This is a genomic window from Pseudomonas sp. B19(2017) (genome assembly GCF_002113165.1).
In the GTDB taxonomy this organism is placed as follows: domain Bacteria; phylum Pseudomonadota; class Gammaproteobacteria; order Pseudomonadales; family Pseudomonadaceae; genus Aquipseudomonas.
In genome coordinates, this window is sequence record NZ_NEJR01000009.1 from 1 (window position 1) to 114,135 (window position 114,135).

Here is a 114,135-nt window from a genome sequence, read left to right on the forward strand (position 1 = left end):
TCTTTTTCAAAATGTCAGCGCTGCTGCAGAACTGAAGCCGTACATCTCATGTTTGCTGCGCGACAGCGCAGCCCGGAAGGGCTGGGTGATCTCCCACAGGAGAAATCGCGCCTGCCGGTAGTACCTCAGTGCTTCAAGCCCAGCTCGGCATCATCCATCAGCGCCTTGGCCATCGCACTCAGGTAGTGGGCAGCCCAGATCATCATCGGCTTCTCTTCCATCAAGCCAGTGATGGTCAGTTCGCGCACGTAGCCCATCAGCTCCGAAGATTGCTCGCGGGCGTCACGGCAGGGAATGCCTGGCTCGATGCGGAACAGCGGGTGGGTGCCGTTTTCGCCTTGGTAGAAGGTGGTTTTGCCGACGGTGAATTGGGTGTCTTCTGTGGTCATTGTTGTGTCCCCTGGAGTTTCTCGAATGCTTGGGCGGGCCTCTTCGCGGGCGCGCCCGCTCCCACAGGTACTGTGCAAATCTTGAAGACTGTGGTGACCCTGTGGGAGCGGGCAAGCCCGCGAAAGGGCCGGCCCTGGCAACACATCAATCAGCCTTAGTGCAACGTCTTGGGTTCAGCGGGCATCTGCACCTGGATCAATGCCGACTCAAGCAAAGCCCGCAGCGCCTCCAGCTCATGCATCGAGGTCATCATCAGGATCGAGGCCGGTGATTTGGGTTGCAGCAGCAAGGCCTGATGCACCACGGTCGCCGCGCACAGTGCATAGTCGGTGGCCTGGATCAGGGTGTCTTCGAGGGAATGGGGGTTATGGGGTGGATCGGGGACAACTTTCAGCATGACTCGCTCCTTTCTTTCCTGTTTGGCTACCATCCGCCCGCTGTCAAACGGTTGGGTGGCAGCTATGCGCGGGTTGACAGACCGGTGGAAAGAAAGAAAGACCGGCGCACGCGAACGTGCCCACACGCATAGCCGCCATTGAGGCAAAGCGAGTGCACCTTCTTTCAATTTCGGCCTGTCAAAGCCGTATCGTTGTGAGCAACGACATGCCCAGACTAGAGCGCCGCCAGAGCAGCAGCAACGGAAAAAAGGCGGCAAGAGTATGTTTGGGAAATGGCCTACATGGAAGGGGACAAATCTGCTTTATGCCGAAATTCGGCAGCGCCTGCGCCGGCCTCTTCGCGGGCGCGCCCGCTCCCACAAGTACTGTGCAAACCTTGAAGACTGCGGTAATCCTGTGGGAGCGGGCATGCCCGCGAAAGGGCCGGTACAGGCCAAAGCAAAACCCGGGATCAGGTCTATGCTTGTGGCAGCCCAGCCGCAAGGACCGCCCATGCCTCGTCCAAGCCACCTGACCACAATCGCCCTGGTCGCCGCCGCTCTCTATCTATATGCACTGGCCAGCGACAACACCCTGCTCGCCCTGCTGGCCAAACCGATCCCGGTACTGGCCCTGATCGCCTGGCTGCGCAGCGCTCCCGCCACACCTTATCGCCGCTGGATCACTTTCGGCCTGGCCTTCTCGGTACTCGGCGACATCCTGCTGGCCATCCCCGCCGACCTGTTCGTGTTCGGCCTGGTCGCATTCCTTTGTGCCCACCTGGCCTACCTGCGCGCCTATTGCGGCCAAACCTTGCGCCCCGCCCTACCCGCATTCCTGCTCAGCGCCCTCACCGGCATCACCCTGTTCGGCGTACTCGCCAGCCACGGCCTCGGCCCATTGCTGATCCCGGTCGCAGTGTACGCCCTGGCCATCAGCGCCATGCTCTGGCGCGCACTGGCCTGCGGCGGGCTCGCAGCGCTTGGCGCCTGCCTGTTCGTGCTCTCCGACAGCCTGATCGGTATCGACCGCTTCGTCAGCCCGTTCGCCGCCGCGCCTTACCTGATTATCCTCACCTACTGGCCAGGCCAGTGGGCGATCGCTTCATCAGCCAGTCGGCGCTCAATCGGTAAAGTATTGACCCAGAGCGGGGCAAGCGGTGTCGGATGCTGCTAGAACAGGCGTTTTTCGCATTTGCAAGTAGAGGGGGTGGCCAAATGAACTTTACAAGGCGCAGAACAGCCCAATTACACGGCATTAGATCAAATGATATTAATTATCATTTCGAAACTTGCAATTCGTTACCCGCCGCAAGAAACATAATTAACAAAACCGCACGCAATGCCCGAATCTCAAGGCTTTCAGCCAGTTACAAGCGGATTTTGTACTTAATCCTACGAATAAATTTGCGACAGAAATTTTACTTGCACGGGGTTTACCCATAAAATCAGCGCGATTGATTCAGCTGCGACATTTGGTCACTGCATGTGCGACACCAGGTCGCCGCTCTACACTTATTTCAGACTGCAGAGCTGGGTCTCTGTATAAGGATCTCTAGCATGTCCGATTCGGCAGGACTCATCGCCCACAACTGGGGCTTTGCCATCTTCCTCCTGGGTGTCGTCGGCCTGTGCGCCTTCATGCTCGGCCTGTCCAGCCTGCTCGGTAGCAAGGCCTGGGGTCGCGCCAAGAACGAACCCTTCGAATCCGGCATGCTGCCCGTCGGCAGCGCCCGCCTGCGCCTGTCCGCCAAATTCTATCTGGTCGCGATGCTGTTCGTGATCTTCGATATCGAAGCCCTCTTTCTCTTTGCATGGTCTGTGTCCGTCCGCGAAAGCGGCTGGACCGGATTCGTCGAAGCACTCGTTTTCATAGCAATTCTGTTGGCTGGTCTTGTCTACCTATGGCGCGTCGGGGCACTTGATTGGGCTCCCGAAGGTCGCCGCAAGCGGCAAGCGAAGCTGAAACAATGAGGCTTTGGCATGCAATACAATCTCACCAGAATCGATCCGGATGCGCCCAACGAGCAGTACCCGGTCGGTGAACGGGAAACCGTCACCGATCAACTGCTGGAGGACCAGGTCCACAAGAACATCTTCATGGGCAAGCTTGAAGATGTGCTGCGTGGCGCGGTCAACTGGGGTCGCAAGAACTCCCTCTGGCCGTACAACTTCGGCCTGTCCTGCTGCTACGTGGAAATGACCACGGCCTTCACGGCACCCCACGACATCGCCCGCTTCGGCGCCGAAGTCATCCGGGCCTCGCCGCGTCAGGCCGACTTCATGGTCATCGCCGGTACCTGCTTCGTCAAAATGGCGCCGATCATCCAGCGCCTTTACGAGCAGATGCTCGAGCCTAAATGGGTTATCTCCATGGGTTCGTGCGCCAACTCCGGCGGCATGTACGACATCTACTCGGTCGTTCAGGGGGTCGACAAGTTCCTCCCCGTGGACGTCTATGTGCCCGGCTGCCCGCCGCGCCCTGAGGCTTTCCTGCAAGGCTTGATGCTGCTGCAGGAGTCGATCGGCCAAGAACGACGCCCGCTTTCCTGGGTTGTTGGTGATCAAGGCATCTACCGTGCCGAGATGCCAGCCCAGAAGGACCTGCGTCGTGAGCAGCGCATCGCCGTAACCAACCTGCGCAGCCCCGACGAAGTCTGATCCAGCGACCTGCCGCCCGCTCCCCTGGAGCCGGCGGCCTGGCTTCATTCTTAACGTTGACCCAAAGCGACCGAGACCATGACAGCGGACAACGCTATTTTCATTCCGCCCTACAAGGCTGACGACCAGGATGTGGTCGTCGAACTGCACAACCGTTTTGGCGCCGAAGCATTCGTCGCCCAGGAAACCCGCACCGGCATGCCCGTGCTGTGGGTCAAGCGCGAGCAGCTCAAGGAAGTGCTCAGCTTCCTGCGCGGCGTGGCCAAACCGTACAGCATGCTGTACGACCTGCACGGCGTCGACGAACGCCTGCGCACCCAGCGCCGCGGCCTGCCGGCCGCCGACTTCAGCGTGTTCTACCACCTGCTGTCGATCGAGCGTAACAGCGACGTGATGATCAAGGTGTCGCTCAGCGAAGGCGACCTGAACCTGCCAAGCGTGACCGGTATCTGGCCGAACGCCAACTGGTACGAGCGCGAAGTCTGGGACATGTTCGGCATCGACTTTGCCGGCCACCCGCACCTCAGCCGCATCATGATGCCGCCCACCTGGGAAGGCCACCCGCTGCGCAAGGACTACCCGGCCCGCGCCACCGAGTTCGACCCCTACAGCCTGACCCTGGCCAAGCAGCAGCTTGAAGAGGAATCGGCACGCTTCAACCCGGAAGCCTGGGGCATGAAGCGCCAGGGCGCCAACGAGGACTACATGTTCCTCAACCTCGGCCCCAACCACCCTTCCGCCCACGGTGCCTTCCGTATCGTCCTGCAGCTGGACGGTGAAGAGATCGTCGACTGCGTACCGGACATCGGCTACCACCACCGTGGCGCCGAGAAAATGGCCGAGCGCCAGTCCTGGCACAGCTTCATCCCCTACACCGACCGTATCGACTACCTCGGCGGGGTAATGAACAACCTGCCGTACGTGCTCGCCGTCGAGAAGCTGGCCGGCATCAAGGTGCCACAGAAGGTCGACACCATCCGCGTGATGCTGGCCGAGTTCTTCCGTATCACCAGCCACCTGCTGTTCCTGGGTACCTACATCCAGGACGTCGGCGCCATGACCCCGGTGTTCTTCACCTTCACCGACCGCCAGCGCGCCTATACCGTGATCGAAGCGATCACCGGTTTCCGCCTGCACCCGGCCTGGTACCGCATCGGTGGCGTGGCTCACGACCTGCCGCGCGGCTGGGACAAGCTGGTCAAGGACTTCGTCGAATGGCTGCCCAAGCGCCTCGACGAGTACGAAAAGGCCGCCCTGCAGAACAGCATCCTCAAGGGCCGTACCATCGGCGTTGCCGCTTACAACACCAAGGAAGCGCTGGCCTGGGGTACCACCGGTGCCGGCCTGCGTGCCACCGGTTGCGACTTCGACCTGCGTAAAGCGCGCCCCTACTCCGGCTACGAGAACTTCGAGTTCGAAGTACCGCTGGCCCACAACGGCGATGCCTACGATCGCTGCATGGTCCGTGTCGAGGAGATGCGCCAGAGTATCCGCATCATCGACCAGTGCCTGCGCAACATGCCGGAAGGCCCGTACAAGGCGGATCACCCGCTGACCACGCCGCCGCCGAAAGAGCGCACCCTGCAGCACATCGAAACCCTGATCACGCACTTCCTGCAAGTCTCGTGGGGCCCGGTCATGCCGGCCAACGAGTCGTTCCAGATGATCGAGGCGACCAAGGGCATCAACAGTTACTACCTGACGAGCGATGGCGGCACCATGAGCTACCGCACCCGGATCCGTACCCCGAGCTACCCGCACCTGCAGCAGATCCCTTCGGTGATCAAAGGCAGCATGGTCGCCGACCTCATTGCGTACCTGGGCAGTATCGACTTCGTTATGGCTGACGTGGACCGCTAAGCATGAACAGCACGCTTATCCAGACAGACCGTTTCGCCCTGAGCGAAACCGAGCGCTCGGCCATCGAGCACGAAATGCATCACTACGAGGACCCGCGCGCGGCGTCCATCGAAGCCCTGAAGATCGTCCAGAAGGAACGTGGCTGGGTGCCGGACGGCGCCATCCACGCCATCGGCGAAGTGCTGGGCATCCCGGCCAGCGACGTCGAAGGTGTCGCCACCTTCTACAGCCAGATCTTCCGTCAGCCGGTCGGCCGCCACATCATCCGCGTGTGCGACAGCATGGTCTGCTACATCGGCGGCCATGAGTCCGTGGTCAGCCAGATCCAGAGCGAGCTGGGCGTCGGCCTTGGCCAGACCACCGCCGACGGCCGTTTCACCCTGCTGCCGGTGTGCTGCCTGGGCAACTGCGACAAGGCCCCGGCGCTGATGATCGATGACGACACCTTCGGTGACGTGCAGCCGGCTGGCGTTTCCAAACTGCTGGAGGGTTACGTATGACCATTACTTCCTTCGGCCCGGCCAACCGCATCGCGCGTACGGCCGAAACCCACCCGCTGACCTGGCGCCTGCGTGACGACGGCGAGCCGGTCTGGCTGGCCGAGTACGAGTCGAAGAACGGCTATGCCGCGGCGCGCAAGGCGCTGGCGCAGATGTCGGCCGACGACATCGTGCAGAGCGTCAAGGACTCCGGCCTCAAGGGCCGTGGTGGTGCAGGCTTCCCCACCGGCGTGAAGTGGGGCCTGATGCCCAAAGACGAATCCATGAACATCCGCTACCTGCTGTGCAACGCGGACGAAATGGAGCCGAACACCTGGAAGGACCGCATGCTGATGGAGCAACAGCCCCATCTGCTGGTCGAGGGCATGCTGATCAGCGCCCGCGCCCTGAAGGCCTACCGTGGCTACATCTTCCTGCGTGGCGAATACACCACCGCAGCGAAAAACCTCAACCGCGCCATCGAGGAAGCCAAGGCCGCCGGCCTGCTGGGCAAGAACATCCTCGGCAGCGGCTTCGATTTCGAGCTGTTCGTGCACACCGGTGCCGGCCGCTACATCTGCGGTGAAGAAACCGCGCTGATCAACTCGCTGGAAGGCCGCCGCGCCAACCCGCGCTCGAAGCCGCCCTTCCCTGCCGCCGTGGGCGTGTGGGGTAAGCCGACCTGCGTGAACAACGTCGAAACCCTGTGCAACGTGCCGGCCATCGTCGCCAATGGCAACGACTGGTACAAGTCGCTGGCCCGTGAAGGCAGCGAGGACCACGGCACCAAGCTGATGGGCTTCTCCGGCAAGGTGAAGAACCCGGGCCTGTGGGAACTGCCGTTCGGCGTCACCGCCCGCGAACTGTTCGAAGACTACGCCGGCGGCATGCGCGACGGCTTCAAGCTCAAGTGCTGGCAGCCAGGCGGCGCCGGTACCGGCTTCCTGCTGCCCGAGCACCTCGACGCACAGATGTACGCCGGCGGCATCGCCAAGGTCGGCACCCGTATGGGTACTGGCCTGGCCATGGCGGTCGACGACAGCATCAACATGGTTTCGCTGCTGCGCAACATGGAAGAGTTCTTCGCCCGCGAGTCGTGCGGCTGGTGCACCCCATGCCGTGACGGCCTGCCGTGGAGCGTGAAGATGCTGCGCGCACTGGAAAAAGGCCAGGGTCGCGCCGAAGACATCGAGACGCTGCTCGGGCTGGTCAACTTCCTCGGCCCTGGCCGTACCTTCTGTGCTCACGCACCGGGTGCCGTCGAGCCGCTGGGCAGTGCCATCAAATACTTCCGGTCCGAGTTCGAGGCCGGTGTCGCGCCAGCGTCTGCTGGTGACACCCTGCGCCCCAATTTGGCGAAGCCGATCGTGGTCGGCGCATAACAAGATGATGAAGGCGGGTGGTCCGTGCCACTCGCCAGCTTGCCGGCAGGCCCGAGCGATCGAGGCGTGTCGCAAGCTCACCGATTTCCATTAGCCACGCCCGCTCACGCGGGCCAACGAAGAACTTTGAACAATGGCCACTATCCACGTAGACGGCAAAGCGCTCGAAGTCAACGGTGCAGACAACCTGTTACAGGCCTGTCTGTCACTCGGCCTCGACATCCCTTATTTCTGCTGGCACCCGGCGCTCGGTAGCGTTGGCGCCTGCCGGCAATGCGCGGTCAAGCAGTACACCGACGAGAACGACACCCGTGGTCGTATCGTCATGTCCTGCATGACCCCTGCCTCCGACGGCACCTGGATCTCCATCGACGATGAAGAGTCCAAGGCGTTCCGCGCCAGCGTCGTCGAATGGCTGATGACCAACCACCCGCACGACTGCCCGGTGTGCGAGGAAGGCGGTCACTGCCACCTGCAGGACATGACGGTAATGACCGGCCACAACGAGCGCCGCTACCGTTTCACCAAGCGTACCCACCAGAACCAGGACCTCGGCCCGTTCATCGCCCATGAGATGAACCGCTGCATCGCCTGCTACCGCTGCGTGCGCTACTACAAGGACTACGCCGGTGGTACCGACCTGGGTGTGTACGGCGCCCACGACAACGTGTACTTCGGCCGCGTCGAAGACGGCGTGCTGGAAAGCGAATTCTCCGGCAACCTGACCGAGGTATGCCCGACCGGCGTGTTCACCGACAAGACCCACTCCGAGCGCTACAACCGCAAGTGGGACATGCAGTTCGCCCCGAGCATCTGCCATGGCTGCTCCAGTGGCTGCAACATCAGCCCGGGCGAGCGCTACGGCGAACTGCGCCGGGTGGAGAACCGCTTCAACGGTTCGGTCAACCAGTATTTCCTGTGCGACCGCGGCCGCTTCGGCTATGGCTACGTCAACCGCAAGGACCGCCCACGCCAGCCACACCTGGCAGACGGCACCAAGCTGGGCCTGGACGCCGCCCTGGACAAGGCTGCCGACCTGCTGCGCGGCCGTACCATCGTCGGTATCGGCTCGCCACGCGCCAGCCTGGAAAGCAACTACGGCCTGCGTGAACTGGTCGGTGCCGAGTACTTCTACTCGGGCATGGAAGCCGGCGAACTGGCCCGCGTACGCCTGGCCCTGAACGTACTGAACAACAGCCCGCTGCCGGTTCCGACCCTGCGCGACATCGAAGACCACGACGCCGTGTTCGTGCTCGGTGAAGACCTGACCCAGACCGCTGCCCGCGTCGCCCTGGCCGTGCGCCAGGCCACCAAGGGCAAGGCCGAGGCAATGGCTGAAGCAATGAAAGTGCAGCCGTGGCTCGACGCCGCGGTGAAGAACATCGGCCAGCACGCGCTGTACCCGCTGTTCATCGCCTCGCTGGCTGAAACCAAGCTGGACGACGTCGCCGAGGAGTGCGTTCACGCCGCCCCGGCCGACCTGGCCCGCATCGGTTTCGCCGTGGCCCACGCCATCGACCCGAGCGCCCCGGCCGTCGAAGGCCTGGACGCCGAAGCGCAAGCCCTGGCCCAGCGCATCGCCGACGCCCTGGTCGCAGCCAAGCGCCCACTGGTCGTAGCCGGTACCTCGCTGGCCGACCCGGCGCTGATCGAAGCTGCCGCCAACATCGCCAAGGCGCTGAAACTGCGCGAGAAGAACGGCTCGCTGAGCTTGGTGGTGCCTGAAGCCAACAGCCTCGGCCTGGCCATGCTCGGTGGCGAGTCGGTCGATGCTGCGCTGGACGCGGTCATCAGCGGCAAGGCCGACGCCATCGTCGTGCTGGAAAACGACCTGTACACCCGCGTACCGGCTGCCAAGGTCGACGCTGCCCTGGCTGCGGCCAAGGTCGTGATCGTTGCCGACCACTCGAAAACCCCGACTGTCGACCGCGCCCACCTGGTGCTGCCAGCGGCCTCGTTCGCCGAAGGCGACGGTACCCTGGTCAGCCAGGAAGGCCGTGCCCAGCGCTTCTTCCAGGTGTTCGACCCGCAATACCTGGACAGCAGCATCCTGATCCACGAAGGCTGGCGCTGGATGCACGCGCTGCGTGCCACCCTGCTGAACAAGCCGGTCGACTGGACCCAGCTGGACCACGTCACCAGCGCCTGCGCCGAAGCCGTTCCGCAACTGGCCGGCATCGTCAACGCCGCACCAAGCGCCGCGTTCCGCATCAAGGGCCTGAAGCTGGCCCGCGAGCCGCTGCGCTACTCCGGCCGTACCGCCATGCGCGCCAACATCAGCGTGCACGAGCCGCGCACCCCGCAAGACAAGGACACCGCGTTCGCCTTCTCCATGGAAGGCTACTCGGGTTCGGCCGAACCGCGCCAGCAGGTGCCGTTCGCCTGGTCGCCGGGCTGGAACTCGCCACAAGCCTGGAACAAGTTCCAGGACGAGGTCGGTGGCCACCTGCGTGCCGGTGACCCAGGCGTGCGCCTGATCGAATCGCAAGGCGACCGCCTGCACTGGTTCAACGCCATTCCGGGTGCCTTCAACCCGGCCCGTGGCACCTGGACTGCCGTGCCGTTCTTCCACCTGTTCGGCAGCGAAGAAAGCTCCTCGCGCGCCGCCCCGGTGCAACAGCGCATCCCGGCAGCCTACGTGGCCCTGGCCAAGTCCGAAGCCGACCGCCTGGGCGTCAACGACGGTGCCCTGCTGAGCCTGAACGTGGCCGGTGTGGCCCTGCGCCTGCCGCTGCGTATCAATGAAGAGCTGGGCGCTGGCCTGGTCGCGTTGCCGAAAGGCCTGGCTGGCATTCCGCCTGCCATCTTCGGTGCATCCGTCGAAGGTCTGCAGGAGGCAGCACAATGAGCTGGTTCACCCCCGAAGTGATCGATGTGATCCTCACCGTGCTGCGGGCCATCGTGGTCCTGCTGGCGGTGGTGGTCTGCGGTGCGCTGCTCAGCTTCGTCGAGCGTCGCCTGCTGGGCTGGTGGCAGGACCGTTACGGTCCGAACCGCGTCGGCCCGTTCGGCATGTTCCAGATCGCTGCCGACATGCTGAAGATGTTCTTCAAGGAAGACTGGAACCCGCCCTTCGTCGACCGTGTGATCTTCACCCTGGCACCGGTAGTGGCCATGAGCGCCCTGCTGATCGCCTTCGTGGTCATCCCGATCACCCCGACCTGGGGCGTCGCCGACCTGAACATCGGCCTGCTGTTCTTCTTCGCCATGGCCGGCCTGTCGGTCTACGCGGTGCTGTTCGCCGGCTGGTCGTCGAACAACAAGTACGCCCTGCTGGGCAGCTTGCGTGCCTCGGCGCAGACCGTGTCGTACGAAGTGTTCCTGGGCCTGGCGCTGATGGGCGTGGTGGTGCAGGTGGGCTCGTTCAACATGCGCGACATCGTTGAATACCAGGCGCAGAACCTGTGGTTCATCATTCCGCAGTTCTTCGGCTTCTGCACCTTCTTCATCGCTGGCGTCGCCGTGACTCACCGTCACCCGTTCGACCAGCCGGAAGCGGAACAGGAACTGGCCGACGGCTACCACATCGAGTATGCCGGCATGAAATGGGGCATGTTCTTCGTCGGTGAGTACATCGGCATCATCCTCATCTCGGCGCTGCTGGTAACCCTGTTCTTCGGCGGCTGGCACGGCCCGTTCGGCATCCTGCCGCAACTGTCGTTCCTGTGGTTCGCCCTGAAGACCGCGTTCTTCATCATGCTGTTCATCCTGCTGCGCGCCTCGATCCCGCGCCCACGCTATGACCAGGTGATGGACTTCAGCTGGAAGTTCTGCCTGCCGCTGACCCTGATCAATTTGCTGGTGACCGCTGCGATCGTGCTCTACAACACGCCAGCCGTCGCGGCCCAGTGAGGATTTGACCCATGTTCAAGTATATCGGCGACATCGTTAAGGGCACCGGCACCCAGCTGCGCAGCCTGGCAATGGTGTTCTCCCACGGGTTCCGCAAGCGCGACACCCTGCAGTACCCCGAAGAACCCGTGTACCTGCCGCCGCGCTACCGCGGCCGCATCGTCCTCACCCGCGACCCCGATGGCGAGGAGCGCTGCGTAGCGTGCAACCTCTGCGCGGTGGCCTGCCCGGTCGGCTGCATCTCGCTGCAGAAGGCCGAGACCGAGGACGGCCGCTGGTACCCGGAGTTCTTCCGCATCAACTTCTCGCGCTGCATCTTCTGCGGCCTGTGTGAAGAAGCGTGCCCGACCACCGCGATCCAGCTGACTCCGGATTTCGAAATGGCCGAGTTCAAGCGTCAGGACCTGGTGTACGAGAAAGAAGATCTGCTGATCTCCGGCCCCGGCAAGAACCCTGACTACAACTTCTACCGTGTTGCGGGTATGGCAATCGCTGGCAAGCCGAAGGGCTCTGCACAGAACGAAGCCGAGCCGATCAACGTGAAGAGCTTGCTCCCATAAGGACAGAAAGATGGAATTCGCTTTCTACTTCGCATCCGGGATCGCCGTGGTCTCCACCCTTCGGGTGGTAACCGGCACCAACCCCGTGCACGCCTTGCTTTACCTGATCATTTCGCTGATTTCCGTGGCCATGATCTTCTTCTCCCTGGGTGCGCCGTTCGCCGGTGCCCTGGAAGTGATCGCCTACGCCGGCGCCATCATGGTGCTGTTCGTGTTCGTGGTGATGATGCTCAACCTGGGGCCGGCCTCGGTCGCCCAGGAACGCGGCTGGCTCAAGCCCGGCATCTGGGCCGGGCCGGTGATCCTCGGCGCCCTGCTGCTGGCAGAGCTGCTGTACGTGCTGTTCGTCACCCCGAGTGGCGCCGGCATCAGCGGTACCACCGTGGGCCCGAAAGCCGTCGGCATCAGCCTGTTCGGCCCCTACCTGCTGGTGGTCGAACTGGCGTCGATGCTGCTGCTGGCAGCAGCCGTCACCGCCTTCCACCTGGGCCGCAACGAGGCGAAGGAGTAAATCATGGGTGCTATCCCTCTCGAGCATGGTCTGGCAGTCGCCGGCATCCTGTTCTGCTTAGGTCTGGTTGGCCTGATGGTCCGCCGCAACATCCTCTTCGTGCTCATGAGCCTGGAAGTCATGATGAACGCCTCTGCCCTGGCGTTCGTCGTCGCCGGTGCCCGTTGGGTCCAGCCCGACGGCCAGGTGATGTTCATTCTGGTGATCAGCCTGGCAGCCGCCGAGGCCAGTATTGGCCTGGCCATCCTGCTGCAGCTGTATCGCCGCTTCCACACTCTCGACATCGATGCTGCCAGTGAGATGCGCGGATGAACCTTCTCTTCCTGACTTTCGTCTTCCCCCTCGTCGGCTTCCTGCTGCTGTCGTTCTCGCGCGGGCGGTTCTCGGAGAACCTGTCCGCCCTGATCGGCGTCGGCTCGGTAGGCCTGTCGGCGGCCACGGCCGCCTACGTCATCTGGCAATTCAACGTCGCCCCGCCTGAGGGCGGCGCGTACAGCCAGCTGCTGTGGCAGTGGATGTCGGTGGACGGCTTCGCGCCGAACTTCACCCTGTACCTGGACGGCTTGTCGGTCACCATGCTCGGCGTGGTCACCGGTGTCGGCTTCCTGATCCACCTGTTCGCTTCCTGGTACATGCGTGGCGAAGCCGGTTACTCGCGCTTCTTCTCGTACACCAACCTGTTCATCGCCAGCATGCTGTTCCTGGTGCTGGGCGATAACCTGCTGTTCATCTACTTCGGCTGGGAAGGCGTGGGCCTGTGCTCGTACCTGTTGATCGGTTTCTACTACAGCAACCGCAACAACGGTAACGCAGCACTCAAGGCGTTTATCGTCACCCGTATCGGCGACGTGTTCATGGCCATCGGCCTGTTCATCCTGTTCGCCCAGCTGGGTACCCTGAACGTGCAGGAACTGCTGGTTCTGGCACCGCAGAAGTTCCAGGCAGGCGACACCTGGATGGTGCTGGCAACCCTGATGCTGCTGGGTGGCGCGGTCGGTAAATCGGCTCAGCTGCCACTGCAGACCTGGCTGGCCGACGCGATGGCGGGCCCAACCCCGGTTTCGGCACTGATCCACGCGGCAACCATGGTGACCGCGGGCGTGTACCTGATCGCCCGTACCAACGGCCTGTTCCTGCTGGCGCCGGACATCCTGCACCTGGTCGGTGTGGTCGGTGGCGTGACCCTGGTACTGGCCGGCTTCGCCGCGCTGGTGCAGACCGACATCAAGCGTATCCTCGCCTACTCGACCATGAGCCAGATCGGCTACATGTTCCTGGCCCTGGGCGTTGGCGCCTGGGACGCGGCGATCTTCCACCTGATGACCCACGCCTTCTTCAAGGCCCTGCTGTTCCTTGCCTCCGGTGCGGTGATCGTTGCCTGCCACCACGAGCAGGACATCTTCAAGATGGGCGGCCTGTGGAAGAAACTGCCGCTGGCCTACGCCAGCTTCGTGGTCGGTGGCGCTGCCCTGGCGGCCCTGCCGATCGTGACCGTGGGCTTCTACTCCAAGGACGAGATCCTCTGGGAAGCATTCGCCAGCGGCAACACCGGCCTGCTGTACGCCGGCCTGGTCGGTGCGTTCATGACCTCGCTGTACACCTTCCGCCTGATCTTCATCGCCTTCCACGGCGAAGCCAAGACCGAAGCCCACGCTGGCCACGGCATCAGCCACTGGCTGCCGCTGGGCGTGCTGATCGTGCTGTCGACCTTCGTCGGCGCCTGGATCACCCCGCCGCTGGCAGGTGTGCTGCCGGAAAGCGCCGGCCACGCTGGTGGCGAAGCCAAGCACGCGCTGGAGATCACCTCGGGCGCCATTGCCATCGCCGGTATCCTGCTGTCGGCCCTGCTGTTCCTGGGCAAGCGCCGCTTCGTCAGCGCCGTGGCCAACAGCGGCATCGGCCGTGTCCTGTCGGCCTGGTGGTTCGCTGCCTGGGGCTTCGACTGGATCTACGACAAGCTCTTCGTCAAACCGTACCTGCTGATCAGCCATATCCTGCGCAAGGATCCGGTTGACCGCACCATCGGCCTGATTCCTCGGATGGCGCGTGGCGGCCACGTTGCCATGAGCAAGACCGAGACTGGCCAGCTGCGCTGGTACACCGCCTCTATCGCCGTAGGTGCCGTGCTGGTGCTCGGTGCCGTGGTAGTGGCTGCGGTATGACTATGAATCTTGCGACTTTGCCAAAGGAAACCAACCCGTCATGATTTTGCCTTGGCTGATCCTGATCCCCTTCATCGGCGGCTTCCTGTGCTGGCTGGGTGAGCGCTTCGGCGCCACCCTGCCGCGCTGGATCGCGCTGCTGACCATGTCCCTGCTGCTCGGCATCGGCCTGTGGCTGTGGGCTAACGGCGACTACACCCTCGCCCCTGCTCCGGGCGCCGAGCCGGCCTGGGCCCTGGAATACAAGGTCCAGTGGATCCAGCGCTTCGGCATCAGCATCCACCTGGCCCTCGACGGCCTGTCGCTGCTGATGATCCTGCTCACCGGCCTGCTCGGTGTGCTGTCGGTACTGTGCTCCTGGAAGGAAATCCAGCGCCACGTCGGCTTCTTCCACCTCAACCTGATGTGGATTCTCGGCGGCGTGGTCGGTGTGTTCCTGGCCCTGGACCTGTTCCTGTTCTTCTTCTTCTGGGAAATGATGCTGGTGCCGATGTACTTCCTCATCGCGCTCTGGGGTCACAGCTCGTCGGACGGCAAGAAGACCCGGATCTACGCGGCGACCAAGTTCTTCATCTTCACCCAGGCCAGCGGCCTGATCATGCTGGTGGCGATCCTCGGCCTGGTACTGGTCAACTACACCAACACCGGCGTGATCACCTTCAACTACAGCGACCTGCTCAAGGCCGAACTGCCAGCCGGTACCGAGTACCTGCTGATGCTGGGCTTTTTCATCGCCTTCGCGGTGAAGCTGCCGGTGGTGCCGTTCCACTCCTGGCTGCCTGACGCTCACGCCCAGGCACCGACCGCAGGCTCCGTGGACCTGGCAGGTATCTTGCTGAAGACTGCGGCCTACGGCCTGCTGCGCTTCGCTCTGCCGCTGTTCCCGAACGCCTCGGCCGAGTTCGCGCCAATTGCCATGACCCTGGGCCTGATCGGTATCTTCTACGGTGCCTTCCTGGCCTTCGCGCAAACCGACATCAAGCGCCTGGTGGCCTTCTCCAGCGTCTCGCACATGGGCTTCGTGCTGATCGGTATCTACTCCGGCAGCCAGCAGGCCCTGCAAGGCGCGGTGATCCAGATGCTGGCCCACGGCCTGTCCGCTGCTGCGCTGTTCATCCTGGCCGGCCAGCTGTACGAGCGCCTGCACACCCGTGACATGCGCGAAATGGGTGGCCTGTGGCACCGCATCGCCTACCTGCCGGCTATCAGCCTGTTCTTCGCCGCTGCCTCCCTGGGCCTGCCCGGTACCGGCAACTTCGTCGGCGAATTCCTGATCCTGATCGGCAGCTTCGCCAGCGTGCCGTGGATCACCGTGATCGCCACCACTGGCCTGGTGTTCGGTTCGGTGTACTCGCTGATCATGATCCACCGCGCCTACTTCGGCCCGGCCAAGACCGACACTGTGCTGGCCGGCATGGACGGTCGCGAGCTGATCATGGTCCTGGGTCTGGCGGTACTGCTGATCCTGCTGGGCGTGTATCCGCAGCCGTTCCTCGACACCTCTGCCGCCACCATGAGTGGTGTGCAGCAGTGGCTCGGTTCCGCTTTCACTCAACTCGCTTCGGCCCGGTAAGAGCGCTATGGAATTCACCACTCAACACTTCATCGCATTGGCGCCGATGCTGATCACCACCATCACCACAGTGGTGGTGATGCTGGCGATCGCCTGGAAGCGCAACCACTCGCAGACCTTCCTGCTATCCACCGTGGGCCTCAACCTGGCTCTGCTGTCGATCCTGCCGGCGCTGAAGGTTGCGCCGCTGGCGGTCACTTCGCTGGTCACCATCGACAAGTTCGCCTGCCTGTACATGGCGATCATGCTGGTGGCGACGCTGGCTTGCGTCACCCTCGCCCACGCCTACCTCGGCGAAGGCTCCAAGGGCTTCCCGGGCAACCGTGAAGAACTCTACCTGCTGCTGCTGATGTCGGCCCTCGGTGGCCTGGTGCTGGTCAGCGCCAACCACCTGGCCGGCCTGTTCATCGGCCTGGAGCTGCTGTCGGTACCGGTCTACGGCCTGGTGGCGTATGCCTTCTTCAACAAGCGCTCGCTGGAAGCCGGCATCAAGTACATGGTGCTGTCGGCTGCAGGCTCGGCCTTCCTGCTGTTCGGCATGGCCCTGCTGTACGCCGACGCCGGCAGCCTCACCTTCGACCAGATCGGCAAGGCCCTGGCCGCTACCAGCATGCCAAGCCTGCTGGCCCAGCTGGGCCTGGCCATGATGCTGGTCGGTCTGGCCTTCAAGCTGTCGCTGGTACCGTTCCACCTGTGGACCCCGGACGTTTACGAAGGTGCCCCGGCGCCGGTCGCCGCGTTCCTGGCCACCGCCAGCAAGGTCGCGGTGTTCGCCGTGGTCGTGCGCCTGTTCATGCTCTCTCCTGCTGCCAGCAGCGGCGTGCTGAGCACCGTACTGGCAGTGATTGCCGTGGCCTCGATCCTGATCGGCAACCTGCTGGCACTGACCCAGAGCAACCTCAAGCGCCTGCTCGGTTACTCGTCCATCGCCCACTTCGGCTACCTGGTCATCGCCCTGGTCGCCAGCAAGGGGCTGGCCCTGGAAGCCATGGGCGTGTACCTGGTCACCTACGTGATCACCAGCCTGGGCGCCTTCGGTGTCATCACCCTGATGTCCTCGCCTTACGGCGGCCGTGACGCCGATGCGCTGTACGAATACCGTGGCCTGTTCTGGCGTCGTCCGTACCTGACCGCGGTACTGACCGTGATGATGCTGTCGCTGGCAGGTATTCCGCTGACCGCGGGCTTCATCGGCAAGTTCTACATCATCGCCACCGGCGTCGAGTCGCACCTGTGGTGGCTGGTCGGTGCGCTGGTGATCGGTAGCGCCATCGGTGTTTACTACTATCTGCGCGTCATGGTAACCCTGTACCTGGTCGAGCCGAACCTGCGTCGCCACGACGCCCCGCTGAAGTGGGAGCAGCGCACCGGCGGCGTCATGCTGCTGGCCATCGCCATTCTTGCCTTCGTGCTGGGTGTGTATCCGCAACCGCTGCTGGAAATGGTCCAGCAAGCCGGCCTGCAACTGATCGGCTGATCGCCCCGGCAAAACAAGACACCCCGCTAATGCGGGGTGTTTTTTTATCTGCGGGCTTTAAATCCGTAGGCATGAAGGCTCATTCGCCGGGGTTACCCTGCACGGCGCCCGGCAGCGCTGCCTTGCGCAAATCACCATTGGCCGAAGGCAGGTACACTTCCGGGTTTGGCATGCCGCTGGGCGAGAGTTCATGGGTCATTTCGAACTCGGCGCGCACAGACCAGCCACAGGCCTCGGTGGTGCATTGCAAATAGGCAATACGCAGGAAAATATGGCGCCCTTCACTGGTGCGTATACGCATCCGGCTGTGGCAATGCGGGCAAACCAGTTTGTATGTACTCACGGCAAGTACCTGCAAGCATTGTTCAGGCTTACCTTCTGTGAGAATGTTCGTCCAATTTTGTCAGTATTAGCTGCACATGTAGGTGTATTCTTCAGTTTGATGCTTCTCATTGCAGAAATGCTCCTTAAAACGCAGGGCTGTATTCATAACGAGTAGTTTAAGCCCATGGAATATCATTAAACCAGTCATGGATATTTGTTATGAGTACCAACGTACTTGCTTCGGTACTGGCCAGGCTGAAGCTTCTGACCGCCACAGAATCAGACGCAGAGCTGTCCAGGGCCCTGGCGATCAGCCCGCAAACATTGAGCAGCTGGAAGGTACGCGACAGCGTGCCATATTCACTTTGCATAGATGTCGCCAGGCAGTATGCCTGCTCACTGGACTGGCTTCTGCTGGGTGAACCCGAACATCATCGCCCACGCCTGGAGGAAGACGGCTGGGAAAGCGACATGCTTGCACGGCTGCGCACCTTGTCGCTTGCTGATCGCCAAGCCGTGCTCCTGCTGGTCGAGGACAAGCAACGCATCCAGCAGCTGGAACGCCAATTGAACGCGCTGACCAGTCGCCTGCCCGATACCGCCAGCGGCTAGCCCCGCCGGCGCCAGCGCTGGATGAGTTCGCGCGGGTCCAGCGTATCCAGCCATACCATTACCTTGAGGCTGATGGGGATCACCACCACAGCAGCCACGAACGCCGCCATGCCACGGCTAAGCAAAGGCACCAGCGAGGAAACCAGTGGCTCGAACAGATGACCCACCCCCACGGTCACGAACACCAGCAGCAGTTTCTTGCCCAGTGTCAGGCGCCTGGCCGTATTGGTGATCAACCGGTCGCGCGCTGCACTCACCAGCAAAGCCCCCAGTAGCGCGGCAAACAGTACGTTGCCATCCACGCCCAGCAACGCCACCAGCGCCGGGACCAGGCTGTCGAAAACAGATTGCTCAGCCATGGTCAACTCCCCGGCGCGCAGTGGGCAGGTAGCCGGTCGAGCCCAGGGTATACATGACCGCGGCTTCGACAAAACGGATGTAGCACACCCGCAATGCCCGCCCCTGGTCATGCCCGGCCACATCTTCAAGGCGCTTGTAGCCCCGCTCCCGCAACACCGCACGCCAGCGCGCGAATTCGCGTGCCGCGTCGATGGCGGCGCAGCGTGCGGCCACTTCCAGCGCGGCGTCACTGACAGGGCGCTGCAGGTTCAGGCGCTCACGCAGCCTGCCCAGGTCTACCCGTGGCCAGAACGGATCATGGCAATCGGCAAAACGCGGTAATCGAGGGTCGTTGTCCATGTTTCACCCCCTCACTGCTCGGCCAGCATGCCGTAGCGAATAGCCTTGATCACCGCAGCTACCCGGGTCGGCACATCGAACTTGCGCAGGATGTTCGAAACATGGAAGTTCACCGTCGATTCCTTGCACGCCAGGATCTGGCCAATCTCCCACGAGCTCTTGCCGTAAGCACACCACAACAGCACTTGCCGTTCACGGGGCGTCAGGCGAACCGGGGCGTCCGCCAAGGGTTGCTGCGAGTGTCGTGCGTTGTCAGTCATGTTTGAACTCCACGGGTGATTGAGCGAGGCATCGCTGCCGGTCTGCCGTCACCTTACGAAGCGCGGGCCGCCCTGCTCCACCGCTTGGGCTTGTAAAGAACTTTCGTACAAAACCGTCTGACGAACGCTGCGCAAGATTTGTCGACTTTCCTCGTGCTCCAAGCGGCATTTCGCTCGTCTCAACGCCGTTGTCCATTCGCCTTTCGCCTGGAGTCGTACAATGCGTTGCGTTTTGCCCCTACCATCCTGCCTTGGCCTGCTGGCTGCTTTCGCTGCCACACAGCCCGCCCTGGCGGCACCTTCGGTCGAGTTGGGCCAGGTGCTGATCACCGATGAGGAGCAGAACGACCTGACCGCAGCCAGCGAACGCCTGCACGAAGTGCCGGGCGCAAGCAACCTGGTGGACATGCAGCGCGTGGGACAAGGCCGGGTTGCCAACAACCAGGATGTACTGGCCTACCAGCCCGGGGTGTTCGCCCAATCGGCGGGCAACGATGGCATCAAGCTGTCGATCCGCGGTTCGGGCATCAACCGCGCACCGGGGGCCCACGGTTCCGGGGTGTACACGATGTTCGACGGCCTGCCCCTGACCGGCCCGGGCGGTACGCCCTACGAGCTGTTCGAGCCGCTGTGGCTGAGCCGTGCCGAAGTGCTGCGCGGCGCCAACGGCTTCGACCAGGGCGCGCTGGCCCTTGGCGGTGCGATCAACTATGTCACCCACACCGGCTACGACGCCGCGCCGCTGCAGGTGCGCTACGAAGTCGGCAGCCGCGGCTACCAGCACCGGCATATCAGCTCGGGGCAGGTTCTGGGCAACCTCGACTACTACGTGGCCCTGACCGATGCGGAATATGACGGCTACCAGGCGCACAGCAGCGGCAGCGCCAAGGGCGTTGCCGCCAACATCGGCTACCGCTTCAACCCGAACCTGGAAACCCGTTTCTATCTGCGCTACCGGGAAACCGAGAACGAGCTGGCCGGGCGCCTGACCAAGGCGCAGATCAAGCACCACCCGCGCGCGGCCAACCCGGCCTACCTGGCCCGTGACGACAGCCGCCCGCAACCGGGCAGCACCTGGCTGGGCAACAAGACCACCTTCTACCTCGACGACGATGCGCGCCTGGAAGCCGGCCTGGTCTACCATGACTACCCGATGGATCTGCGCGAAGGCCCGATGCGCCTGAAGGTGGCCTACACCGATGTCAGCGGCACCTTGAACTATTTCCGCCGCGACACCCTGTTCGGCCACGAGAGCAAGACCACCGTCGGCTGGCGCACCACCAAGCACCTGCCCAACAGCGGTGCTTCGCAGTTCACCCGCAATGGCGACGTGTTCGGTGAGCGCACTCGTGACTTTACCTACCAGGGTTCGGACACCGTGCTGCATGTGGGCAATGACCTGGAGCTGGTGCCGAACCTGTGGCTGACCACGGGCCTGGCGATGATCTATACCCGCCGTGAAAGTGATGTCACCTACCCGGCCGAGGGCGGCAAGGTGAGCATGCATGACTGGGACTACGCGCCGCGCGTGGGGCTGCGCTATGACATTAGCCCGGACCTGCAGGTGTATGGCAACCTGAGCCGCTCGGTCGAACCTCCACATCCGTGGTCGCTGATCTGGAGTTCGCCAACACCCAACCAACCGATCGAAATGCAAAACCAGACGGCCACCACACTGGAATTGGGCACACGCGGCGAATCGGCATTGGGGCAATGGGACCTGGCGTGGTACTACTCGCAGGTGCGCCATGAATTGCTGGCGGTGGAAATCGTGCAAGGCGCTCCGGCCAAGGAATTCAACGCCAGCGCCACCGTGCACCAGGGCGTGGAAGCCGGCCTCGACAGCACCCTGTGGGAGCGTGCCGGTACTGGCAAGCTGAGCTTGCGCCAGGCCTACACCTTCAGTGACTTCCACTACCGCGATGACGACAGGTTCGGCGACAACCGCCTGCCGGGCATCCCTATGCACTACTACCAGGCCGAGCTGCGCTATGACTGGCCGAGCGGCTTCTATGCCGGGGTGAATACGCAGATGGCGTCGAAGGTGCAGGTGGACTACGCCAACAGCTATCACGCCGATGAATATGCCTTGCTCGGCGCGCGCCTGGGCTGGGATTCACCGAAGCAGGACTGGCAGACCTGGCTGGACCTGCGCAACCTGACCAACAAGCGCTATGCGGCGACGGTGACACCTGGCTACAACGATGCCGGAAAGGATGGGGCCCGTTCGACGCCGGGCGAAGGGTTTGCCGTGTATGCCGGGGTTTCCTACAGCTTCCGCTAATCCGCTGTGCACAGCTTTTGTAGGAGCGGCCTTGTGTCGCGAAAGGGCTGCGCAGCAGCCCCAGGATTTCAGCTTCGCAACATGAATTGCCGGGGCTGCTGCGCAGCCCTTTCGCGACACAAGCCCGCTCCTACAGGGATCGTGCGCTCAGCGATGATTGCTCAGGTCAAACCGCCCGGTTCAACTTCACCCAGGAAGCGAACTTGTCGACAAACGCCTGCAAGAACGGCCGGGTCTTGTCATTGAGCTTGCCCGATTCCTCGAACAGGCTCGCCGCGCCGCCAATGTAGGCCTCGGGCATCTGCATGCACGGCATGTCCAGAAACACCAGCGACTGGCGCACGGCATGGTTGGCGCCGAAGCCACCAATAGCCCCCGGCGAAACGCTGACCACCGCCGTCGGCTTGCCACTCCAGGCACTTTGCCCATAGGGCCGCGAACCCACATCGATGGCATTCTTCAGGCCGCCAGGCACCGAGCGGTTGTATTCCGGGGTAACGAACAGCACCGCATCACTACGGCGGATCTCGTCGCGAAAACGCTTCCACGCGTCCGGCGCTTCGGCCTCGATATCCTCGTTGTACAACGGCAAATCGCCAATCTCGACGATTTTCAGGGCAAGGCTGGACGGCGCCAGCTCCGAGAGTGCGCGGGCGATCTTGCGGTTGTAGGAGTCCTTGCGCAAGCTACCGACGACCACCGCTACCGAATACACCTGGCTCATGGCAATTTCCAACCTCTGCTGGGTAAAAGGGACGTTGTAGTTATAGATGACCGTTCCTCGGCGCTTTGGTTTTTTTTCCGCAGGGCGAAAACTTCCGACGCTGTTCCACGGTCTATGCCTGCAGACATTTCTCACGTAATTCAGAGGTTTCCACCCAAATGGCAGCAGTAATGGTCGGCCAATTCCACGCCCGTGACGCCGAAGGCCGCATCTACCCCGTGCACGAGTTCCAGGAGTCGACCCTGCAAACCGACGGCAGCACGCTGGGCGCCCCCATCACTACCTATCGCCTGGCCATCGGCGACAAAGTCAACCACCTGGGTGAAAACCGCTTCGAACTGGCGCGCAGCGGCGTCGAGATCATTCGCATTCCTTGATGCAATCCACCGTGTAGCGGCCGCTTTCGTTCTGCAGGCCGTGCACGTCGGCGACAAAACCCGGGAAGCCCTGGTTGAATGCCCGGGCAAACGCCAGGTAATCGAGAATCGAGCGGGTCGCCTCGGTGAACCGCTCCCCCGGCATGATCAATGGAATACCCGGCGGGTATGGCACCAGCATCACCGCCGCCACCCGCCCCGACAGTGCCTCGATCGGCACCGCCTCCACCTCCCCACGTACCATCTGGTCATAAGCCTGGGCCGGGCTCACGGCCACCTCCGGCAAGCGCGTGAACAGCCGCTTCAGTTGCTTGGCCGTGGCATTGGCGCGGTAGCAGCCATGCAACTGGTCGCACAAGTCGCGTAGGCCCATGCCCTGGTAGCGTGAGGCATCGGCAGCCACCACGCTCGGCAGGCAGTTGCCCAGCGCGGTATTGCCATCATAGTGGCGCTTGAACTCCAGCAATTCAGTGAGCAAAGTGCTCCACTTGCCTTTCGTGATGCCCATGGAGAACAGCACCAGGAAGCTGTACAGGCCGGTTTTCTCCACCACAAGCCCCCGCTCCCAGAGGAACTTGCTGACCACTGCCGCCGGAATGCCATGTTCGCCCAGTGCACCGCCCGCGCTCAGCCCAGGCATTACCAGGGTCACTTTCAGTGGATCGAGCAGCACATAGTCGTCTGCCACCTCGCCAAAGCCATGCCACTCCGCCCCCGGCTGCAGCAGCCAGTCCTGTGCGGCCAGGCGGTGGATGCCTTCGGCACTCGGCGGCTGCCAGATGCTGAACCACCAGTCGTCGGCGGCAATATGCTCGCGCAGGTTGGCCAGGGCGCGGCGAAAGCTCAGCGCCTCATCGAACATTTCCTGCAGCAGCGAGCGCCCGGCCGGCCCTTCCATCATGGTCGAGGCCACGTCCAGCGAAGCGAGGATGCTGTACTGCGGCGAAGTCGAAATGTGCATCATGAATGCTTCGTTGAAGCGGTCACGGTCCAGCTGCCGCCTGGCGCCGTCCTGTACATGAATCATCGAGGCCTGGCTGAACGCGGCCAGCAGCTTGTGCGTGGAATGGGTGCTGAACACCAATGGGCTGTCTGCCGCGCAGGCCGTACCCATGGCATGGCGCCCGGTGAAGAACTCGTGGAACGCCGCATAGGCGAACCAGGCCTCGTCGAAATGCAGCACCTCGACACTGGCACCCAGGGTCTGCTTGATCAACCCGGCGTGGTAGCACAGGCCGTCGTAGGTGGAGTTGGTCACCACCGCCAGCTTGATACGCTGCCCGCGATCACGGGCTAGCGGGTTGGCCTGGATCTTCGCCTGGATCGCCTCGGGGCTGAACTCGCTGAGCGGGATCGGGCCGATGATCCCCAGCTCGTTGCGCTCGGGGCACAGGTACAGCGGAATGGCACCGGTCATGATGATTGCATGCACCACCGACTTGTGGCAGTTGCGGTCCACCAGCACCAGGTCGTCGCGGCCAACCATGGCGTGCCAGACGATCTTGTTGGCCGTGGAGGTGCCATTGATGACGAAGAAGGTGTGGTCGGCGCCAAAGTTGCGTGCGGCCCTGGCCTCGGCTTCGGCCAAGGGGCCGGTGTGATCGAGCAGCGAGCCCAGCTCCGGCACGGAAACGGACAAGTCCGAGCGCAGGGTATTTTCCCCGAAGAACTGGTGAAAGGCCTGGCCCACCGGGCTTTTGCGGTAGGCGACGCCGCCGCCGTGGCCCGGGGTGTGCCAGGAATAATTGGACTGCGCGGTGTGCTGTACCAGGGCCTTGAAGAACGGCGGCAGCAGGCCATCAAGGTAGGTGTGTGCGGCACGCGCCACCTGGCGCGCAAGAAACGGCACGGTGTCTTCGAACAGATAGAGGATGCCGCGCAGCTGGTTGAGCTCGCTCATGGCTTCGGCGGGGGCGTTTTCCAGGGTCACCTGTTCGCCCAAGGCGAAAATCGGCAGGTTGGGCGCGCGCAGGCGGGCCAGGCGGATCAGCTCGGCCATGCTCTGCAGCAAGTGGGTATTCTCGCCGACGCCCTCGGCGGCAATCAGCATGCAGGCCAGGCCGTGATGGGTGGCGGCAACCAGACAAGCCTCGGCATGGTCGGCGGCGGCAAGGATGGCAAAACCGTCCTGACGCAGTTCCTCGGCGATACCCCGCACGCGCTCGCCAGCGACGCTGTCGGCCTTGATGGCGCGGTGGACAATGAGGATGGGGAACTTGAGGTCCTTGTACATCAGGTGGCTACCTCCGAAGGACAGGTGTCCATTTCAGGGTAGTTGAGCCTTGTATTGCCTGTGCTGGCCTCTTCGCGGGTGAACCCGCTCCCACAGGCACCACATTGCATTCAGGCCAGTCGATTTCCTGTGGGAGCGGGTTCACCCGCGAAAGGGCCGGAGCAGGCCAAAGATCAGCCAGCAGGTGCCTCGGTCAGAGCCTGCCACATGGATGGCCCGCCCGCCGACTTGGCAATCGCCGCCAGGCGCTCGGCATGCGCCTCCAGCTCCTCGGCACTGGCCAAGATCACCCGCCCGGGCACACGCCCGGTAATACGGCGAATCTCGCTACCACCAGCACCCGCTCCTTCATCCCCGGCTTCGGCCCCATACCCGGCCAGCGACAGGCTGGTCTGGCCACCGGTCATCGCCAGATAGACGTCAGCCAGCAGTTCCGAGTCGAGCAATGCGCCGTGCAGTTCACGGCCCGAGTTGTCGATGTCGTAGCGTTTGCACAGCGCATCCAGGCTGTTGCGCTGCCCCGGGTGGCGCGAGCGCGCCAGCAGCAGGGTGTCAAGGATGGTGCAGTGCTGCGAAATGTCCGCGCGGTCCTGCTGGCCGAGCAAGGCAAATTCGTTGTTGATGAAGCCAACGTCGAACGCCGCGTTGTGGATGACCAGCGTGGCGCCCTGGATAAACTCGAAGAACTCCTCGGCGACATCAGCAAAGCGCGGCTTGCCGACCAGGAAGGCATCGGTGATACCGTGGACGTTGATGGCGCCCTCGTCACTCTCGCGGTCTGGCTGCAGGTAGACGTGGAAGTGCCGCCCGGTCAGGCGCCGGCCGATGACCTCGACACAGCCGATCTCGATGATCCGGTGGCCTTCGCTGACCGGCATACCCGTGGTTTCGGTATCGAGAATGACGAACCGTTTATCTTGCTGCTGCTCCACGCGGGGCGCTCCAACTTGCATCAGTTACAAAGGCCGGAATTGTACCCCAGCTCAACGCTTGGCGCGCACCTCATCGACCCCACGATTGGCCAGCTGGTCGGCGCGTTCGTTGCCGGGGTGGCCGATGTGTCCGCGCACCCACTTCCAGGTCACCTTGTGGCGGTTGACCTGTTCATCCAGCTGCTGCCACAGGTCGGCGTTCTTCACTGGCTCCTTGGCCGCGGTTTTCCAGCCGCGCTTCTTCCAGTTGGTCATCCATTCGTTGATGCCCTTCATCACGTACTGCGAGTCGGTGGTCAGCACCACTTCGCATTCGCGCTTGAGGGCCATCAAGCCCTGGATCGCGGCCATCAGCTCCATGCGGTTGTTGGTGGTTTCGCGTTCGCCGCCCCACAGTTCCTTCTCGACGCCCTTGTAGATCATAAGGACCCCCCAGCCGCCAGGGCCGGGGTTGCCCTTGCAGGCACCATCGGTAAACATCTCGACGCTTTCGCTCATGTACCCTTCATGTTCAGTGCTTTTCGGTATCCGGGTTGGCCGCCGTGCGATTGACCTTGGCCAGTGGCAGCGGCAGCAGTTTGCCCATCGGCTCGCGACGCTCAGGGCGCAACGGCCGCAGGCCCACCACCATCTTGCGCGCTACCAGCAGGTACACACCACCACCGGAGCCCTGCCAGCCGCCGGCCACCCGTTCCCAGCCCGCCAGGCGCTGCTGCCAGGCCGGTGAGGCAAGCGGCGGACGATAGCACCCGAAGCGGCGTTTCTCCAGCGCGAAGCCCAGCAGGTTGAGCCAGTCGCCCACCCGCGACGGCGAGATGCAACGGGCCTTGCGCAAGGCGCCGTGGCTGAAGAAATGGCGCATGCCCCAACTGCTCCAGGGGTTGATCCCGACAATCAGCAGGTGCCCGCCTGGGCGCACCGCGCTGGCCGCCTCGCGCAGCAAACCGTGGGGCGACAGGCTGAAATCCAGGCCATGCTGCAGCACCACCACGTCGGCGGCGTGTTCGCTCAGCGGCCAGGCCTGCTCTTCGCAGACTATTTCCACCCCCGGCAACGGCGCGCCGAGGCGCACGTTACGCTGCACCTGCGGCGCGCTGGGCGGCGGCTCTGCACAGGGCCCGTAGTGCACAAGGTACCCACCGAAGAAGCGCCCGAGCTCTTCTTTCAGCAGTTTTTCCTCCTCCTTGAGCATCAGTTGGCCAAGTGGGCCATTGAACCACTCACGGGCCAGGCTGATCAGCTTGACCCAGTCCGGGTCGGCCTGGGCAAAGGCTTGGTCGGTCATTGCGCTCTCCCTCGAAGGTTCTCGCACCGCGCCATCGCGGCTAAGATGCCCTCATGTGCCACGCTAGGCGAATCGGATCCGCACCATGATACAGATCGATGCTCTCCCCGCTTTCTCCGACAACTACATCTGGTTGTTACAGGATACTGCCAAACTCCGCTGCGCGGTGGTCGACCCAGGTGACGCCGGCCCAGTGGAACGCTGGCTGTCCGCCAACCCCGGCTGGGTACTGAGCGACATCCTCGTCACCCACCACCACAACGACCACGTCGGCGGCGTGGAACGGCTCAAGCAACTGACCGGCGCGCGGGTCTGCGGGCCGGCCCACGAACGCATTCCCTGCCGTGATCTGGCGCTGGACGAGGGCGACCAGGTGACCGCGCTGGGCGTGACGTTCCAGGTGCTGGCCGTGCCCGGGCATACCTTGGGGCACATCGCCTTTTTCAGCGAGCAGCCGGCAACGCCTGTGCTGTTCAGTGGCGACACGCTGTTCGCCGCCGGATGCGGACGCATGTTCGAAGGCACCCCCGAACAGATGCAGCCTGCCCTCGCCCGCCTGGCATCCCTGCCTGAGCAGACCGAGGTGTACTGCGCCCACGAATACACCCTGAGCAACCTGCGTTTCGCCAAGGCGGTGGAACCTGAAAATCCGCACGTTCAACGGCGGTTTGAGGACGTTAGCCGTTTGCGTGCAGAAAATCGCATCACATTGCCATCAACGATCGGCCTGGAACGCCTGACCAACCCCTTCCTGCGCACCTCTGAAACATTAGTTAAACAAAAAGCAGACGAATGGAAGGGACATTCAAACCCTACGCATGTAGCTGTTTTTGCTGCCTTGAGGTCTTGGAAGGACACCTTCTGATAACCTCAAGATATATCGCAAAGCGTGGCCAACGGTTGACCAGGCCCGGAGCGGTTTCTAGAATCGCCGAAATTTTTCGTCCGGAAACCTGTGTCAGCCGATGTCTTCCCGTAGCCGCAGAACCTCTCATTCCGTCGCCCTGACGCGCCTGGCCCAAATCAGTGCGCTGGCCCTGGCCGCCACCCTGGTGGGCTGCCAGAGCACCCGTCAGCTCGACGAATCCGAAAGCGTTCGCGCGCACAACTACCAGGCACGGTTCAAGCACAAGCCTTCACCGCTGCTGGTCAAGCCGGCCGAGCAGGCGCCACAGGACGTGTGGGAACGCATGCGCCAGGGCTTTGCCCTGCAAGACAACATCGATGTCAACCCGCGCATCGAACAACAGCGCCTGTGGTTCGCCAGCAACCCGAGCTACATCGAAAGCGCCGGCGAACGTGGCAGCCTCTACCTGCACTACATCGTCGAGCGTCTTGAAGAGCGCGACATGCCGCTGGAACTGGCCCTGCTGCCAGCCATCGAAAGCGCCTACAACCCGATGGCCTACTCGCGCGCCCACGCCGCAGGCATGTGGCAGTTCATCCCGTCCACCGGCCGCCACTTCAACCTGCGCCAGACCAACTTCTACGATGGCCGTCGCGACGTGACCGCCTCGACCAACGCCGCGCTGGACTACCTCAGCCGCCTGCACGACATGTTCAATGGCGACTGGCTGCTGGCCCTGGCTGCCTACAACGCCGGCGAAGGCACGGTCAGCCGCGCCATCGAACGCAACGAAAGGCTCGGCCTGCCCACCGACTACTGGAACCTGCCGCTGCCCCAGGAAACCCGCGACTACGTGCCCAAGCTGCTGGCCCTGTCACAGGTGGTACTGACGCCGGAAGCCTATGGCGTTAACCTGAACCCGATTGCCAACGAACCCTACTTCGAGGCGGTGGCCATCAACGACCGCCTCGACCTGTCGCGGGTAGCGGCCTTCGCCAACATCGACGAAGACGAGCTGATCCAGCTCAACCCGGCATTCAAGAAACGCATGACCGTGGATGGCCCGCAGCAGTTGCTGGTACCCACCGCCAAGGCGCAACTGCTGAGCGACAGCCTGTCCAACCTCAAACCCGAGCAACTGGTCAGCCTGCAGCCGAACAAGGCCGTATTCGCCCGTGCCGTGGCCGAAGCCAAGGCGCCGGTGGCGGCGCGCAGCTACCGGGTCAAGCGCGGCGACAATCTGGGCGCAATCGCCAAGGCCAACCGCGTTTCGGTCAAGGACATCAAGCGCTGGAACCGCCTCTCCGGCAACAGCGTGCGCGCTGGCCAGGTGCTGGCACTGCGCGGTGGTAGCGCGCCGAGCGCTGCCGGCAATCGGGTAGCCGCCTCCGGCCAGCGCTCCACCCAGTACAAGGTACGCAAAGGCGATTCGCTGTATCTGGTGGCCAAGCGCTTCAACGTCGAAATGAAGCACCTCAAGCGTTGGAACCCGCGCAGCGGCCATGCCCTCAAGCCAGGCCAGACCCTGACCGTCTACCTGTCGCATTGAAGTAGTTACAGGGGCTGCTTTGCAGCTCATTCGCGGGCACGCCCGCTCCCACAGGTTTTTCACAGCCATCAAGGCCGGTGCTGTACCTGTGGGAGCGGGCGTGCCCGCGAATGGGCCTGAAAACATACCCACTGGAAAACCCCTGCCCCCTCTCTTTTTCCAACCCCACCAAGCTGTTACTGTACCCCGATCAAAGCCCAACGCCTCTGGATCGGATGCCGACTTGATACGTCCCCTCCTGCTGTCTCTCAGCCTGGCCTTGAGCTTTCCCGCAGCCGCGATGGTGAGCGAAAGCCACGGATACGCGCAGTTCGGCACGCTCAAGTACCCAGCCACATTCACCCATTTTGACTGGGTCAACCCGCAAGCGCCCAAGGGCGGCACCTTGCGGGCCATGGCTTTCGGTACCTTCGACACCCTCAACCCCTACACCTTCAAGGGGTCGAGCCCGATTACCACGCCCAATTTCCAGCAATACGGCATCAGCGAGCTGAACGAGCCGCTGATGGTCGGCACCGGCCAGTACGACCCATCCGGCGACGAACCGACCTCCAGCTACGGCCTGATCGCCCGCTCGGTGGAGTACAGCGAAGACCGCAGCTGGGTGGTGTTCAACCTGCGCCCGGAAGCCCGCTGGCATGACGGCAAGCCGATCACCTCGGCAGACGTGGCCTTCTCTTACCGTACGCTGCTCAAGGATGGCCATCCGATCTACCGCACCAACCTGCAGGAAGTGCAGCGGGTGGACATCCTCGGCCCGCTGCGCATCCGCTTCGTGTTCAAGCGTGCGGGTAACCCGCTGCTGATCCTGCGCCTGGGCGAAATGCCGGTGCTGCCCAAGCACTACTGGCAAAAGCGCGACTTCAAGGCCACCACCTTCGAGCCCCCGCTAGGCAGTGGCCCCTACCGCATCACCCAGGTCCAGCCTGGGCGCCGGCTGGTGTTCGAACGGGTAAAGAACTACTGGGGCAAGGACCTGGCGGTGAACCGTGGCAAGTACAACTTCAACCGCGTGGAGTACGAATTCTACCGCGACGCCACGGTCGCCTTCGAAGCGTTCAAGGCCGGCGAGTTCGACATCTATATCGAGCACCAGGCGAAGAACTGGGCCAACGGCTACAACTTCCCGGCCGTGCGCCGGGGCGAGGTAATCAAGGCGCAAATCCCGCACCGCATCCCCACGCAAACCCAGGGCCTGTTCATGAACAGCCGCAGGGCCACTTTCAGCGACCCACGGGTACGCCAGGCGCTGGGGCTGATGCTCGATTTCGAGTGGACCAACCGCGCACTGTTCAGCGGTGCCTACCGCCGCTCGACCAGCTACTACCCCAACAGCGAATTCGCCGCCACCGGCCTGCCCACCGGCAAGGAGTGGCTGCTGCTGGCGCCGTTCCGCGACCAGTTGCCAGCTAGGCTGTTCAGCGAGCCCTACACGGTCAGCCACACCGATGGCCGTGGTATAAGCCGTCAGACCCTGCGCCAGGCCCTCGGCCTGCTCGCCGAGGCCGGCTGGAAGCTGAACGGGCAGCGCCTGGTCGACAGCAAGGGCCAGCAGTTGCGCATGGAGTTGCTGCTGGTAAACCCCAACCTTGAACGCATCCTGCAACCTTATGTCGAAAATCTGGCCAGCATCGGCATCGATGCGCACTTGCGTACCGTCGACCGCGCCCAGTACAAACAACGCCTGGACCAGTTCGATTTCGACATGATTCTGATGACCCTGAACCAGACCCTGAGCCCCGGCCTCGAACAGTGGTTGTACTTCCACTCCAGCCAGGCCACAACCAAGGGCAGCAAGAACTATGCTGGGGTCAAGGACCCGGTGGTCGACCATCTGCTCGACACCCTGCTCGCCGCACGTACCCGCGATGACCAGGTCGCCGCCGCCCGCGCCCTGGACCGCGTGCTTTCATGGCAGTACTACATGATCCCCAACTGGTACCTCGACAACCATCGCCTGGCCTACCGCAACCGGTTCGCCTTCGTCACCACGCCGCCCTACACCCTCGGGCTGAACAGCTGGTGGATCAAGACTTCGGAGAAAGCCCAATGACGCCAACGCACCGACTGCGCCGGCTGGCCGGCAGCCTGTTGCTTGCCTGCCTGAGCCTTCCCGCCCTGGCCGCACCGCAGCACGCGCTCACCCTGTATGACGAACCGCCCAAGTACCCGGCCGACTTCAAGCACTTCGACTACGTCAACCCTGACGCACCCAAGGGCGGCACGTTCCGCCAATCCAGCTTCGGCGGTTTCGACAGCCTCAACCCGTTCATCAACAAGGGCGTGCCAGCCGAGAACATCGGCAGCATCTACGACACCCTGATGCGCCAGAGCCAGGACGAGCCATTCACCGAATACGGCCTGGTTGCCGGCAAGATCGAGAAAGCACCCGACAATAGCTGGGTACGCTTCTACTTGCGCCCGGAAGCCCGCTTCCATGACGGCCACCCGATGCGTGCCGACGACGTAGTATTCACCTTCAACGCCCTGATCAAGGACGGTGCGCCGCTGTACCGCCAGTATTATGCCGACGTCACCGAAGTGGTCGCCGAAGACCCGCTGAAGGTGCTGTTCAAGTTCAAGCACAAGAACAACCGCGAGCTACCGCTGATTCTCGGCCAGTTGCCAGTACTGCCCAAGCACTGGTACGAAAACCGCGATTTCAACCGCGGCAACCTGGAAATTCCGCTGGGCAGCGGCCCGTACAAGGTCGCCGAGGTCAAGGCCGGGCGCTCGGTGCGCTACGAACGGGTCAAGGACTACTGGGCCAAGGACCTGCCGATCAACCGCGGCTTCTACAACTTCGACGTCATGACGTTCGACTCCTACCGTGACACCACCGTTGCCCTCGAGGCCCTCAAGGCCGGGGCTTTCGACTATGGCCTGGAAGTCAGCGCAAAAAACTGGGCCACCGCCTACAACGTGCCCGCCGTGCGCGACGGCCGGCTGATCAAGGAAGAGCTGCCCAACGGCAACCCCACCGGCATGCAGGGCTTCATCTTCAACATCCGTCGCCCGGTGTTCCAGGATATCCGCGTGCGCCAGGCGCTGAGCCTGCTGCTGGACTATGAGTGGACCAACAAGCAGCTGTTCAACGGCGCCTATACCCGTACCGGCAGCTACTTCGAAAACTCGGAAATGGCCGCCCGCGGCCTGCCCAGCCCCAGCGAGCTGAAAATCCTCGAACCGCTGCGCGGCAAAGTGCCCGAGCAAGTGTTCAGCGAGGCCTTCCACAACCCGGTCAGCGATGGCAGCGGCATGATCCGCGAACAGCAGCGCCAGGCCTACAAGCTGCTGCAGGAAGCCGGCTGGAAAATCGTCGATGACAAGATGGTCGACGCCCAGGGCAAGCCGGTAAGCATCGAGTTCCTGCTGGCACAGACCGAGTTCGAACGCATCCTGCTGCCGTTCAAGCGCAACCTCGCCGACCTCGGCATAGACCTGAACATCCGCCGGGTCGACGTTTCCCAATACATCACCCGCCTGCGCTCGCGCGACTACGACATGATCGTCGGTGGCTACCCGCAGTCCAACTCGCCAGGTAACGAGCAGCGCGAGTTCTGGTCCAGTGCCGCCGCCGACAACCCAGGCAGCCGCAACTTCATCGGCCTGCGCGACCCGGCCATCGACCAGCTGGTAGAACAGCTTATCAACGCCGATTCGCGCCAGAGCCTGATCGACCATTGCCGCGCCCTTGACCGCGTGCTGCTGTGGGGCTACTACGTGATCCCCAACTGGCACATCAAGACCTGGCGTGTGGCCTACTGGAACCACATCGGCCACCCGAAGGTATCGCCCAAATACGACATCGGCATCGACACCTGGTGGATCAAGCCCGGCGTGACGCCAGCGGTCAGCGAAACCCCTGCGGACGAGGCCAACTGACATGCTGGCCTACATCCTGCGCCGTCTGCTGCTGATCATCCCGACCCTGTTCGGCATCCTGATCATCAATTTCATCATCGTCCAGGCCGCCCCCGGTGGCCCGGTCGAGCAGATGATCGCCAAGCTCGAAGGCTTCGAAGGCGCCACCAGCCGCATTGCCGGCGGCGGCGCCGAAGTGTCCGTGGCCGGCTCCAATTACCGTGGCGCCCAAGGCCTGGATCCGGCACTGATCGCCGAGATCGAACGCATGTACGGCTTCGACAAGTCGCCGCCCGAGCGCCTGTGGATCATGATCAAGAACTACGCCCGGCTGGACTTCGGCGACAGCTTCTTCCGCGATGCCAAGGTCATCGACCTGATCATCGAAAAGATGCCAGTGTCGATCTCGCTGGGTCTGTGGAGCACGCTGATCATGTACCTGGTGTCGATCCCGCTGGGCATCGCCAAGGCCGTACGCCACGGCAGCCATTTCGACGTGTGGACCAGTTCGGCGATCATCGTCGGCTACGCCATTCCGGCGTTCCTGTTCGCCATCCTGCTGATCGTGCTGTTCGCCGGCGGCAGCTACTTCGACTGGTTCCCGCTGCGTGGCCTCACTTCCAACAACTTCGACGAGCTGAGCACCACCGGCAAGGTGCTGGACTACTTCTGGCACCTGGTGTTGCCGATCACCGCGCTGGTGATCGGCAACTTCGCCACCATGACCTTGCTGACCAAGAACAGCTTCCTCGACGAAATCAACAAGCAATACGTAGTCACTGCCAAGGCCAAGGGCCTGAGCCGGTCACGGGTACTGTATGGCCACGTGTTCCGCAACGCCATGCTGCTGGTGATTGCCGGTTTCCCCTCGGCGTTCATCGGCATCTTCTTCACCGGCTCCTTGCTGATCGAGGTGATCTTCAGCCTCGACGGCCTTGGCCTGATGAGTTTCGAGGCGGCCATCAACCGCGACTACCCGGTGGTCTTCGGTACCCTGTTCATCTTCACCCTGCTGGGGCTGGTGGTGAAACTGATCGGCGACCTGACCTACACCTTGGTCGATCCACGCATCGACTTCGCCAGCCGGGAGCACTGACATGGCCTTGTCCCCCCTTAACCGCCGGCGCTTCGAGCGCTTCAAGGCCAACCGCCGTGGCTGGTGGTCACTGTGGCTGTTCCTGGTTCTGTTCGGCCTGAGCCTGGGCGCCGAGCTGATCGCCAACGACAAGCCGATTGCCGTGCGCTATGACGGCGAATGGTACTTCCCGGCGTTCAAACGCTACCCGGAAACCACCTTCGGCGGCGAATTCCCGCTGGAAGCCAACTACAAAAGCCCGTACATCCGCGAACTGCTGGAGAAGAAAGACAGCTTCGTGTTGTGGGCACCGATTCCGTTCAGTTACCAGAGCATCAACTACGACCTGCGCGTACCCGCACCGGCCCCGCCATCGGCGGACAACTGGCTGGGCACCGACGATCAGGGCCGCGACGTGCTGGCGCGGGTGATCTACGGCTTCCGCATTTCGGTGCTGTTCGCCCTGACACTGACCGTGCTCAGCTCCATCGTCGGCGTGATCGCCGGTGCTCTGCAGGGTTTTTATGGCGGCTGGGTCGACCTGGCCGGGCAGCGCTTCCTGGAAGTCTGGTCGGGCCTGCCGGTGCTGTACCTGCTGATCATCCTCGCCAGCTTCGTGCAGCCCAACTTCTGGTGGTTGCTGGGCATCATGCTGCTGTTCTCGTGGATGAGCCTGGTGGATGTGGTGCGCGCCGAATTCCTGCGCGGGCGCAACCTGGAATACGTGCGCGCCGCCCGCGCGTTGGGGATGCGCAACGGCGCGATCATGTACCGGCACATCCTGCCCAACGCCATGATCTCGACCATGACCTTCATGCCGTTCATTCTCACCGGCGCGATCGGCACCCTCACCGCCCTGGACTTCCTCGGTTTCGGCCTGCCGCCGGGCGCACCGTCGCTGGGCGAGCTGGTAGCCCAGGGCAAGTCCAACCTGCAGGCCCCGTGGCTGGGCATCAGCGCCTTCGCCGTGTTGGCGCTGATGCTGAGCCTGCTGGTATTCATCGGCGAATCCGCCCGCGATGCCTTCGACCCGAGGAAGTGACATGAGTGAACATAACCTGATCGAAGTGCGCGACCTGGCGGTGGAGTTTGTCACCGGTGACCAGACCCACCGCGTGGTGAACGGCATCAGCTTCGACATCCGCAAGGGTGAGACACTGGCCCTGGTGGGCGAGAGTGGCTCGGGCAAATCGGTCACCGCGCACTCGCTCCTGCGCCTGCTGCCCTACCCCCTGGCCCGCCACCCCAGCGGCAGCATCCGCTACGAAGGCAAGGACCTGCTGCAGCAGAACGAAAAGACCATGCAGCGCATTCGCGGCAACCGCATTGCGATGATCTTCCAGGAGCCAATGACCTCGCTGAACCCGTTGCACTGCATCGAGAAGCAGATCAACGAAATCCTCCTGCTGCACAAGGGCCTGACCGGCAAAGAGGCCACGGCGCGCACCCTGGAGCTGCTGGAGATGGTCGGCATTCCCGAGCCACGCAAACGCCTCAAGGCCCTGCCCCACGAACTGTCCGGCGGGCAGCGCCAGCGAGTGATGATCGCCATGGCCCTGGCCAACGAGCCGGAACTGCTGATTGCGGATGAGCCGACCACGGCGCTGGACGTGACCGTACAGTTGAAGATTCTCGACCTGCTGAAGAACCTGCAGGCGCGGCTGGGCATGGCCCTGCTGCTGATCAGCCATGACCTGAACCTGGTGCGGCGCATCGCCCACCGCGTGTGCGTGATGCAACACGGGCAGATTGTCGAGCAGGCCGAATGCGCCAGGCTGTTCAGCGCACCGCAGCACCACTACACACAGATGCTGATCAATGCCGAGCCCAGCGGGCTGCCGGCGCACACCCCCGTGGGCGCGCCGTTGCTGGAGGTGGATGACCTCAAGGTGTGGTTCCCGATCAAGAAGGGCCTGCTGCGGCGCACTGTCGACCATGTGAAGGCGGTGGACGGGGTCAACTTCAGCTTGCCGCAGGGTCAGACGCTGGGGATTGTCGGCGAGTCCGGGTCGGGCAAGTCGACGTTGGGCCTGGCGATCTTGAGGCTGATCTCAAGCCAGGGCGGCATTCGCTTCCATGGGCAGAACCTGGAAGGGCTGAACCAGAAGGCTGTGCGCCCTTTGCGCCGGGAAATGCAGGTAGTGTTCCAGGACCCGTTCGGCAGCCTGAGCCCGCGCATGTGCGTGGCGGATATCGTCGGTGAAGGGTTGCGCATTCACGGCATTGGCAACGCGCAGGAACAGGAAGCGGCGATTGTTGCGGCCCTGGAGGAAGTGGGGCTGGACCCGCGCACGCGGCATCGCTATCCGCACGAATTTTCCGGTGGGCAGCGCCAGCGCATTGCGATTGCCCGGGCGTTGGTGTTGAAGCCGGCGTTGATTCTGCTGGATGAGCCTACGTCGGCGCTGGACCGCACGGTGCAGCGGCAGGTGGTGGAACTGCTGCGCAACCTGCAGCAGAAGTACAACCTGACGTACCTGTTCATCAGCCATGACCTGGCGGTGGTCAAGGCGTTGAGTCACCAGTTGATGGTGATCAAGCATGGGCATGTGGTGGAGCAAGGGGACGCGCAGGCGATCTTCCATGCGCCGCAGCATCCGTATACCCGGCAGTTGCTGGAGGCGGCGTTTTTGGAGGTGGATGCGGCCAGTTAGCTTTTTGGGGCTGCTGCGCAGCCCATCGCCGGCAAGCCAGCACCCCGACCGCGCCGGCTTCAAGCCATGCACTGTCCCTGTGGGAGCTGCTCTGGCAGTGATGTGTTGCCAGGGCCGGCCCTTTCGCGGGCACGCCCGCTCCCACAAGGTCACCACAGACTTCAAGACTTGCACAGTACCTGTGGGAGCGGGCGTGCCCGCGAAGAGGCCCGCGAGCAAACTTCGGAGCTGATGGACGAGAGCCCCATTATGATCCGGGCCGCCTACCACCTGAGTGCGATGGCTAAAATGCTGATGGATGAGCCGTGCTGGGCATGATGCGCTGAGAATGGCCGCCTACACGCTCGAAGTACCGCGCCATATCATCTATATGCCTGTAGAACCTTGGCGCAAGCATGGTAGACAGATATGAACATCTCACCTTCATTTCGCAACACCCCCATCGGCCCGATGCTAAAACACTGGCGCGTGCTGAACCGCGTCAAACAGCTGCACGCCGCGCAGATGTTCGGGGTGTGCCAGTCGACCATTTCTCGCTGGGAGTCAGGCTTGCAGGACGCCGAGCCCGAGCAGCGGGCGCGTATCGAAGCCTTGCTCAAAGCCAGGCTCAGCAGTGCCGCGGACCACGCACTGGCGCGCCTTGTGTCGGGCAGTTCGCAACCTGTGCACCTGGTGTGCGACCTCACCCACCGCCTGCTGGCCTGCTCATCTTCCCGCGAGGCTGAGTTCAGCGTGCCCGTCAGTGACTTGCTGGGCGTCTCGCTATGGCCATTCGCAACAGAGGAAATCGCCAGCCAGGAGCAACGCTTGGCAGGCATCGGCTGGCGCGACAACCTGGCCTCCCCGGCGCTGGAGTTCTCCACCGGCACCAATGACTCGGCACTGGTACCCATCCAGCACAGCCTGTGCCGCTGGACCCGATTCACACTGTCGGATGGGTCGACTGCCAGGCTGGTCGAAACCCTGGCGCATATTTAATGCGTGGACGCAGGCAAGCGGCGAGCCGATGATTTACCTCTGCAATAGCAAGAGGTATCCCGTCGTGCCGAATCACAACCTTCATGGAAAACTCGAATTCCTGCGCCAAGCCGAAAAGCTCAAGAGCGTGACACGCAGTGCCCACACGTCGACAGGCCGGCGGGAAAGCACGGCCGAGCACAGTTGGCGGCTGGCGTTGCTGGCGCTGGTGTTCGAGGAAGAACTGGGTGATGTCGATATCTGCAAGGTGCTCAAGCTGTGCCTGGTTCATGACCTTGGGGAAGCGTTGAGTGGTGATGTTCCTGCACCGCAAGCGCAGGCAACGCCAAACAAGAGCATGAGTGAACGGCAGGACCTGATCTCCATGACCTCGATGCTCGAACCCTCGATGCAGGACAACATCGTTGCCCTGTTCGACGAGTATGAAGCGGCGGACTCGCCAGAAGCCAAAGTGGTCAAGGCACTGGACAAGATCGAAACCATCCTGCAGCACACCCAGGGCGAAAACCCGCCTGGCTTCGACTACGCGTTCAACCTGGAATATGGCCGTCGCTATACCGATGCCTTACCGTTTCTGGCCATCTTGAGGCGCACACTCGATGAAGAAACACGCAAACGCATGACCCGCTAGCGCGGTCTTTGTGGGAGCGGTCTTGTGTCGCGAAAGGGCCGCAAAGCGGCCCCTGCAATTTATGCAGCAGGAATAGCCTGCGTTCGCGAGACCGGTGCCAACTGGGCAATAGCCCACAGCACTTCCAGCACCAGGACACCCCAGATCAGCGCTGAGGCGCCATTGACCAGCGCATACACCTGCCACGCCGAAAACAGCACCCTCCCCGCCGCATCGTAACGCCCAAACCGATGCTCAGGGTGGCGAATGCGCAACCACGCCCACACGCACACAATCGACCCCATCAGGTTGGCCATCATGACCTGCATCGCTCCAAACAGCGGAATTTCACCCGCCAGCCCAAACGTGTCATGCAGCCCGCTCAACCACCCATGCAACAGGGCAAAACTCCAGGGGGTCGCAAAGCCGATGGTAACCACCAGATCATAGACACCGCTGGCCCGGACCAGCTTGCGATACTGCGTTTCACTCCACATATCCACTGCCCTCTCAATCACGGAGGCTGCAGCCTAAAGCCTGGAGTACGCTCTAAGGTCAAGCCCGAAGAAGGGCATCATTTCAGCCTTGTTATCATTTTTTCTGAAAACAATCGTCTTCCATCATCAGCTGGATCGGGCATAAATTCTCCGCCGTCAACTCCCAGTACCCACGGTAGAGCCCATGTCCAGCCCACAGAACCAGCCCGCCTCCCCTGCCTTGGCCACACTGATCCAGCGCTCCGGCCTGCCCGGCCCAACGCTGAGCGAAGCCCAGGCACACGCCGTGCTGCAGGCCCACTACGGCCTTGCCGGCAACCTTTCGCCACTGGGCAGCCAGCAAGACCTGAACTTTCGCCTGAGCACGCCGCAGGGTGGTTTTGTGCTGAAGGCCTGCCACGGCAGCTATGCTCAGCTGGAACTGGAAGCGCAGCACGCCGCCCTGGCCTTCCTGCGCGATCAAGGTTTGCCGGTACCTGCCGTGCGCGCAGCCGACAACGGCATGGGATTGCTGGAACTGGACATCGACGGGCAACCACTGCGCCTGCGCCTGCTCGACTACATCGAAGGCCAACCGTTGACCCGGCTCAAGCACATGGAGCCACGCCTGATGGCTGAACTGGGCGGGCTCTGTGCGAAGCTGGACAAGGCACTTGCCAATTTCGATCACCCAGGCCTTGCGCGCACCCTGCAATGGGACCCGCAGCATGCCCAGGCACTGATCGAACACCTGCTGCCGGTGCTGCAGGACAGCGAGCAGCGCGCCCGCATCGAACACGCCACCCGCCAGGCCAGCGAGCGCCTGATGCCGCTGGTTGATCAGCTGCCAAGCCAGGCCGTGCACCTGGACATTACCGACGACAACACCGTGTGGGCCCGTGATGCCCAGCGCCAGTGGCAGCTGCAAGGGGTGATCGATTTCGGCGACCTGTTGCGCACCTGGCGCATCGCCGACCTGTCGGTAACCTGCGCAGCGCTGCTGCACCATGCCGAGGGCGACCCGCTGCGCATCCTGCCAGCAGTGCAAGCCTACCAGGCGCTCAACCCGCTGACCGAGGCCGAACTGCGCGCCCTGTGGCCGTTGGTGATCAACCGCGCCGCCGTGCTGGTGCTGAGCAGCGAGCAACAGCTCGCCGTCGACCCCGGCAACCAGTACACCCGCGACAACATCGCCCATGAATGGGAAATTTTCGACACTGCCACCGCCGTACCTTTCGCGCTGATGGAAGCGGCCATTCTGCAAGCTGCCGGCCTGCAACCCGCCACGCCGGACCTGAGCGGCTGCTCGCCCCTGCTCCCGGAACTGGATGGGCAGGCCGTAACGCGCGTCGACCTGGGCGTGCTCAGCAAGCATTGCGAGGCAGGCAACTGGGAGCAAGCGGGCTTCGACCAGCACCTGCTGACCACGCAACCGGCCCCGGCCTGCAGCCTGCACGGGCAGTATCGCCTGTCGCAAACCCACATCGACCGCCCGGAAGAACCCGCCACCTGTGCCTTGGGCGTCGAACTGCATGTGCCCAACGGCAACCTGGTGCAAGCACCAGATGCCGGCACCTGGCAGCGCCATGGCGACGGCCGTGGCTGCCTGCGCAGCACGCACTGGACCTTGTGGCTGCAGGGCCTGGAAGACGCGCCTGCAAATGGCCAGGCCGTGGAAAAAGGCCAGTCGCTGGGCAGCAGTTGCGGTTTCCTCAGCGTGCAACTGTGCCTGGATAACGGCATCCAGCCGCCGTTCTTCGCCACCCCATCCCAGGCGACGGCCTGGCTGGCCCTGTGCCCGTCGCCAGCTGCCTTGCTGGGCTTCGACTGCAATGCCGAACCACTCCCTGACCCACAGGCCCTGCTGGCCCGCCGCGACGCCAGCTTCGCTCGCTCGCAAAAGCACTACTACGCGCAGCCGCCACACATCGAACGCGGCTGGCGCAACTACCTGATCGACATGCAGGGCCGTTCGTACCTGGACATGCTCAACAACGTCGCGGTGCTGGGCCACGGCCACCCGCGCATGGTTGCCGAATCGGCACGGCAGTGGTCGCTGCTCAATACCAACTCGCGCTTTCACTACGCGGCCATCACCGAGTTCTCCGAACGCCTGCTGGCGTTGGCGCCCGAAGGCTTCGACCGGGTGTTCATGGTCAACAGCGGCACCGAAGCCAATGACCTGGCAATTCGCCTGGCCTGGGCCTACAGCGGCGGGCGCGACCTGCTCAGTGTGCTGGAGGCCTACCACGGCTGGTCGGTGGCCACCGATGCCATTTCCACCTCCATTGCCGACAACCCGCAGGCCCTGGAAACCCGCCCCGACTGGGTACACCCGGTGGAGGCGCCAAATACCTTCCGTGGCCGCTTCCGTGGCCCCGACAGCGCCACCGACTACCTGCGCGACGTCGACGCCAAGCTGGCCGACCTCGACGCCCGTGGCCGCCAGTTGGCGGGCATCATCTGCGAGCCGGTATACGGCAACGCCGGGGGTATTTCGTTGCCGGCCGGTTACCTGCGCGAGGCCTATGCCAAAGTGCGTGCCCGCGGCGGCGTGTGCATCGCCGACGAGGTGCAGGTCGGTTATGGCCGCCTGGGCGAGTACTTCTGGGGCTTCGAGGAACAGGGCGTGGTGCCTGACATCATTACCATGGCCAAGGGCATGGGCAACGGCCAACCGCTGGGTGTGGTCATCACCCGCCGCGAGATCGCCGAAGCGCTGGAGGCCGAGGGGTACTTCTTCTCCTCGGCCGGTGGCAGCCCGGTGAGTTGCCGCATCGGCATGGCGGTGCTGGACGTGATGCAGGAAGAAGGCCTGTGGGACAACGCCCGCGACACCGGGCGCTACTTCAAGGCGCGCCTGCAAGCACTGGTCGACAAGCACCCGCTGGCCGGCGCGGCGCATGGTTCGGGCTTTTACCTGGGGCTGGAACTGGTGCGCGACCGCACAACCCTGGAACCGGCCACCGAGGAAACCATGGCCCTGTGCGACCGCCTGCGTGACCTGGGCATCTTCATGCAGCCGACCGGCGACTACCTGAACATCCTCAAGATCAAGCCACCGATGTGCACCAGCCGGGCGAGCGTGGACTACTTCGTCGACAGCATCGACCGGGTGCTCTCCGAGGGCCTGTAAGGAATTGCGCAGCTGGCCGTGGAGTGTTCATACTTTTCGGCCTCAACGCTTCCTCGTCATCAGGTTTTCTGACAATGGCCTTTACCAGCGACTCCCTGGCAATTTTCCTCGCGGTGCTGGAGGCAGGCTCGTTCTCCGCCGCCGCGCGCAAGCTGGGGCGTGTGCCTTCGGCGGTGAGCATGGCCATCGCCCAACTGGAGGCGGAGCTCGACCTGGTGCTGTTCGACCGGGCTACGCGCAAAGCCTTGCCCACCAGCGCCGCCCTGGCCCTGGAACCCCAGGCCAGGCAGGTGATCTGCCAGCTCAACCTGCTCGATGCCCAGGCCCTGCAACTGCACAAGGGCCTGGAAAAGCGCCTGACCATCGCCATGGCGCCCGAACTGCAAACCGGCCGCTGGAGCCAGCCACTGGAAACCCTCGCCCAGGAATTTCCCAGCCTGGAAATCGAGGTGCGCTCGGCCACCCAGGCCGAAGCCATCCGCCTGCTGCATGACGGCAGCGTGCAACTGGCACTGGTCTTCGAACGGCCTGGCATCGACGAGCGCGAATCATTCCTGGAGGCCGGCAGCCAGTTGCTGGTGGCCGTCGCCTCGCCCCGCCACCCGGCCGGGCAGAACAGCGGCACGCCGTTACCTGAAGAGGCGTTCGCCGAACAGCGGCAGATCATCGTGGCGTCCGGCAAGGCCACCGGGTCGGACCCGCGCATGGTGCTGTCGCGGCGCATCTGGCTGACCGACAGCTACCTGGCCACGCTGGACCTGGTGCAGTCAGGGCTCGGTTGGGCCTACCTGCCGCAGCCGTTGGTCGAGCCGTTGATTGCTTCGGGCGCGCTGGCGGAGGTGCGCTTCGACAACATGGCCAGCCGATTGCGGTTGTGGGTGGACATCATCTGGGTCAAGTCGCGACCGCTCGGCCTGGGGGCGAGACGCTACCTGGACGTCATGCGCCAATGCTTTGAAACAGAATCGCCGAGGGCCTGAGCCACACGCAGCTACGCTTCGAACACCACCATGGTTACCCGGTAAGGACACTGACATGACCATCACCCGACGCGACTTCCTCAATGGCGTGGCCCTCACCATTGGTGCGGGCCTCACCCCACTGCAACTGCTCCAGGCCGCCCCCTCCGGCCGCTACTACCCCCCTGCCCTCACCGGCCTGCGCGGCAGCCACCCAGGCGCGTTCGAGGTCGGTCACCGGATGGGCTGGGAGAAGCACTTGTTCGATACCGAGAACCTGGCGGTAAAAGAGCAATATGATCTGGTCGTGGTGGGTGGCGGCATCAGTGGCCTCTGCGCTGCCTGGTTCTATCGGCAGCAGCACCCGACGGCGCGCGTGCTTATTATCGAGAACCATGACGACTTCGGCGGCCACGCCAAACGCAACGAGTTCCAGACGGGCGGCCAGATGATTCTTGGCTATGGCGGCAGCGAAGCCTTCCAGTCACCCAAGCACCTCTACAGCGCCACAGTGAATGGCTTGCTGAAGCAACTGAACGTCGATGTGGACCGTTTCCAGAGCGCCTTCGACAGGGACTTCTACCCCAACCTTGGCCTGTCTCGTGGCGTGTTCTTCGACAAGGCCGGTTTCGGCGAAGCCAAGCTGGTCAGCGGTGACCCCACGCCTATGGTTGCCGATGACATTGCCCCGGACAAACTCAATGCCCGCAGCTGGCGCGCCTTCATTGGCGACTTCCCGCTGCCCGAGGCCGACCGCCAGGCATTGATCGACTTGCACGAGGCGCCAAGGGATTACCTGGAGGGCAACAGCCTCGCAGAGAAACAGGAGTACCTGGCCAAGACCAGCTACCAGGACTTCCTGCGCAAGAATGTGGGCCTCAGCAAAGCCGCCACCCGCTACTTCCTCAGCCGCAGCAACGACTTTTCAGCCCTGAGCATCGACGCCGTGGCCGCCGCCGACGCTTACGGCCTGGGCTTCCCCGGTTTTGCCGGCATGGGTCTGCCGCCCGTCAGCGAAGAGTTGAAAGCAGAGATGGAAGAGCCCTACATCTACCACTTCCCCGACGGCAACGCCTCGTTGGCACGTCTGCTGGTCCGCAGCCTGATCCCCGGTGTCGCACCCGGCACCAACATGGATGACATCGTCCTGGCGCCCTTCGACTACACCAGGCTGGACCTGGCGCAAAACCCGGTAAACCTGCGGCTCAACAGCACCGTGGTGAGCGTGAAGAACCGCGACGGCGGCGTTGATACAGCCTACAGCCGGGCCGGCCAGTTACACCGGGTTCGAAGCACGCACTGCGTGCTGGCTTGCTACAACATGATGATCCCGTACCTGCTGCGCGACCTCTCCACCGAACAGGCAGACGCGCTGAAGCAGAACGTGAAGTTCCCGCTGGTGTATACCAAAGTGCTCATTCGTCACTGGCAGAGCTTCATCAAACTGGGCGTGCATGAAATCTACGCGCCGAATCAGCCGTACAGCCGCGTCAAACTGGATTACCCGGTGGACATCGGCGGCTACCGTCATCCGCGCGACCCCAACCAGCCCATCGGCCTGCACATGGTCCATGTGCCCACCACCCCCAACGCGGGCCTGGATGCCCGCAGCCAGGCCCGCCTTGGCCGCAGCAAGCTTTACGCCATGAGCTTCGAAACGATGGAGGGCATGGTGCGTGATCAGCTGCAGGCCATGCTGGGGCCGGCCGGCTTCGACCACAACAAGGATGTGCAGGCGATTACCATCAACCGTTGGCCGCACGGTTACTCGTACTCTGCCAACAGCCTGTTCGATGATGAGCAAGAGAGCGAAAAGCTGATCAACCTGGCCCGCCAGCAGGTTGGCAATGTTGCCATTGCCAACTCCGATGCAGCCTGGAATGCCTATGCACATGCGGCCATCGATGAGGCATGGCGTGCGGTGAATGAGCTGCGCTGACCTGCGGGCAAACCCGCTTCCACAAGAGCGGCGTAGGTCCGGGTCAAGCGACCGGGGCCACCAACCTGTACCCCACCCCCGCCTCGGTAATGATGAACCGGGGCGCCGTGGGGTCATCCCCCAGCTTCTGGCGCAAATGCCCGACCACAATCCGCAGGTAATGGGTGTCTTCCACATGGGTAGGTCCCCAGATCTCCTTGAGCAACTGCTGCTGGGTAATCACCCGCCCCGGATGCAGGGCCAATAACGCCAGCAATGCATATTCCTTGCGCGTCAGCGCCACCTCGATGCCCTCCAGCGTCACCCGTCGAAAAGCAAAATCCACGGTCAACGGCCCAAAACTCCCTGCCACTTCCGAAGCGCCGGCCACCGGCACCTGGCGCAGCAAGGCGCGCACCCGCGCCAGAAACTCCTGGATACCGAACGGCTTGGTCACGTAGTCATTGGCGCCGCCATCCAGCGCGTCGACCTTCTGCCCTTCACTGGCACGTACCGACAACACCAGCACCGGCACCGCGCTCCATTCACGCAGGTCACGCAGTACCTGCTGGCCGTCCATGTCCGGCAGGCCCAGGTCAAGCACCACCAGATCCGGCTTGCCCAGCGCCGCCTGGGCCAGCCCTTCCGCGCCGGTGGCGGCCTCGAGCACCTTGTAGCCTTGCGAGGCCAGGCTGATGCGCAGGAACTTGCGGATCTGCGGTTCATCATCGATGACCAGGAGGGTGGCGGACTGACTCATGGGGTATCACTTTCAGCTTGAGGTTGAGGGGGCAGCGGCAAGCATAGAGTGATGCTGGTGCCCTGGCCATCGATGCCTTCGCCCACCAGGATCTGCCCGCCATGGGCGCCGATCATGCCCTGGCAGATCGCCAGGCCCAGGCCGGTGCCCTGCCCGCCGCGATCACCGCGGGCGGCGGTGTAGAACATGTCGAAGATTTTCTCGCGGTCGGCCACGGGAATGCCGGGGCCCTGATCGCTGACGGCGAAGCGCAACTGGGCGTCCTGCACCGACACCTGCAGTTCCAGCCGGCCGTTGCCGGGCGAAAAGCGCGCGGCGTTTTCCAGCACATTGACCAACGCCTGCTCGATCAGCGCCGCATGCACGAACAGCAACGGCAGCTCGGCCGGCACGTCGGTGTGCACGCGCAGCGGTGCCAACACCACGCGCAGGCGGCTGAGCGCACTGCCGACGATGTCGGCCGGGGCTACCCAGTCGCGGGCCAGCTTGAGGCCGCCGTGGCCCAGGCGAGTCATGTCGAGCAGGTTCTGGATGTAGCGGTCGAGGCGGTCGGCCTCGTTGCGGGTGCCCTCCAGCAGTTCTCGGCGGTCCGCGGCGGGGATCGCCTCGCCCAGCGCCAGCAGGCTTTCGATGCTGCCGCGCATGGCGGTCAGCGGGGTACGCAAGTCATGGGAAACGGACGCGAGCAAGGCGCTGCGCAACTGCTCGGTTTCGCCATGCAGGCGCGCGGCCTCCAGCTGTTCGGCCAGGCGGGCGCGGGCCAGGGCCTGGGCCAGTGGCTGACCCAGGGCAGTGAGCAAGCGCCGGCGCGGGTCGCTGAGCGGCTGGCCGGAGCGTGGGCGCACACCGAGCAATGCCAGGGGCTGTTCATCCACCGCCAGCGGCCACCACCACCAGCGGCCATTGGGCAGGGTGTCGCTGCCATGCCCGGCGGCCTGGCCGTGTTGCCAGGCCCATTCTGCGGCAGCGCGCTCGTTGTCACTAAAGGCGTGGGCTTCGCCGCTGACCACCTGCAACTGGCCCTCGACATTGCGCTCCAGCAGGCACACCTGCATGTCCTGCCAGCCGTCCAGGTGCTGGCCGGCGGCATTGAACACCGCCTGGCGGTCGGTGGCCACGGTCAGCCGGCGCGACAAGTCGAGCAGTTGGCTGGTCTGCGCCTGGGTCTCGCGCAGGGCCTGCAACTGGCGGCGCTGGCGGGCAGCCAGATTGCCGGTGAGTGCGGCCATCAACAGGAAGAACACCAGGGTCAGCACGTCTTCTTCGCGCTGGATCCTGAACGACAGGTTGGGCGGGATGAACAGGAAGTCGTAGGTCAGGAACGACAGCACCGCGCAAGCCAGCGCAGGCCCCAGGCTGCTGCGCACCGCCACCAGCAATACCGCGGCCAGGAACACCAGCGAAATGTTGGGCAGGGCCAGCACACTCGACACCGCCCAGGCCAGGCCTGCGGCCATGACCGTGGCCAGCAACGCCAGCAGGTAATGGCGCCAGACCCATATGCGCCGCACCGCCGAACGTGGTGCCGGCGGCTGCACGTCGCGGTCCAGCACGTTGATTTCCAGGCCGTGGCTTTCGCGCAGCAGCCGCGCGGCCACACCAGCACCGAACAGGCGCCGGCGCAGGCGGTCGCGGGACTGCCCGACCAGCACCAGGCTGGCCCGCCGCTCGGCAGCATGCTGGATCAGCGTACGCACCACTTCGCCGGCACGCAGCAGTACCACTTCCCCACCCAGGCGCTCGGCCAGTTGCTGGGCAGCTTGCAGGCGCTGGCGCGCGGTTTCGTCGCGCAACCGGCCATTGTCTACATGCACCAGGCTCCAGGGCAGGTGGCGGCGCTGGGCCACGCGGCTGGCATGGCGCACCAGGCGTTCCGCCTGATCGTCCCCATCCACGCCCACCAGCAAGCGCCCACGTAGGGCCGGGGCTTCCTGCCCGCGCTGGCGATAACCATGGGCGAGGTCGGCATCCACCTGGGCAGCAGCGGTCTGCATGGCCAGTTCACGCAGGGCGGTGAGGTTGGTTTGCGAAAAGAACGCATCGATGGCCGCCCGCGCCTGCTCGGGTACATACACCTTGCCTTCGCGCAGGCGTTCGAGCAGTTCACGGGGTGGCAGGTCGATCAGCACCAGTTCGAAGGCTTCCTGCAGCACCCAGTCCGGCAAGGTTTCGCGCACCTGCACGCCGGTAATGTCGCGGACCTTGTCGTTGAGGCTTTCCAGGTGCTGGACGTTGACCGTGGTGTACACATCGATGCCGGCGGCCAGCAGTTCCTGTACGTCCTGCCAGCGTTTGGCGTGGCGGCTGCCGGGTGCATTGGTGTGGGCCAGTTCGTCGACCAGCACCAATGCCGGCGCTGCCTTGAGCAGGCCGTCGAGGTCCATTTCCTCGAGTGTGACGCCGCGGTACTGGCTGCGCAGCAGGAGCTGCTGCTGAAGGCCAGCGAGCAGTACCTCGGTTTCGGCGCGGCCATGGGTTTCGACGACCCCGGCCAGCACCTGCACGCCCTGGCGTTGCTGGGCGTGGGCGGCCTGGAGCATGGCGAAGGTCTTGCCGACGCCGGGGGCGGCGCCAAGGAACACCTTCAGCCGGCCCCGGCCGCTTCGCGGGAGGGTAGCCAACAGCGCGTCTGCGCGGGTGGAATCACTCATCTTTCATCCTTTGGTGTGGCGGCGTCCTGCAGCCTCTTTGGGCCTGCTTTGCAGGCCTTCGCGGGCTTGCCCGCTCCCACAGGGTGATCACAATACTCGGAAGCTGCGCTGTACCTGTGGGAGCGGGCAAGCCCGCGAAGGGCCGCAAAGCGGCCCCGATATCAGTGGCTCAGCTGCTCAAGTGCCTGGTTCAACGCCAGCACATTGACCACCGGCGGGCCGATCAATGGGTGGAGAGTGGCCTCTTCCAGCAAGCCCTGCAAGCGCTCTACCGGCAGTTGCCGCGCCGCCGCCACCCGCGGGATCTGGTAGGCCACGGCTTCCGGCGGCAGGTGCGGGTCGAGGCCGCTGCCCGAAGTGGTCAACAGCGCCTGGGGCACCGGCCCCTGCTGCGCCTGGTACAACGCAGCCGCATCGCCCTTGACTCGCTCGGCCAGCGCCGGATTGCTCGGCGACAGGTTGCTGGCGCTACTGGCCACGGTGGCATAGGCGCCCGCCGACGGCCGTGCGTGGAACCAGCCATCACCCTGAAAATCCTGGGCGATCAGCGCCGAACCGCGCACCAGGCCCTGGTCATCGCGCACCAGGCTGCCGTTGGCCTGACCGGGGAAAGCGACCTGGGCAATGCCGGTCACCGCCAGCGGATACAGCGCACCAGTCACCAGTGTCATCAACAGGGCCAGGCTCAACGCCGGGCGTACATAAGCATTCATGGTGGCCTCCTCAGACCAGGTGCAGGGCATTGAGCAGCAGATCGATCAGCTTTATCCCGGCAAACGGCACGACAATGCCGCCCAGCCCGTAGATCAGCAGGTTGCGCCGCAGCAGGTGCGCCGCGCTGGCCGCCTGCACCCGCACGCCGCGCAGTGCCAGCGGGATCAGCACGATGATGATCAGCGCGTTGAACACGATGGCCGACAAAATCGCACTCTGCGGGCTGGCCAGGTGCATCAGGTTGAGCACGCCCAGTTGCGGGTAAATGGCAGCGAACAGCGCCGGCAGGATGGCGAAGTACTTGGCCACGTCGTTGGCGATGGAGAAGGTGGTCAGCGCGCCACGGGTCACCAGCAGCTCCTTGCCGACCTGCACCACGTCCAGCAGCTTGGTCGGGTCGCTGTCCAGGTCGACCATGTTGGCCGCCTCGCGCGCCGCCTGAGTGCCGTCGTTCATGGCCATGCCCACGTCCGCCTGGGCCAGTGCCGGGGCGTCGTTGGCACCGTCGCCGCACATGGCCACCAGGCGGCCGTCGTTCTGCTCCTGGCGGATACGCGCCAGCTTTTTCTCTGGCGTGGCCTCGGCCAGCACATCATCCACGCCGGCCTCGGCAGCGATGGCGGCAGCGGTCAGCGGGTTGTCGCCGGTCACCATCACCGTGCGGATGCCCAGCTTGCGCAGCTCGGCAAAGCGCTCACGGATGCCGGGCTTGACCACGTCCTTGAGATGGATCACGCCAAGCAGGCGCTTGTCGAGGCATACCAGCAAGGGTGTACCGCCGCTCTGGGCGATGCGCTCCACTTCACGGGCCAATGCCTGGGGCATTTCCAGGCGTTGCATGCCGACGAACGCCAGCACGGCGTCGACGGCGCCCTTGCGGTAGCGGTGCTGCTGCAAGTCGATGCCCGACAGGCGCGTCTCGGCGCTGAAGGCCACGGCCTCGAACTGCCCGGCGGCTGGTTCGACAAAGTCGTGCAACTGGCGCAGGTACTCGACGATCGACTTGCCTTCGGCGGTGTCATCCGCCAGCGAGGCCAGCAAGGCACCCTCCCCCAGCTCGCGGGCGGTGATGCCCGGTGCGGCGTGCAGCGCGCTGCAACGGCGATTGCCGAAGGTGATGGTGCCGGTCTTGTCGAGCATCAGCGTATGCACGTCACCGGCCGCTTCCACCGCGCGGCCCGAACGGGCGATGACGTTCAACCGCACCAGCCGGTCCATGCCGGCGATACCGATGGCCGACAGCAGGCCGCCGATGGTGGTGGGGATCAGTGTCACCAGCAGCGCAGCGAGGAAGATCAGCGGCAAGCTGCCACCCACGAAGTGGGCAAACGGCTGCAGCGTCACTACCACGATCAGGAAGATCAGGGTCAGGCCGATCAGCAGGATGTCGAGGGCGATCTCGTTCGGGGTCTTCTGCCGCTTGGCGCCTTCGACCAGGGCAATCATGCGGTCGAGGGTCGATTCGCCCGGGTTGCTGGTGATGCGGATCAACAACCAGTCGGAGACCAGCCGGGTATTGCCGGTGACAGCCGATCGATCGCCGCCGGACTCGCGGATCACCGGCGCGGACTCGCCGGTAATGGCGGCCTCGTTGACCGCTGCGATACCTTCGAGCACCTCGCCGTCACCGGGGATCATTTCGCCGGCCACCACGCGCACCACATCGCCCTTGCGCAGCGCGCTGGCCGCGACGGTCTCGTAGCTGCCATCGCGCTTGCGACGCTCGGCGGCAAGGCCCTGGCTGCCCGCCTTGAGGCTGTCGGCGCGGGCTTTGCCACGGCCTTCGGCCAGGGCCTCGGCGAAGTTGGCGAACAGCACGGTAAACCACAGCCACAGGGCGATCTGCACGGCAACACCAGTGCTCACACCGCTGCCGGGGGCAAAGCACAGGACGGTGGTCAGCACAGCCGTCAGGGCGACTACCAGCATCACCGGCGAGCGTTTGAGCTGGCGCGGGTCGAGCTTGACGAATGCCTGCACCAGCGCCGGGCGCCACAGCGCGGCGAAGCGGGTCTGGTCCTTGGCACTGTGGGCTTGTACTTCAGGAATGGGCATGTTCATGATCGGTCCTCAAAAACCCAGGCTCAAGTGTTCGGCGATCGGCCCAAGGGCCAAAGTCGGCAGGAAGGTCAGGCCACCGACCAGCAGGATGGTGACCAGCAGCAGGCCGGTGAACAGCGGGCCATGGGTGGGGAAGCTGTTCAGCCCCTGGGGCGCGCTTTTCTTCGCTGCCAGGCTACCGGCCAGCGCCAGCACCGGGAGGATGTAGCCGAAGCGGCCGACAAGCATGGCCAGGCCGATCATCAGGTTGTGGTACACCGTGTTGGCACCGAAGCCGGCAAAGGCCGAGCCGTTGTTGGCCGTGCCGGAGGTGTAGGCGTACAGCAGCTGGCTGAAGCCATGCGCACCCGGGTTGCTGACCGCACCTGCCGGGCCTGGCAGGCTGGCGGCGATGGCGCCGAGCACCAGCACGCCGACCGGCATCACCAGCAGGGTCGCCACCAGCAACTGCACCTCTCGTGCCTGCAGCTTCTTGCCCAGGTATTCCGGGGTGCGGCCGATCATCAACCCGGCCAGGAACACCGCGATCAGCACGAACAACAGCATGCCGTACAGCCCTGCACCGACGCCGCCGAAGATCACCTCGCCGACCATCATGTTGACCATCGCCACCATGCCGGTCAGCGGGTTGAGGCTGTCATGCATGGCGTTGACCGAACCGTTGGAGGCAGAAGTGGTAGTCACCGTCCACAGCACCGAACCGGTAGTGCCGAAGCGGCTTTCCTTGCCCTCCATGGGCGCGCTTTGCTGTACCTGCGCGCTCTCGAGGGCCGGGTTGGGCTGGTGCTCTGACCACAACGCCGTGCTGCCGCCGATCAGGAACAGGGCAAGCATGCAGGCGAGGATGGCGCGGCTCTGGCGCAGGTCCTTCACGTAGTGGCCAAAGGTGAATACCAGCGCCGCCGGAATGAGAATGATCGAGGCCACCTCGAACAGGTTGCTCCAGGCCGTGGGGTTTTCGAACGGGTGCGCCGAATTGACCCCGAAGAAGCCACCGCCGTTGGTACCCAGTTGCTTGATGGCAATCTGGCTGGCGGCCGGGCCCAGCGGAATGGTCTGCTCGGTGCCTTGCAGGGTGACCGCGTGGGCGTAGTCGGCCAGGGTTTGTGGTACGCCCTGCCACACCAGCAACAATGCCAGCAGCAGACACAGTGGCAGCAGGCCATAGAGGGTGGCGCGGGTCATGTCGACCCAGAAGTTGCCCAGCGTCGTAGCGCTGCGCCGGGCGATGCCACGGCACAGGGCGACCAGCACGGCCAGGCCGGTGGCAGCGCTGACGAAGTTCTGCACGGTCAGGCCGAGCATCTGGCTCAGGTAGCTGACCGACGCCTCACCGCTGTAGGCCTGCCAGTTGGTGTTGGTGACGAAGCTGACGGCAGTATTGAATGCCAGCGACCATTCCTGGCCAGGCAGATGCTGTGGGTTGAATGGCAGGTAGCCCTGCAACAGCAGCACGGCGAACAGCAACAGGAACCCGGCCAGGTTGAAAGCCAGCAGCGCCAGGGTGTACTGCTTCCAGCTCTGTTCCTGGCTGGCGCGCACGCCCGCCAGCCGGTAGCAGGCCTGCTCGACCGGGCCCAGCACGGGCGACAGCCAGGTACGCCGGCCTTCCATGACCTTGAAATAGAACCGCCCGAGCCAGGGTGCCGGTAACAGCACGATGGCGAAAAATGCCAGGAGCAAGGCGAAATCGTAACTGTGCATGGCCGCTCCCTAGCTGCGATCGGCGCGCAGCAGCGCCACCAGCAGATAAAACGCCAATGCCACTGCCAGCAGCAGTGACAGTCCGTCGAGCATGTTCATGTGTGGTTCTCCCCGTGGTGCGGCTTGGGCCGCTTTGGGGAAATTGTCCGAGGGAGAGGCGTAAAGGGGCGAGATCGGAGGATGGGGATGGGAATAAAGAAGGTGTAAAGATCAGCTGTTTGGGTTGTCTGTACTGGCGTCTTCGCGGGCACGCCCGCTCCCACAGGGATTCCGCAATGTTACAGACCTGCGCTGTAACTGTGGGAGCGGGCGAGTCGAGGCGTCGAACCGCCGCGAAGAGGCCGGTACAGGTTTACTGCTGGGGCGGCTGCGTGGCGGCGTTGCGGCTCCAGTCCAGCAGCAGGCTGTAGCCGACCGCCAGCAAGGTAGGCCCGATGAACAGGCCAATGAAACCAAAGGCGATCAAGCCGCCGAACACGCCCAGAAGCACGATCACCAACGGCAGGTTGCCGCCACGGCTGATCAGGTACGGTTTGAGCACGTTGTCCACGCCACTGATGATGAAAGTGCCCCAAACCCCAAGGAACACTGCCATGCCGTATTCGCCCTTCCATACCAGCCAGCCCGTGGCCGGGATCCAGGCCAGTGGCGGGCCCATGGGGATCAGGCTGAGCATGAAGGTGACCAGGCCCAGCACGATCGCCCCGGGTACGCCGGCAATCAGGAACCCGATCAACGCCAGCAGGCCCTGCGCGGCAGCCGTACCGATCACTCCGTTGACCACTCGCTGCACCGTACCGGCCACCAGCTCCAGGTAGTACTCGGCGCGGTCGCCCATCAAGCGGTGCAGCAAGCGCAGGACGAACGCCGACAATCGCGGGCCGTCGCGGTAGAAGAAGAACACGAATACCAGGCTAAGGGTCAGCTCCAGCACGCCACTGCCAATCTGCGCACTGCGCGCCAGCAGCCAGTTGCCGACTTGCCCAAGGTGCGGCTTGACCGAAGCCAGCAAGGCCGCGCCCTGCTGGTCCAGCGATTGCCACCAGCTGACCAGGCGCTCGCCAACCAACGGGATGCCGCCCAGCCAGGCCGGTGCATCGGGCAGGCCGTCCATCTGCACGTCACGCACGAACGCCGTCGCATCGCGAATGTGATCGGCCAGGTTGAACCCCAGCCACACCAGCGGCAGTGCCACGATCAGGATCCAGGCGCTGGTCAGCAGGCCTGCCGCCAGGGTTTCGCGCCCGCCCAGCACACGCGTCAGCAAGCGCATCAAGGGCCAGCTGGCAAAGGCCAGAATGGCCCCCCACAATAGCGCTGAAATGAAAGGTGCCATAACCCACAGGCCGGCACCCAGCAGCGCCAACAGCAGGATCTGGACCAGCATGCGGTCATTGTTAGCCATGGTGGTGCTCGTTCAACGGATCAGTTCAAGGTGCAGGCCGTCGGTAGGCGCGCTACCGACTTCGAGGCGGCCGTTGCGCACACCCGCCTTGACCAGTGCCTCGCGCCAGGCTTCGGCCTGGGCACCACTGAGGCTGGCACGCAGGGTGCTGTCGAGGTTCAGGCTGCGCGCCAGCAGGTTCGCCCAGGCGTCTTGCGGCGCGGCCAGGTCAGGGTAGTCGAGCTTGCCGGTGTCACGCATTTCGCGCAGCACCGTGGCGGCGGTCGGCAGCAGTTCGCCCAGCGGGCTGCCGGCGACGAACTCTTCCACGTGCAGGTAGGCGCGGCGGTTGCCGCGGGTAACGCTGTACAGCGCGACCAGGGTGTCGGCCTGCGCCGCCGAGCGGCGCAGCAGAATGAACGCCTGCTGCTCGTCGCCGCCGTTGAGGCGGGCATTGCCGAACACATCATTGGCCCACAGGCTCGCCTCACCGCAATCGCGGCCCTGGCACCAGAACAGCGGGTAACCACCGTCGCGCTGCAGGGCTTCGCGGGCGCTGGTGAAGGCTTCGCGGGCGGTACGTTCGACCGGCAGCTCATAGGTGACCGAGCTGACCTGGCCGCGGCTTTCGACCTTGTCCTCGACCCGCAGTCGGCCGCTGATCTTGCGCAGCGGGCCCATGGGGTAGACACGTTCCTGCTCTACGGCCGGGCGCTGGTCGACCACCTTGGCGTCTACCGGTACCGGCAGGCTGCCGGCCCACGACACGGAGCTGGCGAATACCAGGCAGGCAGCGAAGGCATTACGGATGGTAGCAGGCGCGCTCATTGGCGACCCAGGCGGCGCTCGGCGCCGAGGTGAAGCTCCAGGATGTCTGGCAGTTGCATGGTTGTCTCCCTGTTCAACCCGCCAAGCCTCGACACTTGTCCGGTGCAAGTCAAGCAAAGCCAAAGAAGCGATTGAAACAGTCTGCGACAAGGGCCGCACCCTGCTCATCGTTCAGGTGCAAGTGATGGCCACCGGGCAGCGTCACTTGCTCAAAGGGTAGCTGCTCCAGCAACCCGGTGTGACGCACCAGCATGCCGTCGGCGGCCACCACCAGGCGCGCCGGGCAACTCACCCGGCGCACATAAGCCATGGCCTGCGCCTCGCTCAGGCGCACTGGCGAAGGCAGGGTCAGGCGGCTGTCGCTGCGCCAGCTGTAACCACCGGGCACCGGCATCAGGCCTCGCTGGGCCAGCAACTCGGCTGCCTCGCGGCTGACCGCGACCATGCCTTTCATGCGTGCCTGCACGCCCTGCTCCAGGGTCGCGTACACCGACTTGCGCTTGCCATCCAGGCGCAACTGGGCCTGCAGGGCCATGCCCAGCCGCTCACCGGCATCCTGCTCGGCGCCAGTTGGCGGAATGACGCCGTCGATCAGGGCCAGGTGGCTGATTCGCTCCGGCAATGCGCCAGCCAGCTGCACCGAAATGATTGCCCCGAGTGAGTGGCCCAACAGGGCAAAACGTTGCCAGCCCACCTGCTCGGCCACCCGCAGCACATCATGGGCGTAGTCGGCCAGGGCGTAGCTGGCGCCGAGTGGCCGGTGCTCGGAATAACCATGCCCGGCCAGGTCCAGGGCGATGATGCGCAGGCCTTTGAGCAGTGGCGCCAGGCGGGCGAAGCTGTTGGCGTTGTCCAGCCAGCCATGCAGGGCGATCACCGGCAAGCCGTCTTCGGGGCCGAACAGGTGCGCCGCCAGTTCGATATGGCCCAGGCTCAGGCGTATTTCCTCGACCTGCGCGCTCATGCCTGGCTCCAGCGGTCGAACAGGCCCTTGATCAGGCTGGCGGTGTCGGTTGGTCGCTCCAGCGGGAACATATGCCCACCCGGCACGCTGTGGTATTCGCCCCTGGGCATGCCGCGCACGGCCAGGGTGTGGTGGCGGCGAATGACCTTGCTGCGCTCGCCGCGGACCATGGCCAGCGGCACCTGCAATTGCCGCGCAGGAGCGGGGCTGGTATGCGGGATGCTGCGGTAGATGCTGATTTCCGTGGCCGGATCGAAGCGCAACTGCAGCCCCTGTTCCATTGCTTGCAGGCCGTGTTCTATATAGGCATCGAGGCAATCGGGGTCGAAATGGCGGAACAGTGATTTGCCGGCGAAATAGTCCCGGGCGCTGTCACGGTCGTTGAAGGTTTCGCGACGCCCCAGGGTGCGACCCGCCGGGGTGATACGGTCGATGAAGCCGAAGCGCTTGGCGGTGCGCAGCAACCACTGGTCGGCGCGGGTGAGCACCGGCGAGTCGAGCATCACCACGCCGCGGTAGTACTCCGGGCAGCGCAAGGCGGCGTGCAGGTGCAACACGCCGCCCAGCGAATGGCCAACACCCCATATCGGCTGATCCTGCCGGGCCAGGTGGTGCAACAGTTCGTCGACCAGGCTCTGCCAGTTGTCGTCCACCGGAAAACGCGGATCGTGCCCGTGCTGGGCCAGGTGCTGCACCTGATAGTCCGGCGCCAGGGCAGCAAACAGCTTGCCGTACGTGGCCGAGGGGAAACCGTTGGCATGGGCGAAGAAGATCTGCTGCAACATGGCGCCGGGTCCGGATGCGGGAATGATGGCCCATTGTCGGCATCGTCGGGCTGTTCGGCAATGTCCGGAAAGGTCATCGGCGAGGGCAATCAGGTCAGGCTTGCGGGCGCCGCCGCTACCTTCAAGCCATGCACAGGTCCTGTTGGAGCAGCCTTGTGCTGCGAAGAGGCCATAACTGCCGGAGAAGAGCTATTGCCCTACTGGCCTCTTCGCAGCACAAGGCCGCTCCTACAGGAAACCGAGATGGCCTGAGAGCTCAGGCCGGCGAGTTGATCGCCCGAAGCGTCATCAACCCCGCCAACGGCCAGTCCCCTTCCAGCTCCGCCAGGCTTGCAGTGCTCATGCCTGCCGGTTGTTGCTGGTGGCCATGCTCCAGCGCCCCGACCAAGGTCCCCACCAGCGGCTGATGACTGACCAGCAGCACATGCTCCAGGCCCAGGCGCTCGATTTCGCCGATGGCCTGCTGCACATCCGTGTCGGGTGTCAGCCAGGGCACGGTGCGCACTGGCTCGGCGAAGCCCAGGGTGTCATGCACCAGGGCGGCCGTTTGCTGGGCGCGTACATAAGGGCTGGCGATGATCGCCTGCAGCGGCTGGCCCAGCAGGCGGGCGGCGCTGTGCAGCACCTGCTCGCGGCCGTGGGCGGTCAGCCGGCGCTCGGCATCGCTGTTGGCCCGCGGCTCCGCTTCGCCGTGGCGCAGCACCCACAGCTTCACAGCTTGGGCTCCTCGTCACGCACCGGGTGCGGGGCCGGGGCCACGGCATGCGGCGCCTCGCCTTCCGGGGCACGCGGTGCCGGCCAGTCGGCGAACGGCCAGGGCTTCTGGTCGCTGTGGAAGCTGCCAAAGCGGCCGATCTGCGCCAGGTACTGGCTAAGGCTGTCGCCGAAGTTCATCAGGCTGGCGCTGGGGGCGCCGTACACCAGGCGGTAGATCAGTTGTACCAGTACCAGGCCACCGAGCAGCAGCTCAGCCAGTTGCCAGACCACCAGGAACACCAGCATCCACAGGACCCGCAGGATGATCGACTCGCGCTGGGCGCGTTCGGGCGTATCGTTCATGTGTTGCTCCTTGCTGTTGTCAGAGCCGCTCAAGGCTCAGTTGAAACCGCTGATGGAAATGAAATCGACATCAGTCTTCGGCTCGGCACGCATCAGGTGCTCGATCACCTGGTTCAACGTGCGGCCTTCGAACAGGATGGCATGCAGGCCCGCCACCAGCGGCATGTACACCTGCACTTCCTGCGCCTTGGCCTTGAGCACCTTGAGGGTATTGACACCTTCGGCCACTTCGCCAAGACGGTTGACCGCCTGCTCCAGGCTCAGGCCCTGGCCCAGCGCGTGGCCGACCTGGTAGTTGCGGCTCTTGGGCGAGGAGCAGGTCACGATCAGGTCACCGACACCGGCCAGGCCGAGGAAGGTCATGGGGTTGGCGCCTTGGCTGACGGCGAAGCGGGTCATCTCGGCCAGGGCGCGGGTAATCAGCATGCTTTTGGTGTTTTCGCCCATGCCCAGGGCCACCGCCATGCCGGCGATGATGGCGTAGACGTTCTTCAGCGCCCCGCCCAGCTCGACGCCAAAGCGGTCGGCACTGGCGTAGACGCGGAAGGTACGCCCATGCAGCACGGCCTGCACCTGCTGGCACAGTTTTTCGTCCTCGCTGGCGACCACCGTGGCGGTCAGCGCATGTTCGGCGATTTCACGGGCCAGGTTGGGACCGGACAGCACGCCGATGCGCGCCTCAGGGGCGATTTCCTCGAGGATCTGGCTCATCAGCTTGAAGCTTTGCGCTTCGATGCCCTTGGTCAGGCTGACCAGGCCCTTGCCGCGCAGCAGTTCGGCATGCGGGGCCAGCACGCTGCGCAAGGCGCTCGATGGCAGGGCGACGAAAACCAGGTCGCTCGCCTGCAGGGTGGCCAGCAGGTCGCTGACCGGCTCGACGCCGTCGTGCAGGCGGATGCCCTTGAGGTAGCGCGGATTCTCGCGATTGACGCGCATGGCCTCGGCCTGGTCCGGGTCGCGCATCCATTGACGCACCGGCACACCGTTTTCTGCCAGCAGGTTCGCCACGGCGGTGCCGAAGCTGCCGCCTCCCAGAACTGCAACAGGTTGCTGTTCAGTCATATCCAATCCGTTAAAGCCAAAAGTTAAGTGGCGACCCGGCCATTATACGGCTCGCCTGCTACAGAACCAGTGTCAGTACCGGCCCTTTCGCGGGCGTGCCCGCTCCCACAGAATAACCGCGCTCCCCCCGTGGGAGCGGGCGTGCCCGCGAAAGGGCCCGAACAGGTAAAGCAGATCACTGGCAAATATGCCAAGGTCAGTTACCATGCCTGTTTCAATCCTGATACAAGGCCGCTTTGTGTTCCCTGGCACGCCCCCGTACCCGCGCCTGCTCATACTGACTGCCCTGCTCGGTGGCCCGGCCGTGGCCGATGATCTGTTCATCGACAACACCGACCTGCCGCAGGTTCTGACCGCCACGCGCCTGAAACAATCCCCCGCTGCAGTTCCGGGCAGCATGACCGTGCTCGACAGCGATCTGATCCGCGCCAGCGGTGCCCGCGACATCCCCGAACTGCTGCGCCTGGTGCCAGGCATGATGGTGGGTTACAACGCAGGCAACCAGCCCACGGTCAACTACCACGGCAGCAACGTCAACGACGCGCGGCGCATGCAGGTGCTGATCGATGGCCGTTCGGTGTACCGCGCCGGCCTGGCCACGGTGGACTGGAGCGACATCCCCCTGGCCATGGAGGATATCGAGCGCATCGAGGTGTTCCGCGGCCCCAACACGGTCAGCTATGGCGCCAACGCGCTGATGGCGGTGGTCAATATCCTTACCCGCAACCCCGCCGACAGCCATGGCACGCGGTTGAAGACGACCCGTGGCCAGGACGGGATCAACGACTTTTACGCCAGCCACGGCTTCGGCTGGGATGGCGGCGACATGCGCCTGTCGCTGTCCGGCCAGCAGGACGACGGCTTCGACGAGAACCAGTTCGGCCAGGACTACCGCGACAGCCGTCGCTTGACCCGCCTCACCCTCAATGCCAGCCACAACCTGACGCACGACCAGACCCTGGAATGGCAACTGGCGGCCAAGGAAGGCAGCAATCAGCGGCCGTATACCTATCAGCCGGTCTTCGCCAAATACGAAGCCGGTAACAACGCTGACGTCAATGCCAAGGACTACGCTGGCTCATTGCGCTGGACCAAGGACTTCAGTTCCGAGCACAGCCTCTACATCCAGGGCTCTGCCCAGCATTTCGACCGTCAGCAGGTGTGGCGTGCCTGTGATGCCCTGCAGTCGTTCAGCCCGGAATTGACCCAACTCTGGCAAATGAACCCTGACTTCGCCGAAAAAGTGGCGCGCGGCATTGCTACCGGCGCACCACTTTCAACCAACGACCCGGTCATGAGCGGGCTCCTGGAGAGGGTCCAGCAGCAATGGGCGAACGGTGGCAAGCAGCAGGTCTGCGGCGACGTCGACCAGAGCACCCGCGAAACCCGCTACGACCTGGAAATCCAGGACACCCTGAGCCTGACCGACAGCCTGCGCCTGCTCAGCGGCATGAACTACCGCTATGATCGGGCCGACTCGCAGACTTACTTCAACGGCAGCATTGACGACCAGACCTGGCGCCTGTTCGGCCAGCTGGAATGGCGCGCCGACGAGCACTGGATCCTGCAGGGCGGCGCCATGTTCGAGGACTCGCGCCTGTCCGGCAGCTCGCTCACCCCGCGAGTGGCGGTCAACTACCTGATCACCCCGCGCCATGGCCTGCGCGCGGTGTATTCCGAGGCTGTGCGCTCGCCAGACATGTTCGAGAACAACATCAACTGGAGCTACACGGTCAGGAACTTGACCCCCAACGCATTCGGCCTGCAAAACGGCGAGTACTTCGTCAAGACCCGCGGCCCCGGCGATCTGGACCAGGAACGCATGCGCTCGCGCGAGCTGGGCTACAACGGCTACTTCAGCGATATCGACCTGAACATGGATGTGAAGCTGTTCTACGACGAGATCACCGGAATGATCAGCGAGCCCCTGAAGAACAACCAGTACATCGCCAGCAATGCCAACAAGGCCCGTTTCAGCGGCAGCGAGGCGCAACTGGACTGGCGCCCGACCCTGCGCGACCGCCTGCGCCTGACCTACGCCTATGTCGATGCCTGGGCCAGCAACCCCGCCGACCGCCGCCTCAGCGCCCGCAACAGCGGCTCGGCCGGGTGGATGCGCGAATGGGGCGACGGCTGGTCCAGCGCGCTGTTCTATTACGGTGACGATGCGCTCAACCAGTATCGCTACGAGCGCCTGGACCTGCGCCTGGCCAAGCGTTTCCGGGTGCATGGCAGCAACCTGGAGCTGGCCGCACTGTGGCAACAGCGCCTAGACGATGAGCCGACCACGGCAATCCAGAACCGCTACGACAGCCGCCACCGCCTGAGCGTCAGCGCGGAGCTGGAGTTCTGATGGCCCTGCTTTTGCGCCTGTTGCTGCTGTGCCTGTGGCCGCTGGGGCCGCTGTCCGCCAGCGAAATCCTGTTGGTAGGCGCAGAAGACCAGCCCGGCATTCGCAGTTTCGTCACCGCGCTGGAAAGCCGCCGGCCCCACGATCATGTGCATTTCCAGACCACCGCCGACCTGCCACGCCCGGGCAAGCTCAGGGCTGACCTGCGCCTGATCCTGCTGGACAACGCCGCACTGGAATGGCGCCTTGGGGAAACCGCCGGCCCGCCGGCGATGGCGATGCGGGTCAGCCGGGTACAGGCTGAACAGCGCCTGGGAAAGTCGCGTCCCGCGTTCCTCACCCTGCTGTGGAGCGACCCGCCGCTGGGCCGGCAGCTGCGCCTGGCGCGCTACCTGCTGCCACAGGCCCAGCGTATTGGTGTGCTGTACGGTGAGCACAGCAGCTTTTTGCTCGAAGAGCTGCGCCAGGCCGCCCGCCAGCTGGGCCTGGAGATCATTGCCCAGAACTGGCCTGACCCGCGCGACAGCCGCCCTCTGCAACACCTGCTGGCCAACAGTGACGTGCTGCTGGGGCTGGATGACAGCGACCTGTACAACTCCAAGACCGCGAAGAATCTGCTGTTGAGCAGCTATGGCCGACAGATGGCGCTGATCGGCCCGAACGCCGGGTTCGTCCGCGCCGGCGCCCTGGCCAGCACCTTCAGCGACCAGGACGACTGGCTGGCGGTGCTCGACCAGTTGCTCGACCAGCCACCGGCACGCTGGCCACGCAACCTGTACCCGGCACACTTCGGCGTTAGCGGCAACCAGCAGGTGGCGCGCGCCCTGGGCCTGGAACCGATCGATCCGAACGCCGCCGCCAAGGCCCTGGCCGAAGGAGAACCCACCCCATGAGCAAGCGCCTGAGCTGGGACATCCACACCCGCACCCAGATCATCAGCCTCGGCCCTGCCCTGCTGCTGACCTTGCTGCTGATCAGCTTCTTCACCTTCGTGCGTATCCAGGACCTGCGCCAGGAACTGAACCACACCGGGCAACTGATCGCCAACCAGCTGGCGCCAGCCTCGGAGTACGGGGTGATCTCGGGCAACAACGAAGTGCTCGAGGGCCTGATGCGAGCCACGCTCAGCATCCCTCACGTGCGCTTCCTCGAAGTGCAGGACAGCCGCAACCACATCCTGGTGTATGTGGAGCAGTCCGACGAAAGCGCCAACCGCGCCCAGCGCGTCGAAGTGTTCCAGGCGCCCATCCGCCTGCAGCAAATCCGTCTGGACAGCGATTTCCTGCAACAGGGCAAGGCCACCTCACCGGCCATCGGCGACGATTACCTGGGCCGGGTGATCGTCGGCATGTCCGATGACGCCTTCAGCCAGCGCCAGCAGGAAATCGTGATCAAGGCCGGTATCCTCGCGCTGTTCGCCCTGCTGTTCACCTTCCTGCTGGCACGCCGCCTGGCCCTGAGCCTGGCCAAGCCGATCAGCGACATGGGCCATGCGGTCAAGGCCATCCAGCAGGGCGAGTACAACACCTTGTTGCCGGTGGTCGATGACAGCGAGCTGGGCCACCTGGCGCGCCACATCAATAACCTGGCCCACGCCCTGGAGCAGGCCAGTGATGAACAGAAGAAGGCCATTGCCGAACTGATTCAGGCCCGCGAAGAGGCCGAACAGGCCAACCGCGCCAAATCGGACTTTCTGGCGATGATGAGCCACGAGCTGCGCACGCCGATGAATGGCGTGCTGGGCATGCTGCAGTTGCTGGAAACCACGCCGCTGAGCAACGAACAGGCCGAGTACACCGCGCTGGCCAGCGAGTCCACCGGGCACCTGCTCAAGGTCATCAACGACATTCTCGACTTCTCGCGCATCGAGCGCGCCGCCCTGCAACTGGAACACATCGACTTCAACCTCGGCGAGCTGATCACCAGCTGCGTCCAGTCGTTCCAGCACAGCGCCCAGCAGCGCGGGCTTGCCCTGCACCTGCAACTGCCGGCCGGTATCGAACAGTTGCAGGTGAACGGCGACCCCACGCGCATTCGCCAGATCCTGCTGAACCTGGTCGGCAACGCGCTGAAGTTCACCGAGCGCGGCCAGGTCCAGGTCGAGGCGCGCTGGCAGATGCTTGACCGGCAATTGCTCTGGCTGACCTGTAGCGTGCGCGACACCGGAATCGGCATCGACAGCGACCGCCTGGAAATGATGTTCGTCGCCTTCCAGCAGGCCGACAGCTCCATTTCCCGCCGCTATGGCGGCACCGGGCTGGGGCTGTCGATTGCCCGCACCCTGGCCGAACGCATGGGCGGCAAGCTGCGCGGCGAAAGCCGTGAGGGCCTTGGCTCCACGTTTACCCTGGAGATGCCGTTGGCCCTGGCCAGCCCTGCCGCGGTCTCGCTGACGCTGCCAAGCGCTGCGCCAGCGGCAATGACCGACAACGATCAGGTGCTGCTGGTAGAGGACAATCCGGTCAACAAAAGTGTCATCGAGGCCATGCTGCGCAGCCTGGGGCTGGCGGTGAGCACCGCCGAGGACGGCCTGGAGGCGGTCGAACGGGTCAGCCGGCAGCGTTTTGCCGCCGTGTTGATGGACTGCCGCCTGCCGCACCTGGACGGCTATGAAGCCACCCGACGAATTCGGCAACTGCCCAACGGCGCCGGGCTACCGATCATCGCCCTGACCGCCAACGCCTTGCAGGGCGACCGCGAGCGTTGCATGGCGGCCGGCATGGACGACTACCTGAGCAAACCCTTGCGCCGCACCGAACTGCAGCGCGTGCTGCAGCGCTGGCTGCCCGGTCAGACAACCGCGACTGGCGATAAATGCTAAAGTGCGGCAGTCTTAAACACTGGACAGGACCTTCATCGGACCTGAAAATAGACGTTTCAGTGCACACCTGTACTTCTTTCACCAGGCGCACTGTGACTTTCACCACAACGCAATAGTCTACCTGTAGGCTGCCGCCCCGGACGCGATGCGTATCGGGCCGGCCGGGAAGATTCATCCCCTGCCACAGGGGGTTATTGAGGAGCTCGCATGACCAAACAACACGCCTTTACTCGGGAAGACCTGCTGCGCTGCAGTCGCGGTGAGCTGTTCGGCCCAGGTAATGCGCAACTGCCCGCGCCGAACATGCTGATGGTCGATCGCATCACCCACATCAGTGAAGAAGGCGGCAAGTACGGCAAAGGTGAATTGGTCGCCGAGCTGGATATCAATCCGGACCTGTGGTTCTTCGCCTGTCACTTCGAAGGCGACCCGGTAATGCCGGGCTGCCTGGGCCTCGACGCCATGTGGCAGCTGGTCGGCTTCTTCCTCGGCTGGCAGGGCCTGCCAGGCCGCGGTCGCGCCCTGGGTTCGGGCGAGGTGAAGTTCTTCGGCCAGGTACTGCCCGAAGCCAAGAAGGTCACTTACAACATTCACATCAAGCGCGTCCTGAAGGGCAAGCTGAACATGGCCATCGCCGATGGCTCGGTCAGCGTCGACGGCCGCGAGATCTACACTGCCGAAGGCCTGCGGGTCGGCGTGTTCACCTCCACTGACAATTTCTAAGGGTTATTCGCATGCGCCGCGTCGTTATCACTGGTCTGGGCATCGTATCGTGCCTGGGCAATGACAAAGCTACCGTCACCGAAAACCTGCGCAACAGCCGTCCGGGTATCCGTTACAACCCGGAATACAAGGAAATGGGGCTGCGTAGCCAGGTTTCCGGGTCCATCGACCTCAACCTCGAAGAACTGATCGACCGTAAGGTCTACCGCTTCGTCGGCCACGCTGCCGCCTACGCCTACCTGGCGATGCAGGACGCGATCAAGGACGCCGGCCTGACCGAAGAGCAGGTTTCCAACCCGCGTACCGGCCTGGTGGCTGGCTCCGGCGGCGCCTCGACCCTGAACCAGATGGAAGCGCTGGACACCCTGCGCGAGAAAGGCGTCAAGCGCGTCGGCCCGTACCGCGTTACCCGCACCATGGGCAGCACCGTTTCGGCGTGCCTGGCCACCCCGTTCAAGATCAAGGGCATCAACTACTCGATCTCGTCGGCATGCGCCACCTCGGCCCACTGCATCGGCACCGCCCTGGAGCAGATCCAGTGGGGCAAGCAGGACATCGTCTTCGCCGGTGGCGGTGAAGAAGAGCACTGGAGCCAGTCGTTCCTGTTCGATGCCATGGGCGCCCTGTCGACCAAGCGCAACGAAACCCCGGAACAGGCCTCGCGCGCCTACGACGCTGACCGTGATGGCTTCGTCATCGCCGGTGGCGGCGGCATGGTGGTGGTCGAGGAGCTGGAACACGCCTTGGCCCGTGGCGCCAAGATCTACGCCGAAATCGTTGGCTACGGTGCCACTTCCGACGGCTACGACATGGTTGCCCCGAGCGGCGAAGGTGCCATCCGCTGCATGCAGCAGGCGCTGTCGACCGTCGACACCCCGATCGACTACCTGAACACCCACGGCACCTCGACCCCTGTCGGCGACGTTGCCGAGATCAAGGGTGTTCGCGCCGTGTTCGGCGACAAGGCACCGAAGATCAGCTCGACCAAGAGCTTGTCGGGCCACTCGCTGGGCGCTGCCGGCGTACACGAGGCGATCTACTGCCTGCTGATGATGGAAAACAACTTCATCGCCGGTTCCGCCAACATCGACGAGCTGGACCCGGAGGTTGCCGACCTGCCGATCCTGCGCAAGACCGAAGAAAACGCCAAGATCGACACGGTCATGAGCAACAGCTTCGGCTTCGGCGGCACCAACGCCACCCTGGTGCTCAAGCGCTGGGAAGGCAAGTAAGACGCTGCTGCGGTAGAGGAAAACGCCCCGACTGGTTCGGGGCGTTTTCATTTGTATCGCCTGTGCCGGCCTCTTCGCGGGCACGCCCGCTCCCACAGGGGCCCCATGGCATTCGGGCTTGTGGTGATCCTGTGGGAGCGGGCATGCCCGCGAAGAGGGCGGCACAGGTCACTGACGAACCTTGGGCAACACCGCCAGAAAATTCTCCCGGGCCACCTTGTTGGCCACCTGTTCCGGCAATGCATCCAGAAACGGCCTGAACCCGTGCATCTGCTCTCCGAGGCTGCCAAACCGCCCCACCACATCCGAGCCCAGCATGAAGCGCTCCGGGTACTTCTCGACCAAGGCCAGCCACGCCTTGCGAGGCACACCCTTGCTGTCCAGCAAATAGGGTTCCAGCACGCTCCACGACAGGTCGACGTACAGGTTCGGATAATCTTCCAGCAACCGCGTCAGCACCGGCAGCAGAAAGTCCATTTGCGTCTGGTGTCGGTGTATCTCCATGCTGCTGCCGGCATGCGCCCAGATGAATCGCGTGTGCGGGTGATTGCGCAGCGGCTCTTCGATCTCCGCCAGGTATAGCGGGTTGCGCTCGCGCTTGGAGGTGATGTTGGAATGCAGCAATACCGGCAAGTCGCGCTCGGCCGCCAGGTGGTAGATACGCGTCATGGCTTCGTTGTTGGCGCGCGGCGTTTCGCCCGTGGTCAATGCGGTAAGGTCGTCGTGGCGGGTGAACACCTCGCCAATGCCCTGCCACAGGCCCGGGTACAGGTCGAGCATGCGCTCGATATGGCTGACGGCATTCTTGTCGACCGGGTTGAAGCCGGTCAGGAATGGATGAAAGCGCTTACGCTGCGCGTCCGGCAACTGCTGCAGTGCCGCAGCCACATAGGTATCGGTGGCGCTGTACCAGTAGGCATCGGCATCGTCACCGGCGTAGTAGCGCGGGCGCTTGGGCTCGTCTTCATGCCACTTCTTGGCCACCGGCACGCCGGAAATCATCGACTGCTCGATACCCGCAGCATCCATGGCCTTGATCAGCGCGGGCATGCCTTCGCTTTCCTGGAAGAAGTCGACGTAGTGCAAATGGGCATCACTGTAGCGGTAGTCGCGCGCCTGCACCGCGTGGCACAGCGAGGCGGATAACAGCACGCAGCCCAGCGCTCTGGCGATCATGATGAAGCTTCCTTTTCCGGGTACCAGATCTCTAGACCTGCCGGTAAACGAGACGGTTCAGCCGCGGCAGGCAAACCGCTATGCTTGGGGCATTTCCACCTTCCCTGGAGCCTTCCCATGAGCAGCCCACTGGTCATTCGCCCACGTGCCGAATCGGTCGAGGGCCAACCGATCCTGCGCCCGCTGCCGTCGGCCCAGTGCCGCAGCGTCGGCCCGTTCGTGTTTTTCGACCACATGCTCGAAACCGACTATGCCCCGGGGCATGGCATGGACATCCGCCAGCACCCGCATATCGGCCTGTCGACGCTTACCTATCTGTTCGAAGGGGCCATCCTGCACAAGGACAGCCTCGGCTCGGCGCAGCGGGTGCTGCCTGGTGATGTCAGCTGGATGACCGCAGGTTGCGGCGTGGCCCATGTCGAGCGCACGCCTGAAGATGCCCTGGCACATGGTTCACGCCTGCACGGGTTGCAGGTATGGCTGGCGTCGCCACGCGAACAGGAGCAAGGCGCGCCCAGCTACAGCCATCACCCGGCGGCAAGCCTGCCGGTCAGCGACAGCCTGGGAGTGCGTATCTGCATGATTGCCGGTAGCGGGTTCTGCCTGGAATCGCCGGTGCCAGTGCTGTCCCCTACCCTTTACGCACATGTGCGGATGCAGCCGGCGACTACCTTGCAGGTGCCGAATGAGCATGCGCAACGGGCGCTGTACGTGCTGGATGGCGAACTGCTGATGAACGATGAGGAAGTGGAGCCGTGCAGCCTGGTGGTGCTGCCGGAGGGCGAAGAGGTGACACTGTACGCGGAGGGTGAGTGCCAACTGGTGCTGATTGGTGGCGCGCCGCTGGATGGGCCACGGCGGATGAACTGGAACTTTGTCGCCAGTGACGTGGAGCTGATCGAACAGGCCCGGGCCAAGTGGGCTGCGGGGGATTGGCCGGTGGTACCGGGGGAAACTTCGAGGATCGAGCTGCCCAGGTAATTTTGGGGCTGCTTTGCAGCCCATCGCGACACAAGGCCGCTCCTACAGGGACCGCGCATGCCATGAGCCACGCTATCCCTGTAGAGCCGCACAGCGGCCCCATGCCATGTCAGCGCTGGAACACTTCGGTCAGCAGGTTGTGCATCGAGCGGAACGCCCGCTCCGAGGTGCGCCGGTCATACTGCATCTTGCCCGGCACATTGGCATTGGGGTCGGTAAACGAGTGCACCGCCCCGCCATAGCTCAGCAACTGCCAGTCAACCTTGGCCGCATTCATCTCCTCCTCGAACGCCGGCAACTGCTCCTTCGGCACCAGCGGATCGGAAGCACCATGCAAGACCAGCACCGAGCCCTTGATACGCTTGGCATCTTCAGGGTTCGGCGTGTCCAGCGTGCCATGGAACGACACCGCCGCGCGCAGATCGGCACCGCTACGGGCCAATTCCAGGGCACAGCAGCCACCAAAGCAGAAGCCGAACGTGCCAACCTTGCCCGGCTCCAGCAGCGCCTTCGACTGCCCCAACAGCTGCGCCAGGGCTTCCTGCATGCGCTTGCGCAGCTCGCCTCGGTCATTCTTCAACGGCATCATCGCGGCGCCGGCCTCGTCGGCGTTTGACGGGCGCACCGATTGCCCGTACAGGTCGGCAATCAGCACCACATAGCCCTTCTCGGCCACTTCCTTGGCGATGCGCTCGGCCCCTTCGCCAATACCCATCCAGTTCGGTGCCATCACCAACCCAGGGCGGCCCAGCGCACCCGGCTCATAGACCAGGCGGCTTTCGTAGGTCTTGCCGGACAGGTGATAAACCAGCGATTCGACGATTACTTTGCTCATCAAGCACTCCTTTGGCACTCGTCATAAAAAAGCCCGCCGAAGCGGGCTTTCCTATCCATCAACTCAAGCAGACAGCTCGACCAGCAGCTTGTTCAGGCGACGAACGTAAGCCGCCGGGTCCTTCAGGCTGTCACCGGCCGCGAGGGCCGCCTGATCGAACAGGATGTGCGACAGCTCGGCGAAGCGGTCTTCGCTCTGCTCGTTGTCCAGCTTCTCGATCAGCGGGTGAGTCGGGTTGAACTCGAAGATCGGCTTGGACTCCGGTACCTTCTGCCCGCTGGCTTCGAGGATCTGGCGCATCTGCAGACCCAGGTCCTGCTCACCGATCGCCAGGATCGCCGGGGAGTCGGTCAGGCGGTGCGACACGCGCACTTCAGCCACGCTGTCACCCAGCGCGCCCTTCAGGCGCTCGACCAACCCTTCCTTGTCCTTGGCGACTTCTTCCTGGGCCTTCTTGTCTTCTTCCGAATCCAGCTTGCCCAGGTCCAGGTCGCCACGGGCGACGTCGACAAAGGCCTTGCCGTCGAATTCGTTGAGGTAGCTCATCAGCCACTCGTCGATACGGTCGGTCAGCAGCAGCACTTCGATGCCTTTCTTGCGGAAGACTTCCAGGTGCGGGCTGTTCTTGACCTGCGCATACGACTCGCCGGTGAGGTAGTAGATCTTGTCCTGGCCTTCCTTGGCGCGGGCCAGGTAGTCGGCCAGGGCAACGCTCTGCTCGCCGCTGTCGTCCTGGGTGGAAGCGAAGCGCAGCAGGCTGGCGATCTTTTCCTTGTTGGCGAAGTCTTCGGCCGGGCCTTCCTTCAGCACCTGGCCGAAGTTCTTCCAGAAGCCCTTGTACTTCTCGGGCTCGTTCTTCGCCAGTTTCTCCAGCATGTCCAGCACGCGCTTGGTCAGCGCGGTCTTCATCGAGTCGATGATCGGGTCTTTCTGCAGGATCTCACGCGACACGTTCAGCGACAGGTCGTTGGAATCAACCACGCCCTTGATGAAGCGCAGGTACAGCGGCAGGAACGACTCGGCCTGGTCCATGATGAATACGCGCTGCACGTACAGCTTCAGGCCGCGTGGCGCTTCGCGCTGGTACAGGTCGAACGGCGCGCGGGCCGGCACGTACAGCAGCGAATTGTATTCGAGCTTGCCTTCGACCTTGTTGTGGCTCCAGGCCAGCGGGTTTTCGAAGTCATGACCGATGTGCTTGTAGAACTCCTGGTACTCCTCGTCCTTGATCTCGGTACGCGGGCGGGTCCACAGGGCGCTGGCACGGTTGACGGTTTCCCACTCTTCGGCCGGCTGTTCTTCGCCTTCGGTGGCAGCTTGCTCTTTCGGCAGCTGGATCGGCATGGCGATGTGGTCGGAGTACTTCTTGACCACGTTGCGCAGGCGCCAGCCATCGGCAAACTCCTGCTCGTCCTTTTTCAGGTGCAGAACGATGCGGGTACCGCGCTGTGGCTTGTCGATGGTGGCGACTTCGAACTCGCCCTCGCCTTTCGACGACCAGTGCACGCCTTCAGCGGCCGGCTGGCCAGCCCGGCGGCTGTACACATCGACCTTGTCAGCGACGATGAATGCGGAGTAGAAGCCCACGCCGAACTGACCGATCAGGTGCGAGTCCTTCTTCTGGTCACCGGTGAGGTTCTTCATGAAGTCGGCAGTGCCGGACTTGGCGATGGTGCCCAGGTGGGCAATGACGTCTTCGCGGCTCATGCCGATGCCGTTGTCCTCGAGGGTCACGGTACCGGCGTCCTTGTCGAAGCTCAGGCGAATCTTCAGGTCGGCGTCGCCTTCGAACAGCTCTGGCTTGGCCAGCGCCTCGAAACGCAGCTTGTCAGCGGCGTCGGAAGCGTTGGAGATCAGCTCCCGCAGGAAGATCTCCTTGTTCGAATACAGGGAATGGATCATGAGGTGCAGCAGTTGCTTTACCTCGGTCTGGAAGCCCAGCGTTTCTTTTTGAGTCTCCACACTCATGGTCTTCAAAACTCCGATCTGATGGCAGTTGACGCCTGGCGGCCATTTCGGGCTGCGCTAGCGGCGGATGTCATGCAGATGGGGGCTGCCCGGATGATTTCAAGGGCTTTTCCGGTTCGATCTTGAAATGCGCGCGGGCCGTGGCAATAGGCGATTGCCTGTCACCCTGCCAGGCGGTGATGGCTACATTGGTCACCCGCCGCCCCTGACGCCACAGCTGGCACTGGGCGTAGGTATCGCGAAAGTGCCCGGCGCGCAGGTAGTCGATGGAGAAGTCGATGATCTTCGGAATGCTCGCGCTTTCGCTGTAGATCAGCAGGTACAGCGCCGCCGACAGCTCCATGAAGCCGGCGATCACACCACCGTGGATAGCCGGCAGCAGCGGGTTGCCGATATTGTCCTGGCTGGCCGGCAGGCGGAACAGCAGGTCATCGCCTTCGCGCTCGCATTCGATGCCGATCAGGCCGGCATAGGGGATCAGCGCCAGTAATGGCCGATAGTCTCCTACCGCATGGGCGGCGTTGAGCTGTTGGCGAACCTCGTACGGAATCATGCCCCGCCCTCCTTCAGGCTGTTGCCGAAGCGAATGCCACCCTTGATCTCCTGGCCCAGGCGCATGAACGTGCCCACCACCTGGCAGATCGGCTGGTCAGGGTCGTCCTGGTAGGCCGTGCCACGGGTGAAGATGACATCGCGGGTGACCCGGTAGCACTGGGCATGGCCGTACATGTCCTTGCCGGCTTCGGCCGGGTGCATGTAATCGATGCGCAGGTCCAGCGTCGGGCACACCTCGAAGCGCGGCAGCACGCACAGCGTGGCCATGCCGCAGGTGGTATCCATCAGCGTGGTCAGCGCTCCGCCATGCACCGCGCCAGTCTGCGGGTTGCCGACGATGGCCGGCGACCAGGGCAGTACCAGGGTAATGCCATCGGCATCGGCTTGCGCCACGCGCATCTGTAACAACTGACAATGTTTCAGGGCCGAGAGAAAACGCTCGGCCATGGCCATCAAGGTTGAATCGCTCATTGGCTGGTTCCACGCGCATTGCCGCAGCGGCATAAAATCGTTAAAAAGTCTATATAGAACGGGGCGTTATATATGTGTAACCTTCGCGGAACTTATTCCGCGTAGTTGCACTCGAAGGAACAAGTCACTTATTCCACCAAGGAGAAACACCCCCATGCGTAAACCTTTTGCTTTTGCTCTGATGCTGGCCGCAGCCATGGGCCTGGCCGCTTGCGATAAAGCGAGCGAAGACAAAGCCCAGGACGCACAGCAACACGCCGAGCAAGCCCAGGAAAAAGCGGGCGAAGCTCAGGATAAGATGAACGAGGCCGCCAAGGAAAACGCCGAAGCCGCCAAAGATCAGGCCGAAGCCGAGCAGAAGGCCGCCGAAGAAGCCGCTCCGGCTACTCCGGCTCCGGAAGCCGCTCCAGCTGCTCCAGCTGCTCCAGCCGAACCTGCCAAGCAGTAATCGGCTAAAACAAGAAAACCCGACATTGTCGGGTTTTTTTGTGCCTGAAACTTATGGATTAAACGTTTCAGGTACCAGAGGCGGTGTTCTCCCTGACGGGTTCGATCGAAACACTTTCGGTAGGTGTGAACACCATCACATCCAGCACATCCGAATGGAACTCGCGGCGGTAAAGAATCAGCACTACGCCGACACTCATGACCATGAATAACCATGGGCTGATGAACCAGCTCAACATGGCCATGCCGAAGTAATAGGAACGCAGGCCCAGGTTGAACTGGTTGGCGGCAAGCGACAGCACCCGCGCCGCGCGCGAGGCGAATGCCTTGCGTTCAAGTTCATTGACCAGCCGTTCACCGATCATCGGCGCCGACCCCACCAGTACTGCCGCGAAGTTGTATTGGCGCATGCACCAGCTGAAGGTGAAAAAGGCGTAGACGAAGACCATGGCCAGGCACAGCAACTTGATCTCCGACATGCCCTGGGAAGTCTGTTGCACCAGCGGCAGGTCGGCCAGCAGCGACAGCGCCCGGTCGGAGGCGCCGAGCACGGTAAGGATGCCTGCGAGGATGATCAGGGTGCTGGAGGCGAAAAACGACGCGTTACGTTCGAGGTTGCCGATCACGCTGGCATCGGCGATACGGTTGTCGCGCAGCAGCATGCGGCGCATCCAGTCTTCGCGGTACAGGTGCAGCACGCTGGCCAGGCACGCTGTGTCGCGCCCCTTCCAGATGGCATAGCGGGTGTAACCACCCCAGCACAGGGCAAACCAGGCGATGGCCAACAGGTTGTTGAAGTTGCTTTGAATAAAGTTCATGCAGGGTTCCCGAGGGGGCCAGATACCTGAAGGATAGGGACCGGATTTCGACGCTGGCAAGCGGCAAAAGGCACACATCCATCCTGATATTTGCACCGCTTATCCCGGCCTCTTCGCGGGCACGCCCGCTCCCAATTCTGAGGCTTGCGCTTTACCTGTGGGAGCGGGCGCGCCCGCGAAGAGGCCAGTACAGGCAAACAAAAAGCCCCGCATCCTCACGGATACGGGGCTCTTGAGTTTCCACCCTTGGCGAGCACCCTTCGGCTTGTGGCCGGTGCCGCCCTCAGGCTTCGACTATCAGGCCAGCGCTTCGCGCGGCTTGCCGAGCATTCGGTCGCAGGCTACGGCGCCAACCAGGGTCACTACCGAAGGCACCAGCCAGGCCAGGCCCTGGTCGCTCAGCGGCAGGTGGGCCATGAAGTCCGGCAGCACGTGGGCAATGCTGCTGCCCTTGACCGCATCGACCATGCCGAACAGCAGCGACACCAGCATCACTGGCGCCAGGATGCGGGTTGGCGAGTTCCACAGGTCCTTCACGAAGCTCAGGCCGACTACCACGATGCACGGCGGGTAGATAGCGGTGAGCACCGGGATCGAGAACATGATCAGCTTGGTCAGGCCAAGGTTGGAGATCAGCAGCGAGAAGCCCGCCAGGATCACCACCAGTGCACGGTACGACAGCGGCAGAATCTGGCTGAAGTACTCGGCACAGGCGCAGGTCAGGCCAACCGCAGTCACCAGGCAAGCCAGCGCGATCAGCACGGCGAGGAAGCCGCTGCCCAGCGAGCCGAAGGTGTGTTGCACGTAGGCATGCAGCACCGCCGCGCCGTTGGTGGCGCCAGCCGCGATTTCGTGGCTGGTTGCGCCCAGGCGGAACAGGCTGATGTACACCAGGGCCAGGCCGACACCGGCGATCAGGCCGGCAATGATGGCGTAGCGGGTGATCAGCTTCGGTGACTCGACACCCCGCGAGCGGATGGCGTTGACGATGACGATACCGAACACCAGGGCACCCAGGGTGTCCATGGTCAGGTAACCATCGGAGAAGCCCTTGGAGAATGCTGCGGCAGCATAGGCCGGCTGCGCTTCACCAATGGTGCCGGCAGGCAGCGCGAAGGCGGCAATGCCCAGCACCGCCAAGGCGATGATTTTCAACGGCGCCAGGAAACGGCCCACGGTGTCGAGCAGCTTGCCTGGGTACATGGACACGGCCAGTACCACGAGGAAGTACACCAGGCTGTAGATGAACAGCGCCAGCGGGCTTTCGCCAGTCAGCGGCGCAACACCCACCTCGAACGACACGGTCGCGGTACGCGGGGTGGCAAACAGCGGGCCCACCGACAGGTAGCACACGGCCGCCAGCAGGCCACCGAAGAACTTGCCGATCGGGCTGCTCAAGGCATCCATGCCGCCGCCGACCTTGGCCAGGGCAACCACGGTGATGACCGGCAGGCCCACGGCAGTAACCAGGAAGCCCAGGGCGGCCATCCACACGTGCGGGCCAGACTGCAGACCGACGATAGGCGGGAAGATGATGTTGCCCGCGCCTACGAAAAGCGCAAACGTCATAAAGCCAAGCGCCAGGATGTCCTGGCCTTTTAAAACTTTCATTTAAGGTAGTACCACACTGCTGAAATCGGGATTCGAGAAGGGATTTCCCCAAGGGTTGAGGGAAATGCTGCCCGGCTTGATAAGCCAGACCCGTTTAGCGTGTCGTTCCCTTTTGGGGCACGGGCACAGAGTGAGCGCGTAGGGTAACTGTTTTGTCACTTAAACGCACTGGCACAGTGCTGCTTGTCCGATGTGCGTATCTGTTTGTCGTCTGTGCAACCGGGGACGGTCAGAATTATCCCGATATCGGGAAATTCGTCTGCCTGAAAATTCCTATCAAACCCATCGAAAAATCCATATTGCCTGCCCCCGGAAACGACAAAGGCCACCCGAAGGTGGCCTCTGTGCGCGTGGGGGGTGTAGCAGTATTACTTCTTGACTTCCCAGCCAGTCAGCTCGGCCAGGGCCTTGCCGATATCAGCCAGGGAACGCACGGTCTTCACGCCAGCGTCCTGCAGGGCGGCGAACTTCTCGTCCGCAGTGCCCTTGCCGCCGGAGATGATGGCGCCAGCGTGGCCCATGCGCTTGCCCGCCGGAGCGGTAACACCAGCGATGTAGGAAACCACAGGTTTGGTGACGTTGGCCTTGATGTAAGCCGCGGCTTCTTCTTCAGCCGAACCGCCGATCTCACCGATCATGACGATCGCTTCGGTCTTCGGGTCTTCCTGGAACAGCTTCAGAATGTCGATGAAGTTGGAACCCGGGATCGGGTCACCGCCGATGCCGACGCAGGTCGACTGGCCGAAGCCGGCGTCGGTGGTCTGCTTCACAGCTTCGTAGGTCAGGGTGCCGGAACGCGAAACGATACCGACCTTGCCTGGCAGGTGGATGTGGCCTGGCATGATGCCGATCTTGCACTCGCCCGGGGTGATGACACCTGGGCAGTTAGGGCCGATCAGGGTCACGCCCAGCTCGTCGCACTTGACCTTGGCATCCAGCATGTCCAGGGTAGGAATGCCTTCGGTGATGCACACGATCAGCTTGATGCCGCCGAAGGCAGCTTCCAGGATCGAGTCCTTGCAGAAAGGAGCCGGAACGTAGATGACCGAAGCGTCAGCGCCGGTCGCTTCTACAGCTTCTTTCACGGTGTTGAACACTGGCAGGCCCAGGTGGGTGGTGCCACCCTTGCCTGGGGTTACACCGCCGACCATCTTGGTGCCGTAGGCGATAGCCTGTTCGGAGTGGAAAGTACCCTGCGAGCCGGTGAAGCCCTGGCAGATGACTTTGGTGTCTTTATTGATCAGGACGCTCATTACTTGCCCTCCGCAGCTTTGACAACTTGTTGAGCAGCGTCGGTCAGGCTGGTTGCCGCAATGATGTTCAAACCGCTTTCTGCCAGTACTTTAGCGCCCAGTTCGGCGTTGTTGCCTTCAAGGCGAACGACGACCGGAACTTTGACGCCGACTTCTTTCACTGCACCGATGATGCCTTCGGCAATCATGTCGCAGCGAACGATGCCGCCGAAGATGTTGACCAGTACGGCCGCGACATTGCTGTCGGACAGAATGATCTTGAACGCTTCGGTAACGCGCTCTTTGGTAGCACCACCGCCAACGTCGAGGAAGTTGGCCGGCTTGCCGCCGTGCAGGTTGACGATGTCCATGGTACCCATGGCCAGGCCGGCACCGTTGACCATGCAGCCGATGTTGCCTTCGAGGGCAACGTAGTTCAGTTCGAACTTGGCAGCGTGGGCTTCACGGGCGTCGTCCTGCGACGGGTCGTGGAAGGTTTTCAGCTTCGGCTGACGGTACATGGCGTTGGCGTCGATGTTGATCTTGGCATCGAGGCAGTGCAGGTCGCCGTCGGCCTTGATCACCAGCGGGTTCACTTCCAGCAGGGCCAGATCGTGATCCTTGAACAGCTTGGCCAGACCCACGAAGATCTTGGCGAACTGTTGAACTTGCTTGCCTTCCAGACCCAGCTGGAACGCCAGTTCGCGACCCTGGAACGGCTGAGCGCCGACCAGCGGGTCGATAGTGGCCTTGAGGATCTTCTCAGGCGTTTCGTGAGCGACTTTCTCGATGTCCACGCCACCTTCGGTGGAGGCCATGAACACGATACGGCGGCTCGAACGATCGACTACAGCGCCCAAATACAGCTCTTTGGCGATGTCAGTGCAGGATTCGACCAGAATCTTGGAGACGGGTTGACCGTTGGCATCGGTCTGGTAGGTAACCAGATTCTTGCCCAACCACTGTGCAGCGAACGCCTTGGCGTCTTCCTTGCTGCGAACCAGCTTGACGCCGCCCGCCTTACCGCGACCACCGGCGTGAACCTGGGCTTTTACCACCCACTCGTTCCCGCCGATCTTGTCGCAGGCTTCTGCAGCTTGCTCAGGGGTATCGACAGCGAAACCCTTGGAAACTGGCAGGCCGTATTCAGCGAACAGCTGCTTACCCTGATACTCGTGAAGATTCATGCTTTTTACCGTCTTCGTTAGGTACTGCGCTTCGGCGCTGCGCCATAACTGGCGCCGCACCACCTGTGACCGTTGACCCCGGGTTTTCCCGTGTGATCCGGTCCGGCGGACTTTCCGCGGTGAGTCATGCACGCAAGACTCACGACGGGCAGCCCGCCGTGGTTTCTTATAATTAACGCTTCTTACGGTTGGCCACGTGAATGGCGCCGCCATTCACTGCCAGCGCTGCTTCATGCAACGCTTCGGACAGGGTCGGATGGCTGAAGACCATCATGCCCAGGTCCTCGGCACTGGTGCCGAATTCCATTGCGATTGCGCCCTGCTGCACCAGTTCGGCAGCCGATGGGCCAATCACGTGTACACCCAGGACGCGGTCGGTCTTGGCATCGGCGATGACCTTGACGAAACCACCGGTGTCGTTAGCAGCCATCGCACGGCCGCTGGCCGCGAACGGGAAGGTGCCCACGTTAACCTCAACGCCCTCGGCCTTCAAGGCCTGTTCGGTCTTGCCGACCCACGCGATTTCCGGGTGGGTGTAGATGACCGACGGGATCAGGTCGTAGTTCATCTGGGCCTTGTGGCCCTTGATGCGCTCGACCACCATGATGCCCTCTTCCGAGGCCTTGTGGGCCAGCATCATGCCGCGCACCACGTCGCCGATGGCGTACACGCCCGGCACGCTGGTAGCGCAGTAGTCGTCGACGAAGATGTAGCCACGCTCGTCGATGGTCACGCCGCTGTCGGCAGCCAGCAGATCAGTGGTCACCGGGCGACGGCCGACCGCGACGATCAGCTTGTCGAAGGTGATCTTCTGCTCGCCGTTGGCGTCGGTGTAGGTCACTTCGACTTCGTTGCCGTTGACTTTCGAGCCGGTGACGCGCGCGCCCAGCTTGATGTCCAGGCCTTGCTTGGTCAGGGTCTTCTGGGCTTCCTTCGACACGGCAGTGTCGGCAGCCATCAGGAAGGTGTCCAGGGCTTCCAGGACGGTGACTTCAGCACCCAGGCGAGCCCATACCGAGCCCAGCTCCAGGCCGATCACGCCAGCACCGATAACGCCCAGGCGCTTCGGCACGGCCTGGAATTCCAGGGCGCCGGTGGAGTCGACGATGACGTTCTGGTCGACCGGAGCCGGCGGAATGTCGATCGGACGCGAGCCGGAAGCCAGGATCACGTTCTCGGCTTCGATGACTTCGGTGGTGCCGTCAGCCTTGGTCACTTCGACTTTCTTGCCAGCCAGCAGCTTGCCGTGGCCCTGGATCGAAGTCACGCCGTTGGCCTTGAACAGGGTGGCAACGCCACCGGTCAGGTTCTTGACGATGCCGGCCTTGCGGCCAACCATCGCGGCGACGTCCATCTTCACTTCGCCAGTGGAGATACCGTGGACGTTGAAGCTCTCTTTGGCTTCCTTGTACTTCCAGGAGCTGTCCAGCAGCGCCTTGGAAGGAATGCAACCTACGTTCAGGCAGGTGCCGCCCAGGGCCAGCTTGCCCTCGGCGTCGGTGTACTTCTCGATACAGGCAGTCTTCAGACCAAGTTGTGCGGCCTTGATGGCAGCCACATAGCCGCCAGGACCTGCACCAATCACCACTACGTCGAATTTCTGGGTCATAAAAGATTCCTTATCAGCTACAAGCTACAAGCCGCGGACCGCGCGGCATGGCTTCTCGCGAAACCAGGGCCGGCACGGTACGCAGCCAGAGGGTTAGATGTCCAGCAGCAGGCGAGACGGATCTTCCAGCAGGTTCTTGATGGTGACCAGGAAGGTTACCGCTTCCTTGCCGTCGATCAGGCGGTGATCGTACGACAGCGCCAGGTACATCATCGGGCGAATCACCACCTGGCCATTGATGGCCATCGGGCGCTGGATGATGTTGTGCATGCCGAGAATGGCGGCCTGCGGCGGGTTGACGATCGGGGTCGACATCATCGAACCGAAGGTACCACCGTTGGTGATGGTGAAGGTGCCGCCGGTCATCTCTTCGATGGCCAGCTTGCCGTCACGGGCCTTCTTGCCGAAAGTGGCGATGCCGTTTTCGATTTCCGCCAGGCTCATCGACTCGGCGTTGCGCAGTACCGGCACCACCAGGCCACGGTCGCTGGACACGGCTACGCCGACGTCGGCGTAGCCGTGGTAAACGATGTCGTTGCCGTCGATCGAGGCGTTGACCGCCGGGAAGCGCTTCAGGGCTTCGGTGGCAGCCTTGACGAAGAACGACATGAAGCCCAGGCGTACGCCATTGTGGGTCTTCTCGAACAGGTCCTTGTACTTCGAACGCAGGGCCATGACTTCGGTCATGTCGACTTCGTTGAAGGTGGTCAGCATGGCCATGCTCGACTGGGCTTCGACCAGACGCTCGGCGATCTTGGCGCGCAGGCGGGTCATCGGCACACGCTTCTCGGTACGGTCGCCAGCGGCAACCACAACCGGGGCAGCAGCGGCAGCGGCGGCAGGCTTGGCAGCTGCAGCAGGCGCCGACTTCTTGTTGGCAACGGCAGCGACGACGTCTTCCTTGGTGATGCGACCACCTTTGCCGGTGCCGGCAACGCTAGCCAGGTCGATGCCGTTTTCTTCAGCCAGCTTGCGCGCGGCCGGGGCGGCAACCGGGTCGTCTTCGCCAGCGTCGGCAGCAGCGGCAGCCGGAGCAGCAGCGGCCGGGGCAGCAGCTGGTGCAGCGGCAGCAGCACCGCCTTCAACGATCGAACCCAGTACTTCGTCGGACAGGACGGTGTCGCCCTCGCCCTTGACGATGGCGCCCAGCACGCCGTCGGCGGTGGCCAGCACTTCCAGGACGACCTTGTCGGTCTCGATGTCGACGATCAGCTCGTCACGCTTGACGGCATCGCCCGGCTGCTTGTGCCAGGTGGCAACGGTGCCATCGGCAACCGATTCCGGGAAGGTTGGGGCTTTGATCTCGATAGCCATTATCTGTGTTTCCTTAAATTCGGTTTCAGGTGCGCGAAGGCATTAAACGGTGAAGGCGTCTTGCAGCAGTTTTTCCTGCTGTTCGGCGTGCTTCGATGCGTAACCACAGGCTGGCGCGGCGGAAGCGTCGCGGCCGGCGTACTCCAGGACCAGTGCCTTGTTATGGCGGCCCAGGATACGGCGCATGTGGTGCTGGCTGCTGTACCAGGCGCCCTGGTTCATCGGCTCTTCCTGACACCAGACCGCATGCTTGAGGTTGGTGTAAGGCGCGAGGATTTCGACCAGGTCGTCCTCAGGGAACGGATACAGCTGCTCGATACGCACGATGGCGATATCTTCGCGGCCCTCGGCACGGCGTTTTTCCAGCAGGTCGTAGTAAACCTTGCCGCCGCACAGGATCAGGCGTTCGACCTTGGCCGGATCGAGGCTGTCGATTTCCGGGATCACGGTCTGGAACGAGCCTTCTGCCAGGTCTTCCAGGGTCGAGATGGCCAGCTTGTGGCGCAGCAGCGACTTCGGCGTCAGCACGATCAGCGGCTTGCGCAGCGGACGGATGACCTGGCGACGCAGCAGGTGGTAGATCTGGGCCGGGGTGGTCGGTACACAGACCTGGATGTTGTGCTCGGCGCACAGCTGCAGGTAACGCTCCAGGCGCGCAGAGGAGTGCTCCGGGCCCTGCCCTTCATAACCGTGTGGCAGCAGCATGGTCAGACCACACAGACGGCCCCACTTGTGCTCGCCGCTGGTGATGAACTGGTCGATCACCACTTGCGCACCGTTGGCGAAGTCACCGAACTGGGCTTCCCAGATCACCAGCGCGTTCGGCGTGGTGGTCGAGTAGCCGTATTCGAAGGCCAGTACCGCTTCTTCCGACAGGAAGGAGTCGTACAGTTCGAACTGTGGCTGGCCCGGGAACAGGTTCTTCAGCGGTACGTAGGTGCTGGCGTCCTTCTGGTTGTGCAGCACCGCGTGACGGTGCGAGAAGGTGCCACGGCCGATGTCCTGGCCGGTCATGCGGATCGGGTGACCTTCGAACTGCAGGGTGGCGTAGGCCATGGTCTCTGCATAACCCCAGTTGATCGGCAAGCCACCGGCCTGCATCTTCTGGCGGTCTTCGTAGATCTTGGCGACCTGGCGCTGGACGACGAAACCTTCCGGGATCTCCAGCAGCTTGGCCGACAGTTCCTGCAGGGTCTTGAGGTCGAAGCGGGTGTCGTGACGCGCGGTCCAGGCATGGCCCAGATACGGACGCCAGTCGACGAACAGCTCGCGGTTCGGCTCCTTGACCAGGCTCTTCACCACGTGCAGGCCGTTGTCCAGCGCGTTGCGGTACTCGTCGATCTTGGCCTGGGCGCGCTCGGCATCGATACGGCCGGCCTGGATCAGTGCCTCGGCATACAGCTCACGCGTGGTGCGCTGCTTGCTGATCTGCTGGTACATCAACGGCTGGGTGCCGTTCGGCTCGTCGGCCTCGTTGTGGCCGCGACGGCGGTAGCAGACCAGGTCGATGACCACGTCACGCTTGAACTGCATGCGGTAGTCGATGGCCAGCTGGGTCACGAACAGCACGGCTTCCGGGTCGTCGCCGTTCACGTGCAGGATCGGCGCCTGGATCATCTTGGCAACGTCGGTGGCGTACTCGGTGGAGCGCGCGTCCAGCGGGTTGCTGATGGTGAAACCGACCTGGTTGTTGATCACGATGTGCACGGTGCCGCCGGTCTTGAAACCGCGGGTCTGCGACATCTGGAAGGTTTCCATGACCACGCCCTGGCCGGCGAATGCTGCGTCGCCGTGGATCGAGATCGGCAGCACCTTGTCGCCAACGGTGTCGTTGCGGCGGTCCTGACGGGCGCGCACCGAACCCTCGACCACTGGCGAGACGATTTCCAGGTGGGACGGGTTGAACGCCATGGCCAGGTGCACTTCGCCACCCGGGGTCATCACGTTCGACGAGAAGCCCTGGTGATATTTAACGTCACCGGAGCCCAGCTCGTTCATCTTCTTGCCTTCGAACTCGTCGAACAGCTCGCGCGGGTTCTTGCCGAAGGTGTTGACCAGCACGTTCAGGCGGCCACGGTGGGCCATGCCGATCACGACTTCCTTGGTGCCGTAGGAGCCGGAACGCTGGATCATTTCGTCCAGCATCGGGATCAGGCTTTCGCCGCCCTCGAGGCCGAAACGCTTGGTGCCCGGGTACTTGGTGCCCAGGTATTTCTCAAGGCCTTCACCGGCGGTCACGCGCTCGAGCAGGTGGGCCTGCACGTCAGCGGAAAACTCCGGACGGCCGCGCACGCTTTCAAGGCGCTGCTGGAACCAGCTGCGCTGCTCGGAATCGACGATGTGGGTGAACTCGGCGCCAATGGTGCGACAATATGTCTTCTGGAGCGCTTCGAAGATCTCGCGTAGGCTCGCCTCCTCTTTGCCGATGAACAGGTCGCCGGCACGGAAGGTCGTATCAAGATCGGCATTGGTCAAGCCGTAGTGATTGATCGACAGGTCTACGGGCGCAGGACGCTGCCACAACCCCAACGGGTCGAGCTTGGCAGCCTGATGGCCGCGCATACGATAGGCCTGGATCAGTCGCAGAACTTCAACCTGCTTCTTCTCGTGTTCACTGCTCACGCTCCCGGCGGATACCGGTTGGGCGCGGCGCTGGTTCTTTGCCAGCAGTACGAAATGGTCGCGGATTGTCGAGTGCGATACATCGGTAGCGGTGCTGCCGTCGGCGGGCAACTTCTGGAAGTAGGTGCGCCACTCTTCTGGCACAGCGTTAGGGTCGTGCAGGTAGAGCTCATAAAGCTCTTCCACATATGCAGCGTTACCACCTGAAAGGTGGGCGCTTTCCCACATGCGCTGCATCACGCTTTCTTGCATGCTTGGTCACCCTCGATTAGGGGACTGATCGGCGAGAGCCACAGCAAACCTGGAAAAGTCCGAATACAGCGACTGAACCACGCCACTTGGATCCTGCTGATTTTCCGGGTACCAGCCCGGAAAGCCCCTGCTGGTCTCATATCTTCATAGGTAATGAACGCAGGCTTTGTGGGCCCTTGTTCGGGTTTTACCTCAGTGCGGGCTCACCACCCGCACCTCGGCTTACTGCAGGTACAACACTTTGTATCAGGTGCCGCTTTGCAGCAGCATGTTACGTACGTGGCCGATTGCCTTGGTCGGGTTCAGACCTTTCGGGCAAACGTTGACGCAGTTCATGATCCCGCGGCAGCGGAATACGCTGAACGGGTCATCCAGGGACGCCAGGCGCTCCTGGGTCTTGGTGTCACGGCTGTCGGCCAGGAAGCGATAGGCCTGCAGCAGTGCGGCGGGGCCCAGGAACTTGTCCGGGTTCCACCAGAACGACGGGCAGGAGGTCGAGCAGCAGGCGCACAGGATGCACTCGTACAGGCCGTCCAGCTTGTCGCGGTCTTCCGGCGACTGCAGGCGCTCGATGGCCGGCGCCGGGGTGTCGTTCTGCAGGAACGGCTTCACCTTCTCGTACTGCTTGTAGAAGATGCTCATGTCGACGACCAGGTCACGAATGACCGGCAGGCCCGGCAGCGGGCGCAGAATCAGCTTGTTGCCCTTCACCACCGCCGACAGCGGGGTGATGCAGGCCAGGCCGTTCTTGCCGTTGATGTTCATGCCATCGGAACCGCAAACGCCTTCACGGCACGAACGACGGTAGGAGAAACCTTCGTCCTGCTCTTTGATCAGCGCCAGCACGTCCAGCACCATCAGATCCTTGCCGCCGGTATCGACCTGGAAGGTCTGCATTTTCGGCGCCGAATCGGTGTCCGGGTTGTAACGATAAACTTCGACTTGCAACATAGCGGCCACCCTTAGTAAGTCCGGACTTTTGGTTCGAAGGCTGGAACAGTCTTCGGCGCAAAGTTGACGCCACGCTTGGCGACGCGCTTCTCACCCGGGTAGTACAGGGTGTGGCACAGCCAGTTTTCGTCGTCACGGTCTTCGTAGTCTTCACGGGCGTGAGCACCGCGCGACTCTTTACGGGCTTCGGCCGCGATGGCGGTAGCTTCGGCGACTTCCAGCAGGTTCTGCAGCTCCAGCGCTTCGATACGCGCGGTATTGAAGGCCTGGGACTTGTCGTTGATCTTGACGTTGGCGATGCGGTCACGCAGGCCGGCCAGCTGCTCGATACCCTTCTGCATGTATTCGCCAGTACGGAATACACCGAAGTAGTTCTGCATGCAGCTCTGCAGCTCGCGCTTCAGGCTGGCAACGTCTTCACCAGTGGTGCGCTCGTTCAGCTTGTTCAGGCGGTTCAGGGCAACATCGACGTCGGTGTCGCTGGCGTCGCGGTATTCCACGCCTTCGGTCAGCGCCTTTTCCAGGTGCAGGCCGGCAGCACGGCCGAACACCACCAGGTCGAGCAGCGAGTTGCCGCCCAGACGGTTGGCACCGTGAACCGATACGCAGGCCACTTCACCTACGGCGAACAGGCCCGGGATGATGTGGTCGTTGCCTTCGGCGTCCATGGTGATGGCCTGGCCATGAATGTTGGTGGCAACGCCGCCCATCATGTAGTGGCAGGTCGGGATGACCGGCACCGGCGCGACCACTGGGTCGACGTGGGCGAAGGTCTTGGACAGTTCGCAGATACCTGGCAGGCGGCTGTGCAGCACTTCCTCGCCCAGGTGGTCCAGCTTCAGCAGCACGTGGTCCTTGTTCGGGCCCACGCCGTTGCCGGCGATGATTTCCTTGACCATGGAACGGGCAACCACGTCGCGGCCGGCCAGGTCTTTCGCGTTCGGCGCGTAACGCTCCATGAAGCGCTCGCCGTGGGCGTTGATCAGGTAGCCACCCTCACCGCGGCAACCTTCGGTGACCAGTACACCGGCGCCGGCGATGCCGGTCGGGTGGAACTGCCACATTTCGATGTCCTGCACCGGCACGCCGGCACGCAGGGCCATGCCCACGCCGTCACCGGTGTTGATCAGGGCATTGGTGGTGGAGGCGTAGATACGGCCGGCACCGCCAGTCGCCAGCACGGTGGCCTTGGACTTGATGTACAGGGTTTCGCCGGTTTCGATGCAGATCGCGATCACACCCACGAATGCGCCGTCCTGGTTCTTCACCAGGTCAACCGCGTAGTACTCGTTGAGGAAGGTGGTACCAGCTTTCAGGTTGCCCTGGTACAGGGTGTGCAGCAGCGCGTGACCGGTACGGTCGGATGCGGCGCAGGTACGGGCAGCCTGGCCACCCTTGCCGAAGTCCTTGGACTGGCCGCCGAACGGACGCTGGTAGATACGACCGGTTTCGGTACGCGAGAACGGCAGGCCCATGTGGTCCAGCTCGAAGACCGCAGCCGGGCCTTCCTGACACATGTACTCGATAGCGTCCTGGTCACCGATGTAGTCGGAGCCCTTGACGGTATCGTACATGTGCCAGCGCCAGTCGTCGTTCGGGTCGGCCGAAGCGATGGCGCAGGTGATGCCGCCCTGGGCGGATACAGTGTGCGAACGGGTCGGGAAGACCTTGGTGACCACGGCAGTCTTGTGACCGCCTTGAGCCAGCTGCAGCGCAGCGCGCATGCCGGCACCGCCGCCACCGATGATGATGGCGTCGAAGGAAATGGTTGGAATGCTAGCCATGGATCAGATACCCCAGAGAATCTGCACACCCCAGACGAAGTAAGCGAACATCGCAACGCCGCATACCGCCTGGAACAGGAAACGAATCGCAGTTGCCGACTTGCCGAACGACATTGGCGTCAGGTAGTCGGTCGCAATGGTCCACATGCCGACCCAGGCGTGAGCGCCCAGGGCAACGAGGGCCAGCAGACTGAAGATCCGCATCGCGTTGTTGGAGAACAGACCATGCCACTGGGTGTAGTCGATGCCTGGGTGGGCGACCACGTAGCCGATCAGGAAGAGGAAGTAAGCCGCGAGAACGACCGCAGAAACGCGCTGCGCCATCCAGTCATAGAGGCCCGAACGCGACAGGTTCGTGACATTGGTTACCATACCCAAACTCCCACCAGAACGATCAGCACCACGGAGATGACGATCACGATTTTCGAGCCCAGCTTGCCGCCTTCCAGCGTCTCACCGATGCCCATGTCCATGATCAGGTGACGTACACCTGCCACGAGGTGATAAAGCAGGGCGGACAGCAGGCCCCAGGTCACGAATTTGGCCAGCGGGCTGGTCAGACACGCCTTCACCTCACCAAAGCCTTCCTCGGAACCCAGCGACTTGCCCAGTGCATAAAGCATGATGGCAAGGCCGAGGAACAGGATGACGCCGGAGATACGGTGCAGGATGGACGTGTACGCAGTGACGGGGAGCTTGATAGTCCTTAGGTCTAGGTTTACAGGTCGTTGGCTTTTCACGGCTTTTTTCACACTGAAGAGCCCCTAGCGAATCAGGGCAAAGTTGTTGGTAAGTGTACTGGTCAGGTACCCACCACCCAGGGAACGGCGACCCCCAGCAGTTCGGGCTTGCAAGCCCCTGGCGGTCGGGTTGCGAGTATAGACAGTTAGGCTGCTCATGACAACGTGACGGGGTAGCCCAAATAGCGCATTGCCTTTAACGGACAAAAGGCGTAAATGGGCGAGAATTTCGCTAAAAAACAGGCCTCAATGCCTGTTTCAACAAGCCTTTAGGCAAATTGACATCTGAATTTATCCCTCTATAGTGGTGCGGGCCCTGCGTGGGGGGTCTGTCTGATGATTTCAAGCATTAATAGGAGGCCACATGGCTGACAAAAAAGCGCAGTTGGTCATCGAGGGCGCTGCCCCCGTCGAGCTGCCCATTTTAACCGGCACCGTTGGTCCTGATGTAATCGACGTCCGCGGGTTGGGGGCCACTGGTCACTTCACCTTCGACCCTGGTTTCATGGCGACCGCCTCGTGCGAGTCGAAGATCACCTACATTGACGGCGACCAGGGTATCCTGCTGCACCGCGGCTATCCGATCGAGCAGCTCGCCGAGAAATCCGACTACCTCGAAACCTGCTACCTGCTGCTCAACGGCGAACTGCCGAATGCCGAGCAGAAGGCCCAGTTCGTCAGCACCGTGAAGAACCACACCATGGTTCACGAGCAGCTGAAGTCATTCTTCAACGGCTTCCGCCGCGACGCCCACCCGATGGCGGTGATGTGCGGCGTGGTCGGCGCCCTGTCGGCGTTCTATCACGACTCCCTGGACATCAATAACCCGCAACACCGCGAAATTTCCGCGGTGCGCCTGGTCGCCAAGATGCCGACCCTGGCCGCGATGGTTTACAAGTACTCCATGGGCCAGCCGATGATGTACCCGCGCAACGACCTGTCGTACGCGGAAAACTTCCTGCACATGATGTTCAACACCCCGTGCGAGATCAAACCGATCAGCCCGGTGCTGGCCAAGGCGATGGACCGGATCTTCATCCTCCACGCCGACCACGAGCAGAACGCCTCCACCTCCACCGTTCGTCTGGCCGGCTCGTCGGGTGCCAACCCGTTCGCCTGCATCGCCGCCGGTATCGCCGCACTGTGGGGCCCGGCCCACGGCGGTGCGAACGAAGCGGTACTGACCATGCTCGATGAAATCGGCGATGTCTCGAACATCGACAAGTTCATCGCCAAGGCCAAGGACAAGAACGACCCGTTCAAGCTCATGGGCTTCGGTCACCGCGTTTACAAGAACCGCGACCCGCGCGCCACCGTGATGAAGCAGACCTGCGACGAAGTCCTGCGCGAGCTGGGCATCAAGAACGACCCGCAGCTGGAACTGGCCATGCGCCTGGAAGAGATCGCCCTGACCGATCCGTACTTCATCGAGCGCTCGCTGTACCCGAACGTCGACTTCTACTCGGGGATCATCCTGAAGGCAATCGGCATTCCGACCAGCATGTTCACCGTGATCTTCGCCCTGGCACGTACCGTAGGCTGGATCTCGCACTGGAAAGAAATGCTCTCCAGCCCGTACAAGATCGGCCGCCCGCGCCAGCTGTACACCGGCGAGCAGAAGCGCGACATCGTTGCGCTGCAGGACCGCAAGTAAGCTTTAATAGCCGAACGCAAAAAAGGCTGCCCTTGGGCAGCCTTTTTTATTTCCGCTTTCCTGTTCCGGCCTCTTCGCGGGTAAACCCGCTCCCACAGGGCCCCCACAGACCCTTAGATGTGTGGAGATCCTGTGGGAGCGGGTTCACCCGCGAAGAGGCCAGCAAAGACAACGCAATACTGTCAGTTTTTCTCGGCCCGCTCCCGCAACCCTTTCAGGGTATTGAACGGCGCATCCACCACGAACTTGTTGGCCACCATCGCCGGCACACTGCCACCCGGCTCGGTGTGCACCTGATAGGTCACTTCCGTGCTGTCACCCTTGGGCTCCAGTTTCCAGAAGCCTTCGACCTTCGCCACCCGCACGAAGCCCTTCTCTTCCGGGACATAGGTCGGCTCTTCCTTCAGGTTGCGGACCAGGCTGCCATCAGCCTGCTTCACCGTGGTCACATGCAACACCGAGTCCCGCGGCGTCACCGGCCATGGTGTATTGAACTGGGTATAGGTCCAGACCTGGTCACCTTCCTGCTTGAGCACCTTCTGCATCTTGCATTCGTGAATCCACGCGCAGGCCCCGACCACATCCTCCTGCAACGCCTGCACCTTGGCCAGCGGTGCCTTGATCACGGTGACGCCGCGGTAAGCCTTGTACTTGGAACCGGCCACTTCGCTGAGGGAAACCTTGATCCCCTCCTCATCCTTGGCCACCTGCCAGTTTTCGGCCCAGGCCGCCGGCGACAGCAGCACACCCATGCCACACAGCAGTGCAATACGCTTGAACGATCTCATCATGTTTATCCTTGTTGTTGAAGATCCAGCCTGTCACGCCGCCGTCACCTGCTCCCACCAACCGAGAATCCTGATCGCCTCGTCACGGTCACTGCCGCACACCTCGACATCCGCCTTGAAACCGCCACACACCGCCGGCCGCTCGGGTTTGCCGAACAGGTCGCAGAGGTTGTCGACGGTCAGGTGCAGGCAGCGCTCGCCAGCCGGCTTGCCATTGGGCATACGCGGCATCGCAGAGGTGATGGACGGGGCGATGCAACAGGCACCACAGCCCTCACGGCAATTCATGGCTATTCACCAAAATCAGGACCCCCTGGAACAAAACGGGACGAGCGTCCCTGGATAGTAACCGCTCAAACAGGCGTTTGAAATTACTGGCATGATGAAATCTGCCGTGACCCGGCAGTCAGTTCACCGATTACTGGCGGTACTCGAAATCGATCGCTGCCCCTTCCACGTCGCGACGGCTGTCATTGCGCAGTTGCAGCTGCATTTCGTTGTTGATCAGCCGACCATTGAGCTGGAACGGGCTGTCGTTGCTCTCTGGCTTTTCAGTGAACATGGGCGGCAGCAAAGGTTTACGACGCTGGACAGGCGGAAGGCTACCCACATTCGGCTCCAGGTTATCGACCATATCAGCAGGCAGGCTGAGGTCGAGTCTGGCCTTGGGCAATGGTTTGGCAACCGCCTTGCTCACCGGCTTGCGGGCCGGCCTGGCCTTGCTGTTGCCGGCCTTTTTTGCCGCCGGCTTCTGCACGGGTTTGGCTGCCCCTTTTTGCGCAGGCTTGCTCTGGACGGCCTGCGCCTGGCCTGCCGGCTGCGCAGCCTGGGCAACGCCCACCAGACTGCAGAGCGGTACGAGGCACAAGATCAAGGCAAAACGGCGCAAAGCATTCATGGCAAATGGACAGACTGGCAGGAAAAGTGCGTATGCTCCCTGTTCCTCAGGCGCGTGGCAAGCCTACAAAAGTGCGGCCGCTGGCTCCCGGCACAATTGCTGGGCCAGCAGGCCGAGCGTGATCACCGCGCGCTCGGCCTCCTTGTTCCAGGGTATACCGCAATTCAGGCGGATACAGTGGTTGAATTGTTCGGTGTTACTGAAGATCAGCCCCGGCGCAATACTGATGCCCTGCTCTAGCGCGCGCACATGCAGCTCCTGGGTATTGACCCGCCCGGGCAGGCTCACCCACAGGATGAAACCACCCGTCGGTCGCGTCATCTGGGTACCCTCGGGGAAGTGCTGCTGCACCGCCAGCTGGTAGGCACTGAGGTTCTTGCGGTATTCCTGGCGGATGTAGCGCAGGTGCCGGTCGTAGCCGCCATTCTCCAGGTAGGCCGCCACCCCCATCTGCGTCACGCTGCAGGCCGAATGGGTGCTGAAGGTTTGCAGGCGCTGGATTTCATCCTGATAGCGCCCGGCGATCATCCAGCCTACGCGCACACCGGGAGACAGGGTCTTGGAAAAACTCGAGCAATAGATCACCCGGTCCAGCCGGTCGAAGGCCTTCAGCGCCTTGGTCTTGCCCTGCTCGAACATCAATTCGCCATAGATGTCATCTTCGACGATCTGGATATCGAAGTCCGACGCCAGGCGCAGCAACTGCTTCTGACGCTCTTCCGGGACGGTGCCGCCCAACGGGTTGCTAAGGCGCGCAGTCAGTACCAGCGCCTTGATCGACCACTGGTTGGCCGCCAGTTGCAAGGCTTCGAGGCTGATGCCGGTGGCCGGGTCGCTGGGGATCTCGATCACCTTCAGGCCCAGCAGGTCGGCCAGTTGCAACAACCCGTAATAGGTGGGCGATTCAGCGGCGATCAAGTCACCGGGGCGGGTCAGCACGCGCAGCGACATCTGCAGCGCATCGACACAGCCATGGGTGACGATCACTTCACGCGGGTCGACCAGTACGCCGGCATCACGCATGCGAATGGCGATCTGCCGGCGCAGCGGCTCGAAACCGGGGCTGAACATGTAGCTGAAGGCACGCGGGCTGTGGAAGCGCGTCACCTTGGCAATCTGCTGGTGCAAAGCACGGACCGGCAGGTAGTCGACATGCGGCACAGCGGCGCCAAAGGGGAACACGCCATCACGGCGAGCCTCGGTCAATACCTGCTGGATGATACTGGCGCGGGTGACCAGACCGGGGCGCTCCACCCGGGCGATGTCCGGGGTTTGCGCGGTCAGTGCCGGGGTCTGGTGCACGTAGTAGCCAGACTGCGGCCGCGCACGGATCAGCCCCTGGTCCTCAAGATTGGCATAGGCCTGCAGCACCGTGGCATGGCTGACATTGAGCTGGGCGCTCATCTTGCGCACGGAGGGTACCCGCTCGCCTGGCTGGTAGACACCGCGACGGATGTCATCGGCCAGTTGCTGGGCGATACGCTGGTACAGCAGCAGGTTGGTCATGGCTGGCTCTCGACGCGCGGACGGGCTCGTTGTTCTTGTGTAGCTCATTGACGGTAGAGGATACCGTAACAGTTGCAAAGTGTACTGGGACAGATCGCAGGATAGTCAACAATACAGTTGCGTGACAGCTATAGAAACGATTAAGCCGACAACCTGCCGGGACCCTGTGGGAGCGGGCGAGCCCGCGAACACCGGCGAAGCCGGTGCCAACAATCGCGTCGCCTGCTTCGCGGGCACGCCCGCTCCCAGAGGACCGCAAAGCGGCCCCCTGCTTATCGGCGGTCAGCGCGCCGGCGCCAGCTTGCCCTTGTCATCGGAGAACACGATCTCCACACGGCGGTTCTGCGCCCTGCCCCGTTCCGAGGCATTGGCCTCGATCGGGTACTGGTCGCCATACCCTTCAACCTGCAGGCGCTTCTCGTCGATCCCCAGGTCGACCAGCATGTCGGCCACGGCCTGCGCCCGGTCGCGAGACAGCTTCAGGTTGTCCTCCGCAGGGCCTGTGCTGTCGGTATAGCCCTCGATCCGCACCACCCGGCGCGGGTTGAGCTGGAGGAACTGCACCAGCTTGAGCACAGTACGGCTGGCCGAGTTCTTCAGGTCGGCACGGCCGGTGTCGAACAGCACGTCACCCAGGGTCATCACCAGACCACGGTCGGTCTGCTCCGAGGCCAACGCGGCGATCTGCGACTCGATCCATTTGCCCTGCTGCTGCACGCTGGCCAGTTTGGCCTCGCGCAGGGCCAACTGCAGGCGCTGGCGCTCCAGGTCAAGCTTGGCCTGGCGTTCCTGGTTCAGCGCCAGCTTGGCATGCTCGCTGGCGATCTCGCTGTAACGCTGGCTCAGGTAGGCGTAATGACGCACGTCGGTACCGGTGCCGATGTAGCTGGAAAGCCGCTCGGCGCGGGCCAGCGATTCGCCAGCGCGAATCACGTCACGCGGCGCGCTGCGCAGCACATCGGAATCATCCTTGACCTTCTGGAAGGCCGCGGTGGCTTCATCCAGTGCTGCGCTGCTGCGCTGGCTGGCGCAACCTTGCAGGCCAGCCGTCAGGGCCAGCACTGCCAGCGCGGCCAATGGCATGCGACGGATCATGGCTGCACCTCCAGCTGCTTGCGCAGGCGCTTGACCCGCGACTGCAGCAGTTGCAGCTGCTCTTCGCTCTTCTGGTTCAGCACCTGGGCCTCGGCCAGACGCGCATCCAGTTCGGCCTGCTCGGCACGCATGCGCGCATCGCGGTAATCTTCGGTGACCATGTTGGCCTTGGCCCGGGCCAGCTTGTCTTCGGCCAGCTTGAGCGCTTCGACCTGTTCAGTGGCACCGACGGCCCTGGCCTGCTCCAGTGCCTGTTCGGAAATGCGCATCTGCTCGTTAGGGGCCGGATCGTTGGCACAGCCAGCCAGGCCGAGCACGGCCAAGGCAAGGATTAGTGGTTGGGTTCTCACGCAATCTTCCTAGTGTTTGGGGGTGCCCGACGGCACTTGCAACTGCGCTTTCCAGCGCTCGACATTACGTTGCAGCACGGCCTCGGACGCACCGGAGATCGGCAATTCTGTCAGTTTTTTCGCCAATTGCCCACGCAACCAGCTGTCATTGCAGGCCGAATTGTGCGACAGGGCCAGGTACAAGCCTGGCCGATCCACCGGCAGGCCGCGGGCGATCAGGTCATTGCTCATGCCCAGGCTCTGGGCCATGGCCATGCCTGAATAGCGGCCAGCGAGCACATAGTCCACCTGGCCGAGCACCAGTTTCTGGAACGCCTGGGTCAGGTTCTGTGCCGGCACCAGCTTCAGCTGGGCCTTGGCAAAAGCGGTAAAGGCCGGGGTCAGCCGCGCGCGCTCGGACACACTGCCCTGGTACTGGGCCAGGTCCGCCGGGCCTTCGAAGGCCAGGGTAGCGTCGTGGCGCGTCCACACCATGTATTCGTTGAGCAGCAGGGGTGGATGGATATAGTCCAGCGCGGTCAGTTGCTCCACCTGCATGGGGGTGTCGAGCAGCAGGTCCATGCGCCCGCTACGCACTTCTTCCAGCGCCTGGTCACGCCGGCCGGCATTCAGCACCTCCACCTTCACGCCCAGCTCGCCAGCCACCTGACGCAGCAGGTCGACGTTGGCGCCGATCAGGTGTTTCGGGTCTTGCGGATCCTGCCACGAATAAGGTGGCGCATCAGGGCTGCCGGTTGCCACCAGGCGCTCGCATTTACCTGCGGCCATGGCCAGTGGTGACATCAACAGCGCCACACATGCCAGCGCCCTACCCGTTCCGCGCAACGTCATCCCTCACTCCTTGTATTGCTTGATCCGTCGCTATCGCCGGCAAGCCAGCTCCCACAGGTACAGCGCAGTGCTTCAGGGCGGTGCAGTACCTGTGGGAGCTGGCTTGCCGGCGATTGGGCCGGAACTGACCACAAAAAAACCCGGCCCCCTGTACGAGGGCCGGGTTCTTTATAAGTGAAGCAGGCGGATCAGACCAGCTTTTCCAGCTCCGGAACCGCTTCGAACAGGTCAGCGACCAGGCCGTAGTCGGCTACCTGGAAGATCGGCGCTTCTTCGTCCTTGTTGATCGCCACGATCACCTTGGAGTCTTTCATGCCGGCCAGGTGCTGAATCGCGCCGGAGATGCCGACGGCGATGTACAGCTGTGGCGCAACGATCTTGCCAGTCTGGCCGACCTGCATGTCGTTCGGCACGAAGCCGGCGTCGACCGCGGCGCGCGAAGCACCGACGGCAGCGCCAAGCTTGTCGGCCAGGCTGTACAGGTGCTTGAAGTTGTCACCGTTGCCCATGCCACGGCCGCCGGAAACGACGATTTTGGCAGCGGTCAGCTCTGGGCGGTCGGACTTGGCCAGCTCTTCGCCAACGAAGGCCGAGATGCCGGCGTTATGGGCAGCGCCAACGGCTTCGATGGCAGCCGAACCACCTTCGGCGGCCACGGCGTCGAAACCGGTGGTACGCACGGTGATGACCTTGATGGCCGCGCTCGATTGCACGGTGGCAATAGCGTTACCGGCATAGATCGGGCGTTTGAAGGTGTCGGCGGACTCGACCGAGATGATCTCGGAAATCTGGTCCACATCCAGCAGCGCAGCAACGCGCGGCAGGATGTTCTTGCCGTTGGTGGTGGCCGGGGCCAGCACGTGGCTGTAGCCCTTGGCCAGCTCGACGATCAGCGGCGCAACGTTTTCCGGCAGGACGTGGGCGTAGGCCGCGTTATCAGCAACCAGCACCTTGGCCACACCAGCAATCTTGGCAGCAGACTCGGCAACGCCGCCGACGTTCTGGCCAGCGACCAGCACGTGCACATCACCACCAATCTTGGCAGCAGCAGCAACAGTGTTCAGAGTGGCCGGGGCTACGGCACCGTTTTCGTATTCAGCGACAACCAGGATAGTCATTTAGATTACCTTCGCTTCGTTCTTCAGCTTCTCGACCAGTTCGGCCACCGATTTGACCTTGATGCCAGCGCTGCGGGCAGCCGGGGCTTCGACTTTCAGGGTCTTGTTGGTGGAGGCGAGGGAAACGCCCAGCGCGTCTGGAGTCAGGGTCTCCAGCGGCTTCTTCTTGGCCTTCATGATGTTCGGCAGCGACGCGTAGCGTGGCTCGTTCAGGCGCAGGTCGGTGGTGACGATGGCCGGCAGGTTCAGTGCAACGGTCTGCAGGCCGCCGTCGATTTCACGGGTGACGTTCAGCTTGTCGCCAGCCACTTCGACCTTGGAGGCGAAGGTGCCCTGGGCGAAGCCGGTCAGCGCAGCCAGCATCTGGCCGGTCTGGTTGTTGTCACTGTCGATGGCCTGCTTGCCGAGAATGACCAGCTGCGGCTGCTCTTTGTCGACAACGGCTTTCAGCGCCTTGGCCACGGCCAGGGAGTTCAGTTCGTCAGCGGCTTCGACCAGGATGGCACGGTCGGCACCCAGGGCCAGGGCAGTACGCAGCTGCTCCTGGGCAGTGGTCGGGCCGACGGAAACGACGACGATCTCGCTCGCCACGCCCTTTTCCTTCAGGCGCACGGCTTCTTCCACGGCGATTTCGCAGAAGGGGTTCATGGACATCTTGACGTTAGCAAGGTCGACGCCGGAGTTGTCCGCCTTGACGCGAACCTTGACGTTGTAGTCGACCACTCGTTTGACAGCTACAAGAACCTTCATGGATTCCTCGTTACTCTCCGGTGAATAGATAGTCGCCTGGGGCCAGGCCCGGCGATGCGCGTGGGTACAAGGGCACCTCTAAAAACGTACCGGGAGGCAGAGGTTTAACCGTGACCGAACAGTCTTGTCCGGACCCTTGCGTCAAATACTCACGGGTCATTTTCTGTCGTGGCGTGTAAACTCCACTACAAACCGGCCAAAGGCCGCAAAACCCTGCTCCACACCTGGTCTTTAGAGGTGTACCTGCGCCCGGCTGCAAGCCTACGGCGAACGTAAAACCGCTCGTATCTTGACCGTAACACCCAATCCGGTCAATACGGCAAATCGGTCACCCTCCAGCCGCGTTCCTGTGATTTTACTGGCCTGCGGCAAATTCAAACAAACGTTTGTATTGGACCCGCCAAGTGGTGTAGATATAATGCGCGGCCAAGACAAAACGGTGTAGTCCGTCATTTGCCCAGCTACAGTTCCGCCGTTGCGTAGAACCGCTGCGAATGCCCCCGCGCACCCATAAGACAAAGCAACAGCACGAGCCTTGATGAGTAGGAGAGAACCAGTGGAACGCGAATACATGGAATTCGACGTGGTCATCGTCGGCGCCGGCCCGGCGGGCCTGTCCGCCGCCTGCCGCCTGAAGCAGAAGGCCGCCGAAGCCGGTAGCGAAATCAGCGTCTGCGTGGTGGAAAAAGGCTCTGAAGTCGGCGCCCACATCCTCTCCGGCGCGGTGTTCGAACCCCGCGCCCTGAACGAGCTGTTCCCTGACTGGAAAGCACTCGGCGCGCCACTGAACACCGAAGTGAAGCGTGACGACATCTACGTGCTCAAGGATGCCGCCAGCTCGACCAAGGTGCCTGACCTGTTCGTGCCCAAGACCATGCACAACCAGGGCAACTACATCATTTCGCTGGGCAACCTGTGCCGCTGGCTGGCCCAGCAGGCCGAGAACCTGGGCGTGGAAATCTACCCGGGCTTCGCCGCCCAGGAAGCACTGTTCGACGAGAACGGTGTGGTCCGCGGCATCGTCACCGGTGACCTGGGCGTTGACCGTGAAGGCAACCCGAAGGACGGCCTGTACACCCCGGGCATGGAACTGCGCGCCAAGTACACGCTGTTCGCCGAAGGCTGCCGTGGCCATATCGGCAAGCAGCTGATCAAGCGCTTCAACCTCGACAGCGAGGCCGACGTCCAGCACTACGGCATCGGTCTGAAAGAAATCTGGGAAATCGACCCGGCCAAGCACGAGCAGGGCCTGGTGGTGCACACCGCCGGCTGGCCGCTGGACGTGATGGCCAAGGACAACACCGGTGGCTCGTTCCTCTATCACCTGGAAAACAACCAGGTGGTGGTTGGCCTGATCGTCGACCTGTCCTACGCCAACCCGTACCTGTCGCCGTTCGACGAGTTCCAGCGGCTGAAGCACCACCCTGTGATCAGCCAGTACCTCGAAGGTGGCAAGCGTATCAGCTATGGCGCTCGCGCCCTGGCCAAGGGCGGCATCAACTCGCTGCCGAAAATGGTATTCAATGGCGGCGCGCTGATCGGTTGCGATCTCGGCACCATGAACGTAGCCAAGATCAAGGGCAGCCACACCGCGATGAAGTCCGGCATGCTGGCCGCCGAAGCGGTGGCTGACGCTCTGATCGCCGGCAGCGAAGGCGGCGACCAGCTGAACGGCTACGTCAGCGCCTTCAAGGCCAGCTGGCTGTACGAAGAACTGTTCGCCAGCCGCAACTTCGGCCCGGCCATGCACAAGTTCGGCCCGCTGCTGGGTGCTGCGTTCAACTATGTGGACCAGAACTGGTTCGGCGGCAAGCTGCCGTTCACCCTGCACGACACCAAGCCGGACTACGCCTGCCTGAAGCTGGCAGCCGAGTCGCAGAAGATCGACTACCCGAAACCGGACGGCAAGCTCAGCTTCGACAAGCTCAGCTCGGTATTCCTCTCCAGCACCAACCACGAAGAGGAACAACCCTGCCATCTGAAGCTGACCGACCCGAACGTGCCGATCGCCAGCAACCTGCCGCTGTACGACGAGCCGGCCCAGCGCTACTGCCCGGCGGGCGTGTACGAAGTGGTCACTCAGGAGGACGGCAGCAAGCGCTTCCAGATCAACGCGCAGAACTGCGTGCACTGCAAGACCTGCGACATCAAGGACCCGGCCCAGAACATCACCTGGGTCACTCCTGAAGGCGCTGGCGGGCCGAACTACCCGAACATGTAAGGCCCCTGCCCTTGCGCTGACAAAAGCCCCCGGTTCTCACGAGCCGGGGGCTTTTTGTTGCCTGCCAAGAGTCAGGCAGTACGCACTTCCTCGAAGAGCTCTGGGTGGCGGTCCAGCAGCTTGAGCAGTTTTACCAACGCCACTGGCGGCGTGGTCTTGCCGTTTTCGTAACGAGAGAACGCATTGACCCCACCACCGAAAATTTCCCCTGCTTCACGCTGGTCGAGGTCGAACTTCCTGCGCATTGCTGCAATGAAGGCAGGATCAACAACGGCTCCATTGACTTGTCGCTCAAACGCCGACATCAGGTCACTCATGCGCTGCGCCTCTCCCATGCCGAGTATCACCTCACCACAAGCAGGGCAGTAGTCGCCATAAACATCGGGAATAACGGTAGTTTCACCCTTGTAGCGATAAGGCATGTCCTTGGATTGCGCGACCAATTCCGCTCCTCCACACAGTGGGCATTTCATTTCACAGCTCCTTGAAAGACACGATGAGCAGGTCGTCAACCACCATCAACTTGAGGTAAACCCTTCCTACAGCGGTCTGGGGACGATAGACGTCCTGCCAGACTCGGTGATTGTTGTAGGTCGTCATGCTCTTGTGAAAGTTAACCCCCGCCCGGAAGTCTGCCTCAATGCCCTACAGCCGTTACCGGCTCATTTGTCACCACACATGATCGGCACCGGCTCCGCCGCAAACGCCAATGGCTCACGACGCCCGAAATACAACGCTGTCAGCAGCCCGACCGTGCCCATGACCAGACAAAAACCGACACACACCCACGGGCTCCATGGCATCAGTGCGATCAGCGCCAGCGGTGTGGTGCTGGCCCACAGTGCGTAGGCCACGTTGTAGGTGAAGGAAATGCCCGACACGCGGATTTCGGCCGGGAACAGCCCGACCATCACCGACGGCACCACCCCTACCACGCCGCAGGACAGGCCCGCCAGCGCATAGGCCAGCCAGGTCATGCCCCACTGCCCCACCAGGCTGGCGTACAACGCGCCGATGCCCAGCGGCAGCAGCAGGCTGTAGAGCATCAGCGCGCGCCAGGCGCCCACCCGGTCGACCAGCAATCCGGCCAGCACGCAACCGATATTGAGGAAGACGATGCCCACGCTGCTCAGGGCGAAGGTGTGCCCCGCCGTCATGCCGAAGCGCTGCTGCATCACCGTCGGGGTAATCACCACCAGCACCACCACGGCGGACGTCAGCACACAGGTCAGCAGCGCCGCCGGGATCAGCGCCCGGCGGTGTTCGCCCAGCACCCGTCGCAGCGGGAAGCTCACCGGCTGCTCCTGGCGCGCGCGCAGGGCGAGGAACACCGGTGTTTCACTCAGCCAACGGCGCAGCCACACGCCGATCACGCCGAATACCCCGCCGAGCAGGAACGGATAGCGCCAGGCGTAGTCGAGAATTTCCTGCGGGGTGAACAGCTGCGCCAGCAAGGTCGCGGTCAGCGCCCCCAGCAGGTAGCCGAAGGTCAGCCCGGCCTGCAGGAAACCCAGGGCGTAGCCGCGCCGCCCGGCCGGCGCATGCTCGGCAACGAAGGTCCAGGCACTCGGTACCTCCCCGCCCACCGCCGCACCCTGCAGGATGCGCAGGGCCAGCAGGATCAGCGGCGCGGCATAGCCGATGTCGGCGTAGGTCGGCATCACCCCGATCAACAGGCACGGCAGGGCCATCATCAAGATGCTCAGGCTGAAAACCCGCTTGCGTCCCAGGTGGTCGGCGAAGTGCGCCATCAGGATGCCGCCCAGCGGCCGCGCCAGATAGCCGGTGACGAAGATCCCGAAGCTTTGCAGCAGGCGCAGCCATTCGGGCATCTCGGGCGGGAAGAACAGCTGGCTCAGGGTCAGCGCAAAGAACACGAAGATGATGAAGTCGTAGATTTCCAGCGCGCCGCCCAACGCCGCCAGGCCCAGGGTCCGGTGGTCGCCGCGGCTGAACCGGGGCGGGCGAGCGGTATCGATGGCAGTCATGGCAGGTTCCGCAAATCGGCAAAGGGCAAGAGGATAGCAAATAGCTGCCCCCTTGCCCCGCCCGCGCGGCTTTAGCGGTTGAACATGCTATTGACGAAATTGGCCCTGGGCCGTGGCCGCGCCGTGGCAGCCGGCATGGTGCCCGGCAGCGGCAGCTTGCCGACCAGCAGCGGCGTATCGATGATCGCCATGAATGCCTCCAGCGCCTCGTTATCGGGCACCTGGGGCAGGCTCAGGCTGACTGCCTGGCGCTCGGTCTGCGGCACCGAGGGCACTTGCAACTGGGCCGAGTGGTAAAGCAGGGCATGCTGGATCTGCGTGCTGACGCGGCAAAAGCGCGCCAGGTCGACCCCGGCACGGCTGGCCAGCTCGATGTTGCCCAACAGCAGGTGGAAAGGCTGCAAGGCACTAAACACCAGGCGCTGCAGCTCCTCGAAGCTGTCCACTGGCGCTATCCGGTAGTAACCCAGGCCGTTGAGCAGCCGCTCCAGTTGCAGGCGCTGGCACGGTTGTGCGTCGGCGATGAGGATGCGCAGGGTCTTGTTGGCCATGGTCGGACCTGGGCAGTTGGGTAATGGGTACGCTCCATGACCATACTGCGCCAGTGAAGGCTGCTGCCAACGCTACGCCTGGCAGGGGTCTTCTTTGATAGAAGTCGGGAAAACCGAGGAAATCAAGTGATCGACTGACGGAATTTGCATTTGCCTCCAACCCGGCGATCAGGATTCCCACTCGCGCATGCGCACCCGGCAGTGCTTCATGGCATTGACGATGTGCTTTTCCACCAGGCTGCGGGAAATTCCCAGATGCTCGGCAATCTGCTGGTGGGACAGGCCATCGAGCTTGCGCAGCAGGAAGCTGTCGCGGCAGACCTTGCTCAGCTCGTCCAGGGCGCGCTGCATCAGTGCCAGGCGCTGGTCGAGCTGCATATCGTGGGTCGGCGCCGGGGTATGCCAGCGCTCGTCGCTGTCCAGCACCTCCAGCGGCTCGGCCTGGCGCACCTGATGCCGACGGTGGCGGTCGACCACCAGGTTGAGCGCGGTGCGGTAAAGAAAGGCACGCGGGTGCTCGATGCGCTCGCCGTCGGTGCGCTCCAGCACCCGCAGGTAGGCATCGTGCGCCACGTCTTCGGCGGCCTGACGATTGCCCAGGCGCGCGCAAAGGAAACCCACCAGTTCGCGATAGTAATGTTCCACGACGTTACCTGAGATCGTCCTGCCAGCCTATGCCAGAAAGCCTTTTCAGGCAGCAACGCGGGACCGAGTGATGTCAGCGTGCGATCTTACAAATTATAATTATTCTCAGCAACAAGGCGCATGGAGCAACACCGTCCCTCCCACAGGTATGCGCTCTTCTGTGGGAGCGGGCATGCCCGCGAAGAATTCAACGCGGTGCATGGCACCGGCTGCGCCGGTGTTCGCGGGCACGCCCGCTCCCACAGAGATCGCGCCAATCTTCCCACGCTAAATCCCCCCCTGCCGCTTTCGTCTATCTGGCACCCCCTCGGCTGGATGTCTGCATGAGACCTTTAACCAACACCCGTCGCCGGCTACTGCTCACCGGCCTGGGCCTGCTCGGCCTGGGCAGCCTGCTGGCCTGGAAGGCTCTGCCCTACGGCGCACAGCCGCTGAGCACGGTCGCCGTGACCCGCGCCGACATCGAAAGCAGCGTCACCGCACTGGGTACCCTGCAACCGCGTCGCTACGTGGACGTTGGTGCCCAGGCGTCGGGGCAGATCCACACCCTGCACGTGGAAGTCGGCGACACGGTGCGCAAAGGCCAACTACTGGTCGAGATCGACCCTTCGACCCAGCAGGCCCGGCTGGATGCCGGCCGTTATTCGATCGACAACCTCAAGGCCCAGCTGGCCGAACAACGCGCGCAGTTCCAACTGGCCCGACAGCAACTCAAACGCCAACGCGACCTGGCGGCCGCCGGTGCCACCCGCGACGAGGACGTACAAACGGCTGCCGCACAGTTGAAGGTCACCCAGGCGCGCATCGACATGTTCCAGGCCCAGATCCGTCAGGCCCAGGCCAGCCTGCGCAGCGACGAGGCCGAGCTGGGCTACACGCGCATCTACGCGCCGATGGACGGCACGGTTGTGGCGGTGGATGCGCGTGAAGGGCAAACCCTCAATGCCCAGCAGCAGACCCCGTTGATCCTGCGCATCGCCAAGCTTTCGCCAATGACCGTGTGGGCCCAGGTGTCAGAGGCCGACATCGGCAAGGTCACGCCGGGCATGACCGCCTACTTCACCACCTTGGCCGGCGGCAAGCGCCGCTGGACCAGCACCGTGCGGCAAGTGCTGCCGATCCCGCCCAAGCCACTGGAGCAGGCCAGTCAGGGCGGCGGCAGCCCGGCCAGCGTCAGCAATGGCAGTGCCGGCAGCCAGGTAGTGCAGTACAGCGTGCTGCTGGATGTCGACAACCCCGACGGCGCGCTGATGGCAGAGATGACCACACAGGTGTTCTTCGTCGCCGGCAAAGCCAGCCAGGTGCTGACCGTACCACTGGCCGCACTGGACGACGGCGATGGCCTGCGCCTGGCGCATGTGCTGACCCGCGACGGAAAGGTGGAACAGCGCCAGGTGCGCACCGGCCTCAGCGACCGCCTGCGGGTGCAAGTGCTGGACGGCCTCAACGAAGGCGAACGCCTGGTGATCGGCGCCCCTGGCGTCAGCGGAGGTTGAATGAGCACGCCCCTGATCGAGCTGGTCGACATCCGTAAATCCTACGGCGGCGTCGAAACGCCCAAGGTCGATATCCTGCATGGCATCAACCTGTGCATCCATCCTGGCGAGTTCGTCGCCATCGTCGGCGCCTCCGGCTCCGGCAAGTCGACCTTGATGAATATCCTCGGCTGCCTCGACCGCCCCACGTCCGGCAGTTACCGCTTCGCCGGCAAGGATGTGGCCGAGCTGGGCAGCGACGAACTGGCCTGGCTGCGCCGCGAGGCGTTTGGCTTCGTGTTCCAGGGCTACCACCTGATCCCATCGGGCTCGGCCCAGGAAAACGTCGAAATGCCGGCCATCTATGCCGGTATCGCTGCCAACGAACGCCACGCCCGCGCCAGCGCCCTGCTCGGCCGCCTGGGCCTGGCCAGCCGCACCGGCAACCGCCCGCACCAGTTGTCTGGCGGCCAGCAGCAACGGGTGTCGATTGCCCGGGCCTTGATGAACGGCGGCCATATCATCCTCGCCGACGAGCCCACTGGCGCCCTCGACAGCCACAGCGGCACCGAAGTGATGGCGTTGCTCGACGAGCTGGCCAGCCAGGGCCATGTGATCATCCTGATCACCCATGACCGCAACGTCGCGGCGCGGGCACAGCGCGTGATCGAAATCCGTGACGGCCTGATCATCAGCGATTCGGCCGGCGAACAGCCCACGGTCGAGCACGGCCGCGGGCTGCAGGCCGAGCAGCTGCGCCAGCGCCTGGACCGTGGCGCGACTTTGCACGGGGCGTGGAAAGGCGAATTGCTCGAAGCCCTGCAGGCAGCCTGGCGGGTGATGTGGGTCAACCGCTTCCGCACCGCCCTGACCCTTCTGGGCATCGTCATCGGCGTGGCCTCGGTGGTGGTGATGCTGGCCGTGGGCGAAGGCAGCAAGCGCCAGGTCATGGCGCAGATGGCCGCCTTCGGCTCGAATATCCTCTACCTCAACGGCAAGCCGGCAAGCCCGGGCGAACAGGCCGGCACCATCACCCTCGACGATGTCGCTGCCATCGGCCAACTGCCGCAGGTCAAACACGTGATGCCGGTGATCGGCGAAAAGATGATGGTGCGCCAAGGCAACAACAGCCAGCGGTTCTATGTGGGTGGCAACAACACCGGGTTCCCGGAGATTTTCAACTGGCCTGCGGTGCAAGGCGGCTTCTACACCGATGCCGATGAAGCCAATGCTGCCGCGGTGGCGGTGATCGGCCAGAAAGTGCGGGAAAAGATGCTCGACCCTGGCCGCGACCCTGTGGGGCAGTACCTGCTGATTGGCAATGTGCCGTTCCAGGTAGTCGGCATCCTGGCCGCCAAGGGCGCCAGCTCTGGCGACCAGGACAGCGACGGGCGCATCGTGGTGCCCTACTCCGCTGCAGCCATCCGCCTGTTCGGCCAGCGCGACCCGGACTACATCGCCGTTGCCGCCCTGGACTCCACGCGGGTCAACGAAGCCGAAGCGGCCATAGACAAGCTGCTGCGCCAGCGCCACAACGGCCGCCAGGACTTCGAGCTGACCAATGACGCGGCGCTGATCCAGGCCGAGGCGCGCACGCAGAACAGCCTGGCGCTGATGCTGGGGGCGATCGCCGCGATTTCGCTGCTGGTGGGCGGCATCGGCGTGATGAACATCATGTTGATGACCGTGCGCGAGCGCACCCGTGAAATCGGTATCCGCATGGCCACCGGCGCGCGCCAGCGCGACATCCTGCGGCAATTCCTCAGCGAGGCAGTGATGCTGTCGATGGTCGGCGGCCTGGCCGGCATCGCCCTGGCCCTGGCCATCGGTGGCGGCCTGATGCTGGCCGAAGTGGCGGTGGCCTTTGCCCTGCCCGCCATGCTCGGCGCCTTCGCCTGCGCCGTCGTCACCGGCATCGTGTTCGGCTTCATGCCCGCGCGCAAGGCCGCACGCCTCGACCCGGTCAAAGCCCTTACCAGCGTATAACCCATGACTCTGCCAAGCCGCATCAGCCTGTTGACCTTATGCGTATGCCTCGCCGCCTGCAGTACGCCGCCCACCCCCGCCAGCGGCATCGCCACGCCACCCGCCTGGCAAGGCGAGGTCGCAACAACCTCGGCACAATGGCCAACGGCCCAGTGGTGGCAAGCCTTCGCCAGCCGCGAGCTCGACCGCCTGGTGCAACACGCCCTGCACAATGCCCATGACCTGGCCGCCGCCACGGCGCGGGTGCGTCAGGCCCAGGCCCGCGCGGTCATCGCCGGCGCCCCGCTGCTGCCGGAGCTGACGCTGGGCCTGAACGGCAGCCGCCAACGCCTGCTGCACGGTGAGGGCAACGACCAGCTGGATGTCAGCAGCAACGAACCCACCAGTACCTCGTTCGACATGCAACTCAGCGCCAGCTACGAAATCGACTTCTGGGGCGGCCTGCGGGCAACCCGCGACAGCGCTCTGCGCAGCCTGGATGCCAGCCGCTTCGACCGCCAGACCGTGGCGCTGACCCTGGTCAGCGCGGTGGCCGACAGTTACCTGCAAGGCCTGGCCCTGCAGGAGCAGTTGCGCATTGCCCGCCTCAACCTGCGCAATGCCCAGGATGTGCTGGGCCTGGTCGAGGCACGCCAGCGCAGCGGTTCCGCCACGCGCCTGGAGCTGGCCCAGCAGCGCAGCCTGGTGGCCGCGCAGCAACGCCAGTTGCCGTTACTGGAACAGAAGTGGCAAGACAGCCGGGTCACCCTGGCGACCCTGCTCGGCGAACCGGTGCAGGCGCTACCGGCCAGCCAGGAGGCGATCATCACCCTGCAATGGCCCGCCATAGGCAGCGGCGTGCCCAGCGAACTGCTCACCCGCCGCCCGGACATTGCCGCGGCTGAAGCACGCCTGGCCGCCGCCAGCGCCAACGTGCAGGTCGCCCGCGCCGCCATGCTGCCCAAACTCACCCTCGGGGCCAATCTGGGGGCTGGCGCCAATACCTTCGCCCACTTGTTCGACAGCGGCTACTACACCCTCACCAGCGGCCTGGTCGCGCCGGTGTTCAACAACGGCCGGCTGCGTGCCGCGCATGAACTGGCCGAGGCTGAGCAGGCAGAGTTGCTGGAGGCCTACCGCAGCAGCATCCTGGCCGGTTTTGCCGATGTCGAAAAAGCCCTCAATGCGATCCACGGCGTGGACCGTCAGCGGCAGTGGCAGGATGACGAGGTGGCGCAGGCGCGGCTGGCGTTCGACCTGGCGCAGCAGCGTTATGGCGCGGGAGCGGAGACGTTGTTGAGCGTGCTGGAGACCCAGCGCACTTTGTATGCGGCGCAGGACCAGCAGGCACAACTGCGTCTGGCCCGGTTGCAGGGGAGCGTGGCGTTGTACAAGGCCTTGGGGGGTGGGTGGGTGGTCCGCCAGTAAGGTCGCCTGTACCGGCCCTATCGCCGGCAAGCCAGCTCCCACAGGGCCTGCGCAGGGCTCAAGGCATGCGCTGTACCTGTGGGAGCCGGCTTGCCGGCAATAGGACCGGTACAGGCAGCGACTAGCTCCGCACCTTCAGATTGCGCGCATACCACGGCCGTTGCGGTACCTTGGGCCGCAGCTTGTCGAGCAGGTCGTCATCGCTGTAGATGATGCGCAACGCCAGCTTCATGGTCTCCGGGTCCATCTCTACACTGCGCCCGGGCCGCAAACCCGGCACCGTCGAGCAGCCGTGAGTATCCGGGCCCAGCCACGGATCCGCCACTTGCACCCAGCGCCCTGGCGCAAACCATGGCACGCCATTGACTTCCAGTCGCCGTACCTCGCCCGGGTGCAACCGCTCATGGGCGTGGAACCAGTCCTCGATGCGGTCGTCGATCCAACCGTGAAAGTGCCAGAACACCGGGTTCACATGTGATGAAAACGGGTCACCGAGAAAATCGTTCTGCTCGGCGAACCAGCGTTCGGCAAAATCATCCGGCGTGCGCGCCGTCGGTACCGGCATGCCGTTGGACGGGTCACGCGGCACCGATGCCCAGCGCATGTGCAGCCAGTCGTGCAGGCCCAGTTCCACCTCGGAACCGAACTGGCCCAGGGTCAGGGTGCTGAGGTACTCCGGGTCGGTGTAGCGTGACTCCCAGACCTGAAAGTTGCCATGGAAGGTATCCGGTGTCTTGATGTCGCGCACCCACTGGGTGTATTCCGCATCACCGCTGGCCAGCCAGGTGGGCGGCAGGGCATTGCCGTCATGGTTGTCGAAGTAGCGGGCGAACCCGGCGCGGTCGCGCTCCAGTTCCGGCTGCGGCAGCGGGAAGCGCGGCCATGACGGCAAGTCCTGCAGGGCACGGGCACTGCCAAGCATGTGCCGGTGCATGAAGAAAAAGTCCTCGCCCGAGCCGTTGCGGTCTTTGTGCCGGCCCCGCGCGTCACGCTCGCGGTCACGCGGCCCGGGCTGCCAGCCCAGGCCACGCAGGGCGGCCTGCTTGTCCTTGCCCAGCTTGTGCCATTTGTCCCGCGACGCGTGCCACAGCTGGTGGAACAGACGATGCTCCGGGGCTATCAGCCAGGCCAGCAGTCGCGGGTTCAGCGGGGTACGCTCGCGCGCCTCGGGGAAGGTGCGCTTCAAGGCCAGGAACTGGTTATCCTCCACCGGCAATGTCAGCGCGCGGTCCAGGCGTGCAATGCGCCCGTTCAGGGTCGCCGGCCCGGCGTTGCCGAACCGGCCCCAGACCTCGTCGAGCACGATGTGGCATTCATAGCGGGCCCGGGCCGAAAACAGGCGCCAGCGCAGGGTGCCCGGTTTGTCCGCCAACAGGTCGCCTACCACGCGGTAGCGCGGCTCTTCCTGCCCACGCAGGCGCTCAGGGGTATCCAGGTAACCGCGCAGGGCGCGCCCACTGGTTGTCACATCCAGGAATAGCTCCAGTTCACCTGTGGGAAGGCCGTCCAACCCCGCATCCTTGCCCTGCAGGGTCCAGCGCCAGATCCCGCGCAGGGTATCGCCCAACTGCTGCAGGCGGGTATCGGCCAACTCGACGACGGCCTCGCCAGGGGTTTCCGGGAATTCCTCGGCGGCACGCTGGCGCTGCACATACAGCGCCCCCAGCGCACCGGGCACCACCACACCCGTCAGTGCCACACCGGCGATGAAACCGCGTCGGGAAATCGTCATTGCATACCTGTGCATTCATTGCGGCCATGGGGCACGGCCCGTCCAAGGCTAGAACGTTGCACGGCAGGTGAAATTTAGCGGCGTACAGGGAGCATACGCGGCTAAATTTCCCAGGCGCGAGCTCGTTCACTGCAGGTAGCGGCGGCCTCTGTGCCCATCCCTCGACGGTGAACCTATTGAGACCAAGATGACGACTCCACGCTGGAAGAAAGCCCTGTTTATCAGCCTGGCCACGGCGGTTGCCGCTGGCGCCGGGTTCGCCGCCTGGCACTACTTCGCCACACCTGCCGGCTATTCCAGGGAGGTGACCCGCCAGGCCAACGACCTGCAGGAACGCATCATCTCGTTCGACAGCCATGTCACCCTGCCACTGACCTTCGGCACCGAGGGCAGCGAGGCCGACAAGGATGGCGATGGCCGCTTCGACCTGGCCAAGGCCGCACGCGGACGTTTGTCCGGTGCGGCCCTGACCATTTTCGCCTGGCCAGAATCCTGGACCGGTGACGATGCCCCGCACCGCCCCACCCCTGGCTTCGTCGAGGCCGCCCGCCACACCCAGGAAGTGCGCTACAACGCCATCACCGCCATGGTTCGCGACTTCCCGCAGCAGGTGGGTATTGCCTACACCCCGCAAGACATGCGGCGCCTGCACGGCGAAGGCAAGTTTGCGGTGTTCCTCAGCATGCTCAACGCCTATGCACTGGGTGATGACATCGACCAGCTCGACCGCTGGGCTGCGCGAGGCGTGCGCATGTTCGGCTTCAGTTACGTGGGCAACAACAGCTGGGCCGATTCCTCGCGCCCGCTGCCGTTCTTCAATGACACCGCCGATGCCCTGGACGGCCTGTCGCCGGTCGGCAAGCGCGCCGTGCAGCGCCTGAACGACCTGGGGGTGATCATCGATGTGTCGCAAATGTCCAGCAAGGCGCTGGCCCAGGCCATCGCCCTCAGCCGCGCACCGGTGGTGGCCTCGCACTCGGCGCCACGGGCGATGGTCGATATCAGGCGCAACCTCTCCGACAAGGAGCTGCAGCTGATCAAGGGCAGCGGCGGCGTGATCCAGCTGGTGGCCTTCTCCACCTACCTCAAGCCCTTGAGCCGCAAGACCCAGGACAAACTCAACGCCCTGCGCGCCCGCTACGACCTGCCGCCACTGGCCAACCTCGACTACGCACTGATGCCCGGTGACCCGGTGATCGCCGGCTGGCCCGAACAGAAGGTCGGCCAATACGCCAACGCGCTGTACGGCATTCTCGAGGAAGAACCGCCGGCCACGCTCAAGGACTATGGCGACGCCATCGACTACACCGTGCGCAAGGTCGGCATCGACCATGTCGGCCTGAGCTCGGACTTCAACGAAGGCGGCGGCATCGACGGTTGGCAGAACGCCAGTGAAGCACGCAACGTCACCGCCGAACTGATCAGCCGCGGCTACTCCGAAGCGGATATCGCCAAACTCTGGGGCGGCAACTTCCTGCGGGTGTGGGAGCAGGTGCAGCGCGCCGCGCAACCTGTCGCCACCTCATCCCCCTGACCCTTGCGAGCCATTTGATGAACGATCGTCGCACCTTTCTCAAGCAGGCCGGCCTGCTTGCCGCCGCCCTGCCCCTCACAGGCCCACTGCTGCCGGGCGCCCAAGCGGCAGCTGCACCACCTGTGAACGCCGGCGACTGGGCCGCGTTTCGCAACCTGTTCGAGCTTGACCCGGCGTACGCTCACTTTGCCAACTTCCTGATCACCTCGCACCCACGGCCCGTGCGCGAAGCCATCGAGGCGCTGCGTGCCCGCTTCGACCGCCACCCGGCCCGCATGGTCGACTGGGACAGCCAGTCGGAGTGGAAGCACGAAGCCGCCGTGCGTGAATGGGCCGCTCGCTACCTCGAAGTGACACCCCGGCAAATCGCCCTGACCGGCAGCACCACCGAAGGCCTGGGGCTGATCTATGGCGGGCTGAAGATTGCCCCGGGGCAGGAAATTCTCACCACCGTGCACGAGCATTCGGCCGCCCGTCATACCATGGGTTTTCGCACCCTGCGCGATGGCACAACGGTGCACCGGTTGCGCCTGTTCGACGAACCCGCCAAGGTCAACAGCGACCAGGTACTGGCCACCCTCGCGGCGGCCATCGGGCCGAAAACCCGGGTGCTGGGCATGACCTGGGTACACTCGGGCAGTGGCGTGAAACTGCCCGTAGGCGAGATTGGCGCGCTGGTGCGCGAGGTCAATCGCCAGCGTGACGAGCACGACCAGATCATCTACGTGATCGATGGTGTGCATGGTTTCGGTGTCGAAGACATGCGCTTTGCAGATCTCAACTGCGACTACTTCATCGCCGGCACCCACAAGTGGATGTTCGGGCCACGGGGTACCGGGATCATCTGCGCGGCGTCCACGGAAATGAAGCAGCTGAACCCGACCATTGCCACGTTTTCCGAGAATGAGGATTTTGCCACGGTGATGACGCCCGGGGGCTACCACGCGTTCGAGCACCGCTGGGCATTGGGCAAGGCGTTCGAGCTTCACCTGCAGCTGGGCAAGGCGGCGGTGCAGGCGCGGATTCACGGGCTCAATGGCTATCTCAGGCAGCGTCTTGAAGTGCTGCCGGGGGTCGAGCTGGTGACACCGCGCAGCACGCAGTATTCGGCGGGGTTCACCTTCTTCCGGGTCGCCGGGCAGGATGCTGACGAGATTGCCCGGCACCTCAACAGCCAGCGCATTGTGGTCGATGCAGTGTCGCGGGATGTCGGGCCGGTGGTGCGGACGGCGCCTGGGTTGTTGAATACCGAGGCGGAGATTGAGCGGTTGGTGGATAGTCTGAAGCGCTACCTGCGCGCTTGAAGGTTGCCTGTACCGGCCCTATCGTCGGCAAGCCGGCTCCCACAGGTACTGCACATGACTTGAAGTCGGTGTGGTCGGGGTGGGAGCTGGCTTGCCGGCGATGGGGTGCAACGCGCCCCCCCGGCGAAGCCAAGTCAGGACTGGCCGCCGACCCGCTTCAACCACTCCCCGACATCCCGGTAAATCTCGTCCACCTGCCCGACGATCCCCGACATGCGCAAGAAATCATGGGTCAACCCCTCCACCCGGGCAAAGGTCACTGCCGTGCCCCCCGCCAGCAGCCAGTCACGATAGGCCATGCCCTCGTCATGCAACGGGTCATATTCGGCCACGAACAGGTAAGCCGGTGCCAAAGGCTGGCGCAGCGTCGACAGCAACGGCGACACCCGCCAGTCCTGGCGCTGCACGGGCAGCGGTGCATAGTGCTGGTAGAACCACTCCAGGGTGGCCGTTTCCAGCAGGTAGCCCTCGGCATGCTCGCGATGGGACTCACGCTGGCAGGAAATATCGGTCACCGGGTAGAACAGCAACTGTGCCTGCGGCTTGAACGCCAGCGCCTCGGGCTGCTCCACCGCGGTAATGGCCAGCACCGCCGCCAGGCTCGCGCCCACGCTGTCCCCTGCCAGCACCACCCGGCGATTGTCCAGGCCCAGCGACGCCGCCTGCTCGGCCAGCCAGTTGGCCGCGTCCAGCGCGTCGTGCAGGGCCACCGGGAACTGCTGCTCCGGTGCCAGCCGGTAGTCTGCCGCCAGCACCGCGAACTCGCCCAGGGCTGCCAGGCGGCGGCACACCGAGTCATGCGAATCGAGGCTGCCGACCACGTAGCCGCCGCCATGCAGGTAAAGGATCACGGGCTGCAAGGCAGCCCCCGCATCGCCCCGGCGGTACAGACGAGCAGCCAGGCAGGCACCGTCGCGCGCGGTAATCTGCAACTCGCTGGCCATGACGTTGCCGGGCGGGCTCGGGTCGAGCACCTGCGAGCTGCCTTCGAACTCGGCACGGGCCTGGGCCACATCCATCGCGTGCATGGGCAAGCTCCTGCCCGTCAGCCGGCCAAATTCGACCAGTTCCAGAAATGCTGCCAGATCAGGGTGCAGTGCCATATGGGGTTCCTTGGGTGAAATGTAACTCGAGCCTCCCTACGGGACGTAGCAGCATGGCAAAAAATTACCCGCCCACACGGCTAAATCGTTGGTGCGGGCACTCGTCATTCCTGCACAACGAAAGACCGCCAGAGGCATACCGTGGACCTTCAGAGCATCCTCAGCAAACTGTTCGACAACGCCCATGCCGTCGGCATCGAAGGCGTCTTCCAGTTCGTCTTCAGCCAGGACCGGGCCTTCTGGTCGGAGGTGCGCGACAGCAGCCGCACCGGCGCCGGCCGGCACAGCGCCCCGGACGTCACCATCGAGGTGGCCGAGCGTGACTTCATCGGCATCATGGGCGGCACCGCCAACGTCGAAGAACTGTTCGCCAGCGCCCGCCTGAAGATCAGCGGCAACATGGGCCTGGCCACCCTGCTGCCGCAGATCATCAGCAACGCCCGCCGCGGTGCGCCGGCGACCAAGGTGTCGATGAACCAACGCTACCCGACACCGGCACGCTTCAGCGAACGGCTGTCGGCCGCGCAACCGGCACAGCGTGAGGTGGCACGCATTGCCCGCGCCGACCTGTCGCTGGCGCGCTTCCAGAGCGAATACCTGGAGCACGGGGCGCCGGTGGTCATCAGCGATGCCCTGCAGGACTGGCCGCTGTTCACCATGGGCCGCGAAGCTTCGCTGGAACATTTCGCCGAACTGCAGGGCATCACCCGGCACGGCGACTACGTGAAGAAGACCTTCTCCACCGACCGTGACTTCCGCTCCACCTCCATGGCCGACTTCATCGCCTCGCTCGACACCCCTGCCAAACCCGGCGAAACCCCGGCCTACATGGGCAACAACATCGTGCCGGAAAAGCTGCTGACGCTGATTCGCTTCCCGCAGTATTTCGCCCGCGACAAGTTCATTGCGCCGCGCATATGGATCGGCCCCAAGGGCACATTGACGCCATTGCATCGCGACGACACCGACAACCTGTTCGCACAGGTATGGGGGCAGAAGTCGTTCATCCTTGCCGCGCCGCACCATCGCCCGGCCCTGGGCACCTGGTCGACCAGCCCCAAGGGCGGCCTGGACGGCTGCGACTTCAACCCCGACACCCCGGACTACCAGCGTTTCCCGGCGGCGCGCGAAGTGCCGTTCCTGCGCGTGGTGCTGCAGGCCGGTGACCTGTTGTTCCTGCCTGAAGGGTGGTTCCACCAGGTGGAGTCTGTGACCACCTCGCTTTCGGTGAACTTCTGGGTGAACTCTGGGCGCGGCTGGTAATCAGGATTACCAGGGGGGGCGCTTTGCGCCCCTATCGCCGGCAAGCCAGCTCCCACAGGGACTGCGCCGACCGGAAGGCTTGCGCTGTACCCGTGGGAGCCGGCCGGCGATAGGGTCGCGCAGCGACCCCGGCAATCGGTCAGACCGCCGCGATCAGCGCCTCGGCAAACCGCTGCGCGACCTCATCGATCTGCTCGCCACTGATGATCAACGGCGGCAGGAAGCGCACCACCGCCCCATGCCGCCCACCCAGCTCCAGGATCAGCCCGCGCCTGAGGCACTCACGCTGCACCTTCGCCGCCAACTCACGGTTGGCCGCCGGATGCCCAAGCGCATCCCGCTGGCCTTGCGTATCCACCAGTTCCACCCCAAGCATCAGGCCACGCCCGCGAATATCACCCAACTGCGGATAATCCCGCTGCAACTGCTGCAGGTGCTGGCGCAGGCGCTGGCCCATGGCCTCGGCATGCTCGGCCAGACGATGCTCTACCAGGTAACCGATCACCGCCGAGCCCGCCGCCATGGCCATCTGGTTGCCACGGAAAGTGCCGGCGTGGGCGCCCGGTTTCCAGGTATCCAGCCAGTCACGGTACACCACCACTGCCAGCGGCAGGCTGCCGCCAATGGCCTTGGACAGGGTGACCACGTCCGGGACGATGCCGGCATGCTCGAAGGCGAACATGCGCCCGGTACGGGCAAAACCGCTCTGGATCTCATCGACGATCAACGCCACGCCGGCCTGCTCGGTGATACGGCGTACACCCTTGAGCCACTCGATATCAGCCGGGATGACCCCGCCCTCGCCCTGCACCACTTCCAGAATGACCGCCGCCGGCAGCGGCACGCCGCTTTCCGGGTCGAGCAACAGGTTTTCCAGGTAATGCAGGTTGGCCCTGACCCCGGCTTCGCCGCCCAAACCGAACGGGCAACGGTAGTCGTAGGGGTACGGCATGAACTGCACGCCGTTGCCGAGCAACGCCCCCAGCGGCTGCTTTGGCCCATGGCTGCCCATCAGGCTCAGCGCCCCCTGGCTCATGCCATGGTAGGCACCGTGGAAGGCCAGCACGGTGCTGCGGCCGGTTGCGGTGCGCACCAGCTTCAGTGCGGCTTCCACCGCATCGGTTCCGGTCGGGCCGCAGAACTGCACCTTGGCCTCACGGCGCAACGCCTCTGGCAGCACGCCGAACAGGTCCTGGACGAAGCGGT

General features: G+C 63.5%; 101 protein-coding genes and 1 pseudogene (1 of these 102 only partly in view). 44 read left to right on the plus strand and 58 right to left on the minus strand.

The annotated features are described in order from the left end of the window. Positions 1-125 precede the first annotated feature (125 nt). Positions 126-389, minus strand: a complete 264-nt coding sequence (locus CAF70_RS14050) for a DUF3077 domain-containing protein (protein WP_085625343.1) — start codon at positions 387-389, stop codon at positions 126-128. A 155-nt stretch (positions 390-544) separates the two neighbouring features. Beyond that, positions 545-787 carry a hypothetical protein gene (locus tag CAF70_RS14055; protein WP_085625344.1) on the minus strand — a complete coding sequence of 81 codons (243 nt, stop codon included), beginning with the start codon at positions 785-787 and terminating at the stop codon, positions 545-547. Positions 788-1,280: 493 nt separating this feature from the next. Between CAF70_RS14055 and CAF70_RS14065 the strand changes: the two genes are divergently transcribed. From CAF70_RS14065 to nuoN, 14 genes are all read left to right on the plus strand, one after another. Next, a complete protein-coding gene (locus CAF70_RS14065) occupies positions 1,281-1,943 on the plus strand; it encodes a lysoplasmalogenase (RefSeq protein WP_085625346.1) in 663 nt (220 codons plus the stop codon). A gap of 383 nt (positions 1,944-2,326) precedes the next feature. Further along, the gene (locus tag CAF70_RS14070; protein ID WP_003251427.1) at positions 2,327-2,740 is read left to right on the plus strand and encodes an NADH-quinone oxidoreductase subunit A; all 414 of its coding nucleotides are present in this window, start codon (positions 2,327-2,329) and stop codon (positions 2,738-2,740) included. Between the two features lie 9 nt (positions 2,741-2,749). Then, entirely contained in the window at positions 2,750-3,427 is a 678-nt protein-coding gene (locus CAF70_RS14075; protein WP_003251429.1) for an NADH-quinone oxidoreductase subunit B family protein, read from the plus strand. Positions 3,428-3,505: 78 nt separating this feature from the next. Further along, positions 3,506-5,287 carry an NADH-quinone oxidoreductase subunit C/D gene (nuoC, locus tag CAF70_RS14080; RefSeq protein ID WP_085625347.1) on the plus strand — a complete coding sequence of 594 codons (1,782 nt, stop codon included), beginning with the start codon at positions 3,506-3,508 and terminating at the stop codon, positions 5,285-5,287. A gap of 2 nt (positions 5,288-5,289) precedes the next feature. Next, positions 5,290-5,787, plus strand: a complete 498-nt coding sequence (gene nuoE, locus CAF70_RS14085; RefSeq protein WP_085625348.1) for an NADH-quinone oxidoreductase subunit NuoE — start codon at positions 5,290-5,292, stop codon at positions 5,785-5,787. After that, positions 5,784-7,148 carry an NADH-quinone oxidoreductase subunit NuoF gene (gene nuoF, locus CAF70_RS14090; RefSeq protein WP_085625349.1) on the plus strand — a complete coding sequence of 455 codons (1,365 nt, stop codon included), beginning with the start codon at positions 5,784-5,786 and terminating at the stop codon, positions 7,146-7,148. The genes nuoE and nuoF overlap by 4 nt, the downstream gene beginning before the upstream one ends. Before the next feature lie 133 nt (positions 7,149-7,281). Next, positions 7,282-9,996, plus strand: coding sequence for an NADH-quinone oxidoreductase subunit NuoG (gene nuoG / locus CAF70_RS14095; protein ID WP_085625350.1), 2,715 nt, complete (start codon positions 7,282-7,284; stop codon positions 9,994-9,996). After that, complete coding sequence (gene nuoH / locus CAF70_RS14100; RefSeq protein WP_003251440.1) at positions 9,993-11,000, plus strand: NADH-quinone oxidoreductase subunit NuoH; 1,008 nt, start codon at positions 9,993-9,995, stop codon at positions 10,998-11,000. The genes nuoG and nuoH overlap by 4 nt, the downstream gene beginning before the upstream one ends. A gap of 11 nt (positions 11,001-11,011) precedes the next feature. Beyond that, entirely contained in the window at positions 11,012-11,560 is a 549-nt protein-coding gene (gene nuoI, locus CAF70_RS14105) for an NADH-quinone oxidoreductase subunit NuoI (protein WP_003251442.1), read from the plus strand. A gap of 10 nt (positions 11,561-11,570) precedes the next feature. Next, positions 11,571-12,071 (plus strand): NADH-quinone oxidoreductase subunit J, encoded by a 501-nt coding sequence (gene nuoJ, locus CAF70_RS14110; protein WP_085625351.1) that lies wholly within the window; start codon positions 11,571-11,573, stop codon positions 12,069-12,071. Between the two features lie 3 nt (positions 12,072-12,074). After that, positions 12,075-12,383 (plus strand): NADH-quinone oxidoreductase subunit NuoK, encoded by a 309-nt coding sequence (gene nuoK, locus CAF70_RS14115; RefSeq protein ID WP_003251446.1) that lies wholly within the window; start codon positions 12,075-12,077, stop codon positions 12,381-12,383. Then, positions 12,380-14,233 carry an NADH-quinone oxidoreductase subunit L gene (gene nuoL / locus CAF70_RS14120; RefSeq protein ID WP_085625352.1) on the plus strand — a complete coding sequence of 618 codons (1,854 nt, stop codon included), beginning with the start codon at positions 12,380-12,382 and terminating at the stop codon, positions 14,231-14,233. The genes nuoK and nuoL overlap by 4 nt, the downstream gene beginning before the upstream one ends. 40 nt (positions 14,234-14,273) lie before the next feature. After that, positions 14,274-15,806, plus strand: coding sequence for an NADH-quinone oxidoreductase subunit M (gene nuoM / locus CAF70_RS14125; protein WP_085625353.1), 1,533 nt, complete (start codon positions 14,274-14,276; stop codon positions 15,804-15,806). Positions 15,807-15,813: 7 nt separating this feature from the next. Further along, positions 15,814-17,283, plus strand: coding sequence for an NADH-quinone oxidoreductase subunit NuoN (gene nuoN, locus CAF70_RS14130; protein WP_085625354.1), 1,470 nt, complete (start codon positions 15,814-15,816; stop codon positions 17,281-17,283). A 79-nt stretch (positions 17,284-17,362) separates the two neighbouring features. Here the strand turns inward: nuoN and CAF70_RS14135 are convergent, their stop codons facing one another. Continuing rightward, positions 17,363-17,626: an ogr/Delta-like zinc finger family protein gene (locus CAF70_RS14135; protein ID WP_085625488.1), complete on the minus strand. Its 264-nt coding sequence runs from the start codon at positions 17,624-17,626 to the stop codon at positions 17,363-17,365. A 200-nt stretch (positions 17,627-17,826) separates the two neighbouring features. On the opposite strand from CAF70_RS14135, the gene CAF70_RS14140 reads away from it, so the two are divergent. Then, positions 17,827-18,219, plus strand: coding sequence for a helix-turn-helix domain-containing protein (locus tag CAF70_RS14140; RefSeq protein ID WP_085625355.1), 393 nt, complete (start codon positions 17,827-17,829; stop codon positions 18,217-18,219). Here the strand turns inward: CAF70_RS14140 and CAF70_RS14145 are convergent. From CAF70_RS14145 to CAF70_RS14155, 3 genes are read right to left on the minus strand one after another with little or no spacing between them, the layout of a single operon-like run. Then, positions 18,216-18,578, minus strand: a complete 363-nt coding sequence (locus CAF70_RS14145; RefSeq protein ID WP_085625356.1) for a hypothetical protein — start codon at positions 18,576-18,578, stop codon at positions 18,216-18,218. The genes CAF70_RS14140 and CAF70_RS14145 overlap by 4 nt on opposite strands. Next, positions 18,571-18,918, minus strand: coding sequence for a head completion/stabilization protein (locus CAF70_RS14150; RefSeq protein ID WP_085625357.1), 348 nt, complete (start codon positions 18,916-18,918; stop codon positions 18,571-18,573). The genes CAF70_RS14145 and CAF70_RS14150 overlap by 8 nt, the downstream gene beginning before the upstream one ends. An 11-nt stretch (positions 18,919-18,929) precedes the next feature. Then, positions 18,930-19,178, minus strand: a complete 249-nt coding sequence (locus tag CAF70_RS14155; protein ID WP_063912679.1) for a response regulator transcription factor — start codon at positions 19,176-19,178, stop codon at positions 18,930-18,932. A gap of 220 nt (positions 19,179-19,398) precedes the next feature. On the opposite strand from CAF70_RS14155, the gene CAF70_RS14160 reads away from it, so the two are divergent. Next, entirely contained in the window at positions 19,399-21,462 is a 2,064-nt protein-coding gene (locus tag CAF70_RS14160) for a TonB-dependent receptor domain-containing protein (protein ID WP_085625358.1), read from the plus strand. Between the two features lie 166 nt (positions 21,463-21,628). On the opposite strand, the gene chrR is transcribed toward CAF70_RS14160, so the two are convergent. Next, on the minus strand, positions 21,629-22,186 hold the full coding sequence (gene chrR / locus CAF70_RS14165; RefSeq protein ID WP_085625359.1) for a class I chromate reductase ChrR: 558 nt from the start codon (positions 22,184-22,186) through the stop codon (positions 21,629-21,631). Positions 22,187-22,344: 158 nt separating this feature from the next. Between chrR and CAF70_RS14170 the strand changes: the two genes are divergently transcribed. After that, entirely contained in the window at positions 22,345-22,563 is a 219-nt protein-coding gene (locus tag CAF70_RS14170; protein ID WP_003261019.1) for a hypothetical protein, read from the plus strand. Here CAF70_RS14170 and CAF70_RS14175 read toward each other — a convergent pair. From CAF70_RS14175 to CAF70_RS14190, 4 genes are all read right to left on the minus strand, one after another. Beyond that, positions 22,547-24,796: an Orn/Lys/Arg decarboxylase N-terminal domain-containing protein gene (locus tag CAF70_RS14175; RefSeq protein WP_085625360.1), complete on the minus strand. Its 2,250-nt coding sequence runs from the start codon at positions 24,794-24,796 to the stop codon at positions 22,547-22,549. The genes CAF70_RS14170 and CAF70_RS14175 overlap by 17 nt on opposite strands. A 173-nt stretch (positions 24,797-24,969) precedes the next feature. Beyond that, on the minus strand, positions 24,970-25,728 hold the full coding sequence (gene dnaQ / locus CAF70_RS14180; protein ID WP_085625361.1) for a DNA polymerase III subunit epsilon: 759 nt from the start codon (positions 25,726-25,728) through the stop codon (positions 24,970-24,972). A 51-nt stretch (positions 25,729-25,779) separates the two neighbouring features. Further along, positions 25,780-26,226, minus strand: a complete 447-nt coding sequence (gene rnhA, locus CAF70_RS14185) for a ribonuclease HI (RefSeq protein ID WP_003261021.1) — start codon at positions 26,224-26,226, stop codon at positions 25,780-25,782. Between the two features lie 13 nt (positions 26,227-26,239). Then, positions 26,240-27,013 (minus strand): class I SAM-dependent methyltransferase, encoded by a 774-nt coding sequence (locus tag CAF70_RS14190; RefSeq protein ID WP_085625362.1) that lies wholly within the window; start codon positions 27,011-27,013, stop codon positions 26,240-26,242. Between the two features lie 85 nt (positions 27,014-27,098). On the opposite strand from CAF70_RS14190, the gene gloB reads away from it, so the two are divergent. From gloB to CAF70_RS14245, 9 genes are all read left to right on the plus strand, one after another. After that, entirely contained in the window at positions 27,099-27,878 is a 780-nt protein-coding gene (gene gloB / locus CAF70_RS14195) for a hydroxyacylglutathione hydrolase (protein WP_085625363.1), read from the plus strand. A gap of 100 nt (positions 27,879-27,978) precedes the next feature. Next, positions 27,979-29,409 (plus strand): lytic transglycosylase domain-containing protein, encoded by a 1,431-nt coding sequence (locus CAF70_RS14200; RefSeq protein WP_085625364.1) that lies wholly within the window; start codon positions 27,979-27,981, stop codon positions 29,407-29,409. Positions 29,410-29,632: 223 nt separating this feature from the next. Next, the gene (locus CAF70_RS14210) at positions 29,633-31,462 is read left to right on the plus strand and encodes an extracellular solute-binding protein (protein WP_218191424.1); all 1,830 of its coding nucleotides are present in this window, start codon (positions 29,633-29,635) and stop codon (positions 31,460-31,462) included. Then, positions 31,459-33,294, plus strand: coding sequence for an extracellular solute-binding protein (locus CAF70_RS14215; RefSeq protein ID WP_085625367.1), 1,836 nt, complete (start codon positions 31,459-31,461; stop codon positions 33,292-33,294). The genes CAF70_RS14210 and CAF70_RS14215 overlap by 4 nt, the downstream gene beginning before the upstream one ends. A gap of 1 nt (position 33,295) precedes the next feature. Continuing rightward, the gene (locus CAF70_RS14220) at positions 33,296-34,369 is read left to right on the plus strand and encodes a microcin C ABC transporter permease YejB (RefSeq protein ID WP_085625368.1); all 1,074 of its coding nucleotides are present in this window, start codon (positions 33,296-33,298) and stop codon (positions 34,367-34,369) included. Position 34,370: 1 nt separating this feature from the next. Then, positions 34,371-35,390, plus strand: a complete 1,020-nt coding sequence (locus tag CAF70_RS14225; protein WP_085625369.1) for an ABC transporter permease — start codon at positions 34,371-34,373, stop codon at positions 35,388-35,390. Between the two features lies 1 nt (position 35,391). Beyond that, positions 35,392-37,002, plus strand: a complete 1,611-nt coding sequence (locus tag CAF70_RS14230) for an ABC transporter ATP-binding protein (protein WP_085625370.1) — start codon at positions 35,392-35,394, stop codon at positions 37,000-37,002. A 408-nt stretch (positions 37,003-37,410) separates the two neighbouring features. Further along, a complete protein-coding gene (locus tag CAF70_RS14240) occupies positions 37,411-37,980 on the plus strand; it encodes a helix-turn-helix transcriptional regulator (RefSeq protein ID WP_085625372.1) in 570 nt (189 codons plus the stop codon). Between the two features lie 64 nt (positions 37,981-38,044). Continuing rightward, positions 38,045-38,611 carry an HD family hydrolase gene (locus CAF70_RS14245; RefSeq protein ID WP_256573292.1) on the plus strand — a complete coding sequence of 189 codons (567 nt, stop codon included), beginning with the start codon at positions 38,045-38,047 and terminating at the stop codon, positions 38,609-38,611. Between the two features lie 59 nt (positions 38,612-38,670). Here the strand turns inward: CAF70_RS14245 and CAF70_RS14250 are convergent, their stop codons facing one another. After that, positions 38,671-39,087, minus strand: coding sequence for a hypothetical protein (locus CAF70_RS14250; protein WP_085625374.1), 417 nt, complete (start codon positions 39,085-39,087; stop codon positions 38,671-38,673). 184 nt (positions 39,088-39,271) lie between these two features. Here CAF70_RS14250 and CAF70_RS14255 point away from each other — a divergent pair, with 184 nt between their 5' ends. From CAF70_RS14255 to CAF70_RS14265, 3 genes are all read left to right on the plus strand, one after another. Further along, positions 39,272-42,202, plus strand: coding sequence for an aminotransferase (locus CAF70_RS14255; protein WP_085625375.1), 2,931 nt, complete (start codon positions 39,272-39,274; stop codon positions 42,200-42,202). Between the two features lie 74 nt (positions 42,203-42,276). After that, entirely contained in the window at positions 42,277-43,182 is a 906-nt protein-coding gene (locus tag CAF70_RS14260; protein WP_085625376.1) for a LysR family transcriptional regulator, read from the plus strand. 55 nt (positions 43,183-43,237) lie between these two features. Further along, positions 43,238-45,100: an NAD(P)-binding protein gene (locus CAF70_RS14265; RefSeq protein WP_085625377.1), complete on the plus strand. Its 1,863-nt coding sequence runs from the start codon at positions 43,238-43,240 to the stop codon at positions 45,098-45,100. A 43-nt stretch (positions 45,101-45,143) separates the two neighbouring features. Here the strand turns inward: CAF70_RS14265 and CAF70_RS14270 are convergent, their stop codons facing one another. The 13 genes from CAF70_RS14270 to CAF70_RS14330 form a co-directional block, all read right to left on the minus strand. Then, positions 45,144-45,839 (minus strand): response regulator, encoded by a 696-nt coding sequence (locus CAF70_RS14270; protein ID WP_085625378.1) that lies wholly within the window; start codon positions 45,837-45,839, stop codon positions 45,144-45,146. After that, on the minus strand, positions 45,836-48,490 hold the full coding sequence (locus CAF70_RS14275; RefSeq protein WP_085625379.1) for a sensor histidine kinase KdpD: 2,655 nt from the start codon (positions 48,488-48,490) through the stop codon (positions 45,836-45,838). The genes CAF70_RS14270 and CAF70_RS14275 overlap by 4 nt, the downstream gene beginning before the upstream one ends. A 161-nt stretch (positions 48,491-48,651) precedes the next feature. Further along, positions 48,652-49,203 (minus strand): potassium-transporting ATPase subunit KdpC, encoded by a 552-nt coding sequence (gene kdpC, locus CAF70_RS14280; protein WP_085625380.1) that lies wholly within the window; start codon positions 49,201-49,203, stop codon positions 48,652-48,654. A 10-nt stretch (positions 49,204-49,213) separates the two neighbouring features. Then, positions 49,214-51,265: a potassium-transporting ATPase subunit KdpB gene (kdpB, locus tag CAF70_RS14285; protein WP_085625381.1), complete on the minus strand. Its 2,052-nt coding sequence runs from the start codon at positions 51,263-51,265 to the stop codon at positions 49,214-49,216. A gap of 9 nt (positions 51,266-51,274) precedes the next feature. Further along, entirely contained in the window at positions 51,275-52,969 is a 1,695-nt protein-coding gene (gene kdpA, locus CAF70_RS14290; RefSeq protein WP_085625382.1) for a potassium-transporting ATPase subunit KdpA, read from the minus strand. A gap of 9 nt (positions 52,970-52,978) precedes the next feature. Next, positions 52,979-53,068, minus strand: coding sequence for a K(+)-transporting ATPase subunit F (kdpF, locus tag CAF70_RS14295; protein WP_003251485.1), 90 nt, complete (start codon positions 53,066-53,068; stop codon positions 52,979-52,981). Between the two features lie 253 nt (positions 53,069-53,321). Beyond that, the gene (locus tag CAF70_RS14300) at positions 53,322-54,374 is read right to left on the minus strand and encodes an AI-2E family transporter (protein ID WP_085625383.1); all 1,053 of its coding nucleotides are present in this window, start codon (positions 54,372-54,374) and stop codon (positions 53,322-53,324) included. Between the two features lie 12 nt (positions 54,375-54,386). Then, entirely contained in the window at positions 54,387-55,181 is a 795-nt protein-coding gene (locus CAF70_RS14305; RefSeq protein ID WP_085625384.1) for a DUF4892 domain-containing protein, read from the minus strand. Positions 55,182-55,290: 109 nt separating this feature from the next. Continuing rightward, the gene (locus CAF70_RS14310) at positions 55,291-56,145 is read right to left on the minus strand and encodes an alpha/beta hydrolase (protein ID WP_085625385.1); all 855 of its coding nucleotides are present in this window, start codon (positions 56,143-56,145) and stop codon (positions 55,291-55,293) included. Next, positions 56,142-56,930 (minus strand): alpha/beta fold hydrolase, encoded by a 789-nt coding sequence (locus tag CAF70_RS14315; protein WP_085625386.1) that lies wholly within the window; start codon positions 56,928-56,930, stop codon positions 56,142-56,144. The genes CAF70_RS14310 and CAF70_RS14315 overlap by 4 nt, the downstream gene beginning before the upstream one ends. A 256-nt stretch (positions 56,931-57,186) precedes the next feature. After that, positions 57,187-57,645, minus strand: a complete 459-nt coding sequence (sixA, locus tag CAF70_RS14320) for a phosphohistidine phosphatase SixA (protein WP_085625387.1) — start codon at positions 57,643-57,645, stop codon at positions 57,187-57,189. Then, positions 57,642-57,989 carry a DUF4389 domain-containing protein gene (locus tag CAF70_RS14325; RefSeq protein ID WP_027592856.1) on the minus strand — a complete coding sequence of 116 codons (348 nt, stop codon included), beginning with the start codon at positions 57,987-57,989 and terminating at the stop codon, positions 57,642-57,644. The genes sixA and CAF70_RS14325 overlap by 4 nt, the downstream gene beginning before the upstream one ends. Before the next feature lie 36 nt (positions 57,990-58,025). Further along, the gene (locus tag CAF70_RS14330) at positions 58,026-59,051 is read right to left on the minus strand and encodes an NAD(P)H-dependent glycerol-3-phosphate dehydrogenase (protein WP_063912705.1); all 1,026 of its coding nucleotides are present in this window, start codon (positions 59,049-59,051) and stop codon (positions 58,026-58,028) included. A gap of 205 nt (positions 59,052-59,256) precedes the next feature. Here CAF70_RS14330 and CAF70_RS14335 point away from each other — a divergent pair, with 205 nt between their 5' ends. The 5 genes from CAF70_RS14335 (at position 59,257) to fabB (ending at position 66,177) form a co-directional block, all read left to right on the plus strand. Further along, positions 59,257-61,404: a TonB-dependent siderophore receptor gene (locus tag CAF70_RS14335; RefSeq protein WP_178076386.1), complete on the plus strand. Its 2,148-nt coding sequence runs from the start codon at positions 59,257-59,259 to the stop codon at positions 61,402-61,404. Further along, the gene (locus CAF70_RS14340; RefSeq protein ID WP_085625388.1) at positions 61,404-62,294 is read left to right on the plus strand and encodes an ABC transporter substrate-binding protein; all 891 of its coding nucleotides are present in this window, start codon (positions 61,404-61,406) and stop codon (positions 62,292-62,294) included. Before CAF70_RS14335 ends, CAF70_RS14340 begins: the two co-directional genes overlap by 1 nt. Next, complete coding sequence (locus CAF70_RS14345) at positions 62,291-64,222, plus strand: ATP-binding protein (protein WP_085625389.1); 1,932 nt, start codon at positions 62,291-62,293, stop codon at positions 64,220-64,222. Before CAF70_RS14340 ends, CAF70_RS14345 begins: the two co-directional genes overlap by 4 nt. Positions 64,223-64,429: 207 nt before the next feature. Then, entirely contained in the window at positions 64,430-64,945 is a 516-nt protein-coding gene (gene fabA / locus CAF70_RS14350; protein WP_003251509.1) for a 3-hydroxyacyl-[acyl-carrier-protein] dehydratase FabA, read from the plus strand. An 11-nt stretch (positions 64,946-64,956) separates the two neighbouring features. Further along, positions 64,957-66,177 carry a beta-ketoacyl-ACP synthase I gene (fabB, locus tag CAF70_RS14355; protein WP_013973429.1) on the plus strand — a complete coding sequence of 407 codons (1,221 nt, stop codon included), beginning with the start codon at positions 64,957-64,959 and terminating at the stop codon, positions 66,175-66,177. A gap of 168 nt (positions 66,178-66,345) precedes the next feature. Here the strand turns inward: fabB and CAF70_RS14360 are convergent, their stop codons facing one another. Then, on the minus strand, positions 66,346-67,353 hold the full coding sequence (locus tag CAF70_RS14360; RefSeq protein WP_085625390.1) for an amidohydrolase family protein: 1,008 nt from the start codon (positions 67,351-67,353) through the stop codon (positions 66,346-66,348). A gap of 117 nt (positions 67,354-67,470) precedes the next feature. Here CAF70_RS14360 and CAF70_RS14365 point away from each other — a divergent pair, with 117 nt between their 5' ends. After that, a complete protein-coding gene (locus CAF70_RS14365; protein ID WP_085625391.1) occupies positions 67,471-68,334 on the plus strand; it encodes a pirin family protein in 864 nt (287 codons plus the stop codon). A 109-nt stretch (positions 68,335-68,443) separates the two neighbouring features. On the opposite strand, the gene CAF70_RS14370 is transcribed toward CAF70_RS14365, so the two are convergent. The 4 genes from CAF70_RS14370 to CAF70_RS14385 all read right to left on the minus strand — a co-directional run bounded on the left by CAF70_RS14370 (position 68,444) and on the right by CAF70_RS14385 (position 72,163). Beyond that, complete coding sequence (locus CAF70_RS14370) at positions 68,444-69,169, minus strand: dienelactone hydrolase family protein (RefSeq protein ID WP_085625392.1); 726 nt, start codon at positions 69,167-69,169, stop codon at positions 68,444-68,446. Positions 69,170-69,232: 63 nt separating this feature from the next. Next, positions 69,233-71,137, minus strand: coding sequence for a molecular chaperone HtpG (gene htpG / locus CAF70_RS14375; protein ID WP_085625393.1), 1,905 nt, complete (start codon positions 71,135-71,137; stop codon positions 69,233-69,235). Between the two features lie 70 nt (positions 71,138-71,207). Beyond that, positions 71,208-71,690 (minus strand): PaaI family thioesterase, encoded by a 483-nt coding sequence (locus tag CAF70_RS14380; RefSeq protein ID WP_085625394.1) that lies wholly within the window; start codon positions 71,688-71,690, stop codon positions 71,208-71,210. Beyond that, positions 71,687-72,163 (minus strand): PaaI family thioesterase, encoded by a 477-nt coding sequence (locus CAF70_RS14385; RefSeq protein ID WP_085625395.1) that lies wholly within the window; start codon positions 72,161-72,163, stop codon positions 71,687-71,689. The genes CAF70_RS14380 and CAF70_RS14385 overlap by 4 nt, the downstream gene beginning before the upstream one ends. A gap of 154 nt (positions 72,164-72,317) precedes the next feature. On the opposite strand from CAF70_RS14385, the gene CAF70_RS14390 reads away from it, so the two are divergent. Then, positions 72,318-72,611, plus strand: coding sequence for a hypothetical protein (locus CAF70_RS14390; RefSeq protein ID WP_075045843.1), 294 nt, complete (start codon positions 72,318-72,320; stop codon positions 72,609-72,611). Between the two features lie 67 nt (positions 72,612-72,678). On the opposite strand, the gene CAF70_RS14395 is transcribed toward CAF70_RS14390, so the two are convergent. The 11 genes from CAF70_RS14395 to sdhC all read right to left on the minus strand — a co-directional run bounded on the left by CAF70_RS14395 (position 72,679) and on the right by sdhC (position 86,742). Further along, positions 72,679-73,428 (minus strand): DUF599 domain-containing protein, encoded by a 750-nt coding sequence (locus tag CAF70_RS14395; RefSeq protein ID WP_085625396.1) that lies wholly within the window; start codon positions 73,426-73,428, stop codon positions 72,679-72,681. A gap of 297 nt (positions 73,429-73,725) precedes the next feature. Next, positions 73,726-75,039 (minus strand): branched-chain amino acid transport system II carrier protein, encoded by a 1,314-nt coding sequence (brnQ, locus tag CAF70_RS14400; RefSeq protein ID WP_085625397.1) that lies wholly within the window; start codon positions 75,037-75,039, stop codon positions 73,726-73,728. 368 nt (positions 75,040-75,407) lie between these two features. Then, complete coding sequence (sucD, locus tag CAF70_RS14405) at positions 75,408-76,292, minus strand: succinate--CoA ligase subunit alpha (RefSeq protein WP_004376004.1); 885 nt, start codon at positions 76,290-76,292, stop codon at positions 75,408-75,410. Continuing rightward, positions 76,292-77,458: an ADP-forming succinate--CoA ligase subunit beta gene (gene sucC, locus CAF70_RS14410; protein ID WP_003254205.1), complete on the minus strand. Its 1,167-nt coding sequence runs from the start codon at positions 77,456-77,458 to the stop codon at positions 76,292-76,294. The genes sucD and sucC overlap by 1 nt, the downstream gene beginning before the upstream one ends. Positions 77,459-77,630: 172 nt before the next feature. Continuing rightward, complete coding sequence (gene lpdA / locus CAF70_RS14415) at positions 77,631-79,067, minus strand: dihydrolipoyl dehydrogenase (protein WP_013973439.1); 1,437 nt, start codon at positions 79,065-79,067, stop codon at positions 77,631-77,633. A 93-nt stretch (positions 79,068-79,160) separates the two neighbouring features. Beyond that, positions 79,161-80,381 carry a 2-oxoglutarate dehydrogenase complex dihydrolipoyllysine-residue succinyltransferase gene (gene odhB / locus CAF70_RS14420; protein ID WP_085625398.1) on the minus strand — a complete coding sequence of 407 codons (1,221 nt, stop codon included), beginning with the start codon at positions 80,379-80,381 and terminating at the stop codon, positions 79,161-79,163. Between the two features lie 42 nt (positions 80,382-80,423). Then, positions 80,424-83,255, minus strand: coding sequence for a 2-oxoglutarate dehydrogenase E1 component (locus tag CAF70_RS14425; RefSeq protein ID WP_085625399.1), 2,832 nt, complete (start codon positions 83,253-83,255; stop codon positions 80,424-80,426). 246 nt (positions 83,256-83,501) lie between these two features. Further along, positions 83,502-84,206: a succinate dehydrogenase iron-sulfur subunit gene (locus CAF70_RS14430; protein WP_011534752.1), complete on the minus strand. Its 705-nt coding sequence runs from the start codon at positions 84,204-84,206 to the stop codon at positions 83,502-83,504. A gap of 11 nt (positions 84,207-84,217) precedes the next feature. Continuing rightward, on the minus strand, positions 84,218-85,990 hold the full coding sequence (gene sdhA / locus CAF70_RS14435; RefSeq protein WP_013973442.1) for a succinate dehydrogenase flavoprotein subunit: 1,773 nt from the start codon (positions 85,988-85,990) through the stop codon (positions 84,218-84,220). Positions 85,991-85,993: 3 nt separating this feature from the next. Next, entirely contained in the window at positions 85,994-86,362 is a 369-nt protein-coding gene (gene sdhD, locus CAF70_RS14440; RefSeq protein WP_003254214.1) for a succinate dehydrogenase, hydrophobic membrane anchor protein, read from the minus strand. Continuing rightward, on the minus strand, positions 86,356-86,742 hold the full coding sequence (gene sdhC, locus CAF70_RS14445; RefSeq protein WP_012315350.1) for a succinate dehydrogenase, cytochrome b556 subunit: 387 nt from the start codon (positions 86,740-86,742) through the stop codon (positions 86,356-86,358). Before sdhC ends, sdhD begins: the two co-directional genes overlap by 7 nt. A 352-nt stretch (positions 86,743-87,094) precedes the next feature. Between sdhC and gltA the strand changes: the two genes are divergently transcribed. Next, a complete protein-coding gene (gene gltA, locus CAF70_RS14450) occupies positions 87,095-88,384 on the plus strand; it encodes a citrate synthase (RefSeq protein ID WP_085625400.1) in 1,290 nt (429 codons plus the stop codon). Positions 88,385-88,566: 182 nt separating this feature from the next. Here gltA and CAF70_RS14455 read toward each other — a convergent pair whose 3' ends face one another. The 9 genes from CAF70_RS14455 to CAF70_RS14495 all read right to left on the minus strand — a co-directional run bounded on the left by CAF70_RS14455 (position 88,567) and on the right by CAF70_RS14495 (position 95,720). Continuing rightward, on the minus strand, positions 88,567-89,175 hold the full coding sequence (locus CAF70_RS14455) for an START domain-containing protein (RefSeq protein ID WP_178076387.1): 609 nt from the start codon (positions 89,173-89,175) through the stop codon (positions 88,567-88,569). Between the two features lie 30 nt (positions 89,176-89,205). Further along, positions 89,206-89,460 carry a YkgJ family cysteine cluster protein gene (locus CAF70_RS14460; RefSeq protein WP_085625402.1) on the minus strand — a complete coding sequence of 85 codons (255 nt, stop codon included), beginning with the start codon at positions 89,458-89,460 and terminating at the stop codon, positions 89,206-89,208. Positions 89,461-89,590: 130 nt separating this feature from the next. Then, positions 89,591-90,070 (minus strand): hypothetical protein, encoded by a 480-nt coding sequence (locus tag CAF70_RS14465; protein WP_085625403.1) that lies wholly within the window; start codon positions 90,068-90,070, stop codon positions 89,591-89,593. A 63-nt stretch (positions 90,071-90,133) separates the two neighbouring features. Continuing rightward, a complete protein-coding gene (locus CAF70_RS14470; RefSeq protein ID WP_085625404.1) occupies positions 90,134-91,576 on the minus strand; it encodes a PLP-dependent aminotransferase family protein in 1,443 nt (480 codons plus the stop codon). A 282-nt stretch (positions 91,577-91,858) separates the two neighbouring features. After that, positions 91,859-92,671: an OmpA family protein gene (locus tag CAF70_RS14475; protein ID WP_085625405.1), complete on the minus strand. Its 813-nt coding sequence runs from the start codon at positions 92,669-92,671 to the stop codon at positions 91,859-91,861. After that, positions 92,668-93,021, minus strand: a complete 354-nt coding sequence (locus tag CAF70_RS14480) for a DUF4398 domain-containing protein (protein ID WP_085625406.1) — start codon at positions 93,019-93,021, stop codon at positions 92,668-92,670. The genes CAF70_RS14475 and CAF70_RS14480 overlap by 4 nt, the downstream gene beginning before the upstream one ends. A gap of 9 nt (positions 93,022-93,030) precedes the next feature. Further along, the gene (locus tag CAF70_RS14485) at positions 93,031-93,852 is read right to left on the minus strand and encodes an ABC transporter substrate-binding protein (protein ID WP_085625407.1); all 822 of its coding nucleotides are present in this window, start codon (positions 93,850-93,852) and stop codon (positions 93,031-93,033) included. Between the two features lie 188 nt (positions 93,853-94,040). Further along, a complete protein-coding gene (locus CAF70_RS14490; RefSeq protein ID WP_013973453.1) occupies positions 94,041-94,970 on the minus strand; it encodes an electron transfer flavoprotein subunit alpha/FixB family protein in 930 nt (309 codons plus the stop codon). Beyond that, positions 94,971-95,720, minus strand: a complete 750-nt coding sequence (locus CAF70_RS14495; protein ID WP_023661847.1) for an electron transfer flavoprotein subunit beta/FixA family protein — start codon at positions 95,718-95,720, stop codon at positions 94,971-94,973. Positions 95,721-96,258: 538 nt separating this feature from the next. Here CAF70_RS14495 and CAF70_RS14500 point away from each other — a divergent pair. After that, positions 96,259-97,941, plus strand: a complete 1,683-nt coding sequence (locus CAF70_RS14500) for an electron transfer flavoprotein-ubiquinone oxidoreductase (RefSeq protein WP_085625408.1) — start codon at positions 96,259-96,261, stop codon at positions 97,939-97,941. A gap of 71 nt (positions 97,942-98,012) precedes the next feature. Here the strand turns inward: CAF70_RS14500 and CAF70_RS14505 are convergent, their stop codons facing one another. The 5 genes and pseudogenes from CAF70_RS14505 to CAF70_RS14525 all read right to left on the minus strand — a co-directional run bounded on the left by CAF70_RS14505 (position 98,013) and on the right by CAF70_RS14525 (position 101,125). After that, positions 98,013-98,414: a type II TA system antitoxin MqsA family protein gene (locus tag CAF70_RS14505; RefSeq protein WP_085625409.1), complete on the minus strand. Its 402-nt coding sequence runs from the start codon at positions 98,412-98,414 to the stop codon at positions 98,013-98,015. A gap of 1 nt (position 98,415) precedes the next feature. Further along, positions 98,416-98,556 (minus strand): annotated as a pseudogene (locus CAF70_RS14510) (type II toxin-antitoxin system MqsR family toxin); the annotation flags it as partial. A gap of 47 nt (positions 98,557-98,603) precedes the next feature. Further along, the gene (locus CAF70_RS14515; protein ID WP_085625411.1) at positions 98,604-99,929 is read right to left on the minus strand and encodes an MFS transporter; all 1,326 of its coding nucleotides are present in this window, start codon (positions 99,927-99,929) and stop codon (positions 98,604-98,606) included. A gap of 71 nt (positions 99,930-100,000) precedes the next feature. Continuing rightward, entirely contained in the window at positions 100,001-100,480 is a 480-nt protein-coding gene (locus CAF70_RS14520; RefSeq protein WP_085625412.1) for a histidine kinase, read from the minus strand. Between the two features lie 168 nt (positions 100,481-100,648). Then, positions 100,649-101,125 carry a sigma-70 family RNA polymerase sigma factor gene (locus CAF70_RS14525; RefSeq protein WP_085625413.1) on the minus strand — a complete coding sequence of 159 codons (477 nt, stop codon included), beginning with the start codon at positions 101,123-101,125 and terminating at the stop codon, positions 100,649-100,651. Between the two features lie 323 nt (positions 101,126-101,448). On the opposite strand from CAF70_RS14525, the gene CAF70_RS14530 reads away from it, so the two are divergent. Genes CAF70_RS14530 through CAF70_RS14540 form a run of 3 tightly spaced genes read left to right on the plus strand, consistent with a single transcriptional unit; the run spans position 101,449 to position 105,993 of the window. Next, positions 101,449-102,621, plus strand: coding sequence for an efflux RND transporter periplasmic adaptor subunit (locus tag CAF70_RS14530; RefSeq protein ID WP_085625414.1), 1,173 nt, complete (start codon positions 101,449-101,451; stop codon positions 102,619-102,621). Then, on the plus strand, positions 102,622-104,586 hold the full coding sequence (locus CAF70_RS14535; RefSeq protein ID WP_085625415.1) for a MacB family efflux pump subunit: 1,965 nt from the start codon (positions 102,622-102,624) through the stop codon (positions 104,584-104,586). Positions 104,587-104,589: 3 nt separating this feature from the next. Further along, positions 104,590-105,993: an efflux transporter outer membrane subunit gene (locus tag CAF70_RS14540; protein WP_085625416.1), complete on the plus strand. Its 1,404-nt coding sequence runs from the start codon at positions 104,590-104,592 to the stop codon at positions 105,991-105,993. Positions 105,994-106,114: 121 nt separating this feature from the next. Here the strand turns inward: CAF70_RS14540 and CAF70_RS14545 are convergent, their stop codons facing one another. Further along, the gene (locus CAF70_RS14545) at positions 106,115-107,725 is read right to left on the minus strand and encodes a PvdJ/PvdD/PvdP-like protein (protein ID WP_085625417.1); all 1,611 of its coding nucleotides are present in this window, start codon (positions 107,723-107,725) and stop codon (positions 106,115-106,117) included. A gap of 187 nt (positions 107,726-107,912) precedes the next feature. Here CAF70_RS14545 and pvdM point away from each other — a divergent pair, with 187 nt between their 5' ends. Continuing rightward, positions 107,913-109,259 carry a pyoverdine-tailoring dipeptidase-like protein PvdM gene (pvdM, locus tag CAF70_RS14550; RefSeq protein ID WP_085625418.1) on the plus strand — a complete coding sequence of 449 codons (1,347 nt, stop codon included), beginning with the start codon at positions 107,913-107,915 and terminating at the stop codon, positions 109,257-109,259. 17 nt (positions 109,260-109,276) lie between these two features. Beyond that, on the plus strand, positions 109,277-110,563 hold the full coding sequence (locus CAF70_RS14555; RefSeq protein WP_085625419.1) for an aminotransferase class V-fold PLP-dependent enzyme: 1,287 nt from the start codon (positions 109,277-109,279) through the stop codon (positions 110,561-110,563). A 134-nt stretch (positions 110,564-110,697) separates the two neighbouring features. Here the strand turns inward: CAF70_RS14555 and CAF70_RS14560 are convergent, their stop codons facing one another. Next, positions 110,698-111,666 carry an alpha/beta hydrolase gene (locus CAF70_RS14560; protein ID WP_085625420.1) on the minus strand — a complete coding sequence of 323 codons (969 nt, stop codon included), beginning with the start codon at positions 111,664-111,666 and terminating at the stop codon, positions 110,698-110,700. A 141-nt stretch (positions 111,667-111,807) separates the two neighbouring features. Here CAF70_RS14560 and CAF70_RS14565 point away from each other — a divergent pair, with 141 nt between their 5' ends. After that, positions 111,808-112,929, plus strand: coding sequence for a cupin-like domain-containing protein (locus CAF70_RS14565; RefSeq protein ID WP_085625421.1), 1,122 nt, complete (start codon positions 111,808-111,810; stop codon positions 112,927-112,929). 139 nt (positions 112,930-113,068) lie between these two features. Here CAF70_RS14565 and CAF70_RS14570 read toward each other — a convergent pair whose 3' ends face one another. Next, positions 113,069-114,135, minus strand: the 3' portion of a protein-coding gene (locus tag CAF70_RS14570; protein WP_085625422.1) for an aspartate aminotransferase family protein. Its footprint extends 325 nt past the window's final position; only the last 1,067 of its 1,392 coding nucleotides appear in the window; its start codon lies beyond the right edge, outside the window — the gene reads right to left on this strand; its stop codon occupies positions 113,069-113,071.

What these genes read in the sequence shown, in the direction of transcription:
- CAF70_RS14050 (WP_085625343.1), bottom strand. Translation starts at nt 389, where the DNA reads ATGACCACAGAAGACACCCAATTCACCGTCGGCAAAACCACCTTCTAC.
- CAF70_RS14055 (WP_085625344.1), bottom strand. Translation starts at nt 787, where the DNA reads ATGCTGAAAGTTGTCCCCGATCCACCCCATAACCCCCATTCCCTCGAA.
- CAF70_RS14065 (WP_085625346.1), top strand. Translation starts at nt 1,281, where the DNA reads ATGCCTCGTCCAAGCCACCTGACCACAATCGCCCTGGTCGCCGCCGCT.
- CAF70_RS14070 (WP_003251427.1), top strand. Translation starts at nt 2,327, where the DNA reads ATGTCCGATTCGGCAGGACTCATCGCCCACAACTGGGGCTTTGCCATC.
- CAF70_RS14075 (WP_003251429.1), top strand. Translation starts at nt 2,750, where the DNA reads ATGCAATACAATCTCACCAGAATCGATCCGGATGCGCCCAACGAGCAG.
- nuoC (WP_085625347.1), top strand. Translation starts at nt 3,506, where the DNA reads ATGACAGCGGACAACGCTATTTTCATTCCGCCCTACAAGGCTGACGAC.
- nuoE (WP_085625348.1), top strand. Translation starts at nt 5,290, where the DNA reads ATGAACAGCACGCTTATCCAGACAGACCGTTTCGCCCTGAGCGAAACC.
- nuoF (WP_085625349.1), top strand. Translation starts at nt 5,784, where the DNA reads ATGACCATTACTTCCTTCGGCCCGGCCAACCGCATCGCGCGTACGGCC.
- nuoG (WP_085625350.1), top strand. Translation starts at nt 7,282, where the DNA reads ATGGCCACTATCCACGTAGACGGCAAAGCGCTCGAAGTCAACGGTGCA.
- nuoH (WP_003251440.1), top strand. Translation starts at nt 9,993, where the DNA reads ATGAGCTGGTTCACCCCCGAAGTGATCGATGTGATCCTCACCGTGCTG.
- nuoI (WP_003251442.1), top strand. Translation starts at nt 11,012, where the DNA reads ATGTTCAAGTATATCGGCGACATCGTTAAGGGCACCGGCACCCAGCTG.
- nuoJ (WP_085625351.1), top strand. Translation starts at nt 11,571, where the DNA reads ATGGAATTCGCTTTCTACTTCGCATCCGGGATCGCCGTGGTCTCCACC.
- nuoK (WP_003251446.1), top strand. Translation starts at nt 12,075, where the DNA reads ATGGGTGCTATCCCTCTCGAGCATGGTCTGGCAGTCGCCGGCATCCTG.
- nuoL (WP_085625352.1), top strand. Translation starts at nt 12,380, where the DNA reads ATGAACCTTCTCTTCCTGACTTTCGTCTTCCCCCTCGTCGGCTTCCTG.
- nuoM (WP_085625353.1), top strand. Translation starts at nt 14,274, where the DNA reads ATGATTTTGCCTTGGCTGATCCTGATCCCCTTCATCGGCGGCTTCCTG.
- nuoN (WP_085625354.1), top strand. Translation starts at nt 15,814, where the DNA reads ATGGAATTCACCACTCAACACTTCATCGCATTGGCGCCGATGCTGATC.
- CAF70_RS14140 (WP_085625355.1), top strand. Translation starts at nt 17,827, where the DNA reads ATGAGTACCAACGTACTTGCTTCGGTACTGGCCAGGCTGAAGCTTCTG.
- CAF70_RS14145 (WP_085625356.1), bottom strand. Translation starts at nt 18,578, where the DNA reads ATGGCTGAGCAATCTGTTTTCGACAGCCTGGTCCCGGCGCTGGTGGCG.
- CAF70_RS14150 (WP_085625357.1), bottom strand. Translation starts at nt 18,918, where the DNA reads ATGGACAACGACCCTCGATTACCGCGTTTTGCCGATTGCCATGATCCG.
- CAF70_RS14155 (WP_063912679.1), bottom strand. Translation starts at nt 19,178, where the DNA reads ATGACTGACAACGCACGACACTCGCAGCAACCCTTGGCGGACGCCCCG.
- CAF70_RS14160 (WP_085625358.1), top strand. Translation starts at nt 19,399, where the DNA reads ATGCGTTGCGTTTTGCCCCTACCATCCTGCCTTGGCCTGCTGGCTGCT.
- chrR (WP_085625359.1), bottom strand. Translation starts at nt 22,186, where the DNA reads ATGAGCCAGGTGTATTCGGTAGCGGTGGTCGTCGGTAGCTTGCGCAAG.
- CAF70_RS14170 (WP_003261019.1), top strand. Translation starts at nt 22,345, where the DNA reads ATGGCAGCAGTAATGGTCGGCCAATTCCACGCCCGTGACGCCGAAGGC.
- CAF70_RS14175 (WP_085625360.1), bottom strand. Translation starts at nt 24,796, where the DNA reads ATGTACAAGGACCTCAAGTTCCCCATCCTCATTGTCCACCGCGCCATC.
- rnhA (WP_003261021.1), bottom strand. Translation starts at nt 26,226, where the DNA reads ATGAGCGAAAGCGTCGAGATGTTTACCGATGGTGCCTGCAAGGGCAAC.
- CAF70_RS14190 (WP_085625362.1), bottom strand. Translation starts at nt 27,013, where the DNA reads ATGACCGACCAAGCCTTTGCCCAGGCCGACCCGGACTGGGTCAAGCTG.
- gloB (WP_085625363.1), top strand. Translation starts at nt 27,099, where the DNA reads ATGATACAGATCGATGCTCTCCCCGCTTTCTCCGACAACTACATCTGG.
- CAF70_RS14200 (WP_085625364.1), top strand. Translation starts at nt 27,979, where the DNA reads ATGTCTTCCCGTAGCCGCAGAACCTCTCATTCCGTCGCCCTGACGCGC.
- CAF70_RS14215 (WP_085625367.1), top strand. Translation starts at nt 31,459, where the DNA reads ATGACGCCAACGCACCGACTGCGCCGGCTGGCCGGCAGCCTGTTGCTT.
- CAF70_RS14220 (WP_085625368.1), top strand. Translation starts at nt 33,296, where the DNA reads ATGCTGGCCTACATCCTGCGCCGTCTGCTGCTGATCATCCCGACCCTG.
- CAF70_RS14225 (WP_085625369.1), top strand. Translation starts at nt 34,371, where the DNA reads ATGGCCTTGTCCCCCCTTAACCGCCGGCGCTTCGAGCGCTTCAAGGCC.
- CAF70_RS14230 (WP_085625370.1), top strand. Translation starts at nt 35,392, where the DNA reads ATGAGTGAACATAACCTGATCGAAGTGCGCGACCTGGCGGTGGAGTTT.
- CAF70_RS14240 (WP_085625372.1), top strand. Translation starts at nt 37,411, where the DNA reads ATGAACATCTCACCTTCATTTCGCAACACCCCCATCGGCCCGATGCTA.
- CAF70_RS14250 (WP_085625374.1), bottom strand. Translation starts at nt 39,087, where the DNA reads ATGTGGAGTGAAACGCAGTATCGCAAGCTGGTCCGGGCCAGCGGTGTC.
- CAF70_RS14255 (WP_085625375.1), top strand. Translation starts at nt 39,272, where the DNA reads ATGTCCAGCCCACAGAACCAGCCCGCCTCCCCTGCCTTGGCCACACTG.
- CAF70_RS14260 (WP_085625376.1), top strand. Translation starts at nt 42,277, where the DNA reads ATGGCCTTTACCAGCGACTCCCTGGCAATTTTCCTCGCGGTGCTGGAG.
- CAF70_RS14265 (WP_085625377.1), top strand. Translation starts at nt 43,238, where the DNA reads ATGACCATCACCCGACGCGACTTCCTCAATGGCGTGGCCCTCACCATT.
- CAF70_RS14270 (WP_085625378.1), bottom strand. Translation starts at nt 45,839, where the DNA reads ATGAGTCAGTCCGCCACCCTCCTGGTCATCGATGATGAACCGCAGATC.
- CAF70_RS14275 (WP_085625379.1), bottom strand. Translation starts at nt 48,490, where the DNA reads ATGAGTGATTCCACCCGCGCAGACGCGCTGTTGGCTACCCTCCCGCGA.
- kdpC (WP_085625380.1), bottom strand. Translation starts at nt 49,203, where the DNA reads ATGAATGCTTATGTACGCCCGGCGTTGAGCCTGGCCCTGTTGATGACA.
- kdpB (WP_085625381.1), bottom strand. Translation starts at nt 51,265, where the DNA reads ATGAACATGCCCATTCCTGAAGTACAAGCCCACAGTGCCAAGGACCAG.
- kdpA (WP_085625382.1), bottom strand. Translation starts at nt 52,969, where the DNA reads ATGCACAGTTACGATTTCGCCTTGCTCCTGGCATTTTTCGCCATCGTG.
- kdpF (WP_003251485.1), bottom strand. Translation starts at nt 53,068, where the DNA reads ATGAACATGCTCGACGGACTGTCACTGCTGCTGGCAGTGGCATTGGCG.
- CAF70_RS14300 (WP_085625383.1), bottom strand. Translation starts at nt 54,374, where the DNA reads ATGGCTAACAATGACCGCATGCTGGTCCAGATCCTGCTGTTGGCGCTG.
- CAF70_RS14305 (WP_085625384.1), bottom strand. Translation starts at nt 55,181, where the DNA reads ATGAGCGCGCCTGCTACCATCCGTAATGCCTTCGCTGCCTGCCTGGTA.
- CAF70_RS14310 (WP_085625385.1), bottom strand. Translation starts at nt 56,145, where the DNA reads ATGAGCGCGCAGGTCGAGGAAATACGCCTGAGCCTGGGCCATATCGAA.
- CAF70_RS14315 (WP_085625386.1), bottom strand. Translation starts at nt 56,930, where the DNA reads ATGTTGCAGCAGATCTTCTTCGCCCATGCCAACGGTTTCCCCTCGGCC.
- CAF70_RS14325 (WP_027592856.1), bottom strand. Translation starts at nt 57,989, where the DNA reads ATGAACGATACGCCCGAACGCGCCCAGCGCGAGTCGATCATCCTGCGG.
- CAF70_RS14330 (WP_063912705.1), bottom strand. Translation starts at nt 59,051, where the DNA reads ATGACTGAACAGCAACCTGTTGCAGTTCTGGGAGGCGGCAGCTTCGGC.
- CAF70_RS14335 (WP_178076386.1), top strand. Translation starts at nt 59,257, where the DNA reads ATGCCTGTTTCAATCCTGATACAAGGCCGCTTTGTGTTCCCTGGCACG.
- CAF70_RS14340 (WP_085625388.1), top strand. Translation starts at nt 61,404, where the DNA reads ATGGCCCTGCTTTTGCGCCTGTTGCTGCTGTGCCTGTGGCCGCTGGGG.
- CAF70_RS14345 (WP_085625389.1), top strand. Translation starts at nt 62,291, where the DNA reads ATGAGCAAGCGCCTGAGCTGGGACATCCACACCCGCACCCAGATCATC.
- fabA (WP_003251509.1), top strand. Translation starts at nt 64,430, where the DNA reads ATGACCAAACAACACGCCTTTACTCGGGAAGACCTGCTGCGCTGCAGT.
- fabB (WP_013973429.1), top strand. Translation starts at nt 64,957, where the DNA reads ATGCGCCGCGTCGTTATCACTGGTCTGGGCATCGTATCGTGCCTGGGC.
- CAF70_RS14360 (WP_085625390.1), bottom strand. Translation starts at nt 67,353, where the DNA reads ATGATCGCCAGAGCGCTGGGCTGCGTGCTGTTATCCGCCTCGCTGTGC.
- CAF70_RS14365 (WP_085625391.1), top strand. Translation starts at nt 67,471, where the DNA reads ATGAGCAGCCCACTGGTCATTCGCCCACGTGCCGAATCGGTCGAGGGC.
- CAF70_RS14370 (WP_085625392.1), bottom strand. Translation starts at nt 69,169, where the DNA reads ATGAGCAAAGTAATCGTCGAATCGCTGGTTTATCACCTGTCCGGCAAG.
- htpG (WP_085625393.1), bottom strand. Translation starts at nt 71,137, where the DNA reads ATGAGTGTGGAGACTCAAAAAGAAACGCTGGGCTTCCAGACCGAGGTA.
- CAF70_RS14380 (WP_085625394.1), bottom strand. Translation starts at nt 71,690, where the DNA reads ATGATTCCGTACGAGGTTCGCCAACAGCTCAACGCCGCCCATGCGGTA.
- CAF70_RS14385 (WP_085625395.1), bottom strand. Translation starts at nt 72,163, where the DNA reads ATGAGCGATTCAACCTTGATGGCCATGGCCGAGCGTTTTCTCTCGGCC.
- CAF70_RS14390 (WP_075045843.1), top strand. Translation starts at nt 72,318, where the DNA reads ATGCGTAAACCTTTTGCTTTTGCTCTGATGCTGGCCGCAGCCATGGGC.
- CAF70_RS14395 (WP_085625396.1), bottom strand. Translation starts at nt 73,428, where the DNA reads ATGAACTTTATTCAAAGCAACTTCAACAACCTGTTGGCCATCGCCTGG.
- brnQ (WP_085625397.1), bottom strand. Translation starts at nt 75,039, where the DNA reads ATGAAAGTTTTAAAAGGCCAGGACATCCTGGCGCTTGGCTTTATGACG.
- sucD (WP_004376004.1), bottom strand. Translation starts at nt 76,292, where the DNA reads ATGAGCGTCCTGATCAATAAAGACACCAAAGTCATCTGCCAGGGCTTC.
- sucC (WP_003254205.1), bottom strand. Translation starts at nt 77,458, where the DNA reads ATGAATCTTCACGAGTATCAGGGTAAGCAGCTGTTCGCTGAATACGGC.
- lpdA (WP_013973439.1), bottom strand. Translation starts at nt 79,067, where the DNA reads ATGACCCAGAAATTCGACGTAGTGGTGATTGGTGCAGGTCCTGGCGGC.
- odhB (WP_085625398.1), bottom strand. Translation starts at nt 80,381, where the DNA reads ATGGCTATCGAGATCAAAGCCCCAACCTTCCCGGAATCGGTTGCCGAT.
- CAF70_RS14425 (WP_085625399.1), bottom strand. Translation starts at nt 83,255, where the DNA reads ATGCAAGAAAGCGTGATGCAGCGCATGTGGGAAAGCGCCCACCTTTCA.
- CAF70_RS14430 (WP_011534752.1), bottom strand. Translation starts at nt 84,206, where the DNA reads ATGTTGCAAGTCGAAGTTTATCGTTACAACCCGGACACCGATTCGGCG.
- sdhA (WP_013973442.1), bottom strand. Translation starts at nt 85,990, where the DNA reads ATGGCTAGCATTCCAACCATTTCCTTCGACGCCATCATCATCGGTGGC.
- sdhD (WP_003254214.1), bottom strand. Translation starts at nt 86,362, where the DNA reads ATGGTAACCAATGTCACGAACCTGTCGCGTTCGGGCCTCTATGACTGG.
- gltA (WP_085625400.1), top strand. Translation starts at nt 87,095, where the DNA reads ATGGCTGACAAAAAAGCGCAGTTGGTCATCGAGGGCGCTGCCCCCGTC.
- CAF70_RS14455 (WP_178076387.1), bottom strand. Translation starts at nt 89,175, where the DNA reads ATGATGAGATCGTTCAAGCGTATTGCACTGCTGTGTGGCATGGGTGTG.
- CAF70_RS14460 (WP_085625402.1), bottom strand. Translation starts at nt 89,460, where the DNA reads ATGAATTGCCGTGAGGGCTGTGGTGCCTGTTGCATCGCCCCGTCCATC.
- CAF70_RS14465 (WP_085625403.1), bottom strand. Translation starts at nt 90,070, where the DNA reads ATGAATGCTTTGCGCCGTTTTGCCTTGATCTTGTGCCTCGTACCGCTC.
- CAF70_RS14470 (WP_085625404.1), bottom strand. Translation starts at nt 91,576, where the DNA reads ATGACCAACCTGCTGCTGTACCAGCGTATCGCCCAGCAACTGGCCGAT.
- CAF70_RS14475 (WP_085625405.1), bottom strand. Translation starts at nt 92,671, where the DNA reads ATGATCCGTCGCATGCCATTGGCCGCGCTGGCAGTGCTGGCCCTGACG.
- CAF70_RS14485 (WP_085625407.1), bottom strand. Translation starts at nt 93,852, where the DNA reads ATGACGTTGCGCGGAACGGGTAGGGCGCTGGCATGTGTGGCGCTGTTG.
- CAF70_RS14490 (WP_013973453.1), bottom strand. Translation starts at nt 94,970, where the DNA reads ATGACTATCCTGGTTGTCGCTGAATACGAAAACGGTGCCGTAGCCCCG.
- CAF70_RS14495 (WP_023661847.1), bottom strand. Translation starts at nt 95,720, where the DNA reads ATGAAGGTTCTTGTAGCTGTCAAACGAGTGGTCGACTACAACGTCAAG.
- CAF70_RS14500 (WP_085625408.1), top strand. Translation starts at nt 96,259, where the DNA reads ATGAGTAGGAGAGAACCAGTGGAACGCGAATACATGGAATTCGACGTG.
- CAF70_RS14505 (WP_085625409.1), bottom strand. Translation starts at nt 98,414, where the DNA reads ATGAAATGCCCACTGTGTGGAGGAGCGGAATTGGTCGCGCAATCCAAG.
- CAF70_RS14515 (WP_085625411.1), bottom strand. Translation starts at nt 99,929, where the DNA reads ATGACTGCCATCGATACCGCTCGCCCGCCCCGGTTCAGCCGCGGCGAC.
- CAF70_RS14520 (WP_085625412.1), bottom strand. Translation starts at nt 100,480, where the DNA reads ATGGCCAACAAGACCCTGCGCATCCTCATCGCCGACGCACAACCGTGC.
- CAF70_RS14530 (WP_085625414.1), top strand. Translation starts at nt 101,449, where the DNA reads ATGAGACCTTTAACCAACACCCGTCGCCGGCTACTGCTCACCGGCCTG.
- CAF70_RS14535 (WP_085625415.1), top strand. Translation starts at nt 102,622, where the DNA reads ATGAGCACGCCCCTGATCGAGCTGGTCGACATCCGTAAATCCTACGGC.
- CAF70_RS14540 (WP_085625416.1), top strand. Translation starts at nt 104,590, where the DNA reads ATGACTCTGCCAAGCCGCATCAGCCTGTTGACCTTATGCGTATGCCTC.
- CAF70_RS14545 (WP_085625417.1), bottom strand. Translation starts at nt 107,725, where the DNA reads ATGACGATTTCCCGACGCGGTTTCATCGCCGGTGTGGCACTGACGGGT.
- pvdM (WP_085625418.1), top strand. Translation starts at nt 107,913, where the DNA reads ATGACGACTCCACGCTGGAAGAAAGCCCTGTTTATCAGCCTGGCCACG.
- CAF70_RS14555 (WP_085625419.1), top strand. Translation starts at nt 109,277, where the DNA reads ATGAACGATCGTCGCACCTTTCTCAAGCAGGCCGGCCTGCTTGCCGCC.
- CAF70_RS14560 (WP_085625420.1), bottom strand. Translation starts at nt 111,666, where the DNA reads ATGGCACTGCACCCTGATCTGGCAGCATTTCTGGAACTGGTCGAATTT.